The 115,343-nt window shown below is 40.0% G+C and carries 76 protein-coding genes (1 of these 76 running past the window's edge); 48 read left to right on the top strand and 28 right to left on the bottom strand.

What is annotated here, in order from left to right; genetic code table 11:
* Window positions 1-223: 223 nt before the first annotated feature.
* From WSC_RS24780 to WSC_RS0100015, 3 genes are all read right to left on the bottom strand, one after another.
* Window positions 224-382 carry a hypothetical protein gene (locus WSC_RS24780; protein ID WP_016953852.1) on the bottom strand — a complete coding sequence of 53 codons (159 nt, stop codon included), beginning with the start codon at window positions 380-382 and terminating at the stop codon, window positions 224-226.
* A gap of 115 nt (window positions 383-497) precedes the next feature.
* On the bottom strand, window positions 498-3,131 hold the full coding sequence (locus WSC_RS0100010; protein ID WP_040393430.1) for a CRTAC1 family protein: 2,634 nt from the start codon (window positions 3,129-3,131) through the stop codon (window positions 498-500).
* Window positions 3,132-3,169: 38 nt separating this feature from the next.
* Complete coding sequence (locus WSC_RS0100015; RefSeq protein WP_082196077.1) at window positions 3,170-4,870, bottom strand: sulfatase-like hydrolase/transferase; 1,701 nt, start codon at window positions 4,868-4,870, stop codon at window positions 3,170-3,172.
* A 159-nt stretch (window positions 4,871-5,029) separates the two neighbouring features.
* On the opposite strand from WSC_RS0100015, the gene WSC_RS23735 reads away from it, so the two are divergent.
* A complete protein-coding gene (locus WSC_RS23735; protein ID WP_157447134.1) occupies window positions 5,030-7,120 on the top strand; it encodes a methyl-accepting chemotaxis protein in 2,091 nt (696 codons plus the stop codon).
* Between the two features lie 290 nt (window positions 7,121-7,410).
* On the opposite strand, the gene WSC_RS0100025 is transcribed toward WSC_RS23735, so the two are convergent.
* From WSC_RS0100025 to WSC_RS0100040, 4 genes are all read right to left on the bottom strand, one after another.
* Complete coding sequence (locus WSC_RS0100025) at window positions 7,411-8,406, bottom strand: LamG domain-containing protein (RefSeq protein WP_016953856.1); 996 nt, start codon at window positions 8,404-8,406, stop codon at window positions 7,411-7,413.
* 35 nt (window positions 8,407-8,441) lie between these two features.
* Window positions 8,442-10,700 carry a CRTAC1 family protein gene (locus WSC_RS0100030; protein ID WP_016953857.1) on the bottom strand — a complete coding sequence of 753 codons (2,259 nt, stop codon included), beginning with the start codon at window positions 10,698-10,700 and terminating at the stop codon, window positions 8,442-8,444.
* 4 nt (window positions 10,701-10,704) lie between these two features.
* Window positions 10,705-13,083 (bottom strand): alkaline phosphatase D family protein, encoded by a 2,379-nt coding sequence (locus WSC_RS0100035; protein ID WP_016953858.1) that lies wholly within the window; start codon window positions 13,081-13,083, stop codon window positions 10,705-10,707.
* 199 nt (window positions 13,084-13,282) lie between these two features.
* A complete protein-coding gene (locus WSC_RS0100040; protein WP_016953859.1) occupies window positions 13,283-15,685 on the bottom strand; it encodes a hypothetical protein in 2,403 nt (800 codons plus the stop codon).
* Window positions 15,686-15,822: 137 nt separating this feature from the next.
* Between WSC_RS0100040 and WSC_RS0100045 the strand changes: the two genes are divergently transcribed.
* The 5 genes from WSC_RS0100045 to WSC_RS0100065 all read left to right on the top strand — a co-directional run bounded on the left by WSC_RS0100045 (window position 15,823) and on the right by WSC_RS0100065 (window position 23,779).
* Window positions 15,823-18,372 (top strand): glycoside hydrolase family 2 TIM barrel-domain containing protein, encoded by a 2,550-nt coding sequence (locus WSC_RS0100045; RefSeq protein WP_016953860.1) that lies wholly within the window; start codon window positions 15,823-15,825, stop codon window positions 18,370-18,372.
* A 134-nt stretch (window positions 18,373-18,506) separates the two neighbouring features.
* A complete protein-coding gene (locus tag WSC_RS0100050; RefSeq protein WP_016953861.1) occupies window positions 18,507-19,586 on the top strand; it encodes a glycoside hydrolase family 117 protein in 1,080 nt (359 codons plus the stop codon).
* Between the two features lie 32 nt (window positions 19,587-19,618).
* Complete coding sequence (locus tag WSC_RS0100055; protein WP_016953862.1) at window positions 19,619-20,545, top strand: sugar kinase; 927 nt, start codon at window positions 19,619-19,621, stop codon at window positions 20,543-20,545.
* Between the two features lie 285 nt (window positions 20,546-20,830).
* Entirely contained in the window at window positions 20,831-22,294 is a 1,464-nt protein-coding gene (locus WSC_RS0100060) for a sulfatase-like hydrolase/transferase (RefSeq protein WP_016953863.1), read from the top strand.
* 33 nt (window positions 22,295-22,327) lie between these two features.
* On the top strand, window positions 22,328-23,779 hold the full coding sequence (locus WSC_RS0100065; protein ID WP_016953864.1) for a sulfatase family protein: 1,452 nt from the start codon (window positions 22,328-22,330) through the stop codon (window positions 23,777-23,779).
* Here the strand turns inward: WSC_RS0100065 and WSC_RS0100070 are convergent.
* The gene (locus WSC_RS0100070; protein WP_016953865.1) at window positions 23,764-25,212 is read right to left on the bottom strand and encodes a helix-turn-helix transcriptional regulator; all 1,449 of its coding nucleotides are present in this window, start codon (window positions 25,210-25,212) and stop codon (window positions 23,764-23,766) included. The genes WSC_RS0100065 and WSC_RS0100070 overlap by 16 nt on opposite strands.
* Before the next feature lie 258 nt (window positions 25,213-25,470).
* Between WSC_RS0100070 and WSC_RS0100080 the strand changes: the two genes are divergently transcribed.
* Together WSC_RS0100080 and WSC_RS0100085 are read left to right on the top strand one after the other, a co-directional pair.
* Window positions 25,471-25,836 carry a hypothetical protein gene (locus WSC_RS0100080; RefSeq protein WP_157447135.1) on the top strand — a complete coding sequence of 122 codons (366 nt, stop codon included), beginning with the start codon at window positions 25,471-25,473 and terminating at the stop codon, window positions 25,834-25,836.
* An 86-nt stretch (window positions 25,837-25,922) separates the two neighbouring features.
* On the top strand, window positions 25,923-27,860 hold the full coding sequence (locus WSC_RS0100085; protein ID WP_026016574.1) for a TonB-dependent receptor plug domain-containing protein: 1,938 nt from the start codon (window positions 25,923-25,925) through the stop codon (window positions 27,858-27,860).
* A 174-nt stretch (window positions 27,861-28,034) separates the two neighbouring features.
* Here the strand turns inward: WSC_RS0100085 and WSC_RS0100090 are convergent, their stop codons facing one another.
* The 3 genes from WSC_RS0100090 to WSC_RS0100100 all read right to left on the bottom strand — a co-directional run bounded on the left by WSC_RS0100090 (window position 28,035) and on the right by WSC_RS0100100 (window position 35,413).
* Window positions 28,035-29,429: an MFS transporter gene (locus tag WSC_RS0100090; RefSeq protein ID WP_026016575.1), complete on the bottom strand. Its 1,395-nt coding sequence runs from the start codon at window positions 29,427-29,429 to the stop codon at window positions 28,035-28,037.
* 9 nt (window positions 29,430-29,438) lie between these two features.
* Window positions 29,439-32,576 (bottom strand): glycoside hydrolase family 2 TIM barrel-domain containing protein, encoded by a 3,138-nt coding sequence (locus tag WSC_RS21415; protein WP_050996065.1) that lies wholly within the window; start codon window positions 32,574-32,576, stop codon window positions 29,439-29,441.
* 98 nt (window positions 32,577-32,674) lie between these two features.
* A complete protein-coding gene (locus tag WSC_RS0100100; RefSeq protein ID WP_016953871.1) occupies window positions 32,675-35,413 on the bottom strand; it encodes a TonB-dependent receptor in 2,739 nt (912 codons plus the stop codon).
* A gap of 283 nt (window positions 35,414-35,696) precedes the next feature.
* Between WSC_RS0100100 and WSC_RS0100105 the strand changes: the two genes are divergently transcribed.
* Window positions 35,697-36,707 (top strand): LacI family DNA-binding transcriptional regulator, encoded by a 1,011-nt coding sequence (locus tag WSC_RS0100105; protein WP_016953872.1) that lies wholly within the window; start codon window positions 35,697-35,699, stop codon window positions 36,705-36,707.
* 183 nt (window positions 36,708-36,890) lie between these two features.
* Window positions 36,891-38,204 carry an RICIN domain-containing protein gene (locus WSC_RS23740; protein WP_016953873.1) on the top strand — a complete coding sequence of 438 codons (1,314 nt, stop codon included), beginning with the start codon at window positions 36,891-36,893 and terminating at the stop codon, window positions 38,202-38,204.
* A gap of 43 nt (window positions 38,205-38,247) precedes the next feature.
* On the opposite strand, the gene WSC_RS0100115 is transcribed toward WSC_RS23740, so the two are convergent.
* Entirely contained in the window at window positions 38,248-39,417 is a 1,170-nt protein-coding gene (locus WSC_RS0100115) for a hypothetical protein (RefSeq protein WP_016953874.1), read from the bottom strand.
* A gap of 276 nt (window positions 39,418-39,693) precedes the next feature.
* Here WSC_RS0100115 and hsdR point away from each other — a divergent pair, with 276 nt between their 5' ends.
* The 7 genes from hsdR (at window position 39,694) to WSC_RS0100150 (ending at window position 52,109) form a co-directional block, all read left to right on the top strand.
* Window positions 39,694-43,224 (top strand): type I restriction-modification system endonuclease, encoded by a 3,531-nt coding sequence (hsdR, locus tag WSC_RS0100120; protein WP_016953875.1) that lies wholly within the window; start codon window positions 39,694-39,696, stop codon window positions 43,222-43,224.
* 182 nt (window positions 43,225-43,406) lie between these two features.
* Complete coding sequence (locus WSC_RS0100125) at window positions 43,407-44,564, top strand: Fic family protein (protein ID WP_016953876.1); 1,158 nt, start codon at window positions 43,407-43,409, stop codon at window positions 44,562-44,564.
* Between the two features lie 40 nt (window positions 44,565-44,604).
* Window positions 44,605-46,260 carry a class I SAM-dependent DNA methyltransferase gene (locus WSC_RS0100130; protein ID WP_016953877.1) on the top strand — a complete coding sequence of 552 codons (1,656 nt, stop codon included), beginning with the start codon at window positions 44,605-44,607 and terminating at the stop codon, window positions 46,258-46,260.
* Window positions 46,260-47,663: a restriction endonuclease subunit S gene (locus WSC_RS0100135; RefSeq protein ID WP_016953878.1), complete on the top strand. Its 1,404-nt coding sequence runs from the start codon at window positions 46,260-46,262 to the stop codon at window positions 47,661-47,663. The genes WSC_RS0100130 and WSC_RS0100135 overlap by 1 nt, the downstream gene beginning before the upstream one ends.
* Entirely contained in the window at window positions 47,663-49,378 is a 1,716-nt protein-coding gene (locus tag WSC_RS0100140) for an AAA family ATPase (RefSeq protein ID WP_016953879.1), read from the top strand. Before WSC_RS0100135 ends, WSC_RS0100140 begins: the two co-directional genes overlap by 1 nt.
* The gene (locus tag WSC_RS0100145) at window positions 49,378-50,478 is read left to right on the top strand and encodes a hypothetical protein (protein ID WP_016953880.1); all 1,101 of its coding nucleotides are present in this window, start codon (window positions 49,378-49,380) and stop codon (window positions 50,476-50,478) included. Before WSC_RS0100140 ends, WSC_RS0100145 begins: the two co-directional genes overlap by 1 nt.
* Window positions 50,479-50,708: 230 nt before the next feature.
* Window positions 50,709-52,109 (top strand): DUF6880 family protein, encoded by a 1,401-nt coding sequence (locus WSC_RS0100150; RefSeq protein ID WP_016953881.1) that lies wholly within the window; start codon window positions 50,709-50,711, stop codon window positions 52,107-52,109.
* 96 nt (window positions 52,110-52,205) lie between these two features.
* Here WSC_RS0100150 and WSC_RS0100155 read toward each other — a convergent pair whose 3' ends face one another.
* On the bottom strand, window positions 52,206-52,778 hold the full coding sequence (locus WSC_RS0100155; RefSeq protein WP_016953882.1) for a Rossmann-fold NAD(P)-binding domain-containing protein: 573 nt from the start codon (window positions 52,776-52,778) through the stop codon (window positions 52,206-52,208).
* Window positions 52,779-53,079: 301 nt separating this feature from the next.
* Between WSC_RS0100155 and WSC_RS0100160 the strand changes: the two genes are divergently transcribed.
* A complete protein-coding gene (locus WSC_RS0100160; protein WP_016953883.1) occupies window positions 53,080-54,639 on the top strand; it encodes an alpha-L-fucosidase in 1,560 nt (519 codons plus the stop codon).
* On the opposite strand, the gene WSC_RS0100165 is transcribed toward WSC_RS0100160, so the two are convergent.
* A complete protein-coding gene (locus WSC_RS0100165; RefSeq protein ID WP_016953884.1) occupies window positions 54,626-55,396 on the bottom strand; it encodes a helix-turn-helix domain-containing protein in 771 nt (256 codons plus the stop codon). The two genes, WSC_RS0100160 and WSC_RS0100165, sit on opposite strands and share 14 nt — an antisense overlap.
* 548 nt (window positions 55,397-55,944) lie before the next feature.
* On the opposite strand from WSC_RS0100165, the gene WSC_RS0100175 reads away from it, so the two are divergent.
* Genes WSC_RS0100175 through WSC_RS0100200 form a run of 6 tightly spaced genes read left to right on the top strand, consistent with a single transcriptional unit; the run spans window position 55,945 to window position 64,577 of the window.
* On the top strand, window positions 55,945-57,243 hold the full coding sequence (locus WSC_RS0100175) for a family 16 glycosylhydrolase (protein ID WP_016953886.1): 1,299 nt from the start codon (window positions 55,945-55,947) through the stop codon (window positions 57,241-57,243).
* A gap of 14 nt (window positions 57,244-57,257) precedes the next feature.
* Window positions 57,258-58,955, top strand: coding sequence for a sodium:solute symporter family protein (locus WSC_RS24765; protein ID WP_016953887.1), 1,698 nt, complete (start codon window positions 57,258-57,260; stop codon window positions 58,953-58,955).
* A complete protein-coding gene (locus tag WSC_RS24770) occupies window positions 58,942-60,177 on the top strand; it encodes a glycoside hydrolase family 117 protein (RefSeq protein WP_016953888.1) in 1,236 nt (411 codons plus the stop codon). The genes WSC_RS24765 and WSC_RS24770 overlap by 14 nt, the downstream gene beginning before the upstream one ends.
* Complete coding sequence (locus WSC_RS0100190; protein WP_016953889.1) at window positions 60,171-62,456, top strand: FAD-dependent oxidoreductase; 2,286 nt, start codon at window positions 60,171-60,173, stop codon at window positions 62,454-62,456. The genes WSC_RS24770 and WSC_RS0100190 overlap by 7 nt, the downstream gene beginning before the upstream one ends.
* Before the next feature lie 4 nt (window positions 62,457-62,460).
* Window positions 62,461-63,015, top strand: a complete 555-nt coding sequence (locus WSC_RS21425) for an RNA polymerase sigma factor (protein WP_016953890.1) — start codon at window positions 62,461-62,463, stop codon at window positions 63,013-63,015.
* Window positions 63,015-64,577 (top strand): LamG-like jellyroll fold domain-containing protein, encoded by a 1,563-nt coding sequence (locus WSC_RS0100200; RefSeq protein WP_016953891.1) that lies wholly within the window; start codon window positions 63,015-63,017, stop codon window positions 64,575-64,577. Before WSC_RS21425 ends, WSC_RS0100200 begins: the two co-directional genes overlap by 1 nt.
* Before the next feature lie 62 nt (window positions 64,578-64,639).
* Here the strand turns inward: WSC_RS0100200 and WSC_RS0100205 are convergent, their stop codons facing one another.
* The 3 genes from WSC_RS0100205 to WSC_RS0100215 all read right to left on the bottom strand — a co-directional run bounded on the left by WSC_RS0100205 (window position 64,640) and on the right by WSC_RS0100215 (window position 71,553).
* Window positions 64,640-66,202: a sodium/sugar symporter gene (locus WSC_RS0100205; RefSeq protein WP_016953892.1), complete on the bottom strand. Its 1,563-nt coding sequence runs from the start codon at window positions 66,200-66,202 to the stop codon at window positions 64,640-64,642.
* 186 nt (window positions 66,203-66,388) lie between these two features.
* Entirely contained in the window at window positions 66,389-69,271 is a 2,883-nt protein-coding gene (locus WSC_RS0100210) for a glycoside hydrolase family 2 protein (protein ID WP_016953893.1), read from the bottom strand.
* 2 nt (window positions 69,272-69,273) lie between these two features.
* Entirely contained in the window at window positions 69,274-71,553 is a 2,280-nt protein-coding gene (locus WSC_RS0100215; protein ID WP_016953894.1) for a beta-galactosidase, read from the bottom strand.
* 209 nt (window positions 71,554-71,762) lie between these two features.
* Between WSC_RS0100215 and WSC_RS0100220 the strand changes: the two genes are divergently transcribed.
* Complete coding sequence (locus WSC_RS0100220) at window positions 71,763-72,557, top strand: IclR family transcriptional regulator (RefSeq protein ID WP_016953895.1); 795 nt, start codon at window positions 71,763-71,765, stop codon at window positions 72,555-72,557.
* Between the two features lie 75 nt (window positions 72,558-72,632).
* Here the strand turns inward: WSC_RS0100220 and WSC_RS0100225 are convergent, their stop codons facing one another.
* The 3 genes from WSC_RS0100225 to fdhD all read right to left on the bottom strand — a co-directional run bounded on the left by WSC_RS0100225 (window position 72,633) and on the right by fdhD (window position 77,451).
* On the bottom strand, window positions 72,633-74,264 hold the full coding sequence (locus WSC_RS0100225) for an MFS transporter (protein ID WP_016953896.1): 1,632 nt from the start codon (window positions 74,262-74,264) through the stop codon (window positions 72,633-72,635).
* 135 nt (window positions 74,265-74,399) lie between these two features.
* The gene (locus WSC_RS0100230) at window positions 74,400-76,694 is read right to left on the bottom strand and encodes an FdhF/YdeP family oxidoreductase (protein ID WP_016953897.1); all 2,295 of its coding nucleotides are present in this window, start codon (window positions 76,692-76,694) and stop codon (window positions 74,400-74,402) included.
* Window positions 76,684-77,451: a formate dehydrogenase accessory sulfurtransferase FdhD gene (fdhD, locus tag WSC_RS0100235; RefSeq protein WP_016953898.1), complete on the bottom strand. Its 768-nt coding sequence runs from the start codon at window positions 77,449-77,451 to the stop codon at window positions 76,684-76,686. The genes WSC_RS0100230 and fdhD overlap by 11 nt, the downstream gene beginning before the upstream one ends.
* Window positions 77,452-77,609: 158 nt before the next feature.
* On the opposite strand from fdhD, the gene WSC_RS0100240 reads away from it, so the two are divergent.
* Both WSC_RS0100240 and kduI read left to right on the top strand, forming a co-directional pair.
* The gene (locus WSC_RS0100240) at window positions 77,610-78,488 is read left to right on the top strand and encodes a LysR family transcriptional regulator (RefSeq protein ID WP_016953899.1); all 879 of its coding nucleotides are present in this window, start codon (window positions 77,610-77,612) and stop codon (window positions 78,486-78,488) included.
* 68 nt (window positions 78,489-78,556) lie between these two features.
* The gene (gene kduI / locus WSC_RS0100245) at window positions 78,557-79,399 is read left to right on the top strand and encodes a 5-dehydro-4-deoxy-D-glucuronate isomerase (protein ID WP_016953900.1); all 843 of its coding nucleotides are present in this window, start codon (window positions 78,557-78,559) and stop codon (window positions 79,397-79,399) included.
* Window positions 79,400-79,559: 160 nt separating this feature from the next.
* Here the strand turns inward: kduI and WSC_RS0100250 are convergent, their stop codons facing one another.
* Complete coding sequence (locus tag WSC_RS0100250; RefSeq protein WP_016953901.1) at window positions 79,560-80,540, bottom strand: GGDEF domain-containing protein; 981 nt, start codon at window positions 80,538-80,540, stop codon at window positions 79,560-79,562.
* Window positions 80,541-80,671: 131 nt separating this feature from the next.
* Between WSC_RS0100250 and WSC_RS0100255 the strand changes: the two genes are divergently transcribed.
* The 3 genes from WSC_RS0100255 (at window position 80,672) to acuI (ending at window position 83,937) form a co-directional block, all read left to right on the top strand.
* On the top strand, window positions 80,672-81,163 hold the full coding sequence (locus WSC_RS0100255; protein ID WP_016953902.1) for a hypothetical protein: 492 nt from the start codon (window positions 80,672-80,674) through the stop codon (window positions 81,161-81,163).
* 127 nt (window positions 81,164-81,290) lie between these two features.
* The gene (locus tag WSC_RS0100260) at window positions 81,291-82,913 is read left to right on the top strand and encodes a methyl-accepting chemotaxis protein (protein WP_016953903.1); all 1,623 of its coding nucleotides are present in this window, start codon (window positions 81,291-81,293) and stop codon (window positions 82,911-82,913) included.
* A gap of 40 nt (window positions 82,914-82,953) precedes the next feature.
* A complete protein-coding gene (gene acuI, locus WSC_RS0100265; protein ID WP_016953904.1) occupies window positions 82,954-83,937 on the top strand; it encodes an acrylyl-CoA reductase (NADPH) in 984 nt (327 codons plus the stop codon).
* Here the strand turns inward: acuI and WSC_RS0100270 are convergent.
* Window positions 83,934-85,343: an aminotransferase-like domain-containing protein gene (locus tag WSC_RS0100270; protein ID WP_016953905.1), complete on the bottom strand. Its 1,410-nt coding sequence runs from the start codon at window positions 85,341-85,343 to the stop codon at window positions 83,934-83,936. The two genes, acuI and WSC_RS0100270, sit on opposite strands and share 4 nt — an antisense overlap.
* 125 nt (window positions 85,344-85,468) lie before the next feature.
* Here WSC_RS0100270 and ccoG point away from each other — a divergent pair, with 125 nt between their 5' ends.
* The 8 genes from ccoG (at window position 85,469) to WSC_RS24785 (ending at window position 98,566) form a co-directional block, all read left to right on the top strand.
* Window positions 85,469-86,827 carry a cytochrome c oxidase accessory protein CcoG gene (gene ccoG / locus WSC_RS0100275; RefSeq protein ID WP_016953906.1) on the top strand — a complete coding sequence of 453 codons (1,359 nt, stop codon included), beginning with the start codon at window positions 85,469-85,471 and terminating at the stop codon, window positions 86,825-86,827.
* Window positions 86,828-86,952: 125 nt separating this feature from the next.
* On the top strand, window positions 86,953-87,333 hold the full coding sequence (locus tag WSC_RS0100280) for a GntR family transcriptional regulator (protein ID WP_016953907.1): 381 nt from the start codon (window positions 86,953-86,955) through the stop codon (window positions 87,331-87,333).
* Window positions 87,326-88,228 (top strand): ABC transporter ATP-binding protein, encoded by a 903-nt coding sequence (locus WSC_RS0100285; protein WP_016953908.1) that lies wholly within the window; start codon window positions 87,326-87,328, stop codon window positions 88,226-88,228. The genes WSC_RS0100280 and WSC_RS0100285 overlap by 8 nt, the downstream gene beginning before the upstream one ends.
* The gene (locus WSC_RS0100290) at window positions 88,221-89,129 is read left to right on the top strand and encodes a hypothetical protein (RefSeq protein WP_016953909.1); all 909 of its coding nucleotides are present in this window, start codon (window positions 88,221-88,223) and stop codon (window positions 89,127-89,129) included. Before WSC_RS0100285 ends, WSC_RS0100290 begins: the two co-directional genes overlap by 8 nt.
* A 556-nt stretch (window positions 89,130-89,685) precedes the next feature.
* A complete protein-coding gene (locus WSC_RS0100295) occupies window positions 89,686-92,859 on the top strand; it encodes a TonB-dependent receptor (RefSeq protein WP_016953910.1) in 3,174 nt (1,057 codons plus the stop codon).
* A 23-nt stretch (window positions 92,860-92,882) separates the two neighbouring features.
* Complete coding sequence (locus tag WSC_RS0100300; RefSeq protein WP_016953911.1) at window positions 92,883-95,504, top strand: cellulase family glycosylhydrolase; 2,622 nt, start codon at window positions 92,883-92,885, stop codon at window positions 95,502-95,504.
* Between the two features lie 70 nt (window positions 95,505-95,574).
* Window positions 95,575-96,765, top strand: coding sequence for a glycosyl hydrolase (locus tag WSC_RS21430; protein ID WP_157447136.1), 1,191 nt, complete (start codon window positions 95,575-95,577; stop codon window positions 96,763-96,765).
* A gap of 16 nt (window positions 96,766-96,781) precedes the next feature.
* Entirely contained in the window at window positions 96,782-98,566 is a 1,785-nt protein-coding gene (locus tag WSC_RS24785) for a GDSL-type esterase/lipase family protein (protein WP_016953913.1), read from the top strand.
* Between the two features lie 22 nt (window positions 98,567-98,588).
* Here the strand turns inward: WSC_RS24785 and WSC_RS0100320 are convergent, their stop codons facing one another.
* The gene (locus WSC_RS0100320; protein ID WP_016953914.1) at window positions 98,589-98,915 is read right to left on the bottom strand and encodes a hypothetical protein; all 327 of its coding nucleotides are present in this window, start codon (window positions 98,913-98,915) and stop codon (window positions 98,589-98,591) included.
* A gap of 37 nt (window positions 98,916-98,952) precedes the next feature.
* Complete coding sequence (locus tag WSC_RS0100325; RefSeq protein WP_016953915.1) at window positions 98,953-99,561, bottom strand: glutathione S-transferase family protein; 609 nt, start codon at window positions 99,559-99,561, stop codon at window positions 98,953-98,955.
* Between the two features lie 464 nt (window positions 99,562-100,025).
* On the opposite strand from WSC_RS0100325, the gene WSC_RS23750 reads away from it, so the two are divergent.
* Complete coding sequence (locus WSC_RS23750; protein ID WP_016953916.1) at window positions 100,026-100,592, top strand: TetR/AcrR family transcriptional regulator; 567 nt, start codon at window positions 100,026-100,028, stop codon at window positions 100,590-100,592.
* A 97-nt stretch (window positions 100,593-100,689) separates the two neighbouring features.
* Window positions 100,690-101,475 (top strand): CPBP family intramembrane glutamic endopeptidase, encoded by a 786-nt coding sequence (locus tag WSC_RS21445; RefSeq protein ID WP_016953917.1) that lies wholly within the window; start codon window positions 100,690-100,692, stop codon window positions 101,473-101,475.
* On the opposite strand, the gene WSC_RS0100340 is transcribed toward WSC_RS21445, so the two are convergent.
* Together WSC_RS0100340 and WSC_RS0100345 are read right to left on the bottom strand one after the other, a co-directional pair.
* On the bottom strand, window positions 101,453-101,983 hold the full coding sequence (locus tag WSC_RS0100340) for a hypothetical protein (RefSeq protein ID WP_016953918.1): 531 nt from the start codon (window positions 101,981-101,983) through the stop codon (window positions 101,453-101,455). The genes WSC_RS21445 and WSC_RS0100340 overlap by 23 nt on opposite strands.
* Window positions 101,980-102,243: a hypothetical protein gene (locus tag WSC_RS0100345; protein ID WP_016953919.1), complete on the bottom strand. Its 264-nt coding sequence runs from the start codon at window positions 102,241-102,243 to the stop codon at window positions 101,980-101,982. Before WSC_RS0100345 ends, WSC_RS0100340 begins: the two co-directional genes overlap by 4 nt.
* A gap of 199 nt (window positions 102,244-102,442) precedes the next feature.
* On the opposite strand from WSC_RS0100345, the gene WSC_RS0100350 reads away from it, so the two are divergent.
* The 8 genes from WSC_RS0100350 to WSC_RS0100380 all read left to right on the top strand — a co-directional run bounded on the left by WSC_RS0100350 (window position 102,443) and on the right by WSC_RS0100380 (window position 112,159).
* Window positions 102,443-105,094 (top strand): alpha-2-macroglobulin family protein, encoded by a 2,652-nt coding sequence (locus tag WSC_RS0100350; protein ID WP_016953920.1) that lies wholly within the window; start codon window positions 102,443-102,445, stop codon window positions 105,092-105,094.
* Complete coding sequence (locus WSC_RS0100355; RefSeq protein ID WP_157447137.1) at window positions 105,045-107,252, top strand: alpha-2-macroglobulin family protein; 2,208 nt, start codon at window positions 105,045-105,047, stop codon at window positions 107,250-107,252. Before WSC_RS0100350 ends, WSC_RS0100355 begins: the two co-directional genes overlap by 50 nt.
* Window positions 107,224-109,518 carry a penicillin-binding protein 1C gene (gene pbpC, locus WSC_RS0100360; RefSeq protein ID WP_016953922.1) on the top strand — a complete coding sequence of 765 codons (2,295 nt, stop codon included), beginning with the start codon at window positions 107,224-107,226 and terminating at the stop codon, window positions 109,516-109,518. Before WSC_RS0100355 ends, pbpC begins: the two co-directional genes overlap by 29 nt.
* 223 nt (window positions 109,519-109,741) lie before the next feature.
* Complete coding sequence (locus WSC_RS23755; protein WP_016953923.1) at window positions 109,742-110,245, top strand: glycerophosphodiester phosphodiesterase family protein; 504 nt, start codon at window positions 109,742-109,744, stop codon at window positions 110,243-110,245.
* A 63-nt stretch (window positions 110,246-110,308) separates the two neighbouring features.
* On the top strand, window positions 110,309-110,518 hold the full coding sequence (locus WSC_RS23760; protein ID WP_016953924.1) for a hypothetical protein: 210 nt from the start codon (window positions 110,309-110,311) through the stop codon (window positions 110,516-110,518).
* A gap of 20 nt (window positions 110,519-110,538) precedes the next feature.
* A complete protein-coding gene (locus tag WSC_RS0100370) occupies window positions 110,539-110,847 on the top strand; it encodes a hypothetical protein (protein WP_016953925.1) in 309 nt (102 codons plus the stop codon).
* 255 nt (window positions 110,848-111,102) lie between these two features.
* Window positions 111,103-111,492, top strand: a complete 390-nt coding sequence (locus tag WSC_RS0100375; protein WP_016953926.1) for an MbcA/ParS/Xre antitoxin family protein — start codon at window positions 111,103-111,105, stop codon at window positions 111,490-111,492.
* Window positions 111,476-112,159, top strand: coding sequence for an RES family NAD+ phosphorylase (locus tag WSC_RS0100380; RefSeq protein ID WP_016953927.1), 684 nt, complete (start codon window positions 111,476-111,478; stop codon window positions 112,157-112,159). Before WSC_RS0100375 ends, WSC_RS0100380 begins: the two co-directional genes overlap by 17 nt.
* A 36-nt stretch (window positions 112,160-112,195) precedes the next feature.
* Here the strand turns inward: WSC_RS0100380 and WSC_RS23765 are convergent, their stop codons facing one another.
* Window positions 112,196-114,406, bottom strand: a complete 2,211-nt coding sequence (locus WSC_RS23765) for an ATP-binding protein (RefSeq protein ID WP_016953928.1) — start codon at window positions 114,404-114,406, stop codon at window positions 112,196-112,198.
* A protein-coding gene (locus WSC_RS0100390) for a sugar ABC transporter substrate-binding protein (RefSeq protein WP_016953929.1) crosses the window boundary here: on the bottom strand, window positions 114,399-115,343 show its 3' portion. Its footprint extends 210 nt past the window's final position; 945 of the gene's 1,155 nt are visible here — the last part of the coding sequence; the start codon falls outside the window, past its right edge — the gene reads right to left on this strand; its stop codon occupies window positions 114,399-114,401. The genes WSC_RS23765 and WSC_RS0100390 overlap by 8 nt, the downstream gene beginning before the upstream one ends.

Raw genomic sequence — 115,343 nt, forward strand, 5'->3', positions numbered from 1 at the left:
CTACGACAGAATCGCTTGGTAATTAAAGTGCGACAAAATCGCTTGGTGTTAACACACTTACGTGTACTAGCTCAGACTTGACCTGACAGTTAACCGCTTTAAAGTCGGTGATTGTTAGTTTAAATTTGAGCTAAATTCTTTGGCTGTAGCTGTTTGATTAATCGTAATCTTTTTTGTTTGTTCGATATTATGGATTTATCAGTCAGTCTAATAACTTTGAGCATCAACCAACTTTATACTCTTTGCCTGATTGTTTTAAGTATTTCGCAGCTTTTAATAACATCTCAGACGATTTAGAGTTATCTAAGCGAGAAAGTTCTTTTTTAGTAAACTTTGGCAAGTGGCCGCTAAAGTAACTTCTATTTTTAAGAGAATTTGCCATACAGCGTCCTGTAACAATTTAACTAACTATAAATCAACTATTACTCGGACACAATTGATACCAATGTCAGCTGTATGGTCTTGTGGTTAGCCAATTAAACATTTTCGCTGTTATATCAGTCCACCAAGTTGAGTGGATAAATTACTTCGTCGAGCATATCGCCGTTGCTTGAGGTAAATGACACTCTAAATTGATAGAAATGTTGCTGGGCTAACTCTGTAGTTGGTATTAAATCAGCAAGCTCAAAGGTCATTTTTGAGGTGCCAGATTCACGGCCAATAACAGCAGTATCAACCAAGACCACATCTTTTACCGGTATCCATTTAGATTTAAAATGTCGCAGCCAAAAACGTATTCCACCTTGGTCTGACTTAATAACTCGGTTGCCCGTTCCTGCATGATATTCCACTTGTAACGTTACTTTATCACCTATTTTAAGTGGCTTGTTTTCAAACTCACTGCGGTTTAATATTTTGATATAAGGCACGATGTAATCTGCACTATTTTCAACTTGGTTATTCTGTTTGTGCGCAGCTGTTAAAGTTACACCAGCATCTATGATTTGATTAGCAGAAACCTTGTCAAAGCTCGCGGTTTCACCGTTGCGCCATTTAACTGTTATTTGCTCAATGCTTTTATGTTCTGCTAAGCCAAAATGGACAATATTGAGTAAACTTTGTGAGAATACTGAACCTGCGGAGCCAACCTTTTGTCGGTAAGTTTTATCACCTACTTTAGCTGTAACCACTGCCGATATAGCGTCAATCTTAGCTTTAGGTGAATAGCCCACTCGAACTAATGCATAGTTTGTTTGTGCTTGTTTAACTGGATTGGACGTTTGGTTTTGATATAAATACCATTCACCACCTTCGCTACCACTGAGTAAATCAAGATCACCGTCTAGGTCAAAGTCAAACGCTTGGCCCATGTCACCGTTTCCTGGGCCAAGCGAATCGCTGGCACCGTGCGAAGAGGTGGCAATAAACTGCTGCTTACCATTGTTTAATAACATTAAATCTGAGCCTCGGGCATGAATTAACCCCCAACGGTACACCAATATGTCTTGGAAAGTGTCGTTGTTGAAATCACCGACTGTAACACCTAGTGAATTGCCACCTTTAGGAATATTCCATTGTCCGGAAACGTCGACAAATTTGCCATTGTCATTGCGCAGTAATACATCTGTCATATTGCGATTTTCCGGTTGAAAATCAACAGCTGCTGAATTTACTCCTGCTAAACTGAATTTATAGTTCCAAAATATATTGCCATTGCGCACTAAAGCCGCTCGCCATTTGTTATCACCAAGATAGCCAAAATATGCACCATTTTCGCTTATATCTTGTGGCCAGCCTAATGCAGCTTGTTGATGTAACGTGAATTCATCACCAGACTTTACCACATGAGGTTGTTTATTTTTGCCTAAAAATATTGGGTAATCTTGGCCACGAAATTCGCCTTGAGTGAGATAATAATGGTTGAATAATGTGACTTCGGCTGGTGCGGTAAAGCTGAAATTGTCAGTACCTTTAAACCCACGTGGTTTAATCGAAAATATTTGTTTTTCAGGTTCAAAATCAACACTTGGCGCTTCGCCAAAACCGTTTTCAAATTCTTTACCGCGTGCTAGGTATAAGTCTAAATCACCATCGTTATCTATATCTAAATCGGCTACTGCCATTATGCCTTTTAGCTGACGGATTCTTTCAGGAAATTGTTTGGTGATGTTAGTGAAGGTAAAGTCTCCGTTGCCTTGCCAAACGGACAGAGGGCTGAACAAAATGATATCGTCAATTTGATCCTGGTTTAGGTCAGTGACAAGTGTTCTGGAAGGGTGTTGATCGAGTAATCCTTCAATATGACGCAACTCAAAAGTGCTATTACCTAAATTTTCATAAGCAAAATGTTGTGGTTTATCACCATGTAAACTCGTTTCGTTGACTAGGAGTAAATCTAAATCACCATCCACATCCATATCAATCCAAAAGCCACCGCGACCACGGCCTCCTTTGTATATGTTGACGTCACCTGTCATTAACACTAACTTGCCATTATTATTTTGGTAAAAATTTGCAGTTGACGGATTTTTACCATTGCCGCCACCTTGAGTTACTATTAAATCAAGATCACCATCTTGGTCGTAATCACCTGCAGAAATACCGTGGAGGTCGTGCATAAACCAGCGTGCTAAGTCTTTGTTATGTTTGCTAACTGTGCCGTCGCCATTGTTCCAATATAGTTTGCTGCTTTCAGCATTGTGATTATTAACAATAAAATCATAGTCGCCGTCATTATCAATATCGGCAATTGTTGGGCCGCCGTATTTTATTGAACTAACTTTATCTAAACCGGCTTGCTCGGAAATATCTTGGTATTGTGGAATTTTAAGCTCTGCGATATCAGTTATTTTGAGCGAAACTATATTCAAGGTTGCATTCAAGCTAGATATTGTCAGTGGGGCATCACCGGTTTGGTTAAATTTTACTAAAGCGCTTAACTTGTGTTTGCCACTGGATTGAATCGACAAATTGTCAATAAGGATTTGCTGACCACTTAATATGCTGATGCTGGCGTATTCACTTGGATTGTGTAGTTCTATATCTACTTGTTTAGTCAGTGAGCCTGTCACCTGATAGCGAATTTCGATACTTTGTTCTGGTGATACTTTAAGGTTATTTACGATTTCTAGCTGCTGTTTTGCACAGGCTGACAAAAACAGTAGTGCAAAGTAATAGAGAATATTTTTCATTGGATAACTAATTTTATCTAGTGATTGAACGATCCGCATTAATACGGATCGTTAGGCTTGAGTTTAATGATTTCGGCGTAATCAGTAATTTTGTTGGCAACTTTCCACTGTTCACACATTTTTACCAGTTTGGTGACCAGCTCAGGGTACTGTTTAACTAGGTTTTTGGTTTCGCCTGGATCTTTGGCTAAATCATACAGTTCAATACTCACACCTGATTTCGCCAAAGTTTGTAGATACCAGCCGGGTTCAATTAACAGCTTCCAACGACCTTGGTAAATAACACTTTGCTGGCCTTTATCATTATTGAAGATGGTTTCTGGTGGGGCGATTTTTTCCCCTTTGAGTGAGGCTAATACACTGCGGCCATCTAACGGGTGAATTTTTTTACCTCGGTAGTGGGTCGGGAATTGTGTGTTCGCCATTTCTAAAAAGGTTGGCATAAAGTCGCCGACCCAAATTACATCGTCGTTAATTGTATTAGGTTTAATAACATTTGGCCAAGTCGCTATGGCATGGGCTCTGGCACCACCTTCCCATAAGAGTGCTTTTACACCGTTATAAGGTGCATTCATTAAGTCACCTATATGTGACGCTGAGCCGTTATCAGACATATAAACAATTAAAGTATTGTCGTACTCACCACTGTCTTTTAAACCTTGAACAAGTTTGCCGATATTTTCGTCTAATTTTTCCATCATAGCTGCGTGAACGGCTGACATCAGTCTAAATTCTTCAATTTTGACTTTGTCTTGTTTAGTCCACATGTAGTTGTTGTTACGCACCTCTGCATCTTTTGGATACAGACCTTGCTTAACTAAACCTGCATGTCTGTCATCGGCAACTTTTTGTAAATCGCTGTAGAGAGCTAAGTATTTTTGCACTAATTCTTCAGGCGCTTGCAAGGGTTTGTGCGGCGCGCGGTAAGCCACATGCATAAAAAATGGATCATCTTTTTTGGACGCATCTTTAATCATGTCGACAGCTTTGTCTGTCATACCGTCGGTTGCATAAAAAGCTTGACCTTTTTTGCCATGGCAGTCGCTATACATTTTTTTGGCAAAGGGTGTTTTCGCATAACAATGCATTGTGTAATGGTAATCGTACTTTAATTTGGCCGGTTTATTACCCTCGTAATATTCATGTGGCTTGTTTGGTAAATAGAATAAATTTCCTTGGGCGCCATGAAAAACAAAACTTTGTTGGAAACCACGTTGTGGTGGGAGTGCTAGATAATCAAGTTCGATTTCTTCTTGTGTTAATTGCATTTGTGGTGGGTGAGTACGCTTCCAGCCCTCTGCCATTTGGGGGTTATCTTTAATATAACTACCACCTAAATGCCACTTACCCACCATAAGAGTTTGGTAACCATTGTCACCGAGCAATTCTGATATAAGCGGTTGGTCGTAAGCAAGACGACCGCGGTGTGCTTCAAAAGGCAATTCGCGTACCCAGTCACCAACAACACCACCACCAAATCCTACTTTTGCTGAATCTACACCTGTTAATAACGATGCGCGAGTTGGGCTACAGCGCGCATTGCTATAAAAAGCGCTAAATCGCATACCTTGTTGGGCCAGTGAGTCTAAATTAGGCGTGTCAATTTCACCGCCGAAGCTGCCTAGGTCGGTATAACCTGCATCGTCCGACAATATCACGACTATGTTTGGTCTTTGTTGAGCATGTGCGCAAACCGAAAAGGATGCGACTAAAAAAAGAATGAGGACTTTTAAGTTCATTATGTTGTTTGTATATTGTTGACAATTATTGTTAATGTAGAACAAATAATTCTCTATGTCACTCCTTTATTAACCAAACAGTAACTTTTCCATACTCTGTATTATTGCAGTATTGTGCAAACTGGTATAAATTCTTTGAATGTTGTTAATGGTAAATTGATGACAATGTTCTGGTTGGCAAGTGTGGTTAAATTTAAAGATGGTAGGTGTGGTATGCGTATATTGAATAGGTTTAAAATCAAAACAAGAATGATAGCTTTATCGCTTGTGCCACTTATCGTTACCTTTATGTTTGCATCTGAACGCCTCAACCAAGCGTTTTCGCAGCAAGATAAAATTAAAGAGCTAGAAATAGTGCTAGAGTACGGTCATGTTACTTACCCGTATATTTCTGCGCTATTAAACGAAGCTTATTATAGTCGCCAATATATAGATAATACTGACCCTCAAGTGCAAAACAGTTTGCGACAAATGCAAACCTATAATCAAAAAGCTGTTAAAGCACAAAAAGCTTATGTTGAATTTATTGAGTTAAATAGACAAAAGTTGCGTGAATTTACCGTTTTGTCAGAGCAAATAAACCAAGTCACAGCTTTGATTAATTCTCTGGTTTATGTGCGTAAAGGCGCAGCCGCTAAAAGTCACACACATAAAGAAAGTGGCATAGAAACCCATGTGATGTGGCAATTTAATTTAACCGCCAGACAGCTAGTTTTAACTCTGAATGAAATTGCCGTGATCTCTAGTCAAAACGAAGTTTTGAGTAGAATGTCGAATGCATATTTTAATTTGGTGTCTGCACTGGCAGAAACTTCTTTTCACAATGCTTACGTATATACCTCAATTACAAAGCAGATAGATGCGTATATATTTGGCGAAGTTTTCCGAGGTGCAACATCGGTTTCACGTTCAATTGAGTTGTTTAATAGTTTTGCTAGTGACGAAGCGAAAAGTGCATTTTTAAATATGGTGAACCACCCTGATTATAAAACGTGGGAAGAGGTTGCACTGCAGGTACGTTCCGACATTTATCAAAATGTAAATAAAAAAGTACTTTTGAAACAAGAGGTTGATTGGAATCAAATTAATAACAGTGTGATTAATTTATACGATCAAACTATGGCAAAGGTGCTGGCACAAATTATCGATACAAAAGAACTGCTAGTCGCTGACGCGCAAAACAAAGTTGTGCAAACTATCGCTATGATGGCATTTTTATTGATACTAATTGGCGTATTTTCATTTATTGTCACTAATAGTATCGTCAAGCCGTTAAAAAGCATGGTTAACACTTTTAGCCAACTGGCGAGCAAAAAAAATATGTCAACCAGATTAGATCAAACTGGCCAAGATGAACTAGCGGAATTAAGTAAAGCTTTTAACGTGTTGATTGCAAGTTTTAATACCACTTTGTTAGGTGTGCAGGCAGAATCTAATAATATTAGAAAAGCAACACAAGCAGTAAATAGTTCAATGGCTGATACCTCTGGTTTGTTGGGTAGCCAACAATCGTCTACTGATAGTATTTCTGTCGCAATTAATGAAATGACCACCACAATTGAAGAAGTCGCGAACATGGCAACTCTCACGTCAGACAGTGTACAAAAAACTTTCGAGTTATCGGTTTCAAGTGCCGAAAGTGCTGAGAAAAGCAAAATTGTGATGGAAAACTTAACTCGAGAAGTCGGCAATACTTCTTTATTGATTGAAAGGTTAAATCAAGACAGCGATCAAATTGGTAGTGTGTTAAACGTGATTCAGGGTATAGCAGAACAAACAAATTTATTAGCACTTAATGCTGCAATTGAAGCGGCTAGAGCTGGTGAGCAGGGACGTGGTTTTGCCGTTGTGGCCGACGAAGTTAGAAATTTAGCGTCTAGAACACGAGAGTCAACCGAGCAAATTCATCAGCAAATTGAAACCTTGCAAAAAGGCGCTATATCCGCCACGCAAAGCATGAACAACTTGCAGCTTGAAGGCGAAAACGCAGTTAAGAGTGTAATTAAGAGTGTTGAAGCATTTGAAACTATGAAAACTGAACTGGATGCTGTTACTCAAATGGCCGTGCAAATAGCGACAGCAGCTGAAGAGCAAAGTAGTGTTTCTAGTGAAATTAATCAGCGCATTTTAACCATAAAAGATGACAGTGATAAAATTACCTTACAAACCACTAATACGGTTGATACAGCGCGTGACATTGATGACACAGGCAAACGTTTAAATCAGCTGATCCATGAATTTAAACTGTGATCTAACTAGCCTGCTACTATGCGCGCTATGAAAAAAGCTTTTCGGCACAAACATTCTCTACACAGCGGGAAGAGAATTAACCACAGGTTTTTCGCCCCAGTTATCTTGATCATATTATCGAGCATTAATGCGCGTAAGTGACGAAAATGCCCGCCAGTTTGATGAGCAAATATGCTAGAGCGCAGGGAAGATGACGATGAACAGTAACTTGGTTACATGACAATTTTAATTGTCGAAAATATCAATGACTTTCGTCTGCTTTCTCGCTGAAAGCAGACATTTTAAACGGGTTACTCGTCAACCAACTGCCAAGTTCTGACCCAATCAATTTTCATTGTATTGCGGCTCTCATCTAACAAATCAGATTTTGCCGGTAAACCGCCAACCCAGCTTGAATCTTGAGTCCATAGATCCCAGATCAGGTGCTGTTCTAAGGTAAAAGCTTGGGTGGATGTAACAGAATTAACAGGTTCACCATTTAAGTAAAATTGAACTGTGTGAGCGTCTTTCCACCAAGCGCCATAAACATGATAGTCTTCGTTCCATTTTACCCCTCTCAAAGTATTGCCTTCCGACAATTGGCTACTGTGTGATGGGTTGTTGTCGCCCGCACGTTCGGTTACACCGTCTTTAACAATAAAATACTGAGAGTGCATTTCAAGTGGATACCTATCGTATTTTGCACCTGTCATAGATGGGTTTGAATTATTTTCAATGATGTCTATTTCATCACGATTGTTAGCATCACCATTGTTTAACCAAAAGGTGTTATAAGCGGAGATGTGCGCTGTTTTAATTCGGCTTTCTGTGTACATAGGAAATTTGATTTTAGCTTTTGAACGAACGCGTGCTGTTTCAAACCATTGGTCTGCGCTGCCTTCGTCTAACGTCGCTTTTAACCATAAATAGCCGTCGGTGACACCTGAGTTTTTGGCCATCATATTGACTGGTGTATCGCCATAATTCCAAAAGGTTTTTAACCACTTTGAATCATCCCAGATGTCAAACTCATCTGACAAAGAGGTGACTTTTTGCCATGTTTTACCCGCGGGTGTGTTGTCTTCAAATGAGACAAAAGAAGGGAAAGCTGGGTCTGCTGTGTTTACATTTATTACTTTAGCCTGAGGTTGCTCATTTTCTTCTGGTGTTTCATCTTTCTCAGGTGTCTCTGGTTGAACTATTACAGGTTCGTTATCATCTTGTACTTCTACTTGTTTGGTTGAATTACATGCGCTAACAAGGCAAAGTGTGACAGCGGCCGCGATTGTTGTTTTATAGTTTTTCATGGTCTTAAACCCTTCTATTTGCTTAAATTCAGAATTTATGGCGTGCTTTGGTATAAGCGGTTTACAGTTAAATTTGTCAGTATTTGAGTTTCACCATTGCGCCAGCGAATCGTCGCCGACTTAATTTCTCGCTCGTCGCCTAAACCAAAATGGACTATGTCTAATAAACTTTGTGCATGGATTTCACCTGCTGAGCTAATTCGCTGCTGATATTTTTTGCCCGATGCAGTTTCAATACTGACAAGCGCTGCATTGGGGTCGATATTGTGTTTGGGGCTGTAATTTACGTCGATAAGTAGATAGTTGTTGTTGGTACTTGTTTGGTTGCTGAATAAATACCAATGACCTTCTTCTTCGCTACCGCTTAATAAATCTAACTGGCCGTCAAGGTCAAAATCGAATAATTGCCCCATATCACCATGGCCACCATCTGTTGGTTCGAACGCCCCATGACTAGTGATAATGTCGAATTTTCCTTTACCCGTATTCAGCAGCAATAAATCTGAGATACGCTCACTTAAATGACCATATCTATACACAAATAAGTCTTGCCAGCCGTCATTGTTGACATCACCTCTGGTCACGCCCCAGCTATTACCACCCAGTGGTAAATTCCACTCTTTGCTTGCGTTAACAAATTTATCACCTTGGTTCACCAGTAATATATCTTGTACATTACGGTTGTTGGCTTGCCAGTCGTAACTGACATCCGACAAACCAGTTAAAGAGAAGGTGACTGTCCAATAAATATTGCGGTCGCGTACCCATTCGGCTTGCCATTTGCCATTACCCATATGGCCAATGTATAAACCATTAACATTGCGCTCGTCAGGCCAGCCTTGTGCGTCAGCAGCACGGAAGGTCATTTCTGACGGTGCGGTTTTCATTTCTTCTGGCAATTGTGTTGGTTGAAACCCTTTAGCTTTTACTATTTTGCGGGTTTTGTTTTTACCTAAAAATATCGCAAACCCATCATTGTACTGGCGATAGGTGAGATCCATATCAGATAATTTAACGCTGCCTTTGGCATCAAAATTGATTAAGGTTGTACCTTTTTCGCCATCGTCACGTACGTCTAATCGTTTGCTTTGTGGGTTAAAATCGATCGATTTACGCGATAGCTGATAATGTGTGCGGCTGCCTGCAAAATATAAATCGAGTAAACCGTCATTATTTACATCAATATCTGTTGCTGCGTTGTAACCCTCACTACCGACAAATTCTGCTGGCAACATTTTTGTCGTTACATCGGTAAAAGTGAAATCACCATTGCCTTGCCACAAAGTGATTGGTGAATAAATCACAATATCGTCGATATTGTCGTGGTTAAAATCTGTGATCAGTGCTCGCTCACCGTAAGCTTGTTCTATCCCGTCTATTTGCAGATGGGTAAAACTGCCATCACCATTATTTTTGTAGAATAGCTGGATTGGTCCGTCATAATTGGGCGTTTTCGCATTAAATAAGGCTAGGTCTAAATCACCATCTAAATCTAGGTCAAGCCAACGCGGCGAGCGACCTCGCGCTGGGGTTAAAATGCCAGTTGCAGGTGAGGCATTGGTAAATTTTTGATTGTCGTTTTTTAGCAAGATATACGAGGTTGGGTTAGTACCATTGGCACCACCTTGCGCCACCATAATGTCTAAGTCGCCGTCGTTATCGTAATCACCCACGGCTGAACCATGAAAATCTAATGAATGTTCAAATAAGCGCTCAATTTTTACCGTACCATCACCATTATTGGTAACCAACTGGGTAGGTACATGGTTGTGGTTGTTTAAAACAAAGTCATAGTCACCATCTGCATCTATATCTCCGATAGATGGACCACCGTATTTGTAGGTGATTTCTGTGTCAAAATTCGCTTGTTTGGAGATGTTAGTGAATTTTGGCAAGTTCACATCCGAGACATCTTCAAATTTGATTGAATGAATTTTGATATCCGCACTGCGGCGAATAAATGTCAGTTTTTGTATGCCGGTTTTTTCAAAATCGACCAAAAAATTTAATTGGTGTTTGCCTTTAAAGGGAATGTTAGCGTTATCGACTAATACTTTGTCGTTTGCTAACAAGGTTAAGTTTGCATACGGCTTTTCTATCGACACTTCGGCAATTAAACGCTTAACTGTTGAGCCTGTTACTAAATAGTCGGTTTGAAAATTTTGTTTATTGGTTAGAGTTTGCACTTGTTCTACGAGTTTTGCTGACGGTAACTGACTGACACAACCACTAAAGGTTGCAGTAGCCACAACACTTGCTAGTGTTGTGGCTAAAATTGTTTGAATAAACTTCATCTTATTAACCTAATTTATTGATGCCGATATTTTCGTCTTGCGCTATGGTCACAGGCCAACCGGCAAATTGGTTGTCTGGATTTTTATCTGTCACATCAACCAAAAATTTGTAAGCAGAAGTAGTGTAGGTTTTATTTTGAGTATCAAATTCAATAAAACCAAAACCACTGCCTTTTTCATGCGCTTGAATATATCTGTTGCCTGACTTGCCCACTTGAGGATTGCCAACTGCATATACGTAAATTTTATTGCCAAAGCTATCTAGGTATTCACCCGTTTGTTCAAATCCGTGTGAAGGACGGTTTTTCATTGGTAAGCCCATAGCATCAGGTCGCCACCATCTTGGCCAACCTGCGGATATTGCTGGGGTACAGAATGCCCAGTTGCTGTCGCGTTGCTCATTTACACCATATTGCGAAAGTGTACCCAAATGGGTATCACCACAAATATGCAGGGCTTTGGATTTACGCATAATTTCTATTGCACGGTTTCGTGCCGAAGCTGGCCAGCCACTGCTGTCAAAGTCGTATTTTAAGTATCTATCTGGTAACGGCTGGTGAGTAGAAATACCGGCAAATACGGTTTGGCTGAGCATGGCTTTTAAACTGTGGCCACGCCAATCATTCGCCCATTTTTCTAAGAAATCTTCTTGGCGTTTACCGAGTAATTCTAGGCCATCTCGGTCAAAATTGGGGTTGAAATAGTTTGGTGCTTCGTCGTTGCCACTGACCCCAACGTCAATATTTAAAGTTTCTGGGCCGCTTTTCCATTGTCTGTCGGCAATAATTGCAAAACTGACATTGCCGTACACTAACTCAGTGTAGTAGACACTGATGTTGCGCGCTGAAGGTGTTGGGTCAATCGGATCTGGGTGGTGGCCTGTGTGTGTTTTATGCACAACGTTTACTAGTTTTACTGGGCTAATATAACCGCCTGCATTGTCAGTGCGACCGCTTGCTATTGCCTGAACGCTCATGGCGTTACCACCTTCACCCCACAAATTACCTTGCAGAATATCGTGATCGTCCGGTAACACCACGGTTGGAGCGTTGCGCATCGCTTCTCTAAATGCCCAACCAAATTGATAGTATTTGCGTAAATAATTCAAAATTGCTAAATCCGCAGGGGCGTATATCACACCAAAACCGCCGTGATTTTCGTAAATTTGATCGCCAGAAAAATACACTAAATCTGGCTGCATATTCACAACATTGGTAGCAACTGGTGCATATGGGAAGCCATAATCATTTTGGCAGGTCAAAGCCGCCATACGTAAGTTGCGATTGGTCGGACTCGCTTTTATCGTGCCGCTAAATACGTCTTGAGTTGTGCTGTTGTTTTTGTGTTTTTGGTTATATATAACACGGTATTCGTGATCGGAATTTTCTTGCCAATTATTTACTGTGAAGGTTGCGACCCAAGCGTCTTGGTCTAGCTTTGCTTGCGCAACAGCTTGCCATTTACCGCTTTTTTTAACTTCTAATGTGAGCTGGTGGTTATCTTCTATACCTAGTGGCCCTGTTAACGCAGACAGTTTTAAAACGAAACCTTGCTCTGAGCGTGAATCATTGAGTGTGTACATGCACCACAATATCGGGCCAAATGTTTGTTGTGGATTATTACAAAATGCCTCTCCACTTATTTGCCAATCAGTAAAACGATAGAGTGAGCCAATTTCTTGCTGGCCTGGCTTTTCACTCGATTCAATCGCAAAATTACTCACAACAGCAATATTGCCTTGTACTTCATTGGCAGGATAATAATCAGTTAGACTTGCCAACAATAGGTTATCGCTTTCTGTATGAGCTTGTGCGGTTAATGCATAAATGCCGTTGGTCACATTACCCAACAAAGTCACTTTTATTTTATCTTTATCGCTAGCTTGGGTTAAGTGAGTGCGCTTTTTGCCAAGCACTAATTGTCCGTCAATTACCCCGGCGTCTATGCCTTGTTGTACAAAGCAGTTGCTTTTGTATTCGTTAATATCACTTTTAGCGCCGATACGAATACCCGCGCCGCCGTCCGTTTCGCCAGCTCGATATTTTTCAATAACAACCGAGGTTGAAAAGTTTTTATCTAAATTAACAATTTGGTGTTTCAGTGAATGAATACTGCGGTTACCACCTTTTGACGTACATTCTGCCGCACCATTTTTGATACACCAGTTTTCCATTGGATTAGCCCAGTAGTCGCCACCAATAAAAATGCGATCAAAAGTGTTGTGCCATTGGCTCGATATAGATTTGTTCAGCCGAACATTATTCTCGCTAGCGAGTTTGCTGGAAGCTTGCTCTGAAAGATTTGTTGAACAGCCAATGGCGGAAGTTGCGAGACCTGTCATTGCAATCTTTAAGGCATCGCGGCGAGATAAGTGGTAATTCATTACTGCACCCCAGTGAATTGTGTCGAGCTTTAAAAACTATATCGACGATCTGTTTATTTGATTATTGTTAACAATTAACTTTTGTTTGTAAAGTTAATTTTGAGATACCTTTTAAAGAAGGTTAATAGAATTGCAGTTTTAAGAATGGTTAAGTGGCTCAAACTTGAGCCACTTGCATTAGGATTATGGATAGGTTGCTTTAGTTTGCTGTTAATACTTGTAATACAGCAGAGCTGACATAACCACCTGTGTCTGAAAACTCCACTGTAACAGTGTTGTTTTGTTGCAGTTGGTCGTATGTCACTGGAATTTCCACTACACCAAAAAAGTTTGGTCTACCCGTACTATTTTTCCCTTGTTGTTGGTCGTAACCTTGGACGTCGCTTGGAACTGTCACACTGTTACCATTTATTCTCACAACTGGTGTTAACGATTTGCCGTGGTCTCTACCTAAGCCTAAACGCAACACTGCTTGCCCATCAGTGCCTAGTTGTACTGAGTTAAACGCAAAGTTGATGCTGGTATTAGCGACAATTGCTTGTTGATAGCTGGTGGCATAATATCTTTGTTCGGTTGTCGACTCAGTTATGTTGATATCGTTGGCGTATACCAGTTTTACTATCATAGTTGCTTCAGCTGGTAGTTCGATATTTTCAGGCAGTTCAGTTGCGGACTGCTCAGTAAATTGTGTTTCGTTATTGTCTGTGTAACTTAATAGTTTAAAACCAACAGACTGCAAACCATTGTTATTGATCCCAAGGGTATTAACCGCGAGTTTTATATCATCAAATTCCAAATTGGTTAAAACAACATACGCAGTATTGCCGTCAACATAACTTTCAGTTAATAGGTCAACTTCAGATGAGCTTGTGTCAACACGAGTACCGTTCACTTCAGACCATAATTGGTAAAAATAAACATGATCAGAGTAGACCCAAGTATTATCGTCTGAGCCGTCACGTTCTTTTTGTTGCATCATTAAACGGCTTGAATATGCAATGCTGTTGCCGTTGACATTACGTCGACCCCATTCAGCTTTTACTGGAATAAACGGGATCACTTTTAAAATCGTGTTTGGGCGTTGCAAAAATTGTGTATTCATTGTGGTGATTGAACGTACTTTTTCGGCATCACGCTGCGGTGTCCAAGCTTGGTTAACCCTAGCATGAACAGATGAACCAACTTCTGAAATCAACATAGGTTTTACCGCACCATATTTTAAATAGGTGTAATGTTCTAGCATATCTAAGGTGGCTTCTAAATTACTGCCACGGCGGTAATGCTCGCTGTTTTGAAAGGTTGGAAAATCGTATAAATGCAGCGAGATAAAATCCATATTGTCGCCTGCGGTATCAATAAAGAGTTTGTCTCTCTCTTCCCAGCGTTTAAAGTTGTCTTTGTCAAAATCTGGAAAAGCTATGGTGTAACCACCGACCATGACATTGTCATTGTCTGCATTCTTTCTGATTTCGGCAGCAACTGTATTGTGAAACTCAAAAACTTTTAACGGCTCTACATAGTCTGCTTGGCCTTCTCGGTCGGTTGTTAAGTCGTACAAAGGTTCATTCATAACCTCAAAATAGACAGGTTGAGCTTGGCCTAGGTCATTGTCATTTAGCGCGAAAAATTTCGCTAAAAATTGCGACATGTAATGTCCAGTCGCTGTACCAAACGGCTCTTGTGCTGTGTCAGTTTGTGAAAATGCCCAAGCTGGATCGCCATTAACAGGATTAATCAATGTGCCTTCTGGCCAGTAAGGATGTTGTTGACCGCCTGCTATCATGTCTTGCATTCTATCTTCGACCAAGCGCGCATTAACATACTTATATCCAGAGTTATTGTCGTAAACCCATTTTACGTCTCCTCCACGTTGGCTGCCTGAAGCTTCGTCAACAAAACCTGGACGATTTGCGTCTTCAGACACATTACGTAAATTCCAACCGATAGAGCCAGTATCTCGGCCAAAATACACATCATACCCTTGCATAAAGTCGAGCATTAAATTTTCACCCAGTTCATTCGGCGCATTTAAACTATGGACATCGTTTTGCCCCCAATCGTTTTCTAAACTAGACGCATGTATATTAATGTATTTTTTACGCTCAAATTTATCTACGCCACCAACACTGTGTTTGGTATTTAACTTAACATTTACTTGCACTATGTCGTTGTCGACTATGGGCTGAGCCATTGTGGTCACAGAGAATGTTTTATTTACAGCGTTTACGCTGACAGTAGCGACAGATTCTGTTTGATAAGTATTGGCGGAAGACACTCTAATTTTAAGTGAATCACCATTGTTTAATTTGCCGGCTAAGCTGGTGTAGCTACCATCGTTGATTGAATACTCGCCGCCACTAATGGAAATATCAATCGCAGTATTTATGCCTTTGATAACAACGAGATTTGATTCAGCTTGAGCGTTTAAACCAATATCTTTTACTGCCACAAAGGTAAAATTATCTGGTGTGCTATCCAGTGTTTCTTCTGTTTTATTTTCATCGTCAATGCTGACGGAGCCACCTCCACAAGCGGCTAAACTCAGCATTGAGCTTAAACAAATTGCAAGCAAAGGTATTTTAGCGTGACATCGAGTAAGCATAGTGTACAACCTTATATAAACTGATTTACCAATAAGTTTCTTATAGGCATGTTAATGTGTTGACTGTATATTGTATACAATTTAATATGTTTTTAACTAAAAACTTACGCATAAATACATTTATGAGGAATTGCCACATGCTCAGGAATATACTGTGGACCTGCTTATTATTGGGGTTTTCGCAACTAAGTTTTGCGAATGCCAATAAAACATTACGCGAAACAGATTTTAATTTTGATTGGAAATTTACATTAGTTGAAGATACTCAATTACCGCGAAATATACCCTTGCAAGACGACAATTGGCGCGATGTTCGCCTGCCTCACGATTGGAGTGTTGAAGCATCTTTTGCTAAAAAATGGGAGGGCGCAACAGGTTATTTGCCCGGTGGTGTCGGTATTTATCAAAAGCATTTTAAAACTCCGGCCAATCCAAACGAATTTAACGTGTTTGTGTTGTTTGATGGCGTGTACAACAATGCGACTTTTTGGCTAAACGGCGAAAAACTTGGACAAAACCCCTATGGTTATTCACCCGTTTATTGGGATTTAACTGACAAGTTATATACAGACGGTAAAGAGAATATTATTACTGTGCATGTTGATCACTCGCGCTATGTTGACAGTCGTTGGTATACAGGGAGTGGTATTTATCGCAATGTAAAATTGGTCACTGTCAATAAACTGCATATTCCAATTTGGGGTACCTTTGTCACTACACCTGAAATATCCACCGACAAAGCTCAGGTTGATTTGGCTGTACAAGTGCAAAATAATTTTGCCACAGATGTTGAATTTGAATTAACCACTAAGATAGTTGATGACCAAGGCCGCACCGTGGGCAAAATTGCAAGTCAAGTGCAGTTAGCTGAACATTCATCAGACACCGTAAAGCAGAGTTTAAACATATATAACCCAAAACTTTGGGATACAGAAAACCCTAATCTATATAAAGCAATTACTTATATAAATATTAATGGCAAACAGCTTGATGCATACACCACAAACTTTGGTGTACGAGATATCAAGTTTCAAGCGGGTAAAGGCTTTTTCTTAAATGGCCAACCAACCCTTATGAAGGGCGTTAGTCTTCACCATGATGGCGGTTTAGTTGGTGCTGCTGTACCTAAAGGTGTATGGGAGCGTAGGTTAAAAATATTAAAAGCCAGTGGTGTTAACGCAATTCGTACCGCACATAACCCGTTTTCAGAAGAGTTTTTAGACCTGTGTGATGAACTTGGTTTGTTAGTACAAAATGAGTTTTTTGATGAGTTTGATTACCCAAAAGATAAACGACTAAACAAAAATGACCGTCACAACGACTACATATCACGCGGTTATACCGAGCATTTTCAAACTTGGGCAAAAAGTGATTTAACCCGCACTATGTTGCGTGATCGTAATCACCCGAGTGTTGTCCAGTGGAGTATAGGTAACGAAATTGAGTGGACTTATTTAAACTACCGTTATGTCACAGGTTATTGGGATCCAAGCAAACCAGAATTAGACAATGATAATTTTTGGGGCGGATTGCCAAAATTTAGCCCGGCGGAATTAAAACAAAGGTATGAAGAGTCGGAAAAAGGCCAATACAAACTGCATGAAACTGCAAAAAAACTCGCAGATTGGACAAGAGAATTAGACGATACAAGACCTGTTACCACCAACATGATTATTCCACAAGTCAGTTTGGTTACAGGTTATGCGGATGTGGTGGATATTATTGGTTTTAGCTATCGCAACATTACCATTCCATGGGCTCAGAAACATTTCCCAGACAAATTAATTACCATCAATGAAAACCCAGGTTTATGGAATGACTGGAAAATGGTATTAGAACACCCAGGTGTATTCAGTATCTTTATGTGGACTGGCATAGACTATATGGGCGAGCGCCATAATAAATGGCCAGAAAAAAGCGGCTGGGGTGATATTTTAGATTTAGCCGGTTTTAAACGCCAAGGCTGGAACTACTTTAAAAGTATTTGGGTTAATCAGCCGCATTTGTCGCTAGGAACATTACCTTTGGCTGAATCTGGCTTTAAACAAGATGAACTGTCTGGATTAGCATTGCCATTAGCCGAAGATTCAAACGGCTGGGGGGCTAGTTATGCATGGCGAGATTCTAATCTGCATTGGAATTATAAAATTGGTGAACCCGTGTTGGTTGAGGTGGCATCTAATCATGCAACTGTTGAATTACTGCTAAATGGCCGTTCGTTAGGGTTTCGGAGTATGTCAGAAAGTGTTAACCGGGTGATGCGTTGGGTTGTGCCTTACCAGCCTGGCACTTTAACCGCTCGTGCTGGATTTTCGGGGCAGGAACAACAAGTGCAACTGACCACTACCACTGCACCTGTGAAATTGAGTGTAACCTCAGATAAAAATGCCCTAGCGGCGGATGCCTACGATGTCGCGCATCTGGTGGTGCAATTGCGTGACAAAGCGGGCCGGGCAGTTACCACAGATGAAACACAAGTTAACTTCGAAATAACAGGCCCAGCCAAGTTACTTGGTGTCGACAATGGTGCTCCAGACAATATTCAAGACTTTCAATCAAATAAAATAGTGACCAAACGCGGTAGGGCGTTGGCAATTATCCAATCGACCAAGCAATCAGGCACTATTAGAGTGAAAGTATCAGCAGAAAATTATCCAACACAAACTATCATTATTGATAGTGAATAAGGTCTAGTGCGAGAATTGGCATTTTATATCGGAATGATTTATTGTTAACAATGTACAATTTGTTTTGTCTCGTGTATATTGCCAATTCAAGTGAAAAATATGACTTGGTATCCAAGTGTAAAGTGGTGAATTAAATGTCTGAACAAAAATTGAGTTTAGCCAGTAAACGCGCGCTAGAGCGTGGCTATGATGAAAAAGACTCTCAATGGTTGATTGAGTTTGAAGTAGAACCTTTATTTGGTGATTTTGCATTTGAAGAAGGCATTATTCGACGAGACCCAACAGCCGTCATTGAGGTCGATGGTCTTTACCACGTTTGGTATACCAAGGGGCAAGGCGAAACCCTTGGTTTTGGCTCCAGCAACCCAGAAGACAAAGTATTTCCGTGGGACTTAACTGAAGTGTGGCACGCAACTTCAGCTGATGGTTATACCTGGAAAGAGCAAGGTATGGCAATTGGCCGAGGTGAAGCTGGTCGATTTGATGATAGAGCGGTTTTTACCCCTGAAGTCTTGGCGCATCAAGGCAAATATTATTTAGTCTATCAAACCGTGCAATTCCCTTATACCAATAGACAATATGAAGAAATTGCTATTGCTTGGGCTGACTCGCCATTCGGCCCTTGGAATAAATCTGACGCACCTATTTTAAGTCCTGCTAAAGATGGTGAATGGGATGGTGACGAAGACAACAGATTTCATGTTAAATCAAAAGGGAGTTTCGACAGTCATAAAGTACATGATCCCTGTTTAATGGTGTTAAATAACAAGTTTTATCTGTATTACAAAGGTGAAACTATGGGCGAAAGCATGAACTTTGGCGGTCGTGAAATCAAACATGGTGTCGCTATTGCAGACAATATTTTAGGCCCTTACGTTAAGTCTGAATATAACCCAATATCTAACTCTGGCCATGAAGTGGCGGTATGGAATTATAACGGTGGCATTGCGTCACTGATCACAACCGATGGCCCGGAAAAAAACACCATTCAATGGGCAGCCGATGGCATTAACTTTGAAATTATGTCGCACATCAAAGGCGCGCCTGAAGCTTTGGGTATTTATCGTGATCCTGAAGGAAAAGAAATTGCAGCACCTGGATTAGAGTGGGGTTTATGCCACAAGTATGACGACAGCTGGAATTGGAACTATATCTGTCGTTACCGTATTAAGCGCCAAATTCTCGATGCTGGTACTTTTCAAAACAGCAACTAAACCGACACTTTGGTAATTAAAAAGGTAATGATATGAATAGGTTGTTGGTTGTCGGCGAAGGTATGGTTGAATTTAAATACGCAGCCGACGGCAATCTTATCCAAAAATTTGCTGGTGATACACTCAACGCGGGTATTTATGCCAAGCGTTGGTCACCTGCAACAGATGTGAGTTATTTTAGCGCATTAGGCTCAGATATTTTTAGTCAAAAAATGCGTGATTATTTAGCGCATGAGCAAATAACAACTCAGGCTGTTTTGCAAAGTAGCAACGCCAATATTGGCATTTACGCCATTCAAACAGATGAAAATGGCGAGCGCTCTTTCACCTACTGGCGTAAAGAGTCGGCTGCAACACAAATGGTTGATTTGTTACTAGCAAGTGGTGGTGCTGCACAGTTGCCAACTGCTGATATAGTATTTTTTAGTGGGATATCTTTGGCCATTTTGACCGATGCAAATAAAAGCAAACTGCTTGAAATTCTTCAACAAGTACAAGCGCAAGGTTGCAAAATTGCATTTGATCCTAATTATCGTCCACGTATGTGGCGCGACCAACAGCATGCAATGGAGTGGATTGAAAAGGCATATCAATTGGCTGATATTGCACTACCAGGATTGGATGAGCATCAAGATTTGTTTAGCCATAACACAGTAGATGCTGTTAAAAATTACCTACTCCAGCTAGGTACGAACGAGTTTGTAATTAAAGCAGGCATACAAGGTGTGTACGGTTATTCGGCCGCTGAAGATGATTGCCATGTGCCATTTAACCCAGCACCGAATCAACTAGATTCAACCGCGGCAGGTGATTCTTTTGCTGGCACTTATTTAGTTTCACGAATTATTGGTAACTCAGTATTACAAGCAATTAACAATGCGGATAGTGTTGCCAGAGAAGTTGTGCAACACCCAGGTGCAATTATGGATGCGCACTTGTATCAACAGGCTTTTAAATAGCTAATTAAATTTTTGGCACTATTAGTTAGTAGACGCTTTAGTAGTCGTGCTCGTGTGATGAGCAATTAGCAGGGACGCTTTTTTTACCATTTCAATATCACTCCAACAACATCCGTTTGTTTTTTAACCAAAAATTAAATTTTATTTAGCTAAAATTATGTATTAGTTACATTTAATTAATCTTTTGGCTGATTTTAAATAGCTTATGGCCAATTTTTAAAGCCTTTATTCTACAAATCTGTCATAAAGTATTATTGTCATCAATAAACAATTTGAGGTGTGTAGGTGAAGTCAGGTCATTCAGGTAAAAAATCGATCATTATTAATTTGGGGTTACTCATTCTAGCCTTAGTGGCTTTTCATCCAGAGTTAATGGCCAAGGCTGTTGGTAAACAACCCAACATATTATTTATTTTGGCCGATGATGCTGGCTACCACGATTTTGGCTTTCACGGTAGCCAAACCATGCATACACCTAATTTAGACCAACTTGCTAAACAGGGTATTTTATTTTCGAACGCTTATGTCAGTGCCGCTGTATGTGGCCCTTCACGCGCTGGTATTTTAACGGGTAAGTACCAACAAAAGTTCGGTTATGAAGAAAATAATGTCCCTGGATATATGAGTGCTTCCGGTATCACTGGTGATGATATGGGGCTGCCGTTAGAGCAAAAAATACTACCGCAATACTTAAAAGAATTGGGTTATACCACAGCCCTTATTGGCAAATGGCATCAAGGTAATGCGGATAGGTTTCATCCAACTAAACGCGGTTTCGACTATTTTTATGGTTTTCGTGGTGGAGCGCGTAGTTATTTCCCTTTCGGAGAAAACAACCCAAATTATCGACCGGAAGACTATTTAGAAGAAGGGTTTGGGAATTTTGAGGAAAGCCCGAGATATTTGACTGATGCATTGGTTGATAAAACCATAGCTTTTATACAGCAAAATCAATTAAACAAAACTCAAACAGCTAAACCATTTTTTGCATTTTTATCCTTGACTGCTGTGCATGCACCAATGGAAGCGGAAGAAGCCGACTTAGCGCAATATCCTAATTTACAAGGTACACGCAAAACGCTTGCGGCAATGACCTTGTCCATGGATAGAGCAATTGGCCGTTTGTTAAACAAACTGGATCAGCTGAATTTAGCCGACAACACGCTCGTTGTTTTTACTAATGATAATGGTGGGCCAACTGATCAAAATGCGTCAAATAATGCGCCGTTAAGTGGCACTAAAGCTAATCACCTTGAGGGGGGCATTCGTGTGCCTTTTATTATGCGTTGGCCAAATAAATTGCCTAAGCAGCAAGTGTATTCCCAACCCGTTATTACGTTAGATTTATTACCAACTTTTTATCAAGCCGCTGGTGGTCATTCTCAACAATTGGCTGATATTGATGGAGTGAATTTATTGCCTTACTTAACTAACAATCGCAAAACGAAATTGTCTGAAAGACCACATCAGGCTCTTTATTGGAAAAAAGAAAACAGAGCCGCCATTCGTGACGGCGACTGGAAATTACTGCGTTATCCAGACAGGCCGGCAGAGTTATACAACTTGGTAGAAGACCAATCAGAAAAAGTTAATTTAGCTCAACATTATCCAGAAAAAGTAGTTGATTTATATAAAAAATTATTTGCATGGGAGCTCACTTTAGAAAGACCTCTGTGGCAATTAAAACGCCAATATGAAGGAGACGCAATGCAACGAATGGACAAATTTAGAACGCATATCGCAGATTAACTACAAACAAGTAATACTCAATAGGTAAATAATATGATGCAGTTAAATTATAAAAAAATAGGTTTGGCTTGGCTGTTTGTTTTAAGCTTTATCGGCTGTGCCCAAGCTCAACAAAAACCGAATATTGTGGTTATTTTAGCCGATGATTTAGGATATCGGGATGTTGGTTTTACTGGCGCAAAAGATATCAAAACCCCCAATATCGACAAGCTGGCTCATAACGGCGTGATATTTAATAACGGCTATGTTACTCATCCATACTGCGGACCGTCTCGTGCTGGTTTGTTAACTGGACGTCATCAAGCTCGTTTTGGTATGGAGAATAATGTGTCATATTCTCCTGACGATAAGCATATGGGTTTACCGTTAACCGAAAAAACTTTCGCAAAACGCTTGCAAGAAGTTGGTTACAAAACCGCTATTTTTGGTAAATGGCATTTAGGTGGGGCGCCGCATTTTCAGCCAAATAAACGTGGATTTGATTATTTTTATGGTTTTTTAGATGGAGGCCACCAGTATATGCCAGGTGAAGTGCATATAGGTACCGACGGTTATTGGTTACCTATTATGCGTAATACTGGGGTAGCCGAGTTTGATGAATATTTAACAACAGCTTTGAGTAAAGATGCGGTTAAATTTATTGAACAAGCGCAAGATAATCCTTTTATGATTTATATGTCGTATAACGCGCCACATACGCCATTACAAGCACCAGAAAAAACCATTGCCAAATACAAACATATCCAAGACAAAGAACGTCGTATTTACGCTGCAATGATTGATGAAATGGATCAAGGCATTGGTTTATTGGTTGATGCGTTAAAACGAACTAATCAGCTAGAAAATACACTTATATTCTTTTTGTCTGACAATGGTGGTGTTTACCCTGAAGAATGGTTGCCAACCTTTGATTGGTCTGATAACAGTCCGTTTCGACGCGGCAAAGTTGCATTATTAGAAGGTGGTATACATGTACCATTTATTGCTCATTGGCCTGCAAAAATTAAACAGGGTTTTGAATTTGATGGATTAGTGTCGGCGCTAGATATTGCCGCTACTTCTGTCGCAATTGCTGGTGCGGATGCAAGTGATGGTTTGTTAGAAGGGGTTAATTTAGAGCCTTATATGACTCAACAAAAAACTGATTCACCACATCAAGCTTTGTACTGGCGCTTAGAAGAAGCAGATCATATTTGGGCGGTAAGAACAGAAAGCGCAAAATATATGAATCAACCTTTGCCAAATGTAGGCCGGTCATTTTTTGATATGGTTAATGATCCATATGAGCAAAACAATATTGTTGACCAAGAACCACAACAACAAGCTGAATTAGCAAAACTGTGGAACCAATGGAACAGCAAAAATATCAATAACATACTGCTACAGTCATGGGAATATAAAAAAGCCCGCGATGATTTTTATAATCAGCTATTTGAGAAAAACAAAGCGGATGCGAAAGACAGGGCTGTTTATAATGTAGAGTGAGCAACAGAGTTGGCCTGATATTCTTTCGGGGTTAATCCGGTTTGTTTTTTAAATACAGTGGAAAAATAGGCTGAGTTATTAAAACCCACTTCATAAGCTGTTTCGGTTACACTTTTCGTTAGTAGTAAGGTTCTGGCTTTATGTACCCTGACGTCTACTAAATATTGCAATATAGTTTGTGAAGTGACATTTTTAAACACTTTAGTGACGTGTGAGCGACTGCAGCCTACATTGTCAGCGACATTGTTGAGAATAATGTCGCTGTCATAGTTGGTTAGAATATAGGTTTTGATCGACTCAACTAAGCGCTTATCTGCGCTACTGTCAATTACATTGTCACGCTCTGAGGCTAAAGCCGTGGCTTCACTTAATAGCAGCTGGTTAATTGCTAAAAAGTCAGTTGCTTTGTCAATATTTGTGCCGGCTTGTTGCAAACGATTAATTAGGGTTTGTGCATTTCCACTGTCAAATATAGCCGCGTCAAACATCATAAAAAGTATTTCTTTAGTTCTGACTTTAAAAGTATCTAAACTATTTTGTGCAAAAGCAGATAAGGCTGAAGTTAACTTTTCAACTTTTTCAGCAACAACACCTATATGTCCATGGTTAACGGCTTCCAACAAAGCTTCGCGTTCTTTAAACGGGTAATCTTCATTTATTTTGTTTGGGTAGTAATCAACAAAATTAGTTGGGGTCGGCGCTGTATATTGAGCCAACGCCATTGAGTTTTGATGTAGGTGGTGTTGTTTTATTTTGTGATTGGTAATTTGGATATCTTTATAAACAGCGACAATCCAAACAATTGCTGTAAAGGCGGAACCACCATAATAAATTGCCCATTGTTCAGTTGATAATCCGATGGTCATAGCGGTAAATAATAGCAATACACCAAGGATAAGTAATTTCACAGCTTGTTTTAGCGATTGTTGTAATAAAAATAAGCAAGGTAGCAACAGTTGAACGCTAATTAACGCTATTTGACTGTAATAAACTTGTTGTTTGCTTACGCCACTTAATAAATGTAACCACTTAGTTTTGTGTAAGTGATCCATATAAAATGGTGGAGCGAACGCAAAAAATAGGCTCCAGCAAAACCCTAGTAGCGCAAGGCAATAAATGGCTTTACGAGCATTAGTTATATTGGCTTGAATACATAGACCATAAATAAGCGCGGGCATACCAAAAGTAAAAAGCACAACATTTCTCATTAAGTCAAACCAGCGCCGAGCTTCTTCAACTGGCATTAAATTGACCAAAGGTCCACATAAAAATAACGTGAAAGACACAATAAAAATAGCATACCAAGGATAGGCAGAACCGATGCGGTATCTCACGAGCGTGAAATAAATTAACACGATTGAGTAGACATTAGCTGCAGTAAAGGGAAAAACTGCACGAATTAATATGTCCCAATTTAATGCTATGTAATTCATTGTGTTTTATGTTTATTGTTAACCATTGTCTATACTTTATGCCTTTATTTGTTACCTGCAAGGTTTTTTACTATTAATTGCTCTAATTTAGACCAAAAGCCAATTTTAAAAACTTTAGATTTTTTATCGTTATGTATTTGAATATTCGTGCAATCTCGACCTAATACAAATTTTAGATATGTAAAACTCAGCGTCAGAAATATCGCATCTACAAGCTGTTTGGGTATATAATGCGTTTGTTTCAACAAAAGAGCGTTTATGGTTAAGTTTCGTCTGATAGTGGTTGTTTTTTCAATATTTTGCATTGCCTTTAACGGGCAGGCAATGGCGCCTATGGCGTTTGAAAAATGCGATGAAATGTATTCAGAGACAAATGAACATCAAACCTTAAACCAAGAGACTCATCAGGATAGCGAAGCAGAGACGCATGATTGTTGTGATGTCGACTGCTGCGATGCCAGCTGCGACTGCGCTAAAGGGTCGTGCCAATCAGCTGTATATATAATCGAACAACATCTAACATCGATACAAACTAACGCACCTAACCGAATTCGTTTATTGCCTTTGGTGCAATTACCAAACTATTCGACACAGCCATTTCGTCCCCCCATTTTAGCCGCATAAGGGTTTTTCTACCCAAAATTCACCGAAAAATTTAAATGTGCAGCAGCGAACTGTTGCCAAATGTAAACCCATATTTTGAGGTTAAAATGCGAAAAATATCAGTTAGTGCAGCTATATGTATGCTGTTAATGCCTGGGTTAGTAAAGGCTAATGCAGATGATCACCATGATGAACACCACCACGAAGAGTCGAATATAGAAACAATTCAGGTTAGAGCTTCTAGGCTAGGCAGAATTGTCACAGAGTCGGCCACACGAATTGAATTAATTAATGGCGAAGAAATTCAAGAAAAAGCTATCATGCGCCCTGGCAATATTTCTATGTTAGTGGCAGAAACCGGTGGGGTGCGGGTGCAAACCACCTCACCGTCATTGGGCAGTGCTAATATTCGATTGCAAGGATTGTACGGTCGTTATACTCAATTATTAAGCGATGGCTTACCATTATATGGCGGGCAAACCGCATCAATTGGTTTGTTACAAATTCCACCGACCGATTTAGCTAATGTGGAAATAATTAAAGGTTCGGCGTCATCTTTGTATGGTGGCTCGGCTTTAGGTGGTGTGATCAATTTAATTTCGCGCACCCCGTCTAAAAAATTTCAAGGTGAAGTGCTGGCTAACCTAACCTCAAAAAATGGCCAAGATTTAACCACGTATCTAGCATCACCTCTGACTGATAATTTTAGTGCCTCGTTAACTGGTGGTATTCATCTCCAACAAACCCAAGATTTAGATGACGATGGTTGGATTGATATTGCAGGTTATGAAAGAACGAGTATCAGACCGCGTTTTTATTGGCAAGGTGAGCACGATGACAATTTGTATGTCACCCTAGGTGCTATGTCTGAGAAACGAAATGCAGGTACAACTAACAATGGCCAACTACCAAATGGCGAACAATATCAACTTAACCAAGATAGCCAACGTACAGATATTGGTTTTGTTTACGACAGGCCAATTGGCGATGACTTGAGTGTAAATGTGCGCGGCTCAGCAATGGATCAGCAGCATCAACACCAATATGGCACAGTTTACGAAGACGATGCACATCAAAGTTATTTAATTGAATCTAGCTTGGCTGGTTATAACAATAAAACGGCTTGGCTGCTGGGAGTTGCTTATCAATCAGAGCAGTTTAGTTCAAAAACCTTTCCTGAGTTTAACTACAACTATCAAGTACCTGGCTTATTCTCGCAATTAGATTATGAAGTAAGAGAAGATATTTCGTTATCTTTAAGCGCTCGGTCAGATTGGCACAATGTATATGGCAACCAATTTAGCCCAAGAGTTTCAATTTTGTATAATCCAGACAATTGGACTTTTAGAGGGGCCTACGGAAAAGGCTTTTTTGCCCCCAGTCCATTTATTGAAGACATAGACGAAGTTGGTTTATCTAAATTATCACCACTGAATAATTTAGATGAAGAGCGCGCTGAAACCGCATCAGTCGATGTCAGCTATGCTGTGGGTAGCAGCGAGGCGAGCATGACTTTATTTGCGTCGAACATTAGCCAAGTAACTGAGTTGCAAGAAATGCAAATAGTGAACACCAAGGGGGAAACGCAAATTCGTGGTGCGGAACTTTTGTTACGCTATAAGTGGCAGGATATTAAGTTTACCGGTAGTTACTTGTATACAGACGCCACAAAGGTATCAGAGCAAGGTGATGGGCGAGAGCCACTTACGTTAAGCCCTCAGCACTCCGCTGGTATGGTGGTTATGTGGGAAGAACACGGCAGTCATTTATTAGGTTTTGAAGCTTACTATACAGGCACGCAGCACTTAGCGAACAACCCATACCTAAATAAAAGTAAACCCTATTGGCATTTAGGTTTGTTAGGGCAAATCACCCTAGGTCGCTTTAGTTGGTTTGTTAATGCCGAAAACTTACTGGATATTCGTCAAACCAAAGAGCACCCATTATTGTTGCCCGAGCAAGCCGAAAGTGGCCGGTGGACGACAGATATTTGGTCGCGCAATGATGGTTTTACCGTGAATGTTGGTGTGAGGTTTAAGTTTTAGTTTTCAGCTGCTACAGCAAAAAGTTAACCATTGTGCTTTGATACTTTATGGGATGCTTGTAACTAGGAGGTTATAACTCTAGATAGGGAGCTTTTTTATCAAAATAGAAAAATGCCCAATGACAAAGTGTTGGGCATTAACTTGACTCATTTACAATTGGGCTAGATGTTATTTTTAACTGCTTGGAGCATGTAAGTCACCTTTGCGTTCAATTAGAGCTAGTTCAATCTCTAACATGGTTTTATCTCTCAGCGGATAAAAATACATTATTACAACTTTTAAAAACGCTAAAAGTGCTGGAATCAGGCTAAAACATAGTAAAATTCCAAGCTTAGCTTGCTCATCTTGAGCTACATTTCCTACAAAACCATAAGCAGCGAGAATCCAACCAGCCAACGCACCGCCAACAGCCAGCCCTAGTTTCAAACCAAAAAGGGCAGCTGAAAAAATGACACCTGTATTTCTATGGTGATGCTTATATTCACCATAATCAGCAGTGTCGGCATACATTGACCATTGCAGCACTGGAATGAAACCAACAGCTATACCGTTGATAGCTTGAAACACAAACAACAAGGTTAGACTGCTGTCTTTAATAAAATAAAAACTGGCCATAATAATGCAGTTCACTAATGCAGCATAAATGACTAACATACGTTTATCGATATGTGCACTCAAAAATTTAGGTACCGCAGCGCCGATTACACTAAACAGCAATCCAACTGCTAAGAACAAGGTTGATAGATCAAAAGGACCCAAAACAGCTGTGCCATCATCACCAATCCAATATTTAAAGAAGTGGAGTGTTACTGCCCCGTTAATTGTGAAGTAAATCCCATGGACAATATATGATAAGGTCAATAATTGCCACGGTCGGTTTTTAAGCAGGCTATTTATATCCTTTTTTATTGTCGGTTTATGTTCAAGCGCTGGTTTAACTCTTTCTTTGCAAAACAAGAAGGTGCACCAAAACAAGATGATTGAAATTATCGCAAACAGAGCCATTGTTAGTCTAAAACCTTCCGCTTCATTGTCTGCACCAAGTGCTGAAACTAATGGGCGAATTAGTAATGTCAAAAGCAAGCCTCCAGAAAAAGCACCAACAAATCGATAACCAGATAGCGTTGTTCTTTCATATGAGGATGGGGTCATTACACCGGATAACGAAGCATAAGGAATGTTTATAGCGGTAAAAGCCAGCATCATTAGTGAATAGGTGACGAATGCATAAATGATTTTTCCTTCGTTTGACAAGTCGGGATTTAAGAACATTAAATAGCCGCAAACACCGTATGGAATCGCGACAAAAAGCAAATATGGCCGATAGCTCCCCCACCTGCTTTTCGTTCGATCAGCTATGGCTCCCATCGCCGGGTCTGTTACCATATCTAGTAACCGCGACAGTAAAAATATACTACCAACGACACCAGCAGAAAGCCCCACGGAATCAGTGTAGTAATAAAACAGAAAAAATTGAAAAAACTTAAAAAAGAAATTAACCGCCACATCTCCTGCGGCGTAGGCAATCTTCTCAGATATAGACAGATAAGTATTTTGAATATCTTTCATTATATTTATTTAAACCTCTAAGAAGTACTGGAAGTGATAAACTCCCGATGTTATTCGATACTGTTCAAGTGTATCTGGTCCACAAGCTGCGTTACCTAAACCACGTTGCTTGTAGTCAATATTTACTATTGTTTCTTGGCGTGGTTTTAAGTCAATTGTATGACGTGCATTTTCTAGGTCTTTGTCGGTGAAGTGACTTACTGAAACATTTAGAGGTTCAGGAAAGGTAAACTTCAGCCGAGAGCCGTTTTCGTGAGTTAATTCAAGCCATCGGACATCAGTATGGTTACCATGTGATTGCGGTAAGATATAAGGGACATATTGTGCTGCCACAGAACTTGAAAAACGACTAATCCAATTGCCTGATTTACGGTCACAATAAGATTCATGGGGACCCATACCATACCATTCACAATTTTTTATTCCACTAGCCAACTGCATCTGAATACCAATCCTGGGCAGGTCGGTTATCTCAGGTCCAATCTTGACCACAGTGTCAACTTTAATCAAACCATCTTTCAAGAATGTCCAAATTGTTTGTTGGATAACAGAACTGCCACTATGCAATACAATTTCATGGTCAACAGTTATTGAATATATATTTTGCTCAGACGACTGCTTCAAGCCAATCAGTTTAACATCGTAATCGTCCAACCCTAGGCGGCGCCAGTTTGCCAATGGCTTGGGTCGAGTTTCATTTTTTAAGCGCAATCCGTCATTGTCTATTGGGCAGCGCCACAGGTTTAAAATTGGCGCAGATGCAAGTAACTCAGTGCTATCTTTATACCAAGAACGCCACAAACCAGTGCTGAGATCCATTTGCAGTTTAGTTCCATTCCAGCAGATTTGACCGTCATTTTTAACCTGAATGGTAGAAGGCGTAATGGTGTGTGGCAATAGCTGATTTTTTGCTCGACATAATGCATGTTGCTCCCATGCTATTTCATCTCCGGCTTTGCACCAACTGGTGTTGTGGCTGGCTGTGACGCTAAAGCGAATAAATGATTCTCTTGCATTAGCATAAGCATTCTCATAAATATGCTTGGGTAATATGTATTCGATAGATTGTCTCGGGCCAATTTCAACTATAGTAAAGCCAGAGTGTTCGCTGTTGGCAATTTCTACACCCTCAGACTCGACAACCCAACTAAACTTTAACCATCTAGTGGTTGTGAAATATTGTTTATTTGTAATTGTAAAAACAGTTGGGTTAACTGGATTCTGTTTAATTGTGACTGGTTGGGCTAGCTTTTTGAATTCGAATAGAGCTGGGTGAGGTGTTCTATCTGGCCAAACTAGTCCGTCAATAACAAAGTTAATGTCATTTGGATTGTCATTGAAATCACCACCATACGCCCAATACTTTTCATTATTTGTGCTCTGCTTGACTATTCCATGGTCAATCCATTCCCAAATAAAGCCGCCTTGCAGACCAGGCATAGTCTCAAATAATTCGAAATATTCTTTTAAATTACCATTTGCATTACCCATGGCATGGCAATATTCACAGGGGATACAGGGACGAGGGTCGGTATACTCATTTGAAAATTTTATCAATTTTTCTAGTGACGGATACATTGGACAAATTAAATCCGTAGCTAAAAAATGATCTGGTCGATGAGATCTGTTTTCACTAAACTGAGTGTCAAAATTATCGTCCCAGTGCATATCTCTAGTCGCGCCCTCATAATGAATGATTCGAGAATCATCGTATTTTCGGATCCAAGCTGCCAAAGCATCATGGTTACAACCGTATCCAGCTTCATTACCCAATGACCATGAAATTATGCTAGGGTGGTTCTTGTCTCTTTGTACCATTCGCATACCACGGTCAAGCCAAGCCGCTGCATATCTAGGCTCATCGCATAAGTTGAGTCGAAAGGCATGACTTTCGAGATCGGTTTCATCTATGACGTATAGACCATGTTTATCACAAAGCTGATAAAAATAGCTGTCGTTGGGGTAGTGTGCACAGCGTACTGCATTAACATTGAAACGTTTCATTGTTAATACATCCAATTCCATAGTTTCGCGTGACAAAGCCTTACCATCAGTATCGTGGTGGTCGTGGCGATTAACGCCGTTTATTATAACGCGTTGGCCATTAATCAATAATGAACGATCTTTAATCTCAACTTTCCTGAATCCAGTTGATTGACTGACAACTTCAACCACATCATCGTTGTCATCAATCAACTCGACAACTACTTTGTATAATGTTGGTGTTTCATGACTCCACAAGTTTGGTTGCGTTACAGTGCGTTCGGTTGATATCTGCCACCAAGCTTCACGCTCAATGTATGTTTTTGATTCAAAGTTCGTTATCCATTCGTCATCAAATACCGGTTTGTTGCAATAATCTAACAGTGAAACGCGTAAGCGCCAGTTGCCGAAGGGGGTACTAGGAAATTTTAGTCTTGCCTTTAGTGACAAAGTTGCTGACGTGAAATCGTCATTCAAGACAGGCTTAATAAACAAGTCTTCGATATTAACTTTAGGTGTTGAGCGTAAAAAAACCTCTCTAAATATGCCTGCCATCCACCAATGATCTTGGTCTTCAATAAATGATGCGTCAGACCATTGGACAACCATTGCAGCTAAAATGTTTTCTCCCTTTTTTAATGCGTTTTCTAAATCGAACTCTGCGGGTAAGCGTGAGCATTTGTTTAAACCTATAAATGTACCATTTAACCAAATTGCCAATACACTTTCAGCAGCGCCAACATGCAGAATTGTTCTGCGTTTGTGCCATTCGTCATTAATGTTAAAAGTGGTGTAATAAAGTCCTGTTGGGTTGTGTTGGGGGACATTTGGGGGAAAGTCGGAAAAAGGCATTTGCACATTTGTGTAATGAGGTTTTCCATAGTCTTGCATTGTCCAATTTGATGGGACTTTTATAGTGTCCCAAGTTGAAAAATCGAAATGTTCGCTTGCGAACCCCTGCGGCGCATGGTTTGGGTTATCTATATAATTGAAATACCAATCTCCGTTTAATGGCATGTAAAAAGGCGAGTTTTCAGGAACTCCCGATATTGCTGACTCAATAGAGCTTTGTGAGATTAACCTTGGCCTAGATGCAATTCTATGAATATTGATGAGTTCAGGCGCTTGCCAGAAATATGGCGGAATACTATTTGGTAGAGGCATGATGATTTCTTCGAATTAATGTTTAAATAGGATGTACATTTTTATTGGGCAGATCGCAGCACTAGTATCCATTAACTAGTGCTGCACTTATGCTTAAGTTAGTAGCTGGCCCTTATGCCAAAGGTGTAGCGTGCGCCAGAGTCCACAAGTGATACAAAGTGATTGTCAAAACGTCCTTTTGATTTAACCTTTTCTCCGGTTACATTCAGACCTTCTAAAAATATCGTGATATTTTCACTAACGTCATAACTCGCGCTCATGTCTACTTGGCTATAATCTTCAACAAAAATTGGGTCGCCGCCTGTCGGGTTTCTCAATGTCTGTAAAAATTCGTCTCTTTGGTTTAAAGCGACACGCATTTGCAAAGCATCTTTCTCATAGAAAACAACAAAGTTACGAGAGTCGCCCAAGCCTGTTAATGCGAATGATTCTTCGAGGTTATTAACATCAATTTCAGTATCACTATCAACTATAGTCATATTGGCAAATACACCTAACCCGCTAAAAATACCAGGCAGCATGTCAAAAGTTTGCTGGTAGGACAGTTCTAGGCCGTCAACAGAAAGTGTTTCAGGAGAATTGACAAACCCAGCCACGTCCCATAACGCTTCGGACCCATCAGGCTCTGTGATATCTTCTCCTGTATTGGGGTTCTTAAAGATTTCTTTTCGAATGCCAGTAACAATAAAATTATCGACACTCTTTCTGAAATATGCAGCTGAAACATAACTTACGTCACTGAAATACCATTCCAAAGACAGATCAAAGTTTGTTGATTCGTATAGGTCTATTTCGGGATTGCCTGAACTAGCTCGAAGAGCACCTGGGCTTAACACATCATAACTTGTCCTTGGTGCAAGAGTGCGCATAGTCGGACGGGTGATCGTTTGTGAATAAGCGAATCGGCCAATTAAATCATCCGTGATGTCTAGCTGGAAATTAAATGCAGGCAATAAATTTGAGTATGAATTTGTTTTATTTACTGCTATTTCGTTTTCTGTGAATACCGCGGTCAATAGTGTTTCATCATTAGGAATTTCTTCCAGAGCAAGCAGGGCAATTTGACGGCCTTTGGCTGTCATATCTGTTTCGGTGTAGCGCAATCCGAAATTGGCTCGCCAAAACATATCGGCCAATTCGCCGTCAAAGGCTAAGTCGACATACGCAGCTAATACACTTTCTTCAATGGCAAATGAATCAGCCTGTCGCTGAGGGCTAAAACCATTGTTAGCGTCCAAAATTGCCCGAGTAGTACCTGGTTCTAAATTAAGTGCTTGGTCACGAGCACTTGCAGCTTCATCAGATTCAAGATAGTCAAAATAAGCATCGCCATCAAACCTTAGCCAACTTGTCGGTACGCCATCAGTATCTTCACCGCTCATAAAACCGTCTGGCGTGAAAGAGGTTAGCAAGTTATCAGGGACATCTATAGGGTAACCGCAATATAAGCATAAGACGCTAGAGTTTGTTCCATAACTGGTGTTTGCTTTTTCTCTATCTAAACTCGCAACGCCAAAATTGATGGAAGTAAGTGGTCCTAATTCAATGAAATACGAACCATCAACTTTGATTTCAGAGACATCATCTTCAATTTTTAAACCTTCTCGATTTGCCAAGTGAGCACGACCTAAAGAAGGTGATAATTCCGGAATTCCTGTAACTTTGATGATTCCAGAGTTATTGGTCGAACTAATACTATTGTTAAAACCAATAACTGCAAATATATCATTACCGCCATTGTCTGATTTGGCAGAGCTTTCGGATATATCAAATTGCATTTCTAGCTTGTCTGAGATTTTCCACTCGGCGTTTAAACCAAATCCTTTTGTGGATGTTGGTCTGTTGAAACTTCTAGCGACAAAATCCGTCGCGCCGTTATCGCTGTGGGTTAGTTGGGTGACAGTACCGTTGGCATCAACGGTGATATCTGAAAGCTCACTCATGGTCATCCAATGCCCAATTGAAGTTGCATCAGATTCAACGTTAAAATCCGAATAGAGCGCGTCAGCTGTAATGGTCAGATCTTCAGATGGTGCGTATTGCAAAACGACAGTCCCTCCAGTCCGAGTTCTGTCCTGAAAGTCAACAATTTGGTCGTTGGTTTGTTGTACAAATGAGCTTGTAGCGCCCCCAACGTGCGATAAATCGACGTCGTTTAAAAAACCTCTTGTATTAACTTGATCGACTCTAGCTTTTCGCTCTTGATGTGAAAATGAAATTAGTAGACCAAGGGTATCATCAGCAAATGTACCGCTAGCTAAACCTGAAAACTGAGGTGTAGTTTTACCGGATAATTCCTCATGTAAGGCTTTTGCACTGAACACAAATTTGCTACCACTAATATCAAAAGGTCTTGCTGTAATGAGGTTAACTGTAGAGCCAATACCGCCATCAGTCATATCAGCTGAATATGTTTTATACACTTCTGTCCCGCTGATCAACTCTGATGCTAGAGTGTCAAAACTAAAGTCTCGCTCTTGATTTTCTGTTGCCATTGTCCGGCCATTGACCAATACATTGTTGAATTCCGGACCAAATCCACGAACTGTTATTCTTTGGCCTTCACCGCCACTACGATCAATAGCAACCCCCGGAATTCTTTGTAACGATTCTGCGACGTTTTGGTCAGGGAACTTGCCAATATCTTCTGCAGAAATGGAATCAACAACCCCCCGGGCTTCTCGTTTAGTGTCTATCGCTTTTACTAAACTGCTTTTGATTCCTTTGACTAGAATTATTTCTGTTTCGTTTGGTTCTTGAGCTATAGCTTGAGCATTTATTAGGGCATTACTAACAGCTACTGCCACAGAGAGGTTGATAAATTTTTTGTTATGCATTGTTAGTCCTTACTATGTTTTGTGTTTTATATGGTGCTGAGTACTAGAGCGGGTTTTACAATTAATGTTTAATTGTTGTACATCACATGTTTATAGTATGTTTTAATTTTTATTTCTGCAAGCGCTTGCAGAAATGATGTTTAAAAAATTTGTTAAATGCATGTATAGTAAGGAAATATATTGTGACTGCGTTGTCATTATTTGTGTTTTTATGATGAGTAGATTCTAAAAGTGGTATTTTTTTCCAACTTAAAGGATACTTGTTTAATATTTTCTGAAGGGGTTGAAAGCAAACGTGATAACGTTAAAGCATGTCGCTGAATTAGCTGGTGTGTCTACTTCCACAGTTTCTAGAGTGGTAAGTGGAAAAGATGTCGTATCTAAATCTGTCAAAGATAAAGTAGAAAAAGCTATTAAAAAAACAGGTTATATTCCCAATGTTAATGCACGAGCGTTAGCTAACAAAAACTCTACATCTATTGGATTGGTAACGCCTGATCTGTCGCTAGCATTTTTTGGAACATTAGCTGCAGGCGTGATTGATGCTGCTGATGATCTCGGCGTAACCGTTGATATTTGTAATTCAAGAGGTAAAGATCAAAATAATTTAAATGCGGTAAAAACATTAATCAAAAGAGGTTTTAACAATATTTTGTTGGATGAATCTCACTGTGCCGAAAGCAAGATACTTGAACTTTGTGCAGAGGTTCCTGGGTTGGTCCTTATGAATCGGTTTATACCACAGATAGCTGAGCGATGTGTCTGTGTTGATAATGTTACTGGTGGTAATATGGCTGCTAGCTACCTGTTGGATAATTTGCATAACAATATAGCTTTTATTACCAGTAACTCAGAGATAGCAGACCCTTTTGATCGAATCCATGGCGCGAAGATAGCGATGGCAAAACGCGGAATTGATACAAATAATTGTTTAGTTGCCCAAGCAGCGCCAACAATTGACGGTGGTAAGCAGGCCGTTTTAGAGTTGTTAAACAAGTCAGATGAATTTACTGCTATATTAGCTTATAACGATAATATGGCTGTAGGGGCAATGAATGAGTTGCAAGATCGAGGAGTAAGAATTCCAGACGAAATCTCAGTTATAGGGTTTGATGATTTAGCTATATCTACAGTCTGTCGTCCAGCTTTAACAACCATGCACTATCCAATTCGAGAAATGGCAGACTATGCTGTGAAATTGTCATTGGATCTAACTAGCAGCAAAAAAACATTGGGTACCAGCCATAAATTCATTCCAAAATTAATAGAAAGAAGCTCAGTATCAAAAATTTAGTCGTTGTTGTGCATTGCCGAAAATTAGGCCTTTGCGAGCACATGACAATGTTAGGTGTAACGAGATAGGGCAATTGAGTATTCTCTAATAGTGTAAAAATTCCTTTGATTTATTGTTTACATTTAACTGTTGGTGATCAATCATAATTGCGCTTAATACACTTACACAAAGAAGGCTCTATTAATGCTTCAAAAAATCACACTCTGTGCTTCTCTAGCACTAACCAGTACAACTATGTATGCAGCAGACTGGGATGGTGTACCGATTCCGGCACCAGCAGGTCAAAACAAAACTTGGCAAATACAATCTGTGTCAGATGATTTTAACTACACAGCTTCAGCCAATAATAAACCAAACGCTTTTACCAGTCGTTGGAACGACAGCTATATTAATGCGTGGTTAGGGCCTGGTGATACTGAATTTAGTGCAGGTCATTCGTACACAAATTCAGGCAAACTGGCTTTGCAAGCTGCTGAAAAAACAGGTACAGACAAAGTATACGCAGGTATTATTTCTTCAAAACAAACATTTACCTATCCGCTTTATATTGAAGCGCGGGCAAAATCAACCAACAACACTATGGCGAATGCAGTATGGATGTTAAGTGCTGATTCAACTCAAGAATTAGATGCAATGGAAGCTTATGGTAGTGATAGGCCAGGCCAAGAATGGTTTGATCGTCGTATGCATGTGAGCCATCATGTATTTATTCGCGAACCATTCCAAGATTATCAACCAAAAGACGAAGGCTCTTGGATATACAATGAGCAAGAGCCATGGCGCGTTTCTTATCACAACTATGGTATGCATTGGAAAGATCCTTGGAATGTTGATTATTACATTGATGGTGTTTTAGTTAGAAGTGTCTCTGGCCCTCAAATGATTGATCCAAATAACTTCACCAACGGCACAGGTATCAACAAACCATTACATATTATTATTGATATGGAACATCAAGACTGGCGCGATGTTAAACCAACGTCTGCTGAGCTTGCAGATCCTGCAAAAAGTATTTTTTATGTAGATTGGATCAGGGTCTACAAACCAGTTGATTCAGGTGCTTCAGCGCCTACGCCACCTACAGGTGCCACTTCTTTACAGGCGAGACATAGCAGTAAATGTTTAGACTTATCAGCTGGTAATTCGGCCGATGGCACTAACATGCAGCAGTGGGGGTGTAGTGCAACCAATACTAACCAAGATATTACTTTTGTGGCTAAAGGTGATGGTTATTATGAAATGAAAACTAAACACAACAAATGTATTGATGTTGCAGGTAAAGAAACAACTAATGGTGCTAACCTTGTGCAGTGGAGCTGTTACAACGGTACCAACCCGCAGTTTAAATTACTCGATAAAGGTAACGGTTGGTTTCAATTACAAGCAAAACACAGTGGAAAATGTTTAGAAGTCGTCAACTCTGCTACCACCAATGGTGCAAATGTGCAGCAGTGGGCTTGTGGAAATGGTAACAACCAGCAATGGAAGTTCCAATAAGCTTATTTTACCCGCAATCAGTTAATTGGTTGCGGGTTTGTTTTTATAACGAATTAGCTGTATTAGCTGTATTAGCCCAGTTATTTGCAGCCTCTTCATCTATTTCTCGCCACTTTTTTACAATAATCCGCGCAATTTCAGCTTGGTTGCTTTTGGGAATAGCATCAAATTTTTCAACTAGCCATAGTACATCTTGATTAGCGATATTTTGCGCTACATTCAATAACAAATGTTGCTGCATGTTAGGTTCTGCTTCGTTTAACGCCAATTGCCAAGCAAATTGATGGTTTTGTGGCTCAGCAACCGCCAAATCTAAAATAGAGTTTAATGCTGCTGCGCGTTCTATTGGTTCGTTCAATGTAATTGCCCAAGTTAAAGCCGAATTTAAATCTTGTTTCGCCACTGTATGTGCGTAACGCGCTATAAGGATAGTTTTTTGTGGATTTTGTGGCATGAGTTCTAAATAATACAAAGCTTCAGCAGGTTGTTGCTCTAACAAATTTAATATCAGTTTGTTTATCACCGAATAATACATATTTGAACGCTCGCGCCCTTCAATCCACTCCAGTACAGCTGTGTACTCGACTTGCGCCCAATTGACTAAAATACTGTCCATTATTTGAGTTTTTAAGTTTGCATCGGATAGGTTTTCAGCTAACGCCAGTATCGACGCTTGGTTGTGCTCACTCGCACCAACGTAGGCAGATATTAATAAATCTGACTTCACGCTTTCTTCCAATGTTTGTGAATCAAGCCAATTTAATACTGAATTTAAATTATCCGCGCTAGCGGCGCTGATAACGTCATAAATTAAATAGCTAGAAACCTCAGCGGGCTGCGCCATTAAATGCACCAATGCACTATTTAGATCTAATGCGGCCCAAGCTTTGTATAAATTTAATAGGTCATTGATGGTGGAGGGATTTTTAGTGGTTAAAAGCGTAATACAACTTTGAATCTGTTGTAGGTTATCAAGTTGCCAACCTGTATTTTTACATTCAGCTAAGCTCTGGTTTATTTGTTTTTCGGTAGTGGTTTTTGGGTTAGTTGAATTGACAGATTCAGGTTGCTGAGTTGCATCGGTGCGTGTGTTATTGCTGTTGGTTGATTCAATTGCAGACTCAGGCGAATTAGCAGGCTGCCTAAGAAAAAATGACAACAAACCTACAATACAAAGCATGACCACAGATAACGCAACAATCGAACCTTTCATAACCAAACCATAAATTTAGATGATATTTAATTGTACACAATTTGATTTCATGTGGCATTTTGAAATTTTGTCTCAATGATAGAGCGGGGAATATATGAAGAGAGTTTAAATAGCGATATTCCGTAATTGGTTACTTCATGTTTGCTGGATAATTTTGTTGTTTTTATATGACAACTAAACAAAAAAGTTGAGAAAAATCATAATAATGCTAGTGTAATCACAGCCAAACAAAAGACAAATAATAAGCACTGGCAGTGCAAAAATGGAGTTTAATTAATGTCGTCTCCCAGCCAAACTAGCAATTTCGGATTCCTTCAAGAACACGATCCACTTTTTGTAGAACTAGCAGCATCTGCTGAACGTGCATTTTATAGCGATCCAAACACGACATTAATTAAACTCAGGCAGTTAGGTGAAGCACTAGCACAGCACATTGCTGCCTTAGTCGGAATTCAGTTTGATGAACAAACTTCACAAGCCGATTTGCTATACAAAATAAATCGTGAACTAAAGTTAGAACCAGTGGTTAGGGAGTTATTTCATACCCTTAGAATTGAAGGCAATAAAGCTACACACAGATTCAAAACCAAACATAAAGAAGCCATTAATGGTTTGATGGTCGCGCGAAAATTGGCAATTTGGTTCCATCAATCATTTGGCAAAACGGGTACAAAGTTTAAAGCAGGGGCTTTTGTTGCGCCAACAGACCCAAGTGAGCAATTACGCAAATTACAAAGTGAAATAGAAAAACTAAAAAATGATTTAGACCAAGCGAATATAGACCTTAACTCAAGCCAACAACTTAACGAACTGATTGCCCAAGAAAAAGACGAATACCAAAGCCTAGCGCATGCAATGGATGAGGAATCGCGCCTGTTAGCTAAACAAGCCACAGAGCACGAACAAGCATTATCAGCACAAAAACAAGAATACGAAGCCAAAATAAAAGCATTGCAAGCGCAATTGGCTGAGCAAGATGAAAACAGCAAAACATCACAACGTCAGCAGCTTAACCGCAATACTCAAGCTGCTAGTCAGAATATAGAATTAGACGAAGCATTAACTCGTATCTTGATAGATCAGCAATTAACTGAAGCTGGCTGGCAAGCAGATAGTGAAGCGTTGACCTATCAAAATGGCACCCGCCCAGAAAAAGGCAAAAATATCGCAATTGCCGAATGGCCTACTGAATACAAAGGCAGTAAAGGCCGCGCAGATTATGTGCTGTTTTGTGGGTTAACACCAATAGCAGTAGTAGAAGCTAAAAAAGAAAATATCAATGTAGCTGGAAAAATTCCGCAAGCCGAACGATACAGCAAAGGCTTAGCTGTAAATTCACCATTACAAGGTGCATGGGAACTAGCGGGAATGACAATAGCTTGGCCAGACGATGAAGATGGCCATTATAAAGTACCTTTTGTTTATTCCTGCAATGGGCGACCATTTGTTAAACAACTTGCAGAACAATCTGGCACTTGGTTTAGAGATATTAGGCACGGGTCAAATATTAAAAGGCCATTAGAAAGTTTTCATAGCCCAGAAGGTTTGCTCGACATACTGAAACGCAGTAAAGAAGACGCCCAACGAAAACTAAAAACCGAGCCTTTTGGTTATTTAAAATTACGCGACTACCAACAAAAAGCCATTTTAGCGGTAGAAAAAACACTGAGTTGCGATATACGCCAAGCCTTATTAGCTATGGCAACCGGTACAGGTAAAACCCGCACTATAATTGGCTTAATGTACCGATTTTTAAAAGCAGAACGTTTTAAACGCATTTTGTTTTTGGTAGATCGCACCGCGTTAGGCCAACAAGCCTTAGATGCATTTAACGAAGCGCCACTTGAGCAAAACCACACCTTATCCAAAATATATAACTTGGCTGAATTAGGCGACATGGCCGCCGAAGCGGAAACCCGTGTGCAAGTAGCTACAGTACAAGCTATGGTTAATCGCATTTTTAAAAGCGACAACCCACCACCGCTTGATCAGTTCGACTGCATAATTATCGACGAAGCCCACCGAGGTTATACGCTCGATCAAGAAATGACCGAAGGTGAATTAGCCACGCGCGATGCCAGCCAATATTTATCAAGTTACCGCCGAGTATTAGATTATTTTGATGCAGTAAAAATAGCCTTAACAGCAACACCAGCCAAACATACTAGCGAAATTTTTGGTAAACCTGTTTACACCTATTCATATCGTGAAGCGGTTGCAGATGACTGGTTAATTGATCACGAACCGCCTATTCGCTATGAAACTTTACTCACCCAAAAAGGCATTCATTTTGAAAAAGGTGAACAAGTCCAATCTATCAATACACAAACAGGTGAGATTGAATTTGCCGAGCTAGAAGACGAACTGAGTTTTGAAATTGACGCTTTTAACAAGCAAGTGATAAATGAAAATTTTAATCGAGTTATCTGCGAACAACTAGTTCAGGAATTAGACCCATTTGGTGAAGAAAAAACTGTTATATTTTGTGCGCCATCACAAAAAGGATTACATGCAGATATGGTTAAAAGGCTGTTAGATGAAGCCTTTAAAGAATTATACGGTACAGATTACAAACAAGCCTCTGTAGCGGTAATTAAAGGTGACTCATACAAAGTAGACCAATTAATCCGCCAGTTCAAAAACGAACGTTACCCAAACATTGCCATTACAGTTGACTTGCTGACTACTGGTATCGACGTACCAAAAATTTGTAATCTGGTATTTATGCGCCGCGTAAAATCACGCATTTTGTATGAACAAATGATCGGCCGCGCCACACGCCGTTGTGACGAAATAGGCAAAACAGTATTTCGTATATACGACCCAGTAGATATTTACGCCGCCCTTGGCGAAGTAAACAGCATGAAACCATTGGTGAAAGACCCAAACATTACGCTGGAACAGTTAGTTGAAGAAATAGCCGACCCAGAACAGCTTGAACGCGCATTAAACGCACCAGGCGACACAGCCGAGCAAAATCAAGCTGATGTGGTGTTAAGTCAACTTAGCCAGAAGGTGATGCGAGTATTGCGTAAAGCTGAGAAAAAATCTGAAAACAAACCTCAGTTAAAACAAAAGCTAGAAGAACTGCACGATTTATGGGGCGTAGAGCCTAAAAACTTACACAGTCACTTACACCAAATAGGTCCAAAACAAACGGCTGAGTTTTTAAATAAACATGTCGGTTTTATCAATCAGTTGGCACAAGTAAACCAACTACTAGGTAGCGAACGCCAGCCAGTAATCTCAAACCATGAAGATCAAATTAAAGAACGTACACAAAGTTACGGGGTGCACCAAAAACCACAAGATTACCTAGACAGTTTTAATGAATTTATCAAGCAGCAAGTTAACCAAAGTGCTGCATTAGCTGTTGTTGTAAATAAGCCACGCGACTTAACCCGCGAACAACTAAAAGATGTAAAACTCTTATTAGATGGCGCAGGGTACTCAGAAGCCAATTTACAAAGTGCAGTACGCAATCAAACTAACCAAGACATTGCAGCCAGCATTATTGGCCATATTCGCCGTGCCGCCTTGGGCGAACCACTTGTGCCATTTGAAACTCGTGTAGCCCAAGCTATGCAACGCATATATCAAAGTCACAACTGGTTGCCCGCGCAACGTAAATGGTTAGAGCGTTTAGCTAAACAATTAGTCCATGAAGTGATTATCGACCGCGAATTTGTTAATAACCGTTTTGCAGAACAAGGTGGCGCCAAACAACTAGATAAAGTGTTGGGTAATCAACTTGATATTGTTTTAGACGAACTCAGTGACGCAATTTGGCCACCGAAAAGTGCTTAACAAGCATAAAAAATTGCCTTTTTTAAGCATGTTAGTCTCCTCATGTCGAAATTTTTGAAAAATATCGACATGTTTTGTATTCATGTCGATGCAATCGACATATTAAAATAAAAAAACAGTTTATTTTAACTTAGCCTTTAACTTAAAATAACGGCCAGCGTTAATTTAACTTAAGGACAAAAATGGAACGAGGACTAACAGGGCAATATATTGACAGCATTGCTGGCGGGGTGAATTGCAAAGCGTTTATACCTAATCCGCTGCCGCCTATTCCAGCACTCGAATTAACCAGCAAACTACAAAGCCGCATTAATCAGGCAATGTTGGCTTTAGGTCGGCTAGACGCTATTAGCACCTTATTGCCCGATGCAAGATTATTTCTTTACAGCTATGTTCGCAAAGAAGCGGTAATGTCATCGCAAATTGAAGGCACACAATCTTCATTAAGCGATTTAATGTTGTATGAAATGGAAGGTATACCGGGTGTACCCATGGACGATGTGCAAGAGGTATCTTGTTATGTTGGGGCATTAGAACTCGGTGTAAAACGTATTCGTGAAGACCACCCAATTACGTTTCGGTTAATAACCGAGCTGCACACTGCACTAATGACATCAGGGCGTGGCATTAGCAAAGGCCCTGGGCAATTTCGCAAAAATCAGGTATGGATTGGCGGCCATCGTGCCGACGAAGCCACTTTTGTGCCAACCCCTGCTAATGAAATAGCCAATTGTTGGGCTGATTTAGAACGTTTTTTAAATGATGTACCCGAAGCAACCGACCCACTGATAAAAGCCGCGTTAGCCCATGTGCAATTTGAAACTATCCACCCATTTATGGACGGCAATGGGCGTTTAGGCCGCTTACTCATTCCACTTATTTTAGTAGAAGCAAAGGTGCTTACTGAACCATTATTGTACCTTTCTGTATTTTTTAAAAAATATCGACAGGTGTATTACGAGCGTTTGCAACAAGTAAGATTAACAGGCGATTGGGAAAGCTGGTTACTGTTTTTCGTAGATGCTGTAGCCGAAACCGCCAATCAAGCGGTTAAAACTGCACAACAGCTGAACCAATTGCGCCAAACACACCGCGAACAAATTGCCAAGTTAGGGCGAATTGCTTCATCGGCACAGCAAGTATTAGATGTATTGTTTGAATATCCAATTGCTAACATTAATACCCTGGTAGAGCACGGCAATATAACAGCCGCAACAGCGGGTAAAGTGATGGATAAATTATCTCAGCCTGATGTTGCTTTAGTTACCGAGCTAACAGGCCAAAAACGTAACCGCGTATATGCTTACAAGGCTTATATCGACATATTAAATAACGACTAAATCTAGAATTAAAATTCTTGCTAAAATTATAGAGAACCCCATGACCAATAACGACATAGTACAAAAACTTTGGAACCTGTGTGACGTATTACGCGACGACGGTATTAACTACAGCGATTACGTAACCGAGCTGGTACTGCTTTTATTTATAAAAATGGTGCACGAAAACACCGAAGCGGGCACGTTAAAAAAACACCCGCTGCCACAAGGTTGCCGTTGGACAGATATAAATGAAAAATCAGGTATTAATTTATTAAACGACTACAAAGCTATTTTACTTGCACTTTCAACTGGCAAACGTACCGAAATTATTAAAAGCGAAAACCCAAGCGAGCCAGATAAAGTTGAAGAAGTCATTGTTCACCAAGACCCATTAATTAGCGCCATTTATGCTGACGCACAAACCCGTTTACGCGAACCACGCCATTTAGAACAAATGATCAAAACTCTTGATCAAATAGATTGGTTTAACGCACAAAAAGATGGTTTAGGTGATTTATACGAAGGTTTATTAGAAAAAAACGCTAGCGAAACTAAATCGGGCGCGGGCCAATATTTTACCCCACGTGCATTAATTAACAGTATGGTGCGCTGCATAAAACCGCAAATAGGTGAGGTTATTCAAGACCCAGCTGCAGGCACGGCTGGCTTTTTAGTAGCCGCCGACCAATATATGCGCGAACAAACCGATGACTATATGGATTTATCCGCCAAAGATGCCGACTTTCAAAAAAATGAAGCTTTTGTTGGCATTGAGTTAGTGCCTAATACCCGCCGTTTAGCTTTAATGAACTGTTTATTACATGGCATGGAAGGCGACGATGAAGGCGCAGTGCATTTAGGTAATGCGCTAGGTGATGCGGGTAAAGCGTTACAACAGGCAGATATTATTTTAGCTAACCCACCGTTTGGTACCAGTAAAGGTGGTGAAGCCAGCAATACCCGTGATGATTTGACCTACAAAACCAGTAATAAACAACTGGCGTTTTTACAGCATATTTACCGCAACCTAAAACCCGGTGGCCGCGCCGCTGTGGTATTGCCCGATAACGTATTATTTGAAAATTCCGACGCAGGTTTAAGTGTTCGCCGAGACTTGATGGATAAGTGTAACTTGCACACTATTTTGCGTTTACCCACAGGTATTTTTTACGCGCAAGGTGTTAAAACCAACGTGTTATTTTTTACCAAAGGCAGCGCAACAGATAAATACCAAAGCGAAAACTGTACCCAAAATGTTTGGGTATACGACTTACGTACTAATATGCCAAGTTTTGGTAAACGCACACCTTTTGGCGATTCAGGTTTAGGTTTTACCGCAGAATGTTTTGGTAAAGACCCACACCTAGGCGCATTTGAAAAAGTATTTGGCGATAAACCAGATGGCACTAGCAATCGTGTTGAAGGTGAATACAGCTTTGGTGCTGAAGAAATTGCCGTTGATAAAGATGCAGCAGCGGAAAATAAGAATATTGATGACAAACTGCTCCATTCCCGCTGGCGCTGTTTCAGCCGCGAATGGATTAGCGAAAGCAAAGGCGACTCGCTCGATATTAGCTGGCTAAAAGATAAAGACAGTGTCGATGCCGCCGATTTGCCAGAGCCAAGTGTATTAGCACGTGAAGCGAAAGAAGAATTAACTGCCGCGCTGAGTGAGTTAGATGAGTTATTAGCAGCGTTGGGAGAAGCACAATAATGGCTGAACAACGTCATTCTCGCGACGGCGGGAATCTAATGCCAGAGGGGTGGTGCGAAGATAATCTTGGAAACTTAGTTCTTGTAGAACGTGGTAGTTCTCCTAGACCAATCAAAAATTTTGTTACAGATAAAGATGGTGTTAACTGGGTCAAAATCGGTGATACCAAGGAGGGGCAAAAGTATGTAGCAACCACAAAGGAAATGATTACTAAAGAAGGTGCATTGAAATCTCGTTTCGTTGGCGTTGGTGATTTTATTTTATCCAATTCTATGTCTTTTGGTCGACCTTACATTATGGCGATAGAAGGATATATTCACGATGGTTGGTTTGCTTTGCGATTACCAAAAGGAATTAACAGTGATTATTTCTATTATCTGCTATCTTCTTCGTTTGTTCAGGATCAATTTCAGTTATTAGCTGTAGGTGGGGTTGTAAAAAATATTAGTGGCGACCTAGTAAAAAAAGCAACACTTCCACTCCCCCCCCTAGCCGAACAAATAATCATTGCCGATAAACTCGACACCCTGCTGGCGCAGTTGGAAAACACCAAAGCTCGCCTTGAACGCATTCCACAAATCCTAAAAACCTTCCGCCAATCTGTGCTCGCCACCGCTGTGAGTGGTAAATTGACGGAAGTGTTTAAAGCTCACGAGCAACTATCTTCCCGCTCATTTAGATTGAAAGAGGTTACCGCAATATCTGGAGGTAAAACCCCAAGTAAAAGCAATTCAAATTTCTGGGAAGGTGGCGATATACCTTGGGTTTCACCTAAAGATATGAAGACAGATTTAATTGGGAGTTCGCAAGATAAAATTACAGAGAAAGCGATAAGCTTGGGGGGCATGAAATTGATTCCTCCAAATTCCATTTTAGTCGTAACTCGAAGTGGAATACTTGCACATTCGTTTCCAGTAGCCAGAACAATAGCGCCGGTGACTATAAATCAAGATATAAAAGCACTTGTACCAAACTTGGCTCTTATCAGTCCCGAATACTTGTTCTTCCTACTAAAGGGGCTAGAACAAAGAGTGCTAGATGAGTGCTCTAAAGCAGGGACTACAGTATCTAGTGTGGAAACCACCGAATTGATGAATTTAAAGTTTGATCTGCCGTCATTAGAAGAACAAACCGAAATCATCCGCCGCGTCGAAGAACTCTTCGCCTTCGCCGATAATATCGAGCAAAAAGCCAATGCTGCACTAGCACGGGTAAATAACCTAACCCAATCTATATTAGCTAAAGCTTTTCGCGGTGAACTAACCGCTGAGTGGCGCGCACAAAACCCTGAGTTAATCAGCGGCGACAACAGCGCCGAGGCATTATTGGCGAAAATTAAGACCGAACGTGAAGCGGTAAAAAAACGGTCCAAGAATAAAACAGCTACAAGGAAAAAAGCCTAATGCGTTTACTGTCACTGACACTAGACGGTCAGTACAAAGGATTAACAAACCAAACATTTAGCTTTGATACTGCACAGGGTAACATCATTGCATTTATCGGTCTAAATGGTTCCGGTAAATCTCAACTATTGGAACTGATTGCGGAAAGCTTTGGCTATTTAGAACGTTTTATGCGCAGTGATTTTAAGTGCCGTAATTGGTTCTCAAATCTCGCGATTGAGCTTCATTATACCAATCAGGCTTACGACTCAGAGCAATACGGTAGTACCTATTATGTTTCAATTGACCATGAGGGTTTTGTGACTGTTCATCGTGATGGCATCTTAGTTGATATAAAAGATCATGAATATTCAGGTGTTGAAGAAGAAATTCTGCCGAGTCAAATCATAGGTTATTCCTCCGGCTTAAACGAAAATCTACAGCGCGCCTTTATGAAAAACACAATTCAGTATTTGGATGTGATGAATGTTAAGCGCCAATGGGAACAGCGCTTAACGGGAATTAATAAGGCAAGAAATGAAAAAGGTAAGCGCCTTACAGAAAGGGATATTGAATCGCTTGACCGACAATTTAAAGAGGCTTATCAATACTATCAAACTCGCCACCCTGCGTTGTTTCCAACTTTACTTGGAGAATCATCACTAGGGGATAACGCTAACATTGGTTTAAGGCCAACGGCTTTGCCCCGCCTTAAGTATTTTGATCAGGACACCACCGCCCTTATGCTGGCTAGCATGGGCATGCTCGAAGATATCCAGCAGCAATCTATCTGGCAAGGGAAACAACGCTTCAATAAAATTCACTCGGTGAGACTACGTTATGACTTACGTAAGTTCACGCATGATGCGGGGGCTTTGTTAGATGTAGCTAAATTGATCGAATGTTTAGCTAATATACCCTCATGTAACTTTAAAGCGTTGCCGAAAGTGGGCAAAACCTCAGAAGAGTTTTTCAACCAGTTTGAGTTGGATTATTTAGCGGGTGAAATCACCATAGATTTTAGCGATAGCCGTGTTCAACATATTTTGGAAGACAGTTTTTTCACGCCACAAGTGTTGTTCGAAAAGCTTTACCGTTTACAACTGCTGGCTGCGGACTTTTGGCAAGGCGAAACCAAACGGCAACTGAGACAAGATAATTTCGACCGTTCGGCCAAAAGGCCGCAGAAGTGGAAATCACCTATTCATATTATGTCGCTAAAGCTAACAGACGGTCGGGCATGTATTGAATTTGATGATTTATCCGACGGTGAAGCACAGCTGATTCAAATTCTTTCTATGGCTTATATCTATAAAGATAGCAGAGTATTGTTTTTACTTGATGAGCCAGAAACTCATTTAAACCCATCATGGCGCACTTATTTTCACTCCTTTGTTGAAGATGCAATCGGTAACGATAACGAGAAAGTTCAGCTGTTTATATCAACTCATTCGCCATTCATGGTTTCTTCGCTCAAGCGATATAATGTTTACCAGTTTAGCCGTGACAATTCTGGCTTGATTGACATGAAAGTCGCACAGAATGAAACGTATGGTGCGTCATTTGATGTATTGATTAAAGATCTATTTGACCTTCGCTCATTGATTTCGCAAAGCGTGATAGATGAAATTCGTGAGCAGTTGAAACAAGGCGATGACCACGCCAGAGAATGGATTGAAGCAAACCTTGGTTTATCAGCTGAAAAAGCGTATTTAATAAGGAAGTTAAGCCAATAATGTTATTCCATTTGGCCGCCAATACACCTAGATTTGAAGTGTTTAGATTGCTCAATGCTGAGTTATTACATTTTATAGAGCAATCGGTTGATACCAATGCCTTTGAACGAGTACTTTTTACTCAAAGCGCTATTGGAGATGCGTGTTGGGGTAACGCTCCGACTCGTGAGAAATTCAATTTATTATTCAGCGCGTTACAAGCGGCTGGTAATAATACAAAACAGCAATTATTTGAAGTGATGCGGGACAATCAGGATTTAGAAGCGTTCTTTGGTGCCCCAAAAAGAAATCTGTTTGATTTTATGAACGAGCCTTGCAGAGAAGCTCTAAAGTCATTGTGTACTTATCTATATTGCGCAACCAAAGATTTACAACCTGTTATTAACGCATCTGGTGGCTTAGACATCACTGATCATTTCAATGACTACCGCGCCCAATCTATCAATGGCAATATCTGTAAAGCATGTGGGATGAAAGAGTTAGCCCCGTTTAGAGCTGGAATACCAGACGGTGACCAGTGGCGCGCAGATTACGATCATCAGCTATGCAAATCTAAATATCCTATTTTTGCCGTCCACCCAGATAACCTTGTACCTTTGTGTGACGTGTGTAATCAGGATGCTAAAAAGGCTAAAGACTTGTTTAGACACAAAAACGGCACAGAGCGGTTGGCGTTTTATCCTTTTAACGAAGATGCGCAGGCTTTAGTTGAGATAGAAATTGATAATTTGCGTGATCCAGAGCCGACCATTAAGGTCACGTGGAGAACGCGGGGCGTCATGTTACTGGACAAGCTTAATACCTGGGATGAAATTTACGAAATTAGAAGCCGCGTTGAAGGTCGCTTTCGGTCTTTAGAAGCCATCATAGAAGACGAGATTCGCCCCAGAAATTCAGCCCATCTTGTTCGCAGAATAAGCGATGAAGCTCGCCCACACACTATCGCAACACTAAAGCGAAAAGAATGGGCATTTTGGTATCAAAAACTATTTTTTGCTCTAGAGCAAATTGATACAACGCCATTTATCGCCAAATGGGATTTTGTACAAAAGCAAGGAGAAAGCGGCGGGGAATTTATTTTAGATACCGCATTTCGCTAATTTTCCTTTAATAAACGATTACATTCTTGAAGTTGGTAACGAATCGGACGACAGCTGCTTGTTGTAGAATGTGATTTTATAACTACGAGAAAGCGAAAAACCTCGATGCACTCACCGAGGTTATAACGCCGATCGGGCACTCCCAATCCACTTGGGCATAGTGTAGTAGGGTGTACGAGTCGAACTCAAGCATTTTTTATAATTAAACAAAATAACTAAGGTTAGTAACAGTGAACAAACTTATCAACAAGCTCGCTCATTTAGACAAAAGCGAGCTAATAGAATTTATTGTAAAACTGCATAGCGACTCACCTGAGCTACAACAAAAAATTGAGCTATTCGCCAGTAAAGAATCGGCCGACGAGCAAATTAAGTTATTAAAAAAACGCATTCAAAGCATTAAACGCGGTAACCGCTTTATTGATTATCGCCATACTCGTTCGTTTTGCAGTGAATTGCATGATATTGCAGATTCAATATCTGCGCTAGTTTCCCAAAATACCCAACACAAAGCCGTATTTGAATTGGCGGATGCTTTTATGCAAAGTCATGAAAAAGTGTATGAACGAGCCGATGATTCAAGTGGTTATATTGGCGATATTTATCGCACTTTTGTTGGTACATGGTTAACCGCTGCTAAACAATTGCGATTAGTGCAACAAACAACAAAACCCACTAAAAATACAATAAATTGGCAGGATGAAGTGCTACAACGCTTTAACAATAATGGCTATTCAGTGTGGGATTATTTGCTAGAAAAAACAGCTATTTTGCTTAGCACGAGCGAGCTAGAAAATCTTGCTACACATTTTGAAAACAAGGCGCGTCATGCGCTGAAAAATCCGCCTGAGAATGATAGATACGGCTATACAGCCTTGCGTGCACAAATCGGCTTAAAAGGGGTTGGTCAAGCGCTCAATAATCCTGAGCTTATTGAAAAAGGTACTTTACTTGGTAGCCCAGAGCCAAACGAATTACAAAAACAAAGTTTAGCTGAAATGCTATTAAATTTAGGCCATGCAAAGCGTGCTCTAACTTGGTTACAAGGCAGTTGGCCACAAAGGCATGGATACGAACAACAAAAATTATTAGACGCATGTTATCAAGCTTTAGGCGATGTAAATGCGCAAGTAGAGCTGCGCCGCCAGCAATATCAACAGTTACCTAACCACCATAACTTAACCGCATTGCTTGAAATTAGTAGTGAAGACGAGCGTGAAATTTTAACTCGGCAAGCTGTCGCAAAAGCACAAACAATTGATGATTTTAGTAGTAGGGTTGGCAGTTTAATTGACTTAAAAGCGACCGATGTTGCGGCGGTTCAGGTTATTAATAATACCAGTGAGTTACCTAGAGTTGGCTACTATGCTTTGCCTGATTGGGCAAAACATTTTGCAAAAAACGGCCAGCCTTTAGCAGCTAGTTTATGCTACCGCTCATTAATTGATGATATTTTACAATCAGCTCGAACTAAGGCTTATCACTACGCTGCAACATATCTTGAAAAGCTATTTGTATTGGCGCCTAAAATTACTGACTATCAGACACACATTCATCACAGTGAATATGTCGAGCAGTTAAAAGCTCAGCACAAACGTAAAAGCGGTTTTTGGGCACGAGTTAACTTTTAGTTTCTTTAACGCTCATTTAAAAAATCTAATTTCAAAAAGTGTAACCTTTGTTGGTTGAAAACAACTAACCCTAACATTTTTAGTTGTAGTCATCTGCTATTTTTGTAGGGCCAAAAAGTCGTCATATTTCAAATATTCGAGACCACTTCTGTTAGTTAGAGTATTGTTGGCTATTGAATTTCCTAATATTTCGACTTTTATACCTCGATATTTTCTAAGCTGACCTTGCAATATAAAATCAAGTTTTGGCCAAAACTTGAGCGCTAAAGCTTGTAGTAATCCATATCTGTTTTTAGGCGTTATGATCATAGAGGGTTGAAAGATACTCAGCCTTTCAAAATTTAGTCGAATTAGTTCTTCAATTAATTCGCCTTTGGTGCGCAGGTAAAAATTTCGAGAGTTGCTATCTACAGCTACAGATCCAAGTAACTGAAAGTGTTTTACACCTTGCAATTTGCAAACGTTAGCAAATTCTAAAACTGCAGTTTTATCAATTGCAACAAATTCATCTTTTGTTACTTTTGACGGTTCACCAACACCTAGGGTGCAAATTGCGGTGTTGAAACCATGGATTAACTCCGCATAAGTATTGGGGTTATGAATATCGATAATTTCTGACTTAAAGTTCGATTTTGGGGTTTTTACATCAATTTTTTTCGTCCCAGACATAATACTTTCACGACTTGAGAAAAACTTAAAACACGAGTTAAAACGACTGAACCAACAGCTCCAGTAGCCCCTAAGAATACAATTTTTTTTTGAGCCTCAATGTTCATCACGCCACCAATTCTAATTAGTGCAAAGGCAGTACCAAAATAGTCATTATCGTGACTTTAATACACTTTGGTATGATTGTTAAATGTGTTTTTTAAACAAAAAGTCTTTTTTTATAAAAAAAATGGCCCAATTTAAAAGTTTTAATTAGTCAGTTTATTAGTCTTTTCATGTCCATCTTAGAAGAGGAATAACCATGATTAGACAATTTATATACAGTGTTTTAGTTGTTAGTTTAATTGCTTCTTGTAGTACAAAAACAGACTCAACATCTAAAGAAACCTATCAACCAACTGAAAAATCGTTAGCCACACATTACGCCGCCCCAGACTGGTTTAGAGATGCTAAGCTTGGCATCTATTTTACTTGGGGGCCTTATACTGTTGCTGCAAAAACCAATGAATGGTACCCGAGGTGGATGCACTTTGGTTTAAACAAAGAGGATTGGCAAGGGGATAAACCAGGATACCATATTGATTTAAAACAATGGCATAGTCAGCGTTTTGCACAGCCTAGCGAATTTGCTTATCACGATATGATTGAACAATTTACTGCCGAACACTTTAATGCAGATGAGTGGGCTGAATTGTTTGAGAGAGCTGGCGCTAAGTTTGCGGGACCTGTCGCAATGCATCACGATGGTTATGCGTTATGGGATAGTGATATTACTCCTTGGAATGTGGCTGATATAGGGCCAAAAAGGGATATTACCGGTGAGCTGGCAAACGCATTGCGCCAACGAGATATTAAGTTGATAACAACCTTTCACCATGCCCGAAATTTACAGAGATACAAGGGGCAAACGCTGCAGCAAGCGAAACAAAGATATGGACATTTAGACATGTACCATTTTTTCTGGAATTCTCATTTTCCTTGGGTTGAAGGGCTAGCTACCAGTTCTGAGGATGAAAAATTGAAATGGTTGTATGGCAATGTGCCAGAAGCTGAGTGGCTAGACACTTTTTGGTTGGGGACGTTAAAAGAGGTTATCAATAAATATCAACCAGATATGATTTGGTTTGATACTTGGCTTGATTTAATTCCGCAGCAGCAGCGTTATGAGTTTGCAGCATATTATCTAAATCAAGCACAAACTTGGGGAAAGGAGGTGATGATGACGCATAAGGATATGGATATGCCTGAAACTTTTTCGGTTGAAGATTTCGAGCAGGGACGCAGAGATAAGTTAACCGGTGCGCCTTGGTTAACGGATGATACTATCACCAAGTGGAGCTGGTCTTACGTTGAAGGTATAGAGGTAAAACCCGCGGCATGGGTGATTCATGACTTTATTGACATTGTTAGTAAAAATGGCCAACTATTGTTAAATGTATCGCCAAAATCAGATGGGACAATTCCACAGGACCAAAAAGAGGTTTTATATGAACTGGGTGATTGGCTCGCGGTAAACGGAGAAGCAATTTACAACACTAGACCATGGAAGATATATGGTGAAGGCCCAACACAAATGGAAAGTGGTGGACACTTTACTAAACACGTAGATTACACAGCAAACGACATTCGCTTTACCCAAAGCAAAAATGCTTTGTATGCAATTGCCTTGGGCACACCTAGAAAACCGCTAAAAATACTCGCTCTGGCTAAAAACAACAGTATTGGCGTGGCAAATTTTAGCAAAGTAAGCAGTTTAAACGGCGACTACATAAAAAGTTGGCAGCAAAAAGCAGATGCTTTATACATTGAATTAACGGCCGATGCGCCTGAACAAATTGCCTATGCTTTTAAGTTTGAATAGTAGCCTTTAATTTTTGTTGAAACACTTTTGGCGAGCATCCAGTCTGTTTTTTAAACACGGTTGAAAAATAGGCTGGGTTATTAAATCCTACATCATACGCTGTTTGGGTCGCATTTTGGCTAACGAGCAAATGCTTTGCCCGGTCAATACGGGTATTCGTTATGTATTGATTTATGGTTAATTTAGTTTGCTGTTTAAACAATTGTACAGCACGCGTGCGGCTAACCCCAATTTGTTGGCAGATAAGGTCTAAAGTGAGATCTGCGGTTAAGTTATCTTGAATGTAATGCTTAATTTTACTAACAACTATGTGTTCGGTATCAGTTGTTTGAAAAGGAGACTTTGTTATGGGAGAGTTTCTAGCGGTTGTTAGGTCAGAAAATACAAAATAAACCCAAAAGAATACAGTTAAGCTAGCGCCGCCGTAATACCAACTCCATTGGTTAAAGATAATTCCCAACGCCATACATAAACTTAACCATATCGTGGCTAAACACAGCAGCAAGGATTTTCGTGTTTTAGTTAACAGGTATAAGCAAGGTATGAGTACAACAACACATACCCAAGCAACTTGAAACCAGTACACTTGCTGTGGATTAAACAATACATTTTGCCAAGGTAGTTCGTTTGGGGTTATTGAATCGAGCGGCGGGGCCAATACAAATATGCTACACCAAGTTGCGCCTAGCAGGAAAGGACTAAACTTTGTCACATTGCTCAAACTTAACTCAGCACTTTGAGCTAATCCAAGCAACAAGGAAGGGATTCCTATCGAAAAAAAGACGATATTTCTAAATAAATCGTAGTATCTGTGCGCAGCGTCAAAGGGTAATAGATTTACCATCGGGCCGAGCAGAAATATAACAAAACAACCTATGAAAACGACAAAGAATCTATTTATCATTGGTTTTTGCGTTACAAAACAAAAATAAGCCATAAGCAACAAATAAATCACCGATGCGGCCAACGGTAGTACGGCCTGTGTAAATACCTCCCAAGATATCAAAGCTCTGGTTTCCATAACCCCTCTCATTGTGTTGGTTTTTTGTTGTATGTTAACAATTTGTTGGGCGAAGGTCTTGTTCTAGTGTAAAAAAATATTTTGTAAAAGTGTCACCTTTGTTGGTTGAAAACAATTAACTCTAGGGCCTGTTGAACTTTTGTGGACAATTTTGCAGCATTTTGACTTAATCCATTAGGCCTTCAATGCTGCGCCTGGATTAAAAAGCATTTAGTTAGAACAAAATTTGTCCACGAAAATTCAACAGGCCCTATAACCAAAAAACAACTAATAAAGGCGATAGTATGAAGTTAACAACAAAAGCCGTGCTGGCGGTGCTATTGGCAAGCTCAGGCTTAAACGCGTGTGCAAATATTCAAGAAAAAACGCAGCAGTCACAAGCTTTTAAAGGCGCTAAAAGCATTGATATGTCTAAGTGGCAGCTCGCTTGGCAAGACGAATTTAATTACATGGACGAGAAATTAGATGAAAATTGGCTTTCACAAAACGGTCCAACCGAAAACCCATGGGTACTCAGCAGTCGTTGGCGTGAAAATGCTGTAGTGAAAGATGGTGTATTACATTTAAAAGCGAAAAAAGAAAGCCGAGGTGGACAAGATTGGACTACCGGGAATGTTTGGACTAAACGCACTTTTGGCTATGGATATTTTGAAGCTAGATACAAATACGCTGCGGCTTATGGTACCAATAACTCATTTTGGTTTTGGCCAAGACAAGGTGTTAAAGACGGACAAAAAGCCTGCGAAATTGATATAAACGAAGGCCATTTCCCAAATATTATCAACACCAATGTGCATAATTGGACAGATACCTACACTTTACCCAATGGTCGGGTAACGCATGATTCGAATCAAAAACATTGGACCTTGCTAGGCAAACCCGATCACAACATCATCTTAAAAATGCCAGTTAAAACAAATAAAATTCGCTTAACTTCGCATAACCCTGCGTCTATTCATATTTCAGAATTTAGAGCGCTTGCGCCATCTTCAACTGGTTATTCTGCCCCAACAGCAGAGCTGACAGATAACACGTTAAATCATGCTTTGGCAGCAGACACTAAACTCACCACCAATGGCGTGTTCGACAAGTTGCCGTCGAAAGAAACATTTGCGATTGATAACAAGTTAGACACTCGTTGGGTATCAGAAAAACATGGGAAAAAATGGCTACAGCTTGAGTGGAATACAGCGAAGGAAATTGGCGCGATCCAATTTGTAAATGGTTGGCTGCAAGAGTATGGCGACTCAAAAGGTTTTTACCGCAACTTAATGGGTGATTATGTCATTGAATATCACAACGGCACTGACTGGGTTGAATTAACAAGTTATAACGCTGCGGATGTAGCCAACTTTGGTGAGCAATACCACACCTATGGCCTCGAGTGGGATGAAAACTACTTCAAGTTTTATTTTGATGGTGAGCTATACCACACCATGCGTAACGATGTGTGTTTCAGCGAACAAACTTTGCTGTTTAGCTTAGCTATTTTAAAAGCAGAAATTGCTGGCCCAGTAACAGATGCTATTGACGGAACAGCCATGCAAATTGACTGGGTTCGATATTATCAACGTAAACCATAAAGCGAGTGTTGGTTATGAGTTCAGTTGATATAACAGTCATTATTATATTTACCCTGCTGGTGGTTGGTTGCGGCATCAGCTTTGCGGGTTCGGGCAAAAATATGAAAAGTTATTTTTCTGCCGGCGGTGCTTTGCCGTGGTGGATGAGTGGCTTGTCACTTTTTATGAGTTTCTTTTCGGCAGGTACATTTGTTGTTTGGGGCTCTATTGCTTATCAGCATGGTTGGGTCGCGGTAACTATTCAATGGACTATGTGTTTAGCAGGTGTGGTTATAGGCTTTTTTATTGCGCCAAAATGGCAAAAAACACGCGTATTAACGGCTGCTGAATATATTAGTGAACGTTTAGGTGAGCGCGTTAAAAAAGTTTATACAAGCATATTTTTAACCATAGCGACGTTTTCAACAGGCACATTTTTATACCCAGTTGCGAAAATTGTTGAAGTATCAACTGGCTTGCCCATAACCAATACCATTATCGGGTTAGGTTTATTAATTTTACTGTATACCGCGGTTGGTGGTTTGTGGGCGGTTATTGTTACTGACATTTTGCAATTTGTGGTACTGACTGCCGCAGTGCTTGTGGTCGTACCTTTGGCGTTGCAAGAAATTGGCGGCATTAGTAACTTTATTAACAAAGCGCCGGAAAACTTTTTTAGCTTAACGGGCGGTGAATATACTTGGGGATTTATCGCCGCATTTGCCTTGTATAACTTATTTTTTATCGCGGGCAATTGGGCATATATTCAAAGATATACCTGTGTTGCCACGCCGCAAGATGCGAAAAAAGTCGGTTGGTTATTCGGTGGTTTGTATCTAATTAGCCCAGTTATTTGGATGCTAGCCCCTATGGTTTATCGCGTGCTTAATCCAGATATTGCAGCTGCTGATAATGAAGGTGCTTACTTACTCATGTGTAAAGAGGTGTTACCTATTGGCATGCTGGGGTTAATGCTAGGTGGCATGATATTCGCGACCTCAAGCTCATTTAACACAGCCCTCAATATTACGGCAGGTGTCATTACTAACGATGTCATTAAGCCGTTATATCCAAAACTAACCGAATCGAAATTAGTTAAAATTGGCCGATTAACCACAGTGTTGTTAGGGCTTGTCACCATAACAATAGCACTGTTAGTGCCTTATATGGGTGGTGTAGTTGAAGTGGTTATGACCATGGCAGCACTGACTGGTGGCGCATTGTTTTTGCCGCCTATTTGGTTGTTGTTTTCAAAATATCAATGTGGCTTTTCAATTCTAACCACATCAATTTTAACCTTATCGATTAACGCATATTTTAAGTTTATCAGCCCTTGGTTGTTTGAACTGTCATTAAGTAGAGCAGAAGAAATGTTATTAGGCGTAACCACTCCGGTTATTTTGCTTGGTTTGTTTGAATTGTATTACCGAGCAACTAAACAAGTTGCGCCAAGGTATGCACAGTACAAACAACTAGAAAGCTTAAAACAACAAGCTGAAAAAGAAACTGCAAACACAGATTCTGACAGCAACAAAGCTGCAAATACCAAGGGTAATCAAGTGATAGGTTTTGGCATTTTGTTTACTGGGCTCATCTTAATTTGTTTGGCTATTTTAGCCGAAAAAGGCAACTTGATTGTTGCTGTAATGGCCAGCATAGTAACGCTAATCGGTGCTTGGTTGATTTATAAAAATAAAACTGCTGATGTAGAAGGTGTGTATGAACAAGCCTAAGAAAACTGATTTTCCATCTGCCTTTCCATGGGATATACCACAAGCTAAACCAGATAGGCCGTTAAGCAAAGCGATGGCGCGTATGTACGATGAATATCAAACGCCGCGGCCAGAAGATAATAGTTTGTTCAGTAGTTTTAAATATACTCAACTACAAGGTTTTGATTATCGAGATGGCGACGGCACAGTGTCGCGTCGCGATCCATCAAAAATTATTCGAGTAAATGGCTTGTACTATGTGTGGTATACCAAGCGCGACACCCAAACACCACCAAAAGGGCCAGAAAAGTGTAGTGACAGCATACCTTCAACCGATTGGGATTTAGCCGAAATTTGGTATGCAACCAGTCAAGATGGTTTTAGTTGGCAAGAGCAAGGTTGTGCCATTAAACGCCCAGCTAAACCACTGCCTGGTTGGCGCTCGGTTTCTACACCCGATATTTTAGTGTGGCAAGGTAAATACTATTTGTATTATCAAGCTTTTATGCAAGCCAGTGGCATAAAAGGTGATCATTGTCCTGTTACTTTGTCGTCTGCTGACAGCCCTGATGGTCCATGGACTCCTTGCAATAAAATTGTGGTGGAAAATGGCCCTGTAGGCAGTTGGGATCAATTTTCAATACACGATCCATACTTATTGGTCTACCAAGGAAAAATCCACTTATATTACAAAGCTGCTTTTGGCGACAGGCCTGAATATTTAGTCGCGAATGGGCTGGCGATTGCTGATAACCCAATGGGGCCTTTTAATAAACATCCATTAAACCCTGTGCTCAACTCAGGGCACGAAACTACTTATTTTCCGTTTAAACATGGCATAGCAGCTTTGGCTATTCGTAATGGTAACGAAAACAATACCATTCAATTTGCACCGGATGGGGTTAATTTTTCCATAGCGTCTGTTACCTCGCTCATGCCTGTTGCGGCAGGGCCATATGTGGCCGATGCCTTTAGCAATACTGAAAATGGCCAAGGGATAGAGTGGGGCTTATCGCATTTTTGTGACAAAACCGACCCAAGCACTAAACATAGCTTTTTAGGCAGGTTCGACTGCAATTTAACTCAAAACGGCAATTACACAGATATGAAAGAAACCGATGTTATCCATCATCCAAGTGTTTATTTCGCCCAAGGGTTATCTGAAAAGCAAAAAATACAGCGTCAACAAGCTGCCCAAGAGGGTAAACAAAAGAGTGAACAAAAGAGTAAAAATGCATGTTAGTAGAAAGTTTTAGCCCACAAACAAGAACCAATAGCAAACTACAGATTACTACAGATTTTGTGGTGGTGGGTGGTGGGCTTGCCGGTGTGTGTGCTGCAATTGCTGCAGCGCGCAATGGCAGTAAAGTTGTATTAATTCAAGACAGGCCAGTATTAGGTGGTAATGCGTCTAGCGAAGTACGTGTTTGGGCATTAGGCGCAACCTCGCATATGGGCAACAATAATAGATGGTCGCGTGAAGGCGGAATTATTGACGAAATTATGTTGGAAAACCTAAAGGTTAACAAAGACGGTAATCCAATAATATTTGATGCTGTGTTGTTAGATAAGGTCGCGGCAGAGCCGAACATTCAATTACTGCTTAATACCGCCGTTTACCAGGTGAATAAATCTACGGAGCGTAAAATTGCCAGTGTTGTTGCTTTTTGTAGTCAAAATTCAACTGAATACACAGTTTCAGCCCCGTTGTTTTGTGATGCAACGGGTGATGGTTTAGTTGCTTTTAATGCGGGGGCAAGTTTCAGGATTGGTGCTGAATCGCGTGATGAATTTGGCGAACAACTTGCACCAGAGCAAGCAAGCGATCAACTGTTAGGGCATACCCTGTTTTTTTACAGTAAAAAGCTAGATCATCCAGTTAAATATACCGCCCCAAAATTTGCCTATACACATGAACAAATTGGCGCAATTCCACGCTCTAAAAATATTCAAGGCAGTGATTCAGGCATTAAATTTTGGTGGGTTGAATATGGCGGTATACACAACACCATTACGCAAACTGAAGAAATTAAGTGGGAATTATGGAAAATTGTTTACGGCATTTGGGATTACATTAAAAACAGCGGCAAATTTGAAGATGTTGAAAACCTAACTTTAGAATGGATAGGTACAGTACCGGGTAAACGCGAAAGTCGCCGTTTTAACGGTGAATATATGCTTAAACAACAAGATATAGTTGAACAATCTCAGTTTGCTGATGCTGTTTCTTATGGTGGCTGGGCGATTGATATTCATCCATCAGAAGGCATTTATAGTAATAAACCAGCCTGTTCGCAATTTCACTCCAAAGGCGTTTATCAAATTCCATATCGTTGTTTTATTAGCAAAGACATAGATAATTTATTTTTTGCTGGGCGTAATATCAGTGCTAGCCATATGGCCTACGGCTCAAGCCGAGTTATGATAACTTGTGCTCATGGTGGTCAAGCTGTTGGTACTGCCGCTGCATTGTGCAAACAAAATAATATTAGCCCTAAAAGCATGTTAAACCCAGAACAGATGCAAAGTTTGCAACATCAACTGAATTTGTTCGGTCATGGCATACCGAATGTGCCTTTAGCGCAGCAAACTAATTTGGCCAAACACGCGCGTATCTCTGCGAGCAGCGAACTTGAATTAAAACAATTATTGCCAAGTGGAGAATATATACCTTTAACGCAAGCTTGCGCCCAGCTTATGCCGTTTAATCAAGGCATGGCACCTGTAATGAAACTGCAAGTTAAAGCACAAACTGAAACTCAGTTAAAAGTTGCTTTAAGAGTCAGTGTAAAAGCTGAAAATTACACCCCAGAAATTGACTTAAAAACCATAGAGCTAAACCTAGTTGCCGGTGAACAAACAATCACACTTGATTTTTCTAGTGTAGAAATTGCCGCTCAGTATGGTTTTGTCACGTTTTACCCAAATGCTGCGGTAGCACTGGCTATATCTGAGCAATTAGTTACAGGTTTCATGCCCGTATTTAACAAGGTGCACAAGGCGGTATCTAATACGGGTAAACAAACTATGCCTGTAGAGTCAGGAATAGAGAGTTTTGAATTTTGGACGCCAGAGCGTAGACCAAAAGGGCAAAATTTAGCTTTGCAATTTGAACCAGTACTCAAACTACACCCGTTGTCACATATAACAAATGGTTATCTGCGCCCGTGGAAACAAAGCAATGCTTGGGCAGCAAGTTTTAAAGACAAACAGCCTCAAGTTAAGTTTTGCTGGCCTGAGCCTGTCAAAATCAGCCAAATAACTCTATTCTTTGATACAGATGCAGACCATGCGTTAGAAACAGTATTAATGCAGCATCCAGAAAGTGAAATGCCGTACTGTGTGCAAAATTATCGGGTAAAACAGGCTGATGGCAGTATTTTGCTTGAAGTGGTTGGAAATTATCAAACTGTTAATAAACATAAGTTAGCGCAAGCAATTCAAGTAGATGAACTTGTGTTTGAATTTGACCAGCCAAGCGATTTGGTACCAGCGAGTTTATTTCAAATAGAGATCCACTAGCTAAATGCAAGACGATAGTCATTTAATTTTACAAGCGCGCAATGGCGACATGCAGGCTTATGCAACTATTGTAGAACGCTACCAAAGTAGCGTTCGTGCCTGTTTGCGTATGCGTTTGCATGAGCCATCTGAGGCTGAAGATTTAACCCAAGAAACCTTTATTCTTGCGTTTAATAAATTAAATGAATTTGATGAAAGCCGCCCAGTAGAAGCGTGGCTGCGTGGTATTGCCATTAACTTGCTTAGAAATTACCTACGCAAGCATAAACCCATAAGTGTTGGCAGCCATGCCGAGCTAGAAATGATAATTAACCAGCAACTTGATACCGATTATTCTCAAGGGCAAGAAGTAGCGAGCGTTGCAGCACTTAAAGATTGTATGACTCAGTTAAATGAAAAAACGCATGAGCTGGTTAATCAGCATTATAAACAAGGGTTTTCAATTGCCGAGCTTACTAAAAAACATGGGATGCGCCATTCGGCTATGACCATGCGTATGTTTCGTATACGAGAGAAATTGCGAGACTGCATAGAAAAAAATCTCAAGGAGTATTGTTAATGAATCAATCAAATAGCTTGAGTAAAGAACAACGTCGATTAATTGCCGCGTATTTAGCGGGTGAAGAGGTAACCGATGCGCTGCTATACGAATGCCGTAATCATCCTGAAGTTAAACAAGCATTAGCAAAACTAGTTGGCACTGACAGATTAATTCAGCTTGCGTTAGACACACAAAACCACCAAACGGTTGATTCAGTCATGCAGCGAATTAGCCAGCAGCAGTCAGTTAAACAACCAGCGGCTAAAACTAAAGTGATTCGTCCTTGGTTTAAATCACAAATGGCGTTTGCGGCCAGCGTGGCAGCTATTGTTATGCTGTTTTTTATCAGTAGCTTAGTTTCAATGCAAAACAACTTAGCCGTGGTGACTAAAGTGGCTGCTTTATCAGAAACAAGTGAGCTTTCTTTGGGTAAACGCCTGCACAAAGGTAAAATTTCTTTAGAGCAAGGTTACAGTGAAGTTGTAATGGACAATGGTGTGATATTGGTTTTAGAAGCGCCCATTCAATTGAACATTCGCTCAGAAAATTTGGTGATTTTAGAAAAAGGTAAATTGGTTGCCAAAGTACCGCCGCAAGCAATCGGTTTTAGGGTAGACACCCCAAGCTCCGAAATAATTGATTTAGGCACTGAATTTGCGGTTGATGTAAATGAGCAAGGTGAAAGCCAAGTGCATGTATTGGATGGCGAAGTAAAAGCGCGTGCATCAAAACAACAAGCTTTTAAAATGCTAAAAAAAGACCAAGCACTTTCTTTTAGTTTGGATGAAAAAATACAAATCATTCAAAGTAGCCCACATTTGTTTATGCGAGCTTTGCCGGGTAAATCAGCGGTTAATCCTGATTATTTGCATTGGTCTTTTGACCAAATTGAGCATGGGCAATTTGCCTCTAGTGGCAAAGGCATGGCAGGGCAACATTACCCTGCATATGACAAAACCCAAGCCGGACAAATAAACCAAGTAGCAGGTGTATTTGCCAATGCAATAACCTTAGATGGCCGCAGCAATTGGTTAGAAACAGAATTTCCAGGTATTTCTGGTGATGCACCACGCACAGTTAGTTTTTGGGTAAAAGTGCCACAAGATATCGGCAGGCATGAAGTATTTGGTATTGTTAGTTGGGGCACACAGGAGTTTTATTCAGCATGGCAAATATCACCCAATCCGTTCCCACAAAATGGCCCAATTGGTGCACTGCGCATTGGTACTTACAATGCACAAGTGGTTGGTACGCGTGATTTGCGAGATGGGCAATGGCATCACGTAGCAGTAGTCTTGTATGGCGGAGAAGCGTCAGATATATCAACTCATGTACTTATGTACGTAGATGGTGAATTAGAAAAAACCAACGGAAAATCAGTTGCTAAAGTAAATACCAAAACAAGCCAAAATAACTCACGACCTTTGGCATTAGGGCGAAACATTGGTTACACAGCTGCACATGAAAAAGATAAATTCTTTCGCGGTGCGGTAGATGAGTTATACGTGTTTGATGCTGCACTAGAGCAACAACAAATCCGCCAATTGATGAAAAATAACTTATTTGAAGCAAATAACTAACCTCACTTTGTATCATACACTCGCTCTGAAATGCCGAACCGACAGACAGAGCGAGTATCATGTTACCACCAAGTCGCGTAAATAGTTACCAGCACTAACATACAGCCTAGAGCTGCTAGATTAAAACTTGTATCTGTAGTGAAATCAGTTGGATTAATTGCCACAGAGTGGTCATTTTCTGGGGTCTTGTTCAAGTATGAAACTGCGATAGATAGTAGGATACATAGAATAAAAACAATGCCGATGCGATCCATAAATGGCAGTTCTGGCCATAAAAATTTAAAACCAACCGAGAATATTGCAGAGCCAATTGCAGCGGCAATTGCACCTTCAGATGTAGTGCGTTTCCAAAACATTCCCATAATAAATATAGCCGTTATGCCTGGTGAGAATAATCCGGTAAATTCTTGAATATATTGGAAAGCTTGGTCAAATTTACCTAATAAGGGCTCTGCAGTTATCAAGGCTATACTCAAAGCTAACAGCGTAGTGATGCGCCCTATGTGTACGTAATGACGTTGGGTTTTATTTGGTTTTAAGTTGCGATAAATATCCATGGTAAATATGGTTGAAATACTATTGGTCATGGACGCGAGCGACGAGACAATGGCGGCAATGAGCGCTGCAAATACCAAACCTTTTATACCGACAGGCATGAGCCCCATCAGTGAGGGGTACGCTTGATCTGGCTTAGCAATATCTGGATACAAAATCACTGCAGCTATGCCAGGTAGCACGACAATGACAGGCATCAGCAGTTTTAAATAGGCCGCAAAAGCAATGCCTTTTTGCGCCTCGTTAATATTTTTAGCCGCTAAAGCGCGCTGAATAATATATTGGTTAAATCCCCAATAACCTACATTCATTACCCATAAGCCACCAACTAATACAGAGATACCAGGTAAACTCATGTAGTTAGGATTGTCTGGCGACAAAATCATATCAAAGTGCCCAGGGATAGTTTCAGTTAAAATATTAAATCCGTCTAATACGCCATTACCATCAGCAATGGCTTCAAGTGCCAAATAACTTAATAGTAATCCGCCAAAAATTAGCAAAACAACTTGGATAATATCGGTATAAGCAACGGCTTTTAACCCCCCATAAAGTGAGTATGCAATAGAAAATAGAGCTAAAAATATCATGCCGAACATCCAGTCGACACCCGCCACTGTGTGTATCGCGAGTCCGCCTAACCATAAAACTGATGTTAAATTGACAAAAACAAATACAGCTAACCAGAATAGGGCAAGAATTGTTTTCACTCTGGAGTCAAAGCGTTTCTCTAAATACTGCGGCATGGTATAAATTTGGTTTTTTAAAAATATCGGGATCAGATATTTTCCGACCAAAATTAACGTAATTGCTGCCATCCATTCGTAAGAAGCAATTGCTAAGCCGATTGCAAAACCTGAGCCCGACATACCAATTATCTGTTCGGCAGAGATATTTGCGGCAATCAGTGAAGCACCGATCGCCCACCAAGGTAGAGATTTACTCGCGAGGAAATAATCTTCGGTATTTCGTTCTCCCTTATGATCATTTTTTGATATCCATAGGGCTATGCAGAGCAGGCCGATAACGTATGCGATAAATACGCTAAAGTCTAATTGTTCTAGTTTCATATTTGCACTCTTCGTTTGCACGATACAATTTAAGGTTGATGTTATTTGTTTAGTATGATTTTTGATCATTGTAAACAAATAACATTTAAATTGTAAATGCTATATTGGTCTGTGTGATAGCCTCAACAACTATTGATTAAGAGTGCAGGCGAGTTCACCTACACTCCCAAAATAGGCAATAGCCGATTACCGATTGACACTAACCGATGCAAATTGACCCGGTTTTTGCTGAGCATCTAAAGTAGCTATTTGTAAATCAGTTGCTTGTACAAGCCGAGGATCTTCTAGGTTAATAAAGTTTGAATAGGCTAACCTTGTGTTTAATTCAAACCTTTTACCTTTCGCATCTTTAGCTGTTATACAGTAACCCGTTGCCCCACGAATCGGCGTTAGTTTCAACACGTAGCCTTTTATTGTGGCAATTGCTGCCGCATCACTCGGTGGAAGTAAGCCAGAAGGACTTTGGAGTACCACTTTGTGTTCTTCGCTCCAATCACTGTCTATTGTGCCGGTAATTAAACGTCTAAATTTAAAATAATGGTCTTTCCCTTGCTCAATAGCCGGTATGCGCGTTGCTCCTTTAGTTTGCACTAAATGTTTGTGGGTATATTCGCCTGGACTTAAACCATATTGCACTTCAAATGCGAAATCGTTACGTGCAACAGAAAAACCAATATGAAATGCGTCTAACTTGCCTTCGGTTGCCCAAATTATCGGTGGCAATTCGTTTGGCGCAGTTTCTACTTTTAGCTGCTTTTTATTGGCCTGGCCACGACCTGCATCATTAAGTGCATATAGGTGCAATGTGTATTCGGTTTGTGGTTGTAAACCGCTGACTTCGGCAAAATGATTGATGGTTGGTTTTCCCAGAATTTTTTCACCTTTAGGACCTATTGCAACCAATTGATATTCGTTCGCTAGTGCTGAGCGGTTATAGACAACTCGGATTGTATCCAAGGAAGTGAAATAAGCTTTAATTTCGCTACTAAGCGGCACTTGTTTATCGTGCGAGATCTGCTGTGCAACATACCCTGCTGAGTCAATTAAGCTAACTTGAAGTTTCGCGTAGTCTCCGAAATACGGCACTTCAAATACTGGGGCACTTTGTCCTGGCGATAAAGTAGCAATGGGCAGTTGGCCAATTTGCATAGTGTCACCTTTACGGTTGAGTGCTTGCCAAATAAGTCGATAGCCAGACATAGTGTAAGATGGGAAACTATTTAACGAGCGTGATGTCAGTTTGATTTTGGGGAATTTACCGCTGGTGTCTAGTTCAAATTTTTCTAATGGTGAATAGAAATTTTGTAACTTGGCAAACGAGCGCTTTTTATTGCGATACGAGGTTAATACACCCCAAGCTCGGTTCTGTGAAAAGTCAGTCGTCCACGATGGTTTTTCGTCGTACCAAGTACTACGGTAGTCGCTAAACGCGAAATGCGATGTGCCAATTAAGTATGGATATTTACGCAAAGGCCCCATCAAGGCTTCAACATCTAACACAGATTCATTTGGGTCAACCCCATCTAGTGCTGTGCCAATTTCTGAGAAAAATATTGGTTTGTCAGGGTGGTATGAATCAACTACCTGCAAGCGTTCTTCATGTTTACCATATTTATTAAACATGACAATTTCAGAAAACTTTGACGGATCATTTTTCTGGTAGTCAGCTGAATAAGAGATGTACACAGCTAGTCGCGTCGGATCTAACGCTTTTGCATGGGCAATTGCGCTTTCCACATATTCAAGCACTTTGGGGTTTTTGTTTAAATCGCCAATTTCATTGCCAACACTACGCGCAATAACAGATGGGTGATTGTAGTTGTCTGAAACCAATCGCTCTAACCATTGTTTTGGCAATGGATGGTCTGGGTCAACTAACGCATCTTTGCCCCATAAGGCAACTTCTTCAACCACTAAAAAACCAACTTCATCTAGATAGTCTAAGTATTCTTTTGGTAGTGCAGGGCCTGACAGACGAGCAAAATTAGCATTTAAAGATTTTAATAAATCAACATCTTCTTTAATGCGCGAAAGTGGCAGGGCGTTACCATCAAATCTGTCTTCTGGTACCATGTTAAGTCCAACCAACCGTACTTGTTCGCCGTTTAGAAATAACTTACGCTCTTTTACTTCCACAGTGCGAATGCCAAATCTATCTTTATGTTGATGGATTATTTGCTTGTTGATACGCAGCGTTGTTTCAATATGGTAAAGATTTGGGCTATTAAAGTGCCATAGCGCAACTTTGTTAGGCTCTAACGTATACGATGCCGTTAGTTTTTGCTGATTATTCTCAGCTATTGTAACGCTTGGTATATCGTTATAAACAGCAACAACTTGGCCATTGCGTAATAATTTATGCTCAATGGTTGCGTTGATTTGTTTGTCATCTAAGTTAGCTAGAAAGGTTTCTAACTTTATGTTGGCGCTGCCGCTGGATAAATTGGGTTGAGCCGTTACATAGACTTTTTCAATATGCGTTTTAGGACGAATATCAAGGTATACTGGACGGCGAATGCCACCCCAATTCCATACTGCACCACGCCTAAATCGGTTGTTTACCTTTACAACTAAGGTATTGTTTTGCTCTGGTTTTAAGTGTTTGGAAATATCAAATTCAAAAGCCATAAAACCCAGTTTGTTGGCACCTAAATAAACACCGTTTAACCAAACTTCTGAATCGTTGTAAACACTGTCAAATACCAAACGCACTTGCTGTGTTTGCCAATGTTTACTGCCTTTGAATTCGGTTCGATACCAAGCATCGCCCATGTAATTGGCGTATTGGTCGTATACGTCCCACACACCAGGTACGGCTATTTGGTCCCAATTTTGTGTATTTGTACTGGTTTTCCACCATTGCTGTTTATTGCCATTTTTATAAGGATCAATTTGAAATTGCCATTGTCCTGCCAGAGATACTTTTTCTGAGTAATGGTTGTTTTTGAAATTGTTGTCTAAAGCATCGCTTGTTGGGTATACAGGTGCTGAAGTTAAGTTGCACGCACTCAATAGCATTAAGCTTGCAACCGCTAAAATCGGTTTAGCTTTGAGTATTTTATTAAACATAATTATTTAAACCGTCGCGTGTAGATTGTTTGATTGACTTCTTTAGCTGCATCTACCAAAGGCTGATATGGAACATCCGCAACATTTACAAAACCGACGTTGTAGTTTTCGCCATCGTAGGCACGGCCTGTCAAAGGAGAGTCTATATATTGAAACCAGTGTGCGCCGACAAAGTAAGGGTTGTCGATTACGCTGTACATGTACTCTTGATATTTTTTGCCGCGGTCGGCTTGGTTGGTTGCATGAATCAGCCCTGGATTAAATAAACCTGAGTCCATTGAACCGTTGTGAAATTCACCAATAATGCTTGGCATGTCTAGCTCGGTTAATATATCCCAATATGGTTGGTCTATACCTTCTCTGTAGTAGTTGTAGCTCATTACATCAACCCATTTTGCTGCGGCTTTTCTAACTTCAGGTGTCATTGCCCAGTGGGCAAACCTTGGCCCCATGTACATATGGTTTGGCATATGTTGCTCAAGTAAATTGGCGACTATGCTGAAGTATTTGTTTGCGTAGTGGTATAAAAGCGCAGAAAAATCTTGCTGCATTGCGTCTGAAATAACATCAACGGTATAAGGCGCTTCAAGTTGTTGCCAAGAAGTAAAATTACTCTGCCAAGCGCTATTTAATTGACTGATGCTGGCATAACGCTGTTTTAGCTCAGTGACAAAACTTTGTTTAATTGGACTTTCTGATGCTTGTTTAGTTAGTGCGTTGATGACTATGCCGTATTGTGCGGTTGGTCCCCATTCTGATCCCCAACTTTTTTCATTGTCGATAAATACGCCTACACACCAAGGGTTATTTTGTACTTCATTCGCGATTTGTTTAACGGTTACTTCTGCTTTTTGTGCAAATACAGGATCAAATACGTCAGGCATTGCGCCCCAATAGTCATTGCCTGAGCTGACTGTTTTAAAGTCGCCAATTATCCAACCATTGGCAAAATAGGGTAGGCGGTTGAGCTGGTAATAGCTTGGGTCTACCCAGTTACCAAAAGAGGTGAATCCCCAGGTATGCATACGTTTAATTGTGGTGTCGCGCCATTTTTCCATCAAAAGCGCTTCGTCATTGGTTTGGTATTTACGCGCTAAATTAGCGCGATAAAAACTATAGGTTTCACCGTGCTCAATTGCACCAGTGTGGACTTCACGCCGGTAGCCAAAACTTGCCGCTTCTTCGCTTTGATAGCTGGGTAACCAAGTAAACATATTTGCGCGGATAGCGGAACTTACGTGGCGAGAGGCAATTGCGCTATCAGGCGCACGGTTTAAGCCAATGGAGTCTTCAGGCGTATAGTCTTGTGGGTCTCTTTGTTTGATGAATTTTTTGTCAAAGTCATAACCTGTGATGGTGGAAGTATTGGCCATGCGGATATTGGCGATGCCATTTGAGAAAAACAAATAGCCTTCAGGATCGACAATAGACCATTTACCTTGATATTTTTCAGTGCGATAAAAACCCGTCGCTTTTAGTTTGGGGCCGTCAGCCCAGCCATTAAATTTTGAGCGAGAAGGCAGTGGGTGGTCGACTAGAGTTTGTTGCTCTTGCTGACTAAAAGCTTGTAGCTCTTCTACAGAATGGACTTTGCGTTCAAATTCTTGTTTGGCGTTTTGGCCAAATTTATCCACTATGCCAGTTAAAAAGTTCTCATCAAATTGTTTAGGCTCAACCAGTTTTATGTTGTCAATTTCTAACGTTTTATTTTCGAGTACACCTGAGACTAAAAATTTTATTTTACTGATAGCGCCAATGTCAGGCTGTTTAACTCCACCGCGCCAAATAGTGTGCACATAATCATGTTGCCAACTTGGTGGGTTATTGCGAATACCTGAGTTAACTTGCAAGCCCAAGCTTTTTAGCTCAATTAAATAGCTGTTGTTACTATTGGCTGGTATTACTACATTACGTAGTTGAAATGCATTGTGTGTATCGTAAGTGTAAATATACACATGGGTTGAAGATGAACTGGGGTTTTTAATATCTAGTGCAATAGCTGCATTTTGATATTGGCTAAAGTCCCAAGGTTTAGCTGGCTGTATGGTAAAAGACGCATCGTGATGGTCTGTCGAGGCGAGCTTAATAACTAAGGATTGCCCATTTGCATTAGATTGCAATTTTGCTTGAGCATTTTCCAACAAAATTAATTTTTTGTCTGTGTCGTTTTCAAAGTCTATCAATAACGAATCCGTGGCTTGTGTTGGTAATGAGTTGCTACAGGCACTGCAGGCTAGGATAAAAATAGTTAATGCTAATGGTTTTATTGAATCTAGCTTCATCAAAACTCCAAAATAAGTGTTGTTAGTTATTAACAGTATTGTTTTGGAAGCGTAAGGTTGACACATATTATTTTAAAAAATTGTAACAAGGTAACTGAAGCTGCTTTCAAGAGCCTTGTTGCTCGTTAAATGTCGGTATGAATTGGCTCTAAGCTTTAAAGCTCCTATGTTAATATAAGCGCCAAATAATATGCTTGAGGGCAACAATTTTGACAGCAGTTGAAAGAAAGACTGGCAGTACCAGCAAAACAAATAAGTATGCAGTACCAGCCTTAGACAAAGGTTTGGATATTTTGGAGTACTTAGTTAGCCAAGAGTTACCAAGATCACAAGCTGAAATAGCCCAAGGTGTTGGGCGTAGTGCTAACGAAATTTACCGAGTATTGGTTGGACTTGAAGCGCGCGGATATTTAGTACGTGACGAATTGTCAGGCCGCTATCAACTGTCGTTAAAGTTGTATAATTTGTCGCGCTCCATTTCGCCAATTGATCAATTGCGTCAAGTCGCTTTGCCACAAATGGAAGACTTAGCTGTGCGTATTGGGCAATCTTGTTATTTGAGCATGCTTTATCAAAGCCAAACTATGGTCATTATCCAAGCACGCAGCCAAGTACCTGTGTCAGTTAACATAGCTGAAGGTTCATTATTTCCAACTATGACAACAACCTCAGGTAAAGTATTGTTGGCCAATAGTAATGATGAAGTACGCGATATGATTTTACAGCGTGAAAAAAGCTTTTCTAAATTGACTAAATCAAACCAAAATATCTTATTTTCAGAATTAAATACCATTCGCGCACACGGTTATTTGTTGGCAGATAACTCAATTACTGACGGTATTTGTGACGTCGCTGTATTAATAGGTGAGCCAGAAGGTAAAGTGGTTGCTGCGTTGGCGGTATCAGTATTAAAAAATAAAACTGACCAAACAAGCAGTATGCTTGATATTAAAAATGAATTGGTAATCACGGCAGATAAAATCGCTAAGCAACTTGGCTACTAATTTACCAAGCTAAAGAGGTGTGTAGCCGCCTTTATTGCGGCAAACAAACTAATTTAAAAGGCAGCTACACGAAAACTAATTAAACGAATTAGCTTGTTTAATACTTGAATGTTTTGCTGGTGAGTCGTCGTTTTCTATTGAAATTAAATCTTCAATTTCTTCAATTGTTTTTCCTTTGGTTTCTGGGGTTATTTTCGCCATAATCGCTAAACCGACTATACAAAAGCCCGCATACGCAAAAAAGGTTAAACTCGCACCCAAATTCTCAATTTGCCAAGGAAAGAAAGTCGGAACAATAATGCCGCCAAATATGGTCGCAACTAAGGCACTAGAGGTAATCGCCACTGCACGCACTTTAGTTGGGAATATCTCGGAAAACAAAATCCACAAAATAGGCCCAAGTGAAAAGTTATATGCACATACAAAGGTGATGATCCCTAATAAAACTAGCTCGCCTGGCATATCCGTAGTGAGTAACAACAAATCTGTTTCTAACAATGAGAATTGGCTTTGTCCGATTAAGTTAATTACCGCTGCTTTAAATTCGATATCGCTATAAAAAGCTTGATCAAGCATAGGTTGCAAGAGCTGGCTGTTAAATTGAGGATGCGTTAAAGCTAACTGTTCAATTGTACTGCTTTCAATAAGGTACACTGCGTTGAAAAAGCCATAAGCGACTAAACTTAAACTAACAACACAAGTAAACAAACCACCTAGTAGTATCTTGCGACGACCTAACTTATCAATTAATACCAGGGCTAACACGGTAAACACAGTACCAATTAAGCTCACCCAAATTGATTGTAAAAATGCCGAGTCACCACCACCAACTTGTTGGAATATCATAGGCATAAACGCCAAAATCGCATTCATACCAGATAAAGATTGAATAATGGCCATAAATACACCTATTAATAAAGCTAGGCGCATACTTTTGCTAAACAAGCATTTTATCTGCTCTATGTAACTCAGGCTGTGCTCTGTAGTATTTAAATGTTGTTTGATTTGTTGATATTCAGCGTCTACTTCGGCTGCTGGAACTAGTTTTTTAATAACATCAAGCGATTGTTGTTTTTTGTTGTTCAGCATTAACCAGCGAGGGCTTTCTGGAATAATGGTTAATAAAGCTAACCAAATTAACGCAGGTAAAATTTCCAAGCCCAACATCCAGCGCCATACGTTACCTTCATTCAAACCAATAGAGCTTGCCCATTCGCTTTGCGTGCCAACAGTTTGCACTAGGTAATAATTTAAAATAGTGGCTGCAAGAATACCAAATACTATATTGAGCTGATTTAAACCAACTAGTTTGCCACGCATTTTAGCTGGGGCGATTTCACCTATGTACATTGAAGCTAAGCTGAGCGAGGTAAATGCGAGTCCACCGATTAAGCGGGCGAAAAACAACCAAAAATAACTTGGCGCAAATGCTGAGCCTATCGCTGAAACTACGTACAAACCCGCTATTATCATTAAGGTTTTTTTGCGGCCGAAGCGTTCACAAAAATAACCAGCAACTAATAATGCCAATAAAGCACCATAATTTGGCGCTGCAGCAATGTTGCCTTTTTCAATTGCGGATAAACCAAACTCAACCGTCGTATATTGAAAGGTGCCAGAAATTAGCATGATATCTAGGCCAAAAATAAAACCGCCTATTGAAACAATAAAAGCGTAAAACAAAGCGTTTCTTTCAGGTTGTGACATTCTTAACATTCTCTTAAATGACTCTTTGCAATATAAACCAAACTGTATAACAAGGCCAAAGTATCATAGATATGTTTTTTTTGGAATCTTTTTAATGTTTATTGTATACAATGTTTTGTTTGGGAAATTGTTTATTTATATTTGTTTAACCCTTAATCTCTTCTGAGATGTTACTCTAATCGTTACAGGAATAGATTTACTCGTTGGAGTAAACGAAGCCCTGCCAACACTGTCAATTGCCAATAATGGGTTGGTTTCTGGGTAATAAGCCGCTAGGTTTCCACGCGGGATATCGTAATAAACCAGTTTAAACGCTTTAATTTCTCTGCTGATCCCTTGATCACACACAGAGCTGATATCTACGTGCTCGCCTTCGGCTAAATTAAGTTGTTTTGCATCGTCTTTATTTATCAATAACACATTACGTTCACCACTAATGCCTCTATATCTGTCATTTAACGCGTAAATGGTTGTATTGTATTGGTCGTGTGAACGCATACTTTGCAGTACAAAAGTAATGTTTTTAGCATCACCCATTGTTTGCTGCATATTTGAATAACAGTCGGCCAATACACTGTTAGGTAACTTGGCCGCATTAAAATTAGCCAGTTTGCTCGCAGTATTCCATCTAAGCTCTGCTGCAGAGTTAGTTAAATGAAAACCTGCTGGTTGTTCAATTTTTTGATTAAATTGTTCAAAACCAGCAATAGTTTGGGCAATAAGTTGTCTAATTTTTCTGTAGTCATCTTTTAGTTCGAGCCAGTTAAATTTATCTGGGCAAGTCGCATGTGCAATGTGCGCAACTATCGCGGTTTCCGACATACAGTGCGGCGAAACTGGCTCTGTCATACCTTGTGAGGCATGCACCATACTGAAGGTATCTTCTACCGTTATCTTTTGTAAGCCGCTTTGTTGTTGGTCTTTTTCCGTTCTGCCTAAACATGGCAATATCAATGCATCTTCACCGACTAATAAATGGCTTCGATTAAGTTTGGTGCTGATTTGTACATTCAACTGCGCATTTTTAATTGCTTGATGGGTAAATTGACTATCAGAAGCCGCTTGGGCTAAGTTGCCACCCAAACAGATTAATACTTTACTTTGTTTTTGCTGAAGGGCATTTAGAGCATGATAAACATTATGCCCAGCTGCGTAGGGGAGTTGCACCTTGAGTGTTTGCTCTAAAGCTTGGATAAAAGCTGCAGTCGGTTTTTCGTTAATGCCCATAGTGCGGTTGCCTTGCACATTGCTATGGCCACGAACCGGGCATAAACCCGCGCCTTTTTTACCAATTTGTCCAGTTAACAAATGTAAATTAACCACTTCTCGAATGGTATCAACTGAATGGGTATGTTGGGTTAAACCCATAGCCCAACAACTAATAACCTTGTCACTTTCAATAAATACCTTGGCTGCTTGGGTAAGTTCATTTTGAGTTAAACCCGACTGTTGTTCTATGTGTTGCCATGAGGTGGTGTTAACAATAGCTAAGTAATCATCCAAACCTTTAGTATGTTGCTGTACAAAGGTTTGATTGATTTTACTCGGGTAACTTTCAACTAGGGTTTTTACCATACCCCGAATAGCAGCCATATCCCCACCTAATTTAGGTGACAGATATAAATGACTTATTTGTGTTGCAGCAGGGGTTAATAACTCTGTTGGGTCTTGAGGGCTGGCAAACTTTTTTAATGCAACTTCTTTTAAGTTATTAAAAGTGACGATATTGCAGCCTTGTTTTGATGCTTTACGCAGTGCATTCATCATTCTTGGATGATTTGTTCCTGGGTTTTGCCCAAAAACAAAAATGGCATTGGCATGGTCAAAATCGTCTAACACTACAGTGCCTTTACCTATGCCAACTGATTGGGTTAGGGCAACACCGCTGGCTTCATGGCACATATTCGAACAATCTGGGAAATTATTGGTGCCGAATAAACGCCCGAATAATTGATATAAATAAGCCGCTTCGTTGCTCGCTCGTCCTGAGGTATAAAGTTCAAGCTGGTTTGGATCGGTTAAACTATTGAGTTTATCGCCAATTAGTTTAAATGCATCTTGCCAGCTAATGCTTTGGTAATGATCATTTTTTGCATTATAGCGCATCGGCTCAGCTAGCCTGCCTTGGTATTCAAGCCAATAATCAGATTGTTTTAACAGTTGCGACACACTATGGGTTTTAAAAAATTCAGCATCCACTAACTTGTCGGTTGATTCCCAAGCAATCGCTTTGGCGCCATTTTCACAAAATTGGAAAGTACCATGCTGGTTATCACCCCAAGCACAGCCAGGGCAATCAAAACCATCGGTTTGATTAACACGTAATAAGTTTTTTATATTTTCACGTGTGCGATGGCTTTGCAGCAAATGTTTAATGGTTGACTGAACCGATGGCAAACCACCTGCTTTTTTCGGTAATTTAGAGGTCATTTGTTATTATTCTCTCGCTGATGGACGGCTGTTTTGCTGGGTAATAAATTAAGTCATCACGTTTGGGAATATGAATTAAATTCAATTTGTATTGTTCGGCCAAACGAATGGCAAGTGTGCTAGGGGATGCCAAACTAATTAATGTTGGTACAGCTATTTTTACTGCTTTTTGAATAAGCTCAGCACTGCAACGGCTGGTGACCAATAACGCATGTTGAGTCAGCTCTTTATTGGTACATTTTTGTTTTTTAATCACGCCAATTATTTTATCCAGCGCATTGTGACGGCCAATATCTTCACGACAAGCAAGTACTTGGTTGTCTTGGTCCAACCAAAAAGCGGCATGCAATGCACCCGACGCTTGCGCTTTTAACTGATGTCGTTTTAAAGCTTGTTTAAATTGTTGGGGTTGGGCAATTGTATAGGGTGTGCTGCTAGCAAGTTCGGCTATATCCGGAAAGGCATATTCCAACGCTTGGCTACCACAAATACCACACCCAGACGTACCTTTTAATGAACGTTGTTTTACCGCTAGCGTATGCATGCATCTATTCGATAACTTTATATTGATATTAAGCCCAAGCGGGTGGGGGTCAAATTCGATATCGTGCACATTATGGGCGTGGTCAATTAAGCTTTCACTAAATAAAAAACCGACAACAAAATCTTCAATGTTGTCCGGCGTTATCATCATAACGGCGTAATTAACTTGATTGATGCTGATAGCTGCTGCAATTTCTTCAACTACTTTTGGCATATGCGCGTGCTTTAAATCGCTAAAAAATTAATCCTGTGGTTATGCTAATAGATCATAGCTTGTGCTGCCAATCAAACAAATTTATCTGTTAATAGATAAATTCTATCAAAAATGTTAGTTTTGATTTCATTCTGACGTTAGTTAATCCAGATGACTAAATGAATATTAAACATCTTGAATACTTTTGCACATTAGCGAAAACACGCCATTTTGCGAAAGCAGCACAAATTTGCCATGTCACTCAGCCCACATTATCAGCCGGTATTGCAAAATTAGAGCAGGAATTAGATGCAGAGTTGGTTGTGCGTGGTCGCCAATTTATTGCGTTAACTGAACAAGGCCAATTGGTATTGCAGTATGCAGAGAATATTTTGTTGGAGCAGCAAAATATTAAACAAGAAATTAGTTTGTTGCAGTCTGGTTTAACAGGTCATTTAAAGTTGGGGATAGTGCCGCAATCGAATGTTGATATTATGCCGATTATCGCCAAGTTTAACCAAAGTTTTCCAGATGTTGCTGTGCAGCTGTCTGTAATGACCAATCAGCAAATAGTGAGTGCTTTGCTCGGTCATCAAATCGATATTGGCTTAGGTTTCTATGATGCTGAGATGGCTAGGTTAGAAGCTCAATTTAATATTATTCATCAAGGCAGCAATCAGCTCGCAGTGTTGCTGGCCGCGAATAAAACTGAGCAATTTTCGAATTTTAAACAGCTTGCGTTGGCTGACGTGGCGCAGCTGAAATTATGTTTGCTCAATAAAAGCATGCAATTTAGACAAAATATTGATGGGCTGTTTAATAACGCTGAACTTGAAATGCAATTGGGGTTTGAAACGGATTCGCTATTTCATCTAATTAATGCGGTTAAACATAAATTAGGCAGCGCTATTGTAACTTTAGAAACAGCTAAAATGGCCGAAAAATTATTCGGCATATCGTATTTAAAGTTACACGGCAGCCAAACACCAGAAACAGTATTTTTAAGCCGAAAACATCACCTGACTGTGGTAGCAAAAGCATTTATCAACTCAATTTAGTTATTTCGTTTTGCTAACTTGTAAGATAACAGATATGATACTTGTTTTGTGAGTTACGCGAGATAGCTATGACAGTAGAATACACAACCCAATATGCGATTGGACCAAATGAAGCCCGCCAATTTGATACCAAACAGCTTAGAAGCTCGTTTTTGGTCGAAGATCTTTTCCAGCAAGATAAAATCCAATTCGTTTATACGCATTATGATCGCCATATGGTAGGCAGTGCTGTGCCTGTTGAACAAACTTTGGAGCTCACGTCAATTGACCCACTTAAAAGCGACTGGTTTTTATCACGTCGTGAGCTTGGCATTATCAATGTGGGTGGTGAAGGTTCAGTTACGGTTGATGGCCAAGTGTATCAATTGGCAAATAAAGAAGCTTTATATGTAGGGGCGGGTGATAAAAAAGTACTATTCAGTAGTGCTGATGGACAAAACCCTGCAAAATTTTATTTAAATTCGGCAACTGCGCATCACGCTTACCCAGATAAAAAAGTAACCCGCAAAGAAGCCAATGTTTTGCAGATGGGTAGTGCCGAAACGTCAAATGAGCGAGAAATTAATCAAATGCTGATTAATGGTGTAGTGCAAACTTGCCAATTGCAAATGGGTATAACCGTTTTAAAAACAGGTAGTGTGTGGAATACAATGCCAGCTCACCAACACGACCGAAGAATGGAAGCCTATTTGTACATTGATTTACCGCAAGATCAAGCGGTAGCGCATTTTATGGGTGAACCAAAAGAAACTCGTGTTTTATGGGTTAAAAACAACCAAGTTGTCGTGTCGCCACCTTGGTCTATCCACAGTGGTGCTGGCACTTCAAACTATGCTTTCGTTTGGGGAATGTCAGGCGAAAACCTAGATTATGCTGATATGGATAAATACTCAGCGACAGAATTAACCTAGTTGTAATGCTAAAAGTTCATAATCGACACAGCTTGGATTGGCACGTTAATAGTTATTGTCGCTGTCGTATTGACCCAAGTCTCTGGTGTGCTTGATTCACGAGAACAAGCGCGAGTGGTGTTATAAAGATTGAAGAGAAGCAGATTTTTCTGCTTCTGCTTTAGCGCTTTTGTATATACATGCGCTGGTCAGCTTGCTCAATGAGATCTTGGATGCTTGTCCCATCAAAAGGGAAAATAGACCAGCCAGCAGAAAAACTGAGTTGGTATTGAATATCGCCAATTTTAACATCGGTACAATGCATTTTTATATCATCAATCACTTTCTTAATAGACGACTCGTCACGAATATTCGGTAGTACAATGACAAATTCGTCTCCGCCATATCTTGCTTTAATATCTGAACGTCTGAGTGTTTTATTTAAACTATTTGCGAAAAATTTTAAAACTTCATCACCAAACGCATGGCCATAGGTATCATTGGCAGGCTTGAAATTATTGAGGTCGATAAAAATAACCGCTGCGTTTTGCTCATTACGTTGTGCAAGCTCTAAAATTGCTTCGGCATTTATGTTTAATGCTCTTTTATTGTCTAAGCCTGTCAGCGGGTCCTGCATCGAAATTACTTTATGATTTATTCTGTCGAGCGCCATGGCCAGCGCATTTGAAATAACATTAAAGTAGGTTATTTCCTCTTGAGTAAGGGGTTTTACACCTTCATCAAAAAATGAGCCTGTGCCGAAAACCCCTAAACTTTTATCCCGTACATAGAGCTGGCAGTTGATAATGGTTCTATTACCCCAAGTTTTAATAATCTCTTTGTTTGTTGTGTCATCAATACGTGCATCTTCAATGTATACAGGACTTTTGCTTTGAAAGATCTTTTCTAGCATTTTATCTTGCTTAATATCAATAACCGGATAATCTGCCGAAATAGCTTGTTGACGTTTGCCTTTAACAGAAATTAGTTTGATTTGGGTAGATTGATTGTCTGCAAATTCGTAAAGCCAGATGAGGTTAAAACCAAATAAAGTTGTAATCTCAGCTTTTAGTAGATTTAACATTAAATCGATACTATTGATTTGATACAGAGCTTGGGTTAAACGATTAATCGAATCAATTAGTTCTGAAGACGTTCTCATTGCGTATTCCTTGCTAGCGAGCGCTGGTAATCCTGTTCAATCAAATTCAAGCATAATTTTTTATACACGGCAAGGTTTAGTAGCGATAAACTTTGTTAAATGACACACTTATATAAAAGGACTATTACTAGATGAAAATTCAAGTTTTAACTATGTTTGCACTCATAGTGCTAACAGGGTGTAACAGCATGAATGATATTGAAGTTGCTCAACAGCCTTCGATAACTGATTATCAGCTTGGTGAAAAATGGATTTGGAAATATAAAGGCGTCACTTCCGATGGAACAGTTCGTGCGCAAGGTAAAGATATCAAACAAATCATTGAACAAAATGGCCAATTAGCCATGTTAACCGCCAATGGGCCTGTAGCGCTTGAGCAAATCATCAAACCTGTCGACAACAAAAATGCTAGGTACAATTGGCCTTTGCAAGTGGGTAAAAAGTGGCAACTTGCTGAAAATTGGACCAGCGAAGATGGCACCACTAGCAATTCGCGCGGCTACAAAGTGCAATCGGAAGATGTACACTGGTATGCACCCAAATTAAAAACCTTTATTAAATTAACCCAAACTCAAGGTGATTATTTATACGTAGAAGAATTAGTTGAATACTCCGAGCACTAAAGTGTTGATATTGAAAATATAAATTTTGTCATTTTTGCTTGATACTAACTATAGTTATCTAGGGTCTGCGAAGGGGATTTAAGCTTGTTTCCCTCTGTACAACACTTTAATTAACGGAACGTTTCTGATGAACCATCTAACGATAAAACAAAAATTTGCTGTACTCATCTCAGTTGTCACCCTGATTTATTTTTTTGCTATGTTGTCGTTAAAATTATCAAACAATGCAATTGCTGATAATTTTAACGATTTTTATCAGCACAACTATACATCTTCACGTTATTTAGACGAAATTCAGCAAGAGCAAACCGCAATTTTATCCAACATTAGAGCTTTGCAAATTGGTTATCTAATTAATATTCCGCAACAAATCAGTAATACCAACCCGCTCATTTTGGCGTCGTACAAAAATACCGACAGCTTATTGGATAAATTTAAGCAGCATTACAACGGTGATGATGGGCTTTATAGGCAGTATGAAAAACACATAAAAGACTTCCATCAAAAAGCCAAAAAATTTGTAAATGAAATGAATAGCAGTGCAGACAATGTTGCATCAAGGAAAACCTATGTTGATTTTGTTGAAGCCAACCAAACTTTACTTGAATTTCAAACCAAGTTTGTCGCACAAGGTGAACAAAGTGCTGAAGCAAACAAAAATTACACTGAAGAAACCATCAAGCACTCAAATATTATTTTTTATATCTCTTTGGTAGTCGCAACTGTGTTATCTGTTGGTTTTATTTTACTGATATCTAATGGGTTAATTGACAATATAACAAGAGTTGGCCGTTCTGCTCACGCGATGGCGCAAGGTGATTTAACAATTAAAGCTCAAATTAAAGGGTCGGATGAAATTGCGATTTTAGGCAATGAAATTAACACAAGTATTTCTACTATAGCTGCTGTGATCTCAGAAGTGGTTAACTCGTCAAAAGTGGTTACCAGCAACAGTAAGAATGTATTAGCCTCTACTCAGCAGATGGAATCCATTACTAGTGATGTAACAGAAAATACCATGCAAGTTGTTACCGCAATTGAAGAGATGGCTGTGACCAGCAAAGACATTGCACAAAATACGACCGAGACAGCGCACGCCGCGGAAAATATGGCAAACCTAGCTGATGAAGGCATTAAAGAATCGGACGCTGCAATCTTGAGAGTAAACGAACTTGTTGGTAGCTTAGAAAACTCTGCTTCTGCGGTACAGCGCTTACAAGTAGAAACAAAAAATATTGAAGGCATTTTAAATGTTATTCGCGGTATATCTGAACAAACCAACCTGTTAGCTCTAAACGCAGCAATAGAAGCTGCACGCGCGGGTGAACAAGGTCGAGGTTTTGCGGTTGTTGCCGATGAAGTTAGAACGCTCGCTCAACGTTCGTCTGAATCAGTTAATGAAATTGAAAAACTGATTAATCAAATCGCTCAGGTAGGTGAAGAGTCATCTGGAAAAATGCAACAAAGTCAGCAATTAGTCACAAAAACTAAAGAACAAATTGCCTCAAGTTTTGACAAAATCCGTGTGATTTTAGCGCATATCGACGATATAAACGCTAAAGCGCAACAAATTGCCACGGCAGCAGAAGAACAAAGTTTAGTCGCAGGTCAAATCAGTGAGAACACCCATGCCGTGCAAGAGTTGACCGATAAATCAGCTGAATTAGCCGGTAAAACACGAGGTTTCAGTGACGAAATGGATAAAGTAAGCCGTGCGTCTATCGATAAATTGTCATTTTTTAAGGTTTAGTAATTAGATTTAATATTTTGCCCTACATTATAGGAGACTTATGTTTAACGGCATATTAATTGAAAAAAATGAGCAAACTTACCACGCAAATTTAACCGAGCTAGACGAGAGTGTTTTGGCAGATGGCGACACATTAGTGAAGGTGTTATATAGCACGCTAAATTATAAAGACGCATTGGCGATAACTGGCAAAGCACCTGTGGTTAGGAACTTCCCACTTGTGCCGGGGATAGATTTGGTTGGTGTGGTTGAAAGTTGCACTTCTGGCAAATTTTACCCTGGTGATGTCGTTTTGCTCAATGGTTTTGGGGTAGGCGAGCAATACTCAGGTGGCCTTGCAGAAAAAGCTAAACTTAAAAGTGACTGGTTAATTGCATTGCCTAAAGGTTTAACAGCTAAACAAGCTATGGCCATTGGAACAGCAGGTTATACGGCAATGTTGTGTGTCATGGCGCTGGAAAAACACGGTATTAAACCTGGTTCTGGCGAAATACTGGTGACGGGTGCAAATGGTGGAGTTGGCAGTTATGCCATAGCTATTTTAGCTAAACTTGGTTATACCCTAGTTGCTTCCACCGGCAGAGTTTCAGAATCGACTTATCTTAAAAACCTCGGTGCGAGCGAGATTATTGATCGCGCCCAATTATCTGAACCAGGCAGACCATTAGCCAAAGAACGTTGGGCAGCTGTAATAGATTCCGTAGGCAGTCATACTTTGGTTAATGCGTGTGCGAGCACAAAATATGCTGGTTTAGTTGTTGCTTGTGGTTTAGCTCAAGGTATGGATTTACCCGGTACAGTTGCACCATTTATTTTACGTGGTGTTACTTTAGCTGGGATAGACAGCGTAATGCGCCCAATAGCTGATAGGGTAGAAGCGTGGGGCAGACTCGCCAATATTTTACAACCCGAGGTTATTGACAACATAGCTAAAGAAATTACTTTGGCGCAAGTGATAGACACAGCGAATGATCTCATTGCGGGTAAAGTGCAAGGCCGTGTTGTGGTTAAGGTATCAGCCTAACCTTTGGTTTTAAGAATAATTCCGCCTAATTGTTTTAAAGCTTGCAGCCTGTCGGCGGTTAATTCATGGGCAAAACTCAGTCGAATAAACTGATTAAATTGAGCATTGCTAGTAAACAAAGCGCCTGGCGTTAAAATTATGTCATGCGCTTTAGCCTGATTGTATAAGGTTAAACTGTCTGCCGTGTTGTGCAATTCAACCCACAAACACAAACCACCTTCTGGTGTTGTATATTTAAAACTAAAATTCCAGTTGTCATTTAATGCCGTGATTAATTGGTTTCTATGTTTGAGCAACTGTTGTTTGTACTGCAGCAGGTGTTTGCGGTAAAAACCTTCACGCATAAAGCTAGATAATCCTTGTTGAATCGACTCACTGTTGGACAGCTGAGTGAGCATTTTTAGGTGGATTATTTTGCTGAGCGATTTGCCTGAAACAATCCAGCCAATTCTTAAATCTCGCGATAGTGACTTAGACAACGAGCTGCATAAAATAACATTGTTGTGTTTGTCGTAAGCTTTTAAAGGCAAAGCGATATGGTGAAAAGCCAAATCACCATAGATATCATCTTCAATAATGGTAAATCGCGCTTGATTGGCTAATTCACACAACTGGGATTTGTGTGTTTCTGGCATAACTGAACCAGTAGGGGTGTTAAAATTGGCGGTGACAACCAGTGCTTTTAATGGCCATTTTTGCGCAATTGCTTCAAGCTTTTCTAATAAAATCCCTTGAGTCGCTGATGACGGAATTTCGATGACCTTAAGCTCTAATTGCTGCAATATTTGTAATACGCCATAAAATGCAGGGCTTTCAATTGCAACTGTGTCGCCAGCTTTAGTACAAGCGTTTAACGCTAAGTACAAAGCATTTTGACAGCCGGCAGTAATACAAATTTGTTCCGGCTCTATATATAAATTACGGCTTAAATAGTGTTGGCTAATTTGCTGGCGGAGTGACAAATTACCTTGTGGCGGCGAATAATATAAAGTGTTACTGCTGCTATGTTGGCGCATCGCTCGATTTATATGGCGGTTGAGCGTTTGTATGTGAGTGGCGCTAGCTTGTGATTTGGCGCTTGGGTAAATATCAAACGCTGCGCTTTTTTGCATAATTTGCTGAAAAATATCCGGCACTTCAATTTTTTTTGGTTTGCTAACTTTTTGCGTATGTTGCGGTTGATTGGGCTGGTTTTGTTTTGCAACATAATATCCTGAACGAGGTTTGGCGATCAGCAAACCCGCGGCTTCGAGTTTTTGCAATGCAGTTTGAATAGAAACTTTAGAGCTATTATATGATTGGCTCAAAGTTCGAATTGAAGGCAGTTTATGTCCTTGTGGCCACAGTTGTTGATCAATATTTTTGCGAAACTGTTCAGCTAAAGTTTCATATAAAAACTGACTCATTTTGGCTACCTCTCGCATATATCTGCAATATTTTATCTGTCTCTATTATTTTTTATTTTTCTGTCTATATCAATGTCAGTTTTGCTCGCTAAACTCATGTTATTGCCACTTCTACAGTCAAATAAATGAGCACACCTAAACCTGAACAAATTATTATGACCACAGGACGTAACAGCGAAAATAAGATTTATTTTCGCGAGCAGTTTGGCCATTTTCAATCAATTCGTCGCAACTTATCTATTGTTCTGCTGGCAATTTTTGTATTATTGCCGTTTGTTCGTTATCAATCGCAAGCTGCGATAAACATTGATGTGGCTGCACAAACCATACGTTTATTTGCGCTCACCCTATACCCGCAAGACTTATTTGTGCTGGTGATTGTTTTTATTTTGGCCGCTTTTGTGCTTTTTTATGTTAGCCGCTTGTATGGCAGAGTTTGGTGTGGTTATACCTGCCCACAAACCATTTGGATGTTGTTATTTAATTGGGTCGAGCGGCGAGTTGAAGGCAATTTTCAGCAGAGTAAAGCGTTAGATAAATCAGGATTAACTTGGCAAAAAATCGCCAAAAAATCAGTTAAACACAGTATTTGGTTGTTGCTAGCTTTGTTAACCGCCAGCACTTTTATGTCGTATTTTGTGCCAGCTGAAGTGCTGTACCCAAACTTATTCAACTTTAATGATTATTTTTTAACGCAAAATTGGCTGTTATTCTTTACCGCTTGTACCTATGTTAATGCTGGATGGATAAAAGAGAAAATGTGTTTGCATATGTGCCCGTATGCACGTTTTCAGTCGGCTTTAGTTGATAATACAAGCAAATTGGTTAGTTACAATCAGGCGCGGGGTGAGAGTAGAGGACAACGCAAACGTAATGCAACCAAACCCAACCATTTGGGTGACTGCGTAGACTGCAAGTTATGCGTGGAAGTTTGCCCAGTTGGCATTGATATTCGCCAAGGGCTGCAGTATTCATGTATTAACTGTGGGTTATGTATTGATGCTTGCGATGCGGTTATGGATAAATTTAATTATGCCAAAGGGCTCATTAGTTATTCGAGTATAACAAAACCTGCGAGTCGCTGGCGTCAACATCTAACCTACGGCTTTGTTACAGCTGTGATGATATTAATCTTAATATTTTGGATGGCTAGCCGCAGCGAGTTTGAAGCTGATATTAGCCGTGATCGCAATGCGCTTTATCGAGTAAATTACTTAGACGAAGTAGAAAATACCTACAAGATAAAATTACTGAATAAATCACAACAGCCTAAACAGTTTGTAATATCACTGCAGGCGAATGATAACTTTGCCCTCAAACATCAAGGCGAAATAACCTTGGCTGGTGGACAATCGGATATTCAAATTCTTGTGGTTAAATCAAATTCGCTAGTTGGCACACAACAAATTGCCTTCCAAATAACTGATGTAAACAAACAAGAAAGTGAAATTATTTATAGCCAGTTTCATAGTCCTGAGCTGTGATCTATACCCTTAAGGTTTAACCTGCCCACTCCCCAAGCTGCATAAAAAATATTCAATACCTCCTTGCTGTTTTAGATATGGTGTTATATTGTTGTATAACACTATATCTAGAAGGACATGTGTAGATGAATAATCACTGGCATGACGATATGCCAATTTATAAACAATTGGTCGAAAAGCTGAAAAAAGCCATTTTGAACAATTCGTATCCTGAAGAAACAGCTTTGCCTTCGGTACGGGCTGTCTCGGCTGAGTTACAAATTAACCATATAACTGTATCTAAGGCTTATCACGAGTTATTAGATGAAGGTTTGATCGAAAAGAGAAGGGGACTAGGTATGTTTGTTAAAACCGGTGCAATTGAAGCATTACATACAGCTGAGAAAAATAAATTTTTGGCGGAAGATTTGCCGCAGTTTTTGCAAAAAATGCAGCAGTTAAACATCAGCCAACAAGATGTAATTGAAAAAATACAACAGCTGAGCAAGGAGCAAGAAAATGGCTAATATTATTCAAGCGCGTAATTTACACAAATGTTATGGCAAAGCTCCAGCCTTAACCGACGTCAATCTAACCATTGAACAGGGAGAAATTGTTGGCGTTGTTGGCACCAACGGTGCGGGTAAAAGTACCTTATTAAAATCTATTTTGGGTTTAACTTCAGCAACTGGTGAACTCACTGTATGCGGATTAAATCCGCGCCAGCAGCAAGCTAAATTAATGGAAAAGGTGAGTTTTATTGCCGACACAGCTACTTTGCCTAAATGGATCTCCCCAGCTCAGTTATTCGAATATACGCAAAAAGTTCACCCAAATTTTGATATTAAACTAGCAGAACAATTTTTGGCTAAAACTAATATTAAGCCTGATATGCGAGTTAAACATATGTCGAAAGGCATGGTTACTCAGCTGCATTTGGCCATAGTAATTGCGATTAATTCTGAGTTGTTGGTATTGGATGAGCCGACGTTGGGCTTGGATGTTATTCGCCGCAAAAGTTTTTATAACAGTTTGTTAGAAGACTATTTTGACGACAACAACACTATAGTGATCACCACCCACCAAATCGAAGAAGTGGAACATATTTTAACTCGTGTAGTGTTTATTGATAACGGCCAAGTATTGTTAGATGTACAAATGCAAGATTTTGCCGAGCAGTTTGTTCAGCTAACCACGCATGCGAGCAATCAGGCGCAAGTTGAATTGTTATCCCCCATTCATTCCAACAAGGTGTTGGAAGGGATGGCATATATTTTTGATTTAAAAAATTCAGATACGACCCTTGAACAAATTCAACAATTTGGCCAAATCAAAACACCTAGCCTAGCCGACATATTTGTCGCGTTAATCGAAGGTAAAACTCAATCAAGCACTACACAACAGGAGGTGACTTATGCTTAGTATTTATTACGCACAATTAAAACGAGAATTTTGGGAACACAAAGGGGTTATTTTATGGTACCCAATTATTCTGTCGGCCATCGCAATTGGTGCTGTGTTAATTGCGCTAATCATGTTTGGTGATGTGCAAAAAACCGTGACAGTGGCAGCAGATGGTACGGTTAATGTGCAATTACATCAAAGTATTGACAATAGCCCTGCGGTTGTTAATAACTCAAACGCTGAAAACATAACCACGAAGCCGAAAGACTTTAAAAAAGTCGCGAGCTTTTTGTTTACTATGATGTGTATGGACTTAGCAATATTTGCGCTGGCAATTATAGGCAACGGATTAGCGGGAGATAGGAAAGACGGCAGTATATTGTTCTGGCGCTCTATTCCGGTCGACGAGCGGGATAACGTACTATCCAAGTTTTTGACTGCGCTTTTGGTATTACCTGCTTTTCATGTGATTATTTCGTTAATTGCGCTGTTTGTTATTTCCGTTATGGTCGCCATCAGTGAAAGCCTGTCTGTGACCTCGGGTATGACAATGACAGCATTTACTTTCCCGTTATTTATCGACTACTTGAGTTTGAGTATTTACACTTTATTCGCTTTGATGTGGTTGTTGCCATTTTTTGCTTGGGTTGGCCTAGTTTCAAGTTATGCCAACAAACTTGGGTTCGTTTGGATATTTGCACCATTTGTGATAATTCCTATGTTGGAAAACCTGTTTTTGCAGTCAAACCAGTTTTGGCCAGCGATTAAAACTTATATAGATTCGGGTATGGATATTAGTGTGGCCATGTTTAACGGTAACTGGCAAGCGATTGATTTATTACCTGGTTTTGCTGGTCTAGTGCTGAGTGCAGTATTAATTACAGCGACCATTTATGTTCGTAAGATAAGAATCGATTAACTGCATACTTGCTGCAAAGAGCTTTAGCCTAGCTAAAGCTCTCCTTTCTAGTTCTAAACTTTGTTTATACCCTCGACCTCTAATAAACCTGAACTCTGAACTTCAAATGTAACAAATTATCCTGTTACATTCCGGCGTTTTACTTAAAAGTTAACTGTGTTTTAAATAGATTGGATGAAAACGTTTTAATTGGTCGAATTTTCAATCTGGACTACATTTAAAGCATATTTGTCTACCGGTAGATTTAGTTAAAATTTTACGTTTTTTACTATTGTTTTTATTAATGTTGGTAACCGTTTACATTTTGTGTATTTGGTGGAGATACTTATAGGTCATTTAATGTTTTACTAAATGTTATATTTATCAGTATCTTATTTTGCTGTTAGAGTGCAACGCTTGGTTTGGTTGTTAATTTTTATAAAAAACCAATAACAAAATATAGATCGCCAGGTAAATTTAATGTAACCTTTTGTAACCGGTTTACAGTTTGGTTTTATGTTAAACCGTAGGTTAGAACACATGGGCACTCTCAAAATTGATTCAGAGGATAAAACTTATGCTCGAAAACTACAGAATTAATAGCAAAATTAAAAAGTCTGTATTAGCAATCAGCTGTGCATTATTTAGTTTAAATACACAAGCTGCTGAACAAGATTCAGAAAAAACCGAAGTAGATGAAACTATTGCCGTGCAAGGTGTGCGTGGTGCACAAGCTGCAGCAATCGACTTTAAACGTGCAGCGTCAAATATTGTTGATTCAATTGTGGCGGAAGACATAGGTAAATTACCTGATACAACCATAGTTGATTCATTGCAGCGTGTTACTGGCGTGCAAATTAAGCGTGAAGGTAACGAAGGTACATCGTTAAATGTACGTGGTATGCCACAGGTGTTAACCACGTTGAACGGTGAGCAATTCTTAAGTCCTTGGTCAATTACTGGTGTTAGCGCAAATTACTCGGATGTGCCAGCTAGCATGATCTCTGGGGTAGATGTATATAAATCTATGTCATCAAACCTATTGTCTGGTGGTATCTCAGGTTTGGTTGACTTAAAAACAACACGCCCTTTAGCTTTGAAAGAAGGTTTTACCGCCAAGCTAAAATTGGAAGCTTCATACGGCGACAATTCAAACAAAAAATATACACCGTTTGAGCGTGAAGTAACTAATGACGATGGCAGCACAAGTATTGAGCGTGGCTCAGAACAAAGTACGCGTGATCCTGATCACAATGTGCATTTATTCTTAGGTTACAACACTCAAACAGTTGGTTTTACATTCGGCGCTTACAGTTCTGAATCAAATGCTGCTAACTACCAAATGTGGGACGACTCACGTTTAGCATTCTTAAAAACGCGTGGTGGCTCACCGCATGATCCACTTGATTTAGACGGTGATGGCGATACAGAAAACGATTGGTATTTAACCCCGGGTAACTTTGGCGCTCGTGCTAACTTAATGGAAAGAACTCGTAGTGGTGGTGCTTCGTCAATTGAAATTAAATTAAGTGATCAACTGTCGATGCGTGGGGATGTTTTTTATACCAAAATGGATCAATACGACCGTGGTGTTGCGGCAAACTTTAATGGCCAAAGCAGTCTGCAAGCTTATGAAGAAAATGGTACTCCAGCATCATCAGAAACAGATTTATACAACGCGCTGCAAGACGACAGTATAGTTGCTAAAGTCGCGGACATTTCATTTGTTGATGCCAATGGTAATACGCAAAACCGTACCATTAATACCTTACAGGTTGCGCACGTTATTGCACCCGACTTTATGACCAACACAAATACCCATATTAATCACACAGCGGCATTAAACAGTAATTTCCAAGTTGATTATGTCAGTGACAATTTTGAAGCAACCGCTCGAGTTGTTTACGCTAAAGCGCAAAAACAATTTAGAAATATGAACCTATCTCAAGGTCAGCCTGCATGGTTATGGGTCGACCAAGATGGTATTTCAGGTAAAGATCCATTAGCTGGCTACGATGTGACTGTTGATTATCGCGGTGATGTGCCGGTTTTTGATTTTGAAGCGGATTTATCACAATCAGAGTTATTACAAAAGTATCAAGCACAAGGTTATGGCGAAGACACGGATGCAACACTCGCGGCGATTCGTTTTGATGCTAGCTATTTTGCTGAATACGGCATGTTTAATTCATTTAACTTTGGTGTGCGTTACGGTGAGCGTAAAGCCGATCATGCAAAGTTCTTCTATGTTGCGCCAACGGGTCGTACAACTACTTGGGATGATCCTCGTGTACCTGCTGACAAACGTTATCAATTACGCGAAGGTAACGAAGTTTGGCAAAAATATCCAGAGTGGCTCGACTTCAGTTATGAAAACGAAAACTCAAACCTACGCACAGTTGGTGGTTTAGTTGATAACGGTTTTGATGCTACCCAAACAACAGTTCATTACGATTTTGGCCCAATTAAAGGTTTTGAAGGTGGTGTTGCAGCGCTTGATCCACACGATATGGACAAACCTTTAGAGTTTATGAACCGCTTATACCCAGGCTCAAAAACAGCTAACGATCCGGGTTACACTTATAAAGTAACTGAAACTTCAAGCTCTGCATTTTTCCAAGCCAACTTTAGTGATGACACAGGTTTGTTTGGCATTCCATTTGAAGGTGACTTAGGTGTGCGTTTTGTCCGCACTGAGCGTGAAATTGAAAAAACCATAGTGCCAACAGTGTTAGATAAATTTAACTCTATTGGTTATTACGATTGGGAAAAAATTGCCTTTGTTGCCGACAAAGAAACCATACATCATTCATTTACCGATGTTTTACCGTCAGCCAATATTAATTTCTTCCCAACTGACGATGTCATTGTGCGTTTTGGTGTATCGAAAAATATGACTAGAAATGACTTAAACAACGTCGGTTCTAGCTTATTTTTATGGTATCAACAATGTGCTAAAACCGATGAAGACGGTAACCGCATTTACGTGCGTGATACTAACGGTAACCTAGTTGGTGAAAATGTATCTTGTGTTGGTGGTGGTAACGACCAAGGCAATCCATACATTAAACCTTGGCGTGCAACTGTATTTAACAGCTCGGCTGAATGGTACTTCGCGCAAGATTCTATTTTAGGTGTGGGCATCTTCTTAATTGATGTAGACACAGCAGTACAAAGTTTCCAAGAACAAAGAAATTATGCTGATGGTGATGGTATCAACCGTGGCAATATGGCAAACATTTGGACAACTAAAAACGTAACTGCATCAGATTTATCTGGTATCGAAATTGGTTATAAACAACCATTCACTTTCTTACCTGGCGAGTTTTTAAGTTCTTTGGGTATGGAATTTAACTATACCTACTCAGATAGTAAATCAACCGACGTTGACATTAATGGTGATAATTTCCCATTGGCGTCTAACTCAAAACACCAAACCAATACCATTTTATGGTACGCAAAAGACGGCCTAAATATGCGTTTAGCTTACAACTGGCGTAGCGCTGAATATATTGGTCGTGTTGGTCTAAACACCAATGAAGCTCCACTTAGTTTAGGTAATTGGCAAGAAGCATCAGGTTATTTAGATGCCTCAATTAACTACTGGTACAACGAGCATTTAAGTTTTTATGTCAGCGGCACAAACTTAACCTCACAAGACAGAAAAACTTATGCTCAGTTTGAAAACCAATTCCACTCTTTATATGTACAAGAACGAAGATACACAGCTGGTGTGACTTTGAGTCTTTAATGAGAATACTAATGGAGACTAATATGAAATTACGTACTCACTATTTAGCTTTAGTTGTGGCAGCTGGTTTAGGTCTTCAAGGCTGCGGTGACTTGTTAGATGAAAATGCCGATACAGATACTTTAATTCCGGAGCAATCTGAGCCAGAAGTTGATCGCCCAAGCCCACCAAGTGACGCTTATGTGATTAAAACCAATGCAACTGAAATATTTGATGCATCAGGCAAAGCCATTCTATTGCGTGGTATTAATTTACAATATGGTGATTCACCATCAACCCGCATCAACAGTATTGAGCCTTTAGCACAAACCGGCTCGAACGTAGTGCGTTTACAGTTGCGTGAAAATACCACAGCAGCAGAGCTACGCGCAGCGTTAGACAAAATTGTTGATGCTGGCTTAATTGCTATGCCTATGTTGTGGGAAGAAGAAGGTAAAATTACCTGTACCGAAACCGATACTTATTTAATGCAATATCTAGATGAATTGTGGTTAGGTGAGTGGTTAGAAGTATTGGTAGATGCTAAATACCAACCACATTTAATGATCAATATCGCTAACGAATGGGGGCCGATGAATGTTTGGAATGCGGCTAGTTATGGTTATTCTGGTTATATCGACACTTATAAGAGCATAATTCGCGAATTTCGTGAAGTTGGCTTTAAAGTACCACTAGTGATTGATGCGCCGCATTGTGGCCAAGACTTCAATGCATTTTTGGGTGGTCGCGGCCAAGAATTATTAGTGGCAGACGTTGAGTCGAACCTTGTTTTATCCGTGCATGCATATGGCTCGAGCTGGAATAGTTCAAGCAAAATTATTACCGCCGCAGATGGTTTAGCTAAAACCGGTGTGCCCTTTATTATTGGTGAATTTGGTGGCTCATTTGCCTTTGGTGATGCATCGATTGACCACATGGACGTAATGACAAAATCTGTGGGTGATAATGCTTTAGTGTTTGATTTCCCATGGACAGGTGATACCGACAAAGTTGCTTATCAGCACACATTTGCTGAGCCACTTAACTTAACTGGTTCAAGCGTAACCGCCAATGTATACATCCCTGAAAAGTACATTAACGATGGTAAATTAACCGCGCAATTGTACCTAAAAGATGCGGGTGGTCGTTTTGCTTCATTTGGTACTGAATTAGCAAATGATAAAGACTTACGGGCAAATGCGTGGACACGCTTAAATTATCGCATTGATTCTGCATCGGATATGGAAGGTTTTGTAACCGATGGTTTTGAATTGGATAATGTAGCAAGTTTAGGCATTGAGTTTTTTGCTAACGGCAAACCTGCCAGCATTAACGCTCAGATTAAACTTGATAACGTCATGATAGAAACTGGCGGCGCGACACCACCTATGTATTTGGCTGATTTCAATTCAGATGCAAATGGCTGGGCGACCTCTTGGGGTAATACTAATACCACACAAGCGTCAGGTGCGTTAAATCTAGATCACGACTGGTTAAATAACGGTGATTTTGCTATCGCTATTGGTGGCGGTAACGTCAACTTAGATGTTAGTCAGCCGTTAACTTTAACTGCAAAAGTGTTTATTCCTCAATCATACGAAACTGAAACAGGCTTTGGTCTTAAGTTTTTCTTACAGTATGGTGATTCATGGGGTGGCTGGACAGATACAGGTGGCACTAGCTTTGATAATTTAACCTTTGGTGATTGGAATGAGATTACCTTTGCCAACGTAGATTTATCTGCTGTTGACGTACTTCAGCGATTTGGTGTGCAATTTTATGGCGCGACGTCTGCCCACACAGATCCTTTATTAGTTGATGAAGTTGTCGTGACTGGCGCTGACGGTGGTGGCTCAGCAGCTATGGTTGCCTTGGTTGGCTCAGATTTCTCCGCTGGTAATGACGGTTGGGGCACTGAATATGGTATCAGTGATGTTACTGCAAGCGTTGCCAACGAAACTTTAGCTTTAACAATCAACTGGCCGGATACGGCGGAAAAGGCAACATACATTTCACCTGTTGCTGAAGGTGTCGTTAATGCAGTTGGTAAAACAGTTAAAGCTAGTTTTAAAATGCCTGATGACTATATCGACAATGGCAACATGGGGATTCAAATCTACCTGCGTGACGTAAATGGTGTACCTGCTTATATTAACTGGGAAGGTGTTTGGGCCTTTACCCGAGGCGATTTCACTCATATTAGTTATGCGATTACCGACGACTATAATTATGGCTGGGGTGATGCTGGATTCGATCCAACTCAAATCAACCGAATTGGTGTTGAATTCACGCCAAATGGCAAACCAGCTGAAATTAATGGTGCAATTGAAATCGGCCAGTTATTGATTGAAGGGGAAGGTAGTGGCGAATTAGAAACTATTTTCGAAATGAACTTTGATCAAGCGGCGGATGCGGATGCTTGGGTGTTTGATTATGCCGATGGTGGCTTTAACCAAACCGTATTGGATACTGCGAAAAACTATGGTTTTGGTGTAGTGCCTTTTGGTTGGTTAGCTTGGTCTTGGTATGGCAATGGCGAAGAAACCAAAGCGCTAGATATGTCGAATACTGAAGATGCATACGATTTAAACGAACGTGGAACAGAAATTGTTGATTCTGAAAATGGCATAAAAGCCACAGCAGTTTCAGCAGGCTTTGCACCATAAATTTGGATTTATCATGCAGTAAAGCAGGGCATTGGCCCTGCTTATTCTTTTATTACAAGAACTTCAAGTTATGACAAAAAATACTTCACTCACTACTGGTGTTTTATTGTGCTTATCTGTCGCAATAGGGACATATGGTTGCAGCTCATCGACTAATACGGTCGAAAGCACCAAAGTCGATAAAACGACCGCTGCTGGCAACACTTCTGAACAATCGAACGATAATAACCAATACAAATATGCAAAAAATGTAGTGGGCGCTAATCAACTTCTAATCAACAAAGATGCTAATGCAATCACTCATAAAGTTTACCAATATTTACTCGATAATTTTGGCAGCAAAGTATTGGCTGGACAGCAAGATTTAACCTGGCAAGACAACATAGATATGTATGCTCGCGTGCTTGCTGACACGGGTAAAGCGCCAGCGATAATGGGTTATGATTTTATGAACTACGACCGTTATCAATACGGCTCTGGTTTACAGCAAACAGAAGAAGCAATCGCCCATTGGCAACGCGGCGGCTTAGTGACATTTGCTTGGCATTGGCGTGATCCTAGTTTAAAAACTCAGGAATTTTATACGGAAAAAAGTGACTTTGTGATCCCAATGAAAGAGCAGCAGCTCGATACTCAATCTGACGATTTTAAAGCAATAGTTAGAGATATCGATATTATCGCCGCTGAGCTGAAAAAACTCCAACAAGCTGGTGTCCCTGTATTGTGGCGACCTATGCATGAAGCAGCGGATAATCAATGGGGCGGCTGGTTTTGGTGGGGCGCTAACCGCACCGACGGTGAACAACCGAATGTGGCTTTTATCAAATTATGGCAGTTTATGTTCCATTATTTAACCGAAGATCACGGCTTAAATAACCTTATTTGGGTGTGGAATGGCTTACAAGGCAGTTGGTATCCAGGTGATGAATACGTTGATGTGATTGGTGATGATATTTACGCAACGCCTCACGATTACGGCTCGCAAGTAGAGCGATTCCAATTGGTTAAATCGTTCAGCGCTAAACCCAAACCTGTGGCTTTAACGGAAAATGGCGTATTGCCAGATCCGAATAAAATGGCCAATGAACAAGCCATGTGGGGCTATTTCGTAACTTGGAATGATATCGACACAGCGGCAGGTGTAACCGACAAAGGCAATTTTTGGACCGGAGAATACCATTCCTCCAATGCGCATAAAAAGTATGTGTATAACCACGAATTAGTCATCACCCTAGATGAATTACCCAAGTTTACTGAATAAAAATAGTAGGTAAAAAATGAAATATTTAGCATTAACAGCGCTAACCTTAACTATGTTGATAACAGGCTGCGGCCAAACGCAAAAAAATGTCACAGAGGAAAAGAATACTTCGTTAGATTTAAACGGCCTGATTGGCAAAACCCAAGGTTCGATCCCAGCACCGCGTGATAAAGAATTTGAGTGGATGTCGATTAAACGTTGGTATGAATTGTTTGAAGAAGACCAACAAGTTGCCAAAACCCAAGATGTAGATGTGTTATTTGTTGGTGACTCGATAACTGAAGGCTGGATGTGGCATGGCGTATGGCAAGAACAAATTGCCCAATTAAATGCAGCAAATTTTGGTATTGGCGGTGACCATACAGCCAATATTTTATGGCGATTACAGCAATTACCGGCAGACAATAAATTATCACCCAAAGTGGTTGTGCTTTTGGCAGGGGTGAATAACTTTGGTCATTTACAAGAAACACCAGAGCAAATATTTGCTGGGGTGATTTCTATTGTTGCCCAGTTAAAAGTGAATTTTCCACAAGCGAAAATATTGCTCAATGCAGTGTTACCTTATGGCGAAAATCCACAAGATTGGTCGCGTGGGCAAGTTAAACAACTTAACCACTATATTAAATCGCTCAACAAGTTAGACAATGTTTATTTTCGCGATTATGGTGATGCGTTTTTACAAGCTGACGGCAAAATTAGCAAAGAGATAATGGGCGACTTTTTACACCCAACCCGCCAAGGTTATCTTGCTTGGGCGGATGTTATGCTGCCGGATATCAAAAGTTTATTAGCCGGTAATACACCAAAACAAACGCTCGCAGTGGCGGATTCGCCGGTAAACATAATGGGGCGTTTTGTGACTACAGATACTAAATCTGTTCGATTTGGTTATCCGGGTGTGAGTTTAAATTATCAGGTTGAAGCACAAGCTTTTTCTTTTACAGCATCGCACGCTTGGGGTGATAGTTATTTAGATGTGTTGCTGGATGACAAACTGATTAAAACTGTAAAGTTAACACCTAATATGCAAACGATAGAGGTGTTTAAAGGCGACAAAGCTCAGCAACACAAAGTCAGCATAGTTAACCGCTCAGAAACTTGGCATGGTGTAAACCAAGTGCATACTGTGACGGTTGAAAATGGTAAGTTTTTAGCACCACCACAATTGCCGAAACGCAAAATAATGGTACTTGGCGACTCGGTAACTTGTGCAGAAGCAATTGACAGAAAAGCTAATGCTCAGCGCAGCAATAGCTGGACTAACCCATTAGAAAGTTACGGCTTTTTAGTGGCTAAAGCCTTTAATGCGCAGGTGCATTTGGTTTGTTATGGCGGCCGAGGTTTAGTGCGATCTTGGAACGGTAATACTGATGACAACAACTTAATTGATTTTTATCAGTTGGCTATTTCAGACGCAAGTAAAGAGTTTGTGTGGCAGCAAAATCAATATCAACCAGACTTGATTATTAGCGCAATTGGCACCAATGATTTTAGTAAAGGCATAGTGCCAGAGCGCGAATATGTGGATGCCTATAAAAAGCTTATCAAACGCGTACGCCAAGACCATGCTAATGCACAAATAGTCTTAACCGAAGGCTCAATCTTATCTTGGGCACAAAAAGATGCGTTAACTCAGTATCTGAACACAACGATAACAGAGCTAAACGATAGTAAATTACATTATATGTTGTCGAGCCATTATCCAGGTGGTGACGGCGATGCGCATCCAACTAAAGCTCAACACGCTAGCATGGCGGTTGACTACATCAAACAATTACAACCAATTATGAATTGGTAAATGCAAGGAATTAATGACTAAGCTACTTGCGTTTAAGTAGCTTAGTCATGCCTGTTAAACCCATTTTATAATGCAGAAAAAATTCACTCTTGTTATTTGTATATAAAGAGTAGCTATCTTGATTTGTAGCGATTTCAGCTGATTTGTAGCTGCAAATAAAAACTAAGTCGTCCGGCAACAATAAAAGACCTTCTTCAGTTGCTACTATGTTAATTTCTTCGACTGAGGTTTGTGTACCATTGAAAAATGTGTACTGAATAAAATCTATTCTTGCCGCTTTACACTGCTCAGCAGAATAAACTCCACTTGTAAAACTACTCAATACTAAGGCTGCAAACAAATATTTCATTATCCAGTTCCTAGAAATATAACGGATTTTCAACTGTCTAGTTGCTTGAACTATACAGCAATCCTTCAGGTTTTAAACTGGCAAGTGCAGGCCTTTTGGCCACTTTTTCTACATACGCCGCTAAACTTGGATGTTGATTTAGTTGCCCATCAACGTATAGATAAGCTAAGTTTTGCCACGCAAAAATATCCAGCAAACTAAATTCATTGTTGTACCAATATTCACTGTTGTTGAGGTGTTGTGCCATGGCGTCTAACTGGTGCGGAATGCGTCTTTCTAATGCTTGACGAATTTGCTCTTTTTCGCCGAATACGTGTAAACCAATAATCCCGCCACTCAGGGTATCAAGTGAGCTCGCGAAGTAGAATAGCCATTGCATAAACTGGCTATCTTGTTCGTTGATCAGATGAGGAGCATGCTCACGGCAAATGTCTAAACAAATAGCGCCAGCTTCAAATAACACTTCGCCGTTTTCTTTTTCTACCGTTGGAATTAAACCGTGTGGATTTATGCTTTTGAACGGCTCGGTTTTGTGCTGACGCTCTGCAATATCTAATTTGATAATTTGTAGCGCGAGATTAATTTCGTTAGCTAACCAGCGAACTTTTAGTGAGCGGTCGTATGCAAATATATGGTAAAGCTTCATTGAGGTATCCTTTCTAAAAAATAATAAGTTACCGATTGGTGTAAAATAATTTAGTGGAGTTAATCTATTTATGCAAGGTATTTTTTACCGAATGGTGTAAAATAAGTTTGTGTTGAAGTATGGTGGTAATTGTTTAGAGCAAAATTTCTTTTTCATGGATGAAAAAGCGAAGCGTACATGGAGGTATTAACCTGAACTTTGGACAACAAATTAGCTAATACGTTGTGATTCAAAATATAATTTATTTGCGTTACTTCTAGGGCGATATTATTTTTTTAGAGCCAGGCGAATTTGCGTACGTAATAACAGGCTATTACTAGTGAATTCAACGTAGCTACAAAGAATAATAGCCCCTAGAAAGCAAGTTGTTATTCACAGTTCAGGTTGTTGCCTGCGTTTTTGCGAAAATAATTACCTCCATGCTTTGAATATAACTGGTATGAAGTTCAGGTAAATTATTCAAGATGGCAAGAAACAAAAATTACGAAAGACAAGCAGTGATAGAGCAAGTTACCCAAGTGTTTTTAGCTAAGGGGTATGAGTCTACTTCTATGGCTGATTTAATGGAAAGCACTGGCTTAAACAAAAAAAGTTTGTACAACGAGTTTGGCAACAAAGAAGCCATGTTTATCGTTATTTTGGCAGCTTTTATTGAAAAAGAACGTAATTATGTAACACCTATTTTTAGTCATCAGCCACTTGGTTTAACTAATGTGCGTGCGTTTTTTCAGCATATCCTCACTGAGTTTAATGAAACTGGTTGTTTATTAACTCTCTGTATTAACGAAGCGAGTTGTATTCCTGAACAAGCGTTAGACATGGTTAATCAAAGTTTTCTTGGTTTAGAAAAGGGATTAACGGCAAATTTAGCCGCTTGTTTGGCTGACGCCTCCCAAGCTGAAATGTTTGCCCGCAATATGTTGTCGTTAATGTTAGGTTATGCCAGCCTAACACGCTCGCCAGCGTTACGCGCAAATAACAAAAAACAGCTAAATGCATTACTGGATTTTATCCAGCAGAAAGCTTGTTGAGTATTCAGAATTTTAGATACCAGCTTACTTAAATCAAAGCGCAAATGTATGCAGTATCACAGTGGGTTGGTTAATGGTTTAATCGGATAAAAATTCTATGGAAATGATCTTCTCAAAATATAAAACACATGCAGCTTTTGCTTCTCTCATTTTAGTGGTTTTACTGGTCGTATTGGCCAACTTTATCCAAGCGAAAGCCGCAATATTTGCAGTCGCTTTTATTGCTTTTGCTGGTTGGAAACCTAATAAAACTTGGCAGAGAATCAGCCATGTGGTTTTACTTGTAGTTGCTTCTATTGGATTGATTCTGCATTTAGTGCCGGGTTTTAATAATATTTTAATTTGGCAAGATAGGCTTTTTAGCGACAACAGTGTACCGCACACTTTTTATCTCAACTTCGATAAGGCTTTAGTCGCGGTCGCTTTGCTGTTTTATTTGTTTAGGCAACAGGGACTGCATGAAAAAGCCAGTCAAATGACTCGCCATTTACTAACGGTTTCGGCTGCTACCACAGGAATCACCTTTGCTACGGCCTTGCTACTAGGCGTGATTGATTGGGACTTTAAGTTACCTGACAATATTTTATTATTTATGTTTAGCATGCTGTTTATCACAGTGACAGCGGAAGAATGTTTATTTCGCGGTGTGTTACAGCGAACCTTATCTGCGAAATTAGGTGTTTGGTCTGTCGTGGTTGTTGCCGTGTTATTTGGTTTAGCGCATCTGCCATTTTCTGCTGGTTTCGCCATTTGTGCCAGTATCGCCAGCTTAGGTTATGGTTACGTCTATTATAAAAGTGGGCAAATAATTTGGCCGATAATGCTGCACACAGCGGTTAATTTCACCCACTTGTTTTTGTTTAGTTATCCATTGATAAACTAGCTATTTGGCTTTTGGTATGCGTGTCTAAACGTGAAAACTCTTTAGCTAAGTTTATCTGCATATTTGCAGCAGCAACTTCTTTCATCGCTAATTCTATCGTTTTATTTTGAGCTGATTCATACCAATTAAAGAAGTTGCTCAAGTGCCAAATAGCTGTGTTGCCTGCGTGTACAGGAATAGGGAAATTCGCATTTTGCGTCATTAATTTTCGAATATATTGTCGAGAAAATCCCATTAAATCAGCTATGTCGCTTAATCCGACTAAATCCGGTGTTGATTCAATTAATGTTGCGTCAGGGATAGCTTTTTTTACATCGTCAATAGCCGAGGTAACTGCTTTGTAAGCATTGTCAGCTTCTCTATTAAATTGCAGCGCAATACGCCCTTTTTGACCTAAACCAATAATTGCGTCGTCACAACCAGCTGCACCCAAATTTTCGACATACTCACTTGGATTTGCTAACGGATTCGCCAAGGCAAATTTTAAAGTAAATTCAAACTCTTTCATTTTTGACTCCCGCGTGATTTTGCAAGGATCTTACAATTATCCACTACGCGCCTAATTTGTTTCGCATGGTTGGTTGAATTTTTAGGTGTGCTCCAAACACTAGCAATACAAAACTCACCGCATCGACAATCTTTGTCATTGAATGGGCAATAGATTTTGCCCCATGCATGACTTCCACCCACTTCAACCTTCCAGCCATTTTGTTCTGCATATAACAAGGCGCCTTCAATTTCCTTTTTAGCATGTTTTTTACGTTGCATATGGTTAAAATCCCTTTTTAAGCAAAGTGTATGGAATGAATCTAAAGGTGTCAAGTGACAACCTTGTGGTGACTGGTGAAGCTTGGATTTTTTGTTCCGGTTCAGGAAACATTCGCCATTTTTGCAGTCCAACGCTGAACAAAGCCGAAAAATTTATATATTTACAGCATCACAATGCATGCGACATTAGGGAAAATAAATGAAAAAAATAATAAATGCATGTTTGTTGTCATGCAGCTTAATTGCAGGTTTTAGCTCTTTTAACCTTGCTGCAAATCAAACTAAACAAGTGGAAACTGACTATAACCAAATAGAAGACTTTTTTGTGGTTGGTGCTGGTTTTCGTGAATACCAAGGTAAACCCGCGGCTTGGATTGGTTTATCTAAACCGATTAAACAGAGTCAGTCGTTAAATCTGAATATAGACTTAACCAGTAACGACCAACTTGTCGACGGTGGTTGGAAATTAGACGAGGCTAAAACAAATCTTTATTTTCCCGGTTTAATGCCGGAGCAAACTTATCAAATTAAAGTGCGCAAAAACTTAACCAGCTTTGCTGATGAAAAACTATCTGAGACTTTTGAAAGCAGCTTTACCACGCCAAAAATACAACCAAGTGCAAGTTTTTTACATTCAGGCTCTATTTTAAATCCTAATTTTTCTGAAGGTTTGCCTATTGTTGTAGTCAACCTAAATTATGTTGATGTTGAATTTTATCGTTTATCTGAAGAGCAATACCGCAGCTTTTTGACGCAAAAATCGACTTCAGAGCAATACGCCTATCGGCTGACAAAGACGATAGAACAAGCCGAACTTGTTTACTCACGAAAATATCAGACCAAAGCGGATAAAAATCAAAAACAGCAATTGGTGTTAGCAACGCAAGATATAAAACCCTTAAAAGAGCCAGGTGTTTACATGGCGGTTATGCGCGGGCATGGCGAATATGGCAAAGCGCAAACAGCCTTGTTTAATGTCAGCCAATTAGCACTTGAAGTTAGAGAGTACAAAGAAAGGTATTTATTAACCCTGTATCAGCAACAATCAGCACAACCTGTTGCGAATGTAAAAATTGCTTTGTTTGATAGGAAAGGTCGGCCGATAGACTGGAATGAATCAACCAATGCGCAAGGGCAAGTTTTTATCGACAAATCATTATCCGCAGTGGTTGCAACTGCGAGCGATAAAAATGATTTTAATTTGATTGATTTAAGCAGTTATCAAAAACTTAATTTAACCGATTTTGTAACAACTGGCAGAGCAAATTTGCCGGTTGAAATATTCAGTTGGGGTGCGCGTGATTTATATCGCCGCGGCGAAAAGCTCGAATATTATGCCTTGTTGCGTGATCAAGATGGCCAGCGCATTGCTGATTTTCCACTTAAAGCAGAGCTTATTTCGGCTGATGGTAAAAGTTTAAATCAAACCACATTACAGCCTGATGCAGATGGATTGGGATTATATTCGTATCATTATCAATTGGCTGATGAAGTTGCGACTGGCCAATACCAACTGTTATTTAAACTAAATGACAAAATTTATCGGCATAAATTCACAGTTGAAGATTTTATGCCCGAACGTATGGCAATTGAGATCACTCAAGACAAAGCTTTGTTAGAAAACGCCGGTGATACTCAACAGGCAGTTAAAGCAATTTATTTATATGGTGCGCCAGCAAGCGACAGCCGCATGGATGGCAATGTGGCAATTAGCACCACAGAAAACGCTCTTGCGGATCATCCAGGGTATTATTTTGGTGACAATACCAACTTGGGTCAGCTTGAGTATTATGCAATTAATACGGTTAAAACCGATGGTGCAGGCTTAGCTCAACTCGCTATATCAGATAAGTGGAGTCAAATTGACGCAGCCCTTGAGATTAATGGTTATGCCAATTTATATGAATCGGGCGGTCGAAAAGTTACTAAAAAATTCACTAAATATTGGTGGCCTCACCAAAGTTTGATTGGCATTAAACCAAGTTTTGACAAGCTCACGAGTGAACAAAATGCCCAAGCTGAATTTAGTTTAATTCGTACGAAACAATCCGGCGAGCTAGTGACTGACGATGTACTAGTTAGTTTGGTTTGGCACAAAACCAGCTATTTGTGGCAGCACAATGAGCGTGGAGGTTGGCAACGTATCGAGCAAGTTGAAACCATTCCGGTTTGGCAAAAATCACAAAAAATTTCAGAGGTATTAAAACTAGCGTTGCCAGTTAAATGGGGAAAATACCAGCTGATCGTTAAATCTAAAAAAGACGGTAGAACTAGTAAACTCTTTTTTAACGCAGGGCTTGATTGGTATTCGTATTGGGCGCAAGACCACGGTAACCAAGTTAAACCAGACCAAATTAAACTCGCGTTTGACCAAGCTGGTTATCAACATAAAGATATCGCTAAAGTTAAATTGCATTCGCCCTATCAAGGTCATGGATGGTTACGAATTGAAGCGGAAGACTTGTTATATCAACAAGCTATTTCGGTTAAAAAAGGCGAAAACTTAGTTGAGTTGCCAGTGGGTGATTGGCAGCAACATAATATTTATCTATCCGCTGTGGTTGTTGCTCCAGCAACAAAAAATACCCAATTGCAAAGAGCACTTGGTTTAGCTCATTTACCTTTAGCGCGAGATGATCGCCAACTAAGCGTTGCTATCGATACTCCCGAAATAACCAAACCAGCACAAACGCTGGATGTTGCAGTTAAGGTTGAGGGGAGTAGTGCAAACACTAAAGTTGTATTGGCTGCGGTTGATGTTGGTGTACTAAATTTATACGACTATAAAATGCCATCGCCATTTGACTACTTTTTTTGCGCGGCGCGCATATCCAGTCGTATTGCGCGATAACTTTAACCAAATTATTGCGCCGAATAATTTAAACGCAGCCAATATATTATGGGGCGGTGGTGCGGCATTGTCGCACGGCGGTCAACAAGCAGCAGCGCAAGTGCAAATCGTTTCTTTTTTATCTGAACCTTCCCAAGTTGATGCTAGTGGCACTGCCAATATTACTGTGCCCATTCCTTACTTTAATGGCAAATTAAAATTGGTTGCAGTTGCGTTTGATGCGAATAAATTTGGTGCAAATTCAGCTGAAACTAAAGTGGCTGATAACTTGGTTAGCCAAATTAATTTACCAAGATTTATTGCCGTGGGTGACACAGCAACAGGCGTTATTGATTTAGCCAACACCAGTCAGTCAGCTATGGAGTTAACTTTGGCATTGCAAACCACAGGTATTAAAGCTGAATTGGCCAGCTCGCAGGTTAAGGTTGAAGCAGGTCAGCGCATTAAAGTTAAATTTAACTTAGATGCAAGAGATGCGATTCAACAACTGGCTGAATTGAAATTAAGCATTCAACAAACTAACCAATCGACTCAAACGCGCAACTGGCAACTTGCAGTGCGCCATCCATACCCAGCTGAGCGTCAGTATCAACAATTTCAACTCAGCTCAGGTGATAAACAAGATTTACAATTGGATTTAGCCAATTGGCATCCACAAGTTCAATCCAGCATTCAAATGAGCAATCGCCCTGATTTTGCATTAGCAGAACAAATAGGCCAGTTGTTTGCCTTTCCGCTAGGCTGTTTAGAACAAACGGCCAGCCGAATGTTACCTTGGATAGTCTTACCGCCAAATATGCGCGAGCAATATATAGATGTTTTGGCTGACAAAACGTTAAGCCAAACCGTGCAGCAAGGTATTGATGGCATTTTAAGTAAACAAACACCGAGTGGTGGTTTGAGTTTATGGTCAAACCGCGGGGTAGAACATTCGTGGTTAACTGTATATGCGACAGATGTTTTATTAACTGCGCAAAAAGCAGGTTATGCAGTGCCACAAGAAAAAGTCGATTTATTATTAAAACGTTTGGCTTATTTTTTACGTGCCAGCAGTATTAACGACGGCTATGGTGACTTGTTGCATTACCAATTTGCTACGCGCAGTTACGCAGCTTATGTATTGGCTAAACAAGGCCAAGTAAACATTACCCATATGCAAAAGTTAGCTGAGCAAGCTGAGTATGCAAAATCGCCCTTGCCTTTGGTACAACTGGCTGCAGCGTTTGATTTGCAAGGTATGCCCAAACCACGAAGAAAACTGATTAAACTCGCTCGAAACACTAAGTTTGAAGCGCAATATTCGGCTGACTATAACAGCGAAATACGCGATTTAGCTTTGACTATACACACCTTACTGCAACAAAAAGTCGCGATTAAATGGGCGCAAGAATTAAGTTTTGAGTTGTGGCTGCAAGTAAAACAACAAACTTGGTTTAATACGCAGCAACGCATGGCACTGGTATTAGCTGATTTAGCTTTGGCTGAGCAATTTTCGCAGCCGTTTAACTATCAACTTAATGTTGCAGGGGCTGAATATCAAGGGCCAGATCAACAATCTGCCTTCTATCGAGTTGATGGTTTAAATATCCAACAAACCAGTATTAAAAATACTTCAGAGCAAGACTTATTTGTGAGTGTGATCAGCCAAGGTTATCCAAACAAAAAACCAAGCAACAGCAGCCCTGAGCTAAAGGTAGAGCGCAGTTATTATGATTTATTTGGCAACCCGGTAGAGGTTGACCAAGTAATGATTCAATCCGGCCAAAGATTTTTGGTTAGATTACAAATAAGCAGCACCCAGAGTTATCGCGATTTGATTTTGGTGGATTTATTGCCTGCTGGTTTTGAAATTGAACGTGGTGACATAACACAGTACTTAGATATTCATAATGTGAAATTTGCTGAGCAAAGTGTGGCGCAACTTATTAAGCGCAGCTCAGTTGATTACCAAGCAGGTCGGGACGATAGATTTATCGCCGCAATTAATAGCTCAAATTATTCACCAACTGATGTGTTTTATGTTGTACAAGCGGTCACGCCCGGTGAATTTATTCATCCACCAGCCTTGGTTGAATCTATGTATCAAGCTGATTTAAGAGCGGTAACAGAACAAAGTGGGCGCGTGAGCATTGAAAGTTATAATCCAGCGCTACATTAACAAACCTTTTGTTATTGCAATTGTATTGTTGCTGGTTGCGCTTAAGGTTTTAGATTTAGTTTTTCCGCTAAATTTAACTAAGTTAACCGATAGCGCGACCGTAGTGACAGACAGAAACGGTGAGCTGCTGCGCGCTTTTAGCAATCAAGATTATATTTGGCGCTTTCAGGTGGAACAAACATCCGTTAGCCGCCACTATATTGATGCGCTACTCACCTACGAAGATAGATACTTTTATTATCATCCTGGAATTAACCCTTTGGCATTGCTACGAGCGTTTTGGCAAGGCATAACTTCCGGCAAAATCGTCTCTGGTGGTTCAACTTTAACCATGCAGCTTGCACGTTTGCTTCATCCGCATGACAAAAGTTTAGTTGGCAAAAGCCAGCAAATGTTGCGTGCGTTGCAGCTTGAATGGCACTTTGATAAATCACAAATTTTAGATATGTATCTAAACCTAGCGCCTTTTGGTGGTGTGATTGAAGGGGTTGAAGCGGCAAGCCTAACCTATTTTGACAAACAATCTCGTCACCTAACTCAAGCTGAAGCTGCTTTATTAGCTGTATTGCCCCAAGCGCCTTCGCGTTATCGACCAGACAGATATCCAGATAACGCAAAAAAGGCGCGCAATAAATTATTAGATAGAATGGCTGAATATTCAGTTTGGTCACAGCAACAAGTTGAAGAATTGAAACAACTGCCTGTTTATGCCGATTACTTTACCCAACCACAAATAGCCCCTTTGTTAAGTCGGCGTTTGCGTCAGCCGCAGCAAAGCCAAATTGAAACCTTTATCGATAAATCATTACAACAAAGATTAGCCTTTTTAACTAAACAACATGCTACACAGTTGGGTGACGAAATATCTGCAGCCGTTATGGTGATGGATGGCTTAAATGGCGAAGTGCTTAGTTATATTGGCTCGGCCGATTTTTATAGCAAACCACGCAAAGGGCAGGTGGATATGATAACGGCCATTCGCTCGCCTGGCTCTACCCTTAAACCTTTTGTTTATGCCGATGCTATCGAAGCTGGGCTGATTCACGAAAATAGCTTGTTGTTGGATATTCCTGTTGTCAGTGGTGATTATAGTCCACAAAATTTTTCTGGCGGTTATGCTGGCGCTGTTAGTGCTAAACAAGCTTTACTGAAAAGTTTAAATATTCCAGTGTTGCAAGTGATTAATCATGGCTCAATTAAATCGTTAACGGCCAAACTTGAAAATGCTGGGCTAACACTTAATTGGCCAGAGTACGCCGAAGCTAATCAAGCTTTGGTGTTGGGTGGTGTCGGCACACGATTAGAAAGTTTGGTACAAGTTTATTCAAGCTTATTAAATCAAGGCATGGCGGTAACGCCTAGATTTAACCAAAATCAGCCACTAGAAACTAGATTTGCCATGCAAGCTGGTGTTGCTTGGATAATGCAAAATATATTGCGCCAGCAGCAAACCGACTGGCAGTTTGAACAGCAACAAATCGCCACGTCAGCAATTGGCTGGAAAACAGGTACAAGCTATGACTACCGTGACGCTTGGGTGATAGGTTTTAGTGGTAAATATATCATTGGTGTTTGGGTCGGTCGAGCGGATGCTCAACCTGTTTTCGATAACTCAGGGGCACAAAACGCCTTACCACTATTTATGCAAATTGCTAAACAGCTAGAATCAGACTTTAAACCGAATAAACCAACATCCGTTAGTCAAGCGCTTACTTGTTGGCCATCCGGCAAAACTTTGCAAACAACAGAGGCGCACAATTGTTTAGTGCAGCAGCCAAGCTGGTTATATAACTTACAAGCGCCACCAAGTATGAATCATCATACCGCTGATTTTAACGAACAACTTAATATAGATTATTGGATAGAACCAAACGGGCAACGAGCTTATGCTAGTTGTGCAACAACGCAGGCCAAAAAGGTCTCGCAAGCTGTCTTTCCAAAATCACTCGATATTTGGCTGCCAACACAATGGCGCCGCGCCAATTTATTGCCAAAATTGTCTGAACATTGTGACAATTTAATGGCGAGCAACAGCGAGTTATTGATAACCTCAGTTCAAGATGAAAGTCGTTTTATCCGCCGCAATTCAACCGATACCATTCAGCTAGAACTAGTCACCAATGAGCCAAACCAAGTTGTTTTTTGGTTTTTAAATGGCCAACCAGTCAAGGATGATAAACTGATTTTGCAAAAAGCAGGGCAGTATAACTTGGTGGCTTTGGCGCAGTCGGGCGCGAGTGATAAGGTTAATTTTAGTGTCGAGTAGAGGGAAACTAACTATGTTTAGACGATTTTTATATTTGTTGCTGGCAAGTGTTACTGCTGCGGGTGGTTATTTGTATTGAATTAACGCGAGTTGGTTAGCGGATAAATCGGACGGCAATTTCACTATTATTTCGCATCGTGGGGTTTATCAAACCTATGATAGAACCGATGTTGGTAAATTCGATTGTACCGCAACACGTATCTATTCGCCTACGCATAACTATTTGGAAAATACTCAAGCTTCTATCAGTAAAGCGCTAGAATTAGGCGCTGATGTTGTAGAAATCGATATTCGTAAAACCGCAGACAATCAGTTAATTGTTTTCCATGATAATACTTTTGATTGTAGAACCAATGCTAAAGGTGCAACTGAAGATTTTACCTTGGCACAGATTAAAACCTTTGATGTTGGTTATGGTTACACTGCGGATAATGGTCAAACCTATCCGTTTCGAGGTAAGGGGATTGGTTTAATTTTATCGTTAGCTGAAGTTTTGCAATCTTTTCCAGACACGCAATTTTTGATCAATTTTAAAGATGGCCGTGTGAAAGCGGCAGACGAACTAGTCGAGTATTTACAACAACATCAATTATTAGCCCGCACTAAATTGCTAGTTTATGGTAATCGCAAAACGGTTGAACGATTAAAATACTTGGTTGCAAATGCAAAGGGCGGAGACAAAACAACTGCAAAAGCCTGTTTTAAAGCATATATGAAATGGGGTTAGTCGGGTGTTATACCAGATGTTTGTCACAATACGTACGTATACGCGCCAGCTGACAAAGCGGATATGTTATGGGGCTGGCCAAATAGATTTTTACAACGAATGGGCAAAGCGAATACCCAAGTTGTATTAATGGGACCTATGCGTGATGGGCGTGTACATGGTTTTTACCAAGTAGACGAGCTTGAATATATACCCCAAGGGTTTAACGGCGCAGTTTGGGTTGAGAAAATAGAGGTGGTAGGTGAAGCATTAGTCGAAATGCGCTTACGCTAAAGTTGATAGGGTAATTCTTTATGTGTGTTGATATGTGGAATGTAGGAGACATCTTGTACGACGTTACAGCTTCATTCTACAGCCCATCTGAAGACTTAATTATCGGATTTTTAATTTTGCTTAGTGCAATAGCGGTCGCTGCTTTTAGATTGAAATATAAATTTCAATCTAAACCACCACTTATAATTATAATTTTAGCAGGCGTAGCATTGTTTAATACCCTGTTAATATTTAATGATTATCGCTTTTTTGTTAGAGCGCAGCAATTGGCTAAATCTGGTGCTTTTGAGGTAGTCGAAGGTGTTGTTGAAGATATTGATTCACTATAATTTTGACGAGGGCATTATGCTTAAGGTGTGGAAGGGGTAGAATTTAGCAGCAGGCAGTGCCAACATAACAATTTTTCGCTCAGATAAATTGCGCTCGTGGTTCCCATTGTGCGGCTATACAAACACTTGATTGCCTTGGATTATGTTAACCGTTTTTTGTTATCTAGAGTTGACGCTAAATATTTAAAGTAAAAATTGATAATGCTACACCTGTGGAGTATATTTATAGTTAATACACAGGTGGAGGATTTGATTATGTCAGCCTTAGAGCAAACCATATTGTCACAAAACCCTGAAAAAACTGCTCAAGTTGCCCTTTCAGTGTTTTTTAACATAATGACAGCTTGGCATGTTAAAACCAAAGACCAGATTGTCTTGCTTGGTAAGCCGCCCGAATCAACTTTCTACAACTGGAAAAAAGGTAAAGTTTCGAGTTTATCTCTTGATACGTTAGAGCGCATATCCTATGTAATGGGGATATACAAAGCATTGGGGATTTTATTTCCGACCCGCGAACAAGCAGATGCATGGCCGCAAAAACCGAATAAAGCCTTTAATAACGAATCTGCTTTAGCCTTTATGCTTAAGGGTAGCATGATCCATTTGAGTGATATGCGGAGATACCTTGATGCACAACGAGGTTAATACTTTATTACCTGACTGGGAAAAATTACACAAATTAGTGCCTAGCCACTTCCCGCCAATTGATTTATTTGAGCATGTGGCATCGCCTGACGAGCTTGAACTAGTTTTTGCAATTGAATCTCTTACTAATGACAGGTTGCGTGAAGAAGTGGGTAATTTGGCGCTTGTGCCAACCGACGAAAGAATTTCCGGCCCCGGTTCAACACCTGTTATGGCGGCGTTTACCCACATTGCTACGCCAACTCGTTTTACCGACGGAACCGAGTATGGGGTTTATTACGGCGCGAAAGACCTCGATACGGCTTTTGCTGAAACTATTTATCATAGAGAAAAATTCTTATCGGCGACCAATGAGCCAGATACTGAATTAACAATGCGCTGTTACATTAATAAAGTCGCACTTGAACTTCATGATATACGTGGAGATGAATTTGCTGATCTTTATACCGAAGATTATGCAGCACCTCAACAGTTTGCTAAGGAAATGCGTGGCCTTGGCAGTAATGGTTTATTGTACAAAAGTGTTCGTGACCAAGGCGGCGAATGTGTCGCCGCATTTAAACCTAAAGCAGTTACTATCCCAGTGCAAGGTGGCCACTACAAATATATTTGGAGTGGTAAAAAACGTAAAATAGAAAATGTTCTCGAAGTCAGCCTAGTTAGGTAATAACGACGGCTTAAGGCTAAACCCTTAACCCTTAACTTATTCTATTGGTTTGCAAAAGTTTGTTAGCGCTCTATACAGTTGGTTTTTATCAATAGGTTTCCCAACGTGCGCGTTAGCACCAGCGGCTAAATATGTTTTGATGTCTTCCTGCATTACATTTGCCGTTTGCATGACTATGGGTTGGCTAAATCCTTGCTCGCGCAATTTTTTTGTTGCGGTTAAGCCGTCCATTACTGGCATTTGCACATCCATTAAGACTATGTTGGTTGGCTGTTTAATTGCATGTTCAATCGCTTGTTCACCATCTTCGACTAAAATCACTTCTGCACGGGTCTCCAACAGTAAAAACTGCATAATCTCTTGATTGATCATGTTGTCTTCGGCAACCACGATCCGGCAATTTTGTAAGTCGGGCGCTGGAATGTCTTGTTGAGCATATTCCACTGTCTTATCGTCACAGGCGCTGGTTGGCAATTTTACATAAAATGTACTGCCGATGTTTTCTTTGCTGTCTGCCCAAATTTGTCCACCCATTAATTCGGTTAAATTTTTACAAATAGCTAAACCTAAACCTGTACCACCAAATTTTCGCGTAGTGCTGGCATCAGCTTGTTTAAACTTTTCAAAGACATTTTTTAGCTGCTCTTCACTCATGCCAATTCCCGTGTCGGTAATGGCAAATACTAAATAATCTTGCGCGACTTCAGTTAGCAAGTTTACTTTCAGCTTTACACCACCATGTTTGGTAAATTTTATCGCGTTGGAAACTAAGTTAATTAATATTTGGGATATACGCGTAGGATCTTGCTGCCAATAACCATTGGCTTCTGCTTGAATTTCTAACTCTAGTTTTATCTCTTTCTGTTCAGCTTGGTACTGCAAGCCATTTAATGCACTTTCAATGGTATCGGCTAAATTAAATGGCACCATTTCAATTTCGAGTTTGCCCGCCTCAATTTTTGAGATGTCTAGAATATCATTAATGATCACCAACAAACTTTGTGCAGATATGCTCGCTTTATCTAACCAGCTTAATTGCTCTTTATTGAGTGGATGGTGGCGCACCAGTTCTAACATGCCTAACACCCCATTCATAGGGGTACGAATTTCATGGCTCATATTGGCGAGGAATTCTGATTTAAGTTTTTCAGAATGTTCGGCACGTGCTTTTGCTTGTTCTAAGCCAGTTATTTGTTGGTCGATTTTTGTCGCCATACTGTCTAACGACTGCATCACTTGATTAATTTCCTGGTACTGGCTGGTATGCTGGGTGTTTTTATATTGTCCATTGGCAAATTTGTGACTAATTTGCTCAAGTTGTTTGACTGGTTGCATCAGCCGAGTAGTCAGGTTTCTAAGCAAAATTAATAGTACTAATAAACAAATTGAAAATAGCACTAAGCTAAACAGCAATGCATTGTAAAAAGGACGCATTTTTTGCGTTTTGTTGTAGGTAAGTTTAATACTTAATGGACTTGAACCTTCTAGTGACTCAATATAATACGGAAGGTTTATTTGTTTGCTTTCTATTGACTGAAAGTGAGAGTCGCTACTGCTATATAACACTTGTTGATGGCTGATAAATTCTACTGACTGATCATCAGACTCTGCAGCAAATTCTTGCGCTAATAAATTGGCTAAATCTAATACAACGTACAACACGCCAGTGGTGCGGGTCGGTTCTACTAAGGATGTTTGCTCGAGAATCAGCGGAAAAACGAATGCGACAAAACTATTTTGTTGATTAGGCATCGCCATCACTGGGCTGATGTCGTTAGTTAGGTTGTATATTTGTTTATCGTCAAACTTATGTTGGGTGAATAAACTCAATGTTAGGTCAGTTAAATCGGGCGATTGAACCTTTAAAGTTACAGACGGGTAACCCTCAATAACAAAGCCTGAATCATCCATAATAAAAGCACTTTGCACATACTGATTATTTTCGACAAAATCTTGCAGTGCTTTAATTGCGTATTCAGAAAACAGAATATTTATTGGTGTTTCCGCTAAAAACTTATTCCTGCTTAATGCGTAAGATTGAAATTGTGCGTAGTTAATTTGATTGATAACTGAAGAGGCAATCGAGCTGGTTTGCCAGTACAAGTGTTGTTGGATTTTTTCTTGTTCTTGTAGGTAAAAATAGATAGATAAAAAACCACCAACAATAATAATCGGTAAACTAATAAAAATAGCTATATATTTATATATGGTATCGCGAAACGAGGTTGTGGTGGCATTTTTACTCATTTGCATCGCCTCTTTGCAAAGAGCGCTCTGTAATATGACGCATATATTCAATACTTTGGTCTATGTCGTAAATACCAGAGGCATATCTATTAAACCCTTTAGCTAATACAGCCCATAAAACCGGCATATATTTATGTGTAGGCAATGGTTTGGAGCGAGCAAGTTCCGAATAGACAACGGATAGATTCTCGTTTAATTGTTCACCATCAACGACCAATGCTCCAGCGTGAACGGGCAACAATTGGTATTGTTGTAATAGTTGTTTTTGGGTGTCGACTTGTTGCAAAAATAAACTGAGCTTTTGCAATAAGTTCTGTTTCTTAGCATCGTGTCTTTTTTGCGGGAAGGCGATAACATACACAGAATAAAATGAGTACAAGGGGGCATAATCTAGCTTGGGCAGAGGCGCTATTCCCAAATTATCGCCTAATGTTTCGAGTAACTCAGGATAAGACCAATAGCCAGAAATAAAGTAATCTAACTTACCGTCTTTAAATTTGTTGTTTGCGCAAGTATAGCCGCATTTGGTGTCTAACACATTTTTAGTTTTTAGCGTCATGTAATGCTGAAACGCAGATTTTAAGCTAACGCTGTCAAAAATCACTTGGCCATTTTTTAGCGGGAACGCATCATAAGCATGTAGAAATGGTGCAAACCAGTAGCCCTCATAATAGCTCCAGCCAATGTTATGATTGTTTTTACTTTCTATAAAATCAGTCCAACTAGATAAGGGAGTCTTGACCAATTTTTTGTTGTAGTACATCAGAAGGTGGTTGCCCGCAACAATAGGGATCCCCAATTGTTTTGTTTCTATTTGTCCCATAGCCAGCGATTTAGGTGCAATTTTTCTGTTTATCCAATCGCTTGGAATCTGTTGATATTGAATGTCTGCTAAACCGATAAAGTCGTTCGGTACTAATACAACATCAGGCTGATT

Source organism: Catenovulum agarivorans YM01 (genome assembly GCF_000281085.1).
GTDB classification, from domain to species: domain Bacteria; phylum Pseudomonadota; class Gammaproteobacteria; order Enterobacterales; family Alteromonadaceae; genus Catenovulum; species Catenovulum agarivorans.

What these genes read in the sequence shown, in the direction of transcription:
- WSC_RS0100375 (WP_016953926.1), top strand. Translation starts at nt 111,103, where the DNA reads ATGTCAGCCTTAGAGCAAACCATATTGTCACAAAACCCTGAAAAAACT.
- WSC_RS0100350 (WP_016953920.1), top strand. Translation starts at nt 102,443, where the DNA reads ATGAAAAAAATAATAAATGCATGTTTGTTGTCATGCAGCTTAATTGCA.
- WSC_RS0100345 (WP_016953919.1), bottom strand. Translation starts at nt 102,243, where the DNA reads ATGCAACGTAAAAAACATGCTAAAAAGGAAATTGAAGGCGCCTTGTTA.
- WSC_RS0100035 (WP_016953858.1), bottom strand. Translation starts at nt 13,083, where the DNA reads ATGAATTACCACTTATCTCGCCGCGATGCCTTAAAGATTGCAATGACA.
- kduI (WP_016953900.1), top strand. Translation starts at nt 78,557, where the DNA reads ATGACAGTAGAATACACAACCCAATATGCGATTGGACCAAATGAAGCC.
- WSC_RS0100280 (WP_016953907.1), top strand. Translation starts at nt 86,953, where the DNA reads ATGAATAATCACTGGCATGACGATATGCCAATTTATAAACAATTGGTC.
- WSC_RS0100140 (WP_016953879.1), top strand. Translation starts at nt 47,663, where the DNA reads ATGCGTTTACTGTCACTGACACTAGACGGTCAGTACAAAGGATTAACA.
- WSC_RS0100300 (WP_016953911.1), top strand. Translation starts at nt 92,883, where the DNA reads ATGAAATTACGTACTCACTATTTAGCTTTAGTTGTGGCAGCTGGTTTA.
- WSC_RS0100380 (WP_016953927.1), top strand. Translation starts at nt 111,476, where the DNA reads ATGCACAACGAGGTTAATACTTTATTACCTGACTGGGAAAAATTACAC.
- WSC_RS0100135 (WP_016953878.1), top strand. Translation starts at nt 46,260, where the DNA reads ATGGCTGAACAACGTCATTCTCGCGACGGCGGGAATCTAATGCCAGAG.
- WSC_RS23765 (WP_016953928.1), bottom strand. Translation starts at nt 114,406, where the DNA reads ATGAGTAAAAATGCCACCACAACCTCGTTTCGCGATACCATATATAAA.
- WSC_RS23735 (WP_157447134.1), top strand. Translation starts at nt 5,030, where the DNA reads ATGACAATGTTCTGGTTGGCAAGTGTGGTTAAATTTAAAGATGGTAGG.
- WSC_RS0100050 (WP_016953861.1), top strand. Translation starts at nt 18,507, where the DNA reads ATGTCTGAACAAAAATTGAGTTTAGCCAGTAAACGCGCGCTAGAGCGT.
- WSC_RS0100010 (WP_040393430.1), bottom strand. Translation starts at nt 3,131, where the DNA reads ATGAAAAATATTCTCTATTACTTTGCACTACTGTTTTTGTCAGCCTGT.
- WSC_RS0100155 (WP_016953882.1), bottom strand. Translation starts at nt 52,778, where the DNA reads ATGTCTGGGACGAAAAAAATTGATGTAAAAACCCCAAAATCGAACTTT.
- WSC_RS0100190 (WP_016953889.1), top strand. Translation starts at nt 60,171, where the DNA reads ATGTTAGTAGAAAGTTTTAGCCCACAAACAAGAACCAATAGCAAACTA.
- WSC_RS0100130 (WP_016953877.1), top strand. Translation starts at nt 44,605, where the DNA reads ATGACCAATAACGACATAGTACAAAAACTTTGGAACCTGTGTGACGTA.
- WSC_RS24785 (WP_016953913.1), top strand. Translation starts at nt 96,782, where the DNA reads ATGAAATATTTAGCATTAACAGCGCTAACCTTAACTATGTTGATAACA.
- WSC_RS0100230 (WP_016953897.1), bottom strand. Translation starts at nt 76,694, where the DNA reads ATGACCTCTAAATTACCGAAAAAAGCAGGTGGTTTGCCATCGGTTCAG.
- WSC_RS0100320 (WP_016953914.1), bottom strand. Translation starts at nt 98,915, where the DNA reads ATGAAATATTTGTTTGCAGCCTTAGTATTGAGTAGTTTTACAAGTGGA.
- WSC_RS0100175 (WP_016953886.1), top strand. Translation starts at nt 55,945, where the DNA reads ATGAAGTTAACAACAAAAGCCGTGCTGGCGGTGCTATTGGCAAGCTCA.
- hsdR (WP_016953875.1), top strand. Translation starts at nt 39,694, where the DNA reads ATGTCGTCTCCCAGCCAAACTAGCAATTTCGGATTCCTTCAAGAACAC.
- WSC_RS0100125 (WP_016953876.1), top strand. Translation starts at nt 43,407, where the DNA reads ATGGAACGAGGACTAACAGGGCAATATATTGACAGCATTGCTGGCGGG.
- WSC_RS0100090 (WP_026016575.1), bottom strand. Translation starts at nt 29,429, where the DNA reads ATGAAAGATATTCAAAATACTTATCTGTCTATATCTGAGAAGATTGCC.
- WSC_RS21415 (WP_050996065.1), bottom strand. Translation starts at nt 32,576, where the DNA reads ATGCCTCTACCAAATAGTATTCCGCCATATTTCTGGCAAGCGCCTGAA.
- WSC_RS0100240 (WP_016953899.1), top strand. Translation starts at nt 77,610, where the DNA reads ATGAATATTAAACATCTTGAATACTTTTGCACATTAGCGAAAACACGC.
- WSC_RS24770 (WP_016953888.1), top strand. Translation starts at nt 58,942, where the DNA reads ATGAACAAGCCTAAGAAAACTGATTTTCCATCTGCCTTTCCATGGGAT.
- WSC_RS23740 (WP_016953873.1), top strand. Translation starts at nt 36,891, where the DNA reads ATGCTTCAAAAAATCACACTCTGTGCTTCTCTAGCACTAACCAGTACA.
- WSC_RS0100115 (WP_016953874.1), bottom strand. Translation starts at nt 39,417, where the DNA reads ATGAAAGGTTCGATTGTTGCGTTATCTGTGGTCATGCTTTGTATTGTA.
- WSC_RS23750 (WP_016953916.1), top strand. Translation starts at nt 100,026, where the DNA reads ATGGCAAGAAACAAAAATTACGAAAGACAAGCAGTGATAGAGCAAGTT.
- fdhD (WP_016953898.1), bottom strand. Translation starts at nt 77,451, where the DNA reads ATGCCAAAAGTAGTTGAAGAAATTGCAGCAGCTATCAGCATCAATCAA.
- WSC_RS21425 (WP_016953890.1), top strand. Translation starts at nt 62,461, where the DNA reads ATGCAAGACGATAGTCATTTAATTTTACAAGCGCGCAATGGCGACATG.
- WSC_RS0100250 (WP_016953901.1), bottom strand. Translation starts at nt 80,540, where the DNA reads ATGAGAACGTCTTCAGAACTAATTGATTCGATTAATCGTTTAACCCAA.
- WSC_RS0100285 (WP_016953908.1), top strand. Translation starts at nt 87,326, where the DNA reads ATGGCTAATATTATTCAAGCGCGTAATTTACACAAATGTTATGGCAAA.
- WSC_RS24780 (WP_016953852.1), bottom strand. Translation starts at nt 382, where the DNA reads ATGGCAAATTCTCTTAAAAATAGAAGTTACTTTAGCGGCCACTTGCCA.
- WSC_RS0100370 (WP_016953925.1), top strand. Translation starts at nt 110,539, where the DNA reads ATGTGTGTTGATATGTGGAATGTAGGAGACATCTTGTACGACGTTACA.
- WSC_RS0100200 (WP_016953891.1), top strand. Translation starts at nt 63,015, where the DNA reads ATGAATCAATCAAATAGCTTGAGTAAAGAACAACGTCGATTAATTGCC.
- WSC_RS0100215 (WP_016953894.1), bottom strand. Translation starts at nt 71,553, where the DNA reads ATGAAGCTAGATTCAATAAAACCATTAGCATTAACTATTTTTATCCTA.
- WSC_RS0100040 (WP_016953859.1), bottom strand. Translation starts at nt 15,685, where the DNA reads ATGCTTACTCGATGTCACGCTAAAATACCTTTGCTTGCAATTTGTTTA.
- WSC_RS0100070 (WP_016953865.1), bottom strand. Translation starts at nt 25,212, where the DNA reads ATGAATTACATAGCATTAAATTGGGACATATTAATTCGTGCAGTTTTT.
- WSC_RS0100145 (WP_016953880.1), top strand. Translation starts at nt 49,378, where the DNA reads ATGTTATTCCATTTGGCCGCCAATACACCTAGATTTGAAGTGTTTAGA.
- WSC_RS0100015 (WP_082196077.1), bottom strand. Translation starts at nt 4,870, where the DNA reads ATGAACTTAAAAGTCCTCATTCTTTTTTTAGTCGCATCCTTTTCGGTT.
- WSC_RS0100055 (WP_016953862.1), top strand. Translation starts at nt 19,619, where the DNA reads ATGAATAGGTTGTTGGTTGTCGGCGAAGGTATGGTTGAATTTAAATAC.
- WSC_RS0100325 (WP_016953915.1), bottom strand. Translation starts at nt 99,561, where the DNA reads ATGAAGCTTTACCATATATTTGCATACGACCGCTCACTAAAAGTTCGC.
- WSC_RS0100225 (WP_016953896.1), bottom strand. Translation starts at nt 74,264, where the DNA reads ATGTCACAACCTGAAAGAAACGCTTTGTTTTACGCTTTTATTGTTTCA.
- WSC_RS0100085 (WP_026016574.1), top strand. Translation starts at nt 25,923, where the DNA reads ATGCGAAAAATATCAGTTAGTGCAGCTATATGTATGCTGTTAATGCCT.
- WSC_RS24765 (WP_016953887.1), top strand. Translation starts at nt 57,258, where the DNA reads ATGAGTTCAGTTGATATAACAGTCATTATTATATTTACCCTGCTGGTG.
- acuI (WP_016953904.1), top strand. Translation starts at nt 82,954, where the DNA reads ATGTTTAACGGCATATTAATTGAAAAAAATGAGCAAACTTACCACGCA.
- WSC_RS0100340 (WP_016953918.1), bottom strand. Translation starts at nt 101,983, where the DNA reads ATGAAAGAGTTTGAATTTACTTTAAAATTTGCCTTGGCGAATCCGTTA.
- WSC_RS21445 (WP_016953917.1), top strand. Translation starts at nt 100,690, where the DNA reads ATGGAAATGATCTTCTCAAAATATAAAACACATGCAGCTTTTGCTTCT.
- WSC_RS23760 (WP_016953924.1), top strand. Translation starts at nt 110,309, where the DNA reads ATGTTATGGGGCTGGCCAAATAGATTTTTACAACGAATGGGCAAAGCG.
- WSC_RS0100295 (WP_016953910.1), top strand. Translation starts at nt 89,686, where the DNA reads ATGCTCGAAAACTACAGAATTAATAGCAAAATTAAAAAGTCTGTATTA.
- WSC_RS0100100 (WP_016953871.1), bottom strand. Translation starts at nt 35,413, where the DNA reads ATGCATAACAAAAAATTTATCAACCTCTCTGTGGCAGTAGCTGTTAGT.
- WSC_RS0100080 (WP_157447135.1), top strand. Translation starts at nt 25,471, where the DNA reads ATGGTTAAGTTTCGTCTGATAGTGGTTGTTTTTTCAATATTTTGCATT.
- WSC_RS0100065 (WP_016953864.1), top strand. Translation starts at nt 22,328, where the DNA reads ATGATGCAGTTAAATTATAAAAAAATAGGTTTGGCTTGGCTGTTTGTT.
- WSC_RS21430 (WP_157447136.1), top strand. Translation starts at nt 95,575, where the DNA reads ATGACAAAAAATACTTCACTCACTACTGGTGTTTTATTGTGCTTATCT.
- WSC_RS0100205 (WP_016953892.1), bottom strand. Translation starts at nt 66,202, where the DNA reads ATGAAACTAGAACAATTAGACTTTAGCGTATTTATCGCATACGTTATC.
- WSC_RS0100025 (WP_016953856.1), bottom strand. Translation starts at nt 8,406, where the DNA reads ATGAAAAACTATAAAACAACAATCGCGGCCGCTGTCACACTTTGCCTT.
- WSC_RS0100290 (WP_016953909.1), top strand. Translation starts at nt 88,221, where the DNA reads ATGCTTAGTATTTATTACGCACAATTAAAACGAGAATTTTGGGAACAC.
- ccoG (WP_016953906.1), top strand. Translation starts at nt 85,469, where the DNA reads ATGAGCACACCTAAACCTGAACAAATTATTATGACCACAGGACGTAAC.
- WSC_RS0100260 (WP_016953903.1), top strand. Translation starts at nt 81,291, where the DNA reads ATGAACCATCTAACGATAAAACAAAAATTTGCTGTACTCATCTCAGTT.
- WSC_RS0100255 (WP_016953902.1), top strand. Translation starts at nt 80,672, where the DNA reads ATGAAAATTCAAGTTTTAACTATGTTTGCACTCATAGTGCTAACAGGG.
- WSC_RS0100160 (WP_016953883.1), top strand. Translation starts at nt 53,080, where the DNA reads ATGATTAGACAATTTATATACAGTGTTTTAGTTGTTAGTTTAATTGCT.
- WSC_RS0100045 (WP_016953860.1), top strand. Translation starts at nt 15,823, where the DNA reads ATGCTCAGGAATATACTGTGGACCTGCTTATTATTGGGGTTTTCGCAA.
- WSC_RS0100030 (WP_016953857.1), bottom strand. Translation starts at nt 10,700, where the DNA reads ATGAAGTTTATTCAAACAATTTTAGCCACAACACTAGCAAGTGTTGTG.
- WSC_RS0100210 (WP_016953893.1), bottom strand. Translation starts at nt 69,271, where the DNA reads ATGTTTAATAAAATACTCAAAGCTAAACCGATTTTAGCGGTTGCAAGC.
- WSC_RS0100270 (WP_016953905.1), bottom strand. Translation starts at nt 85,343, where the DNA reads ATGAGTCAGTTTTTATATGAAACTTTAGCTGAACAGTTTCGCAAAAAT.